The organism is Pantoea rodasii (genome assembly GCF_002095465.1).
Lineage (GTDB): Bacteria > Pseudomonadota > Gammaproteobacteria > Enterobacterales > Enterobacteriaceae > Pantoea > Pantoea rodasii.
Genome location: NZ_MLFP01000001.1, coordinates 1 through 115,343, shown reverse-complemented (window position 1 = coordinate 115,343; position 115,343 = coordinate 1). Strand labels below are relative to the sequence as shown.

Here is a 115,343-nt window from a genome sequence, read left to right as displayed (position 1 = left end):
GCCGACAATGCGCAGCTCGCCGCCATACTGCAGGCAACGTTTGGCATCGCGCAGCATTTGCCAGGCCAGATGATCGGTCACCGCGTGCTGCTGATGGAACGGCGGGTTGCACAGCACCGCGTGCAGACGATCCGACGGGAAGCCACTCAGCACGTTATTAACGCGGAACTGGCAGCGCGCCAGATCTTGCGGGCGGTTCACTTCAATATTTAGCTGGCTGGATGCCACGGCCATGTAAGATTCGTCATAGAACAGCACGTCCGCCTGCGGGTTCTGCTCCAGCGCCATCAAACCAACCACACCGTTGCCGCAACCGAGATCGAGGATTTCACCTTCGATATCAAACGGCAGATGATCCAAAAAGAAGCGCGCGCCCACATCCAGCGATCCGCGTGAGAACACGTTGGCATGGTTGTGGATCTGATAATCAGTGGTGTCCAACGGCCACACGGTGGTTTCAGGCGCGTCGGGCAGTGCGGGTGCCGTGAAGTTGCAATAAATCAGGCGAGCTTTTTTCCACGCCAGCGAGGTTTTGCTCTCACCGAGAATGCGATCAAACAGCTGCTGCGTGGAGTTGTGAATGTCTTTGGCTTTGGCCGCGCCGAGGATCAGCGTATCTGCCGTCACCACTTTACGCAGCGCGCGCAGCTGGTGTTCCAGCAGGGCCAGCGCTTTCGGGATCTTAATCAGCACAACCGCCGGCGCAGCAGGCAGTGGCGCAAGGCTATCAATAAAGTGCACCTGATCTTCATCCATCTCATTGAGACGCAGGTTCTGTTTTGCCGCCTGCTCGCTCAGCAGCGAATCACTGACGTGCCACACTTCACGGCCGTTCAGTCCGCAGGTCAACGCACCAAAGCTGTCGTTGAACACCAGCACCGGTCCTTCTGGCAGTTCTTGCTGCAACAGATATTCATCGGCGGAATCCCACGCCTGTAACGGGCTTTCTTCACGCATAGGCGGGAAGCGCTGCAATGTCAGCGTGCGATTGGTCAGTTCAAGTTGGCTCATGGAATCTCCGGCGTGGTACACTTTGCGCGATTTTCGCCCTAAAAGGGGGCGCAGTATACTGTCTTTCGTCGGGAATCCCAATGTCATTAATCTATTTGCAGGGTTACCCTGAAAACATCCTCGAACAGGTGCAGTTGCTGATTGATAATCAGCGATTAGGCAGCTTCTTGCAGGAGCGCTATCCCGACACGCACGATGTTGTCAGTGACCGCGCGCTTTACGACTACACGCAGGCGATGAAAAGCCGCTATATGCGCAGCGCGCCGCCCGTGAGCAAAGTGATTTGGGATAATAAAATCAAGGTGATGAAACATGCGCTTGGCCTGCACACCGCCATTTCGCGCGTGCAGGGTGGCAATCTCAAAGCCAAAGCCGAGATTCGCATCTCCACCTTTTTCCGTCTGGCACCGGAACCGTTCCTGCGCATGATCGTGGTGCACGAACTGGCGCATTTGAAAGAGAAGGATCACGACAAAGCGTTTTACCAGCTTTGCTGCCATATGGAGCCGGATTACCACCAGCTGGAGTTCGATGCGCGTCTGTGGATGACGGATCAGGCGATGCGCGGTAACGCGGCTTAAAGAAACTCCTGCGCCTTCTGAATCAAACTGGTTTTGGTCAAGGCGCCCATAAAGCGGCGTTCTTGTGGATTGTTCAGCACTGGCAAGCGCTCCAGCGTCACGCGGGCAAAGGCTTCCCAGCCTTCTCGCATACTCTGGTTCTGATAAATGCACGGGAAGTTGTCATCCATCACGCTGCTGACCGGCGAATCCAGGGTGATTTCCTGTGACAGCACCTTGCGCGATATGTCGTGAATCGACACCACGCCGAGAAACTGCCCTGCCTCGTTGATCACATACACATAGCGCTCGCGCTTAAGCGAACTCACTGCCAGCGCCTGGCCGACCGACTCTTCAGGCTGCAATGCGGCACCGGGAATGATCAGCTGATCTACTCGCATGTTATCGAAATCGAATTTGGCTTCCGAGCGGCTAAAGTGATTGCTCACCACCGGATAGGTACTGGTGGATTGCAGACGATATACCACCATCGAGGCCAGCACTGAGGCGATCATGATCGGGAATAGCAGGCTACTGTTGAGCGTCATTTCCAGCACCATCAGCATCGCCATCAACGGTGCCTGACTCACCGCTGCCAGCACCGCCGCCATGCCAACCGCTGCGTATAATAAAGTATTGCCGACCGGCAAATGCAGCACCACGCCAATCTGCGCCAGCGCCACGCCGAGCAACGCGCCAATCAGCAGCGAAGGGGTAAACAGACCGCCCACCGCGTTCGATCCCACCGACAGCGTGGTCGCCAGCGTTTTCAACACCAGCAACCCCACCAAGCCTGCCAACATGTAGTGGCCATCGATGATTTTCACGATCACTTCGTAGCCGTTACCCAAAATATCGGTGGAGATCAACGCGAGAAAGCCCACGGCCAAACCACCGAGGCCAAGGCGCGCAGGCAGTGACTTAACACGGCCAAACAGCGTTTTGCTGCGGGCAATCAACTTGATCAACAACCAACCGGCAAAACCGGCCACCACGCCAATCAATATGGTCATGAGTAAGCTGCTGATATCCATCTGGAACAAGGCTTCGGAGAGCGGATAGAGCGCGCTGCGAAAACCCAGTGACCACATGGTCATTACCGCTACCGCCGAGGCAACAATCAGCGGGATCAGCCGTTGCAGCGCCGAAATACCAAAGGCAATTTCAGCGACAAAAATCGCCGAGGCCAGCGGCGCGTGATACACCGAAGAGAGCCCGGCGGCGGCGGCCATGGCGACAATATCGCTGTTACGCATCTGCGGGAACCAGCGGCCCATCAGGCTGCCGCTCAGCGCGGAGAGTTGCACCATCGGGCCTTCTTTACCGATTGAGGCACCGCTGCCAATACTGGCAATCGAGGAGAGCGCGCGGAACAGCGAGGTTTAGTCGGCACCGCATCCAGTCGCGCGTTGATCACTTCGAGATAGTCGGTTTTCACCGTCTCTTGCTTCTCAATATCTACAGCGAAACGCAGGAACCAGCCCGCCAGCACACCACCCGCGCCCACCAGCAGCGGCCAGAAGATCCACGGCCAGACGTGCATCGCCACGGTAATTTCGCTGTCGCTGTTGAACAGCAGGCGGTTAATCAGATCGATGACGCCGCGGAACGCTAAGGTCACCAGCGACGCGACGCATCCCACGGGAATCGCGATCAGTAGTGTGGTCCAGTTCAAAGCATGTTTACTTCCACTCACCCGCGCGTCCCCGCTAGCTGGTTAAAAAAATGTGCTGCATCATCATATTGGAATGCGGATCGCAGGATCAAATTTCGTCTGCCGAACGACCTGCTGAACATGCTACTCTGCCGTTTTACTGTTGCAGGAGAACAAGCCCGTGATTCGTTTTGCCATTGTGGGAACCAACTGGATAACCCGCCAGTTTATTGATGCCGCGCATGAGACCGGCAAAATGAAACTTAGCGGCGTCTATTCGCGTCAGCAAGCGCAGGCAGATGCGTTTATCGCCGATTATCCCTGCAAACGCACTTTCACCTCCCTCGACGATCTGGCGGCCAGCCCGGAGATTGATGCGGTGTATATCGCCAGTCCGAATGCGCTGCACAGCGAGCAGGCGATACATTTTATGTCGCACGGCAAGCACGTGATTTGCGAAAAGCCGATGGCATCAAACCTGCGTGAGGCCGAGGCGATGATCGCCTGCGCGCGCCAGCATCAGGTGGTGCTGTTTGAAGCGTTTAAAACTGCCAGCCTGCCGACGTTCTTGCAACTGCATAACACCCTGCCGCAACTTGGTAAGCTGCGTAAAGCCTTGATTAACTACTGCCAATATTCGTCACGCTATCAGCGTTATCTCGACGGCGAAAATCCCAACACCTTTAATCCGCGCTGGTCGAACGGCTCGATCATGGATATTGGTTTTTATTGCCTCGCCGCCGCCGTGACCTTATGGGGCGAACCCCAGCAGGTGCAAGCACAAGCTTCATTGCTGGACAGCGGCGTCGATGCACACGGCGTGGTGGTGCTGAGCTACGGCGATTTTGATGTCACGCTACTGCATTCCAAGGTGAGCGATTCACTGATCCCGAGCGAAATTCAGGGTGAGACCGGTTCACTGGTGATCGAGAAAATCTCTGAGTGCCAGCAGCTACGCTTTATCCCGCGCGGCGGTGAAAGCCAGAATCTGACGCAGCCGCAGCACATCAACACTATGCTGTATGAAGCGGAAACCTTTGCAGAGTTAGTGGCGCAGCGTCAGGTTGAACATCCGGCGCTGGAAGCCTCACGCATCACGGCAAAACTGCTGACGGAGATCCGCCGCCAGACCGGCGTGGTGTTCCCTGCGGACCAGCTTGAAGTGTAAATATTGCAAAATATTTCAATCAGCCCATTGTAACCGCCCGCCGTTGGACGTATGTTTGCCGCTGCAAAGGGGAGTAACTTGTAAGCTGATTGATCGTCATTACGATGCTAAACGCATCCGGTCGTCAGGCAACCCGGAATCTATTCTGAGTTGTAAGTGAGACCTTGCCGGAAGGCGAGGTTTGCTTGCAGCTTAATCAAAGCGGCTAACGTCTTCTGACTTAGCCGTTTTTTTATTTTCCGGACAGGATTACAACTATGCACACTGTAGGCACACCGTTACTCTGGGGCAGCTTCGCTGTTGTTGTGCTCATCATGCTGGCGATCGATCTCTTCTTACAGGGGCGTCGTGGCGCGCAAACCATGTCATTTAAGCAGGCTGCCGTTTGGTCGCTGGTGTGGATCTCCGTTTCCCTGCTGTTCAGCGCCGCGTTCTGGTGGTATCTCGAAGGCACCGCGGGCCGTGAAGTCGCCACCGCGCAAACCCTTGCCTTCCTCACCGGCTACGTGCTGGAAAAAGCACTGGCAGTCGATAACGTCTTCGTCTGGCTAATGCTGTTCAGCTACTTTGCTATTCCGGCTAACCTGCAACGTCGCGTGCTGGTGTATGGCGTGTTGGGTGCCATCGTACTGCGTACCATCATGATCTTCGCTGGCAGCTATCTGGTGACGCAGTTCAGCTGGATCCTCTACGTGTTCGGCGCTTTCCTGCTGTTCACCGGCTTGAAAATGGCGTTTGCCAAAGAGGGTGATGACGCGGCGGTCGGCGACAAACCGGTAGTGCGCTGGCTGCGTAAGCACTTGCGCATGACGGATGATCTCGAAGGTGAGAAGTTCTTCACCCGCAAAAATGGCGTGCTGTTTGCCACGCCGTTACTGCTGGTGCTGATCATGGTGGAGCTTAGCGATGTTATCTTCGCGGTTGACAGTATCCCGGCTATCTTCGCGGTCACCACCGATCCCTTTATCGTTCTGACCTCGAACCTGTTTGCGATTCTCGGTTTGCGTGCGATGTACTTCTTGCTGGCGAACGTGGCTGAGCGCTTCTCGATGCTGAAATATGGCCTGGCAATTGTGCTGGTGTTTATCGGTATCAAGATGCTGATCGTCGAGTTCTACCATATTCCGGTATCGGTCTCGTTGACGGTAGTGGGTGTGATTTTGGGCGGTACCCTGCTGATTAACGCCTGGGTTAACCACAGAAACGACCAGAAAGGCATCTCACAATAATCTGCTGCAGGGGCGATAGTCGCCCCTGTATTATTTTGCCAGCTGCAATTTTCACCTTTCATCGCTCTGTCACACTTCCCATCGTTAGCAGATCAAATAACCGATCCAGCCCATACAAACAGAATTATCTCTTTCTTCACTAACACTTTTCCTTATACTCCGCCGGGCAAACCGTTAGGCGCGGAGCAACCGCGCACAACACTCATACCGCTATAAAAAGACCGAACTATGCTAAATAACCTTATTGGACGTCTGGGCGCGCTGTTCGCAGGAAGCCTGGTAAAACAAATCATGATTGGCCTGATTGCCGGTGTCGCGCTGGCGTGGTTTTCACATGATGCCGCTTTGGCCGTTGGCCTGCTGGGTGAACTGTTTGTTCGCGCATTAAAGGCTGTGGCACCGCTGCTGGTGCTGGTATTGGTGATATCTTCGATTGCCAATCATCAGCAGGGACAGAAAACCAACATTCGCCCCATCATCATGCTGTATCTGCTGAGCACCTTCTTTGCGGCCGTGGTGGCGGTCACCTTAAGTCATCTGTTCCCGCAAACTCTGTCGATGAAAGTAGGCGCAACCGAAATCTCGCCACCGTCTGGTATCACTGAAGTGCTGCACGGTTTGTTGATGAGCATGGTGGCTAATCCGATTGAGGCGTTACTCAATGCCAACTACATCGGTATTCTGGTGTGGGCCATCGGACTCGGTCTGGCGTTTCGCCATGCCAGCCCGAGCAGCAAGGCGTTTCTCACTGATGCTTCGCATGCCGCGACGTGGGTGGTGCGCTGCGTGATTCGCTGTGCGCCACTGGGGATTTTTGGATTGGTGGCCTCGATTCTGGCCTCAACCGGCTTTGGCGCGCTTGAGGAATACGCGACGCTGCTGGCGCTGTTGCTGGGCTGCATGGCCATTATGGCGTTGATTGTGAATCCGATTCTGGTGTTCCAAAAGATTCGCCGTAACCCTTATCCGCTGGTGTTTACCTGCATCCGTGAAAGTGGCGTCACCGCCTTCTTCACCCGCAGTTCTGCAGCAAATATTCCAGTGAATATGGCGATCGCCAAACGCCTGAATCTCGACGAAGACACCTACTCCGTTTCCATTCCGCTGGGCGCGACTATCAGTATGGCGGGCGCGTCGACCACCATCACGGTGCTGACGCTGGCAGCGGTGCATACCTTAGGGATTTCCGTGGATGTACCGACAGCGATTCTGCTGAGTTTCGTGGCCTCGATTTGTGCCTGCGGTGCTTCCGGTGTGGCGGGTGGTTCACTGCTGTTGATTCCGGTTGCCTGTAATATGTTTGGCATTCCGAATGATTTGGCGATGCAGGTCGTGGCTATCGGCTTTATTATCAGCGTGTTGCAGGATTCCGCCGAGACGGCGCTGAATTCCTCAACCGATATTCTGTTTACGGCGGCAGTGTGCCAGGCAGAAGCCGAGCGCGAGCTGCGTACGGTGTCTGAAGCAGAATAAATTGGTATTGCCAGGGCGGCATTAATGCCGCCCTTAAGATCAGCAGGTGTGATTGTTGTCAGATGCACATCGATCACACCTGATGTTTACAGCGTGACACCGCTCTTAAATATCGCTAATTCGCGAAAATCATTGGCTTCGTTACGCGCCGGTTTACCGTTGGCAATCGACACAATCATATCGACGAAATCCTCCAGCATTTCCGGCATGCTCATGCCTTCAATCAAACGACCCGCGTTAAAATCAATCCAGTGTGGTTTCTTCTCTGCCAGCTGCGAGTTGGTGGCGATCTTCACCGTGGGCACGAATCCGCCGTACGGCGTGCCGCGTCCGGTGGTGAACAACACCATATGACAGCCCGCGCCTGCCAGTGCGCTGGTGGCAACCGCATCATTGCCTGGCGCGCTCAGCAGATTCAGCCCTGGGGTAATCAAACGTTCGCCATATTTCAGCACATCCACCACCCGACTCTGTCCGGCTTTCTGCGTGCAGCCGAGCGATTTCTCTTCCAGCGTGGTGATACCACCGGCTTTGTTACCCGGCGATGGATTCTCGTAAATCGGCTGCTGGTGATCGATAAAGTAGCGCTTGAAGTCGTTGATCATCGCCACGGTTTTATCGAAGGTGGCTTCATCACGGCAGCGGCTCATCAAAATGCGCTCTGCACCAAACATCTCTGGCACTTCGGTCAGCACCGTGGTGCCGCCGTTGGCAATCATCTGATCGGAGAAGCAGCCCAGCATCGGGTTGGCGGTGATGCCCGAGAAACCGTCAGAACCGCCGCACTCCAGACCAAACTTCAGTTCGCTGAGTTTGCCCGGCTGGCGCTGATCCGTGCGCATCACCTGATACAGCGCATGCAGCCGCTCCAGGCCGGCTTCCACTTCGTCGTCTTGCTTTTGGCACTCCATAAACTGTACGCGGTCGCTGTCGAAGCCGCCGAGCGTCTCGCGGAACACATCGACCTGATTGTTCTCGCAGCCGAGGCCAATCACCAGCACCGCACCGGCATTTGGATGGCGCACCATGTTTTGCAGCATGGTGCGGGTGTTTCATGATCCTGACCGAGCTGAGAACAGCCAAACGGATGGCTGAACAAATGCACCCCATCGATCCCTTCTGCCTCGTTGGTCTCTTTCAGGAAACGCGACAGAATTTGCCGGGCGATGCCGTTCACACAACCTACCGTCGGCAGAATCCACAGCTCATTACGAATACCCACTTCACCGCTGGCGCGACGGTAGATCTGCACTTCACGATCGCCAGCCTGGGCGGGGATATCGAGAAATTCAGGCTGATAGTCGTACTCATCCACATCGCTCAGATTGGTGCGGGCGTTGCTGGAGTGAATGATCTCGCCCATCGCTATCGGGCGCGTGGCATGGGCTATCGGCAAGCCGTATTTGATCACCAGTGCATCGGTAGCCAGCGGCGTCAACGCGAACTTGTGACCGCGCCCAACCTCTTGCTGCAAGGTAATCAACTGGCGATCAATCTCGACTTTGGCATCAGCAGGTAAATCGCGCAGCGCAACTGCCACGTTGTCGCGCGAATGGATTCTTATCGCATCTTGCATAGCGTTATCTCAGTTGTGTCAGCGCCGTCCGCATCCCGTGGACAACGATGTTTTGCAGGTGTTGGCTTATTGCGGTCACTAATCCGGGCCGCTGAGTGAGATCTTCGCCCCAGTGTGAGCTGTTGCTGAGTACTGCCTGCACCAGCTGTTCCGGGGTCAATGTGTCTTGATTGACGGCCGGCCACAGTTCTGCGAACTGCTGCAGCCAGTGGCTGTCATCCTGTAATGGCCACTGCCGATCGCCCTGCTCGCCGCTATAAAACGCCAGCAGTGCAGCAAAAGCGAAGGTCAGGCGCGGTGGCCATTGGCCGATTTGCTGCTGAGACAGCAACAGCTGCGGCAGCAAACGGGTACGGAATTTGGTCATGCCGTTTAGCGCAATCGACAGCAGCGCATGGCGGATAAACGGATTGCGGAAGCGACGCTGTACCGCATCGGCAAAGGCGTGTAGCTCATCGCGTGGCAAATCCAGCGTCGGGATCACTTCCTCACGCAGCAGCGCATCGACATAACCCGCGATGGCAGCGTCATCCATCGCTTCACCGACACTCTCCAGTCCAGCCTGAAACGCCACCGGCACCATCGCGGTGTGCGCTCCATTGAGGATCGCCACCTTCTGGGCTTATAGGGCGTGATGTCATCAACGAACTTCACTTCCGGCGCCAGCGCGGCGAGTTTCAGCTCCTGCGCCAGCGCATCGGGCCCCTGAATCACAAACTGGTAATAGACTTCGCCCGCCACCAGATAGCGATCTTCGTAACCCAGCTGTGCAGCGATGTCGGTGCCATCGGCGGGGTAGCCGGTGACGATGCGATCCACCAGCGTGTTGTAAAAAGCACAGTGATCCAGCACCCAGCGGGCGAATTCTGGCGGCAGTTGCCAGTGCTTGATGTAGCGCAACACCAGCTCACGCAGCGCATCGCCGTTATGATCGATTAATTCACACGGCACGATCAGCCAGCCTTTCTCTGCCGCACCAGCAAAGTGGCGGAAGCGCGTCCACAGCAACTGTGTCAACTTGCCTGGGAAGGAAGAGGCAGGCGCATCCTCCAGCCGATCCTGCTCAGCAAACGTAATGCCCGCTTCGGTGGTGTTGGAAAACACAAAGCGCATCTGCGGCGCACGGGCCAGTGCCAGAAAATCCTCAAACTGCTGATACGGCTGGATCTCGCGGTTGAGGCTGCGAATCAACCGGGTTTCGCTCACCTGCTCGCCTTCGCCGTTCAATCCACGGATCAGCGTGGTGTACAAACCCTCCTGTTGGTTGAGCGAATCTTCCACCACGCGGTTGCGCGGCCGCACCACCACCACGCCCGCATCGGTGCCTTGAAGCTCATTAAGCCAGTCGAGCTGCCAGTCAATAAACGCCCGCAGGAAGTTGCCTTCCCCAAACTGGATCACGCGCTCGCGGTAGCTTGCGCCGGGAAAATCGTGACGGTTTAGCCGCTGCATCATCAGGCTCCCAACTCAATGCCGAAGTAATCACGCGCGTTGTTAAAGCTGATGTTTTGCACCATCTGCCCCAGCAAGGCTTCGTCGGCTGGCGCTTCACCGCGCTCAACCCAGTTGCCAATCATCTGGCACAGCAGGCGACGGAAATACTCATGGCGGGTGTAAGAGAGGAAGCTGCGGCTGTCAGTGAGCATGCCGACGAAACGGCTCAACAAGCCGATCTGCGCCAGCTGCGTCATCTGACGATGCATGCCATCGAGCTGATCGTTGAACCACCACGCGGAACCAAACTGCATCTTGCCGGGTTCACCTTCGCCCTGGAAATTGCCGGCCATGGTCGCCAGCACTTCGTTGTCGCGCGGGTTAACGCAGTAAAGGATGGTTTTCGGCAGTGCGTTGTTGCGGTTCTGCGCATCCAGCAAACGGCCCAGCGGGATCGCCAGTGGTGCATCATTGATGGAATCAAAGCCTACATCCGGACCGAGAATATCGAACTGTCGACGGTTGGCGTTACGCAGCGCACCAATGTGATACTGCTGCGCCCAGCCGCGACGCGCATATTCGCTGCCGAGCCACACCAGCACCGCCGTTTTAAACTGCGCCACCTCTTCTTGCGATGGCGCAGCACCTTGCAGACGGCGCGCCAGAATGCCATCCAGCGTGCTTTCGTCGGCTTCGGCAAACAGCACTACGTCTAGCGCATGGTCGGAGATCTTGCAGCCGTGGGCGGCAAAGTGATCGAGACGCAGGCTCAGGGCGCGGCGCAGATCGTCAAACCGTTGCACGCTGACATCGGCTACCTGTTCCAGACGCTGGATCCACGGCAGGAAGGTATCCAGTTCAATGTTGAAAGCTTTATCCGGGCGCCAGCTTGGCAGCACTTTAACGCTGAAGCTGGCATCGTCCGCCAGCGTGCGGTGATGCTGCAGATCGTCGAGCGGATCGTCGGTGGTGCCGACCATTTTCACTTTCATCTGCTGCATGATGCCGCGCGCGCTAAAGGTATCCTGCGCCAGCAGTTCGTTGCACTGCTGCCAGATGCGGTCAGCGCTTTGCTCATTCAGCAATACATCGGTAATGCCAAACGGACGGCGCAGCTCAAGATGCGTCCAGTGATACAGCGGATTGCCGATGGTGTGCGGCACGGTGCGTGCCCACGCGTTGAATTTCTCACGATCGCTGGCGTCGCCGGTGCACAATGCTTCCGGCACGCCGTTGGCACGCATCGCACGCCATTTGTAATGATCGCCTTTCAGCCAGATGTCATAGAGGTTGGTGAAACGGTAATTTTCGGCAATCTGCTGCGGCGGTAAATGGCAGTGATAGTCGAAAATCGGCTGGTCTTTGGCGTAGTCATGGTACAGACGACGGGCGAACTCGCTATCGAGTAGAAAATCCTCACTCATAAAACGCGACATACCTGCTTCCTCATGTTGGGTGCTGATAGGCTTCTGATGCAAAGTTATCATACCAATTTGACGATCGGCAAAATTGTTTGCGATACACCTCACAATAATGACAGTTTCACTGTGGGTATATGGACGAAACTGTCAGCAATATTGCACTAACTTGCTGTTATATCGACCTTTGCGCAGAACACACATTGCATACAGGGTTTTTGTGATGGCATTCAACTTTTAAAGTTGTATAACAAGTTAACCTCTCGCCTCGTTGATGCCGAACCTCAAAGCTCAACGCATAACAACAAGGCGGCAGGTCTGATTCGTCATTGCCGCCAGCGGGCGCACCGAAGTGCTCCCTTACCCTTTAATGGCAAGTGTTACGACAGACTCGAAGAGGTTAATGATGCGTAAGATCAAAGGGCTACGCTGGTACATGATTGGACTGGTGACGCTGGGCACCGTGCTCGGCTACCTGACGCGCAATACTATTGCCGTGGCCGCGCCGACGCTGGAAACCCAGCTGGGCATCACCACGCAACAGTACTCCTATATCGTTGCCGCCTATTCGGCGTGCTACACCGTGATGCAACCCGTGGCCGGTTATGTACTGGACATGCTGGGCACCAAAATCGGCTATGCGGTATTTGCCGTGTTGTGGGCCATCTTCTGCGCCGCCACCGCCATGGCAGGCAGCTGGGGTGGATTTGCGCTGGCACGTGGTGCAGTGGGTGCCGCCGAAGCGGCGATGATCCCGGCCGGTTTAAAGGCCAGCAGCGAGTGGTTCCCAGCCAAAGAGCGTTCTGTGGCGGTAGGCTATTTCAACGTTGGTTCATCGATTGGTGCCATGCTGGCCCCGCCGCTGGTGGTGTGGGCCATTCTGGCGCACAGCTGGCAGCTGGCCTTCATCATCACTGGCGTGCTGAGTATGGCCTGGGCGATGTGTTGGTTAGTGTTCTACAAACATCCCAAACAGCAAACCAAGCTGAGCGATGAAGAGCGTCACTACATTATTTCTGGTCAGGAAGTGCAGCATCAAACTGGCAATAACAGCAAAATGTCGGCGCGTCAGATCCTGCGTAATCGCCAGTTCTGGGGCATCGCCCTGCCGCGTTTCCTCGCCGAACCCGCCTGGGGCACTTTTAACGCGTGGATCCCGCTGTTTATGTTCAAGGTCTACGGTTTCAACCTGAAAGAAATTGCCATGTTCGCCTGGATGCCGATGCTGTTTGCCGATCTCGGCTGCATCGTCGGCGGTTATCTGCCGCCGCTGTTCCAGCGCTGGTTTGGCGTTAACCTGATTGTGTCGCGCAAACTGGTGGTGACCATGGGCGCGGTGCTGATGATTGCACCGGGCACCATCGGCTTGTTCACCAGCCCTTACGTGGCGATTGGTTTACTGTGTGTCGGTGGCTTTGCCCATCAGGCGCTGTCTGGCGCGCTGATTACGCTCTCTTCGGATGTGTTTGGCCGTAATGAAGTGGCCACTGCCAATGGTCTGACCGGCATGGCCGCGTGGACTGCCAGCACCATGTTTGCGCTGGTGGTGGGTGCATTGGCTGATACGCTGGGCTTCAGCCCGCTGTTTGCCGCGCTGGCGGTGTTTGATCTGCTCGGTGCCTGCGTGATCTGGACCGTGCTGAAAAACCAGCCGGTATCTGAACTGGACGAACCCAACGTGGTTCAAGCGGCTACCGCGCGCAGTTAATCTCCTCTCTGTGGGCTGGCGCATGCCAGCCCATTTCCTCGGCCCGGTCAAAGTGGTATAACAACTCAACCCTGCCCACCACAGCGAACCGCGCAATGGATCTGAACGAATCCCGTCGTCTTTATCAACAACTCGCCAGTGAACTCAAGCGTCGTATCGAAGCCGATGATTATCGCGTGGGTGAAAAGTTGCCGGCCGAACGCCTGATCGCTGAAGAGATGGAGGTGAGCCGCACGGTGGTACGTGAAGCCATTATTATGCTGGAAGTGGAAGGCTACGTGGAGGTGCGCAAAGGCTCGGGCATCCACGTGATCAGCAGTCAGCAGCAAAACCGTGAGACCACACCCAGCCAGCTGGAATTCGCCAGCTTCGGACCGTTTGAGCTGTTGCAGGCCCGCCAGCTGATTGAGAGTAACGTAGCCGAATTTGCCGCCACGCAGGTGACGCGACAGGACATTATGGCGCTGATGGCGATTCAGGAAAAAGCCCGTCAGGAAGACCATTCGCGCGATTCAGAATGGGATATGCACTTTCACGTCCGTATCGCTCAATCCACGCAAAACAGCGCGCTGGCCGCAATAGTCGAGAAGATGTGGCTGCACCGTCTGCACAACCCGTATTGGCTCAAACTGCATGAACATATTGATGCGCGCAATATCACCAGCTGGTGCGACGATCACGACCAGATTCTGAAAGCACTCATGCGCAAAGATCCCGCCGCCAGTAAGCTGGCAATGTGGCAGCACCTGGAAAATACTAAACAGATGCTGTTTAACGCCACCGCCGATGATTTTGAATTTAATGTCGACCGTTACATGTTTGCAGAAAATCCCGTCATCCTGCCGGAAGGCAGCGATAATTCGCATTGATTCTGCTGCATTTCCAGGCGAATAAGTCAGTTAATCTGCAATAGTGTCAGCTCATGTAAAGCTCCTTTTGACCATCTGCGTCAAAAGGTAAAACTCCTGTGCGAGAGCCACTTTACACTGTCTGACCTGCGTGATTTTTGTTACAGTTATCGCCCTTTTCTTACCCTTTGCGACAGGGCTTTAAAAAGTCGCTGATTTAACAATCAATTCTGGATGGATCCGGAAATCCCGCAACGGCTGCATACCAAAAATGTATAACCAAACCAGCCTGCGCCTCAGCCCCTCACGGGCACGTTTAACAATGATGTTCAGGAATGATTGATGGATATTTTGAAAGCATTGCTGCACGCCCTATGGCAGCAAGATTACGAAATGCTCTCCGACCCGACGCTGGTTTGGGCCATTTATGGCGTGCTGTTCTTGATTCTGTTTCTTGAAAATGGCCTGCTGCCTGCCGCGTTTCTTCCCGGCGATAGCTTGTTGATTTTAGTGGGTGTTTTGATTGCCAAAGGCACCATGGGTTTCCCGCTTACCATCCTGATTCTGACCACCGGCGCCAGCCTCGGCTGCTGGGTGAGTTACATCCAGGGACGATGGCTTGGGAATACGCCCACCGTACAAAAATGGCTGTCGCACCTCCCCGCTCAATATCATCAGCGTGCGCATAGCTTGTTCCATCGTCATGGCCTGTCGGCCTTGTTGATTGGCCGCTTTATTGCCTTCGTTCGTACTCTGCTGCCGACCATTGCCGGGCTTTCCGGTCTGAGCAATGCGCGCTTCCAGTTTTTCAACTGGGTGAGTGGTTTGCTGTGGGTGTTGATTCTGACGGTGCTAGGTTTCGCACTGGGCAAAACGCCTATTTTCCGCCGCTATGAAGATGAACTGATGTTCTGCCTGATGCTGCTGCCACTGGTGCTGCTGGTCATCGGGCTGGTGGGTTCACTGGTGGTGTTGTGGCGTAAACGCCAGTCTTCGCGCAACGGGAATTCACAGCCATGATCGCATTCCGTGGATTTCCCAGGCGTTTAATCCCCTGGGCACTTGGCGGTGCGTTGGCGCTGCTGGCGGTGATATCTGTCCCCTCAATGTTGCAGCACGATACCGTGGTGCAGATTCGCGTCGCCCACAATGGCACTAATTTGCCCGACGGTTTCTATCTTTATCAGCAGCTCAGCGCACAAGGCGTGCGTATTAAAAGCATTACACCTGCGGGTGATGCGCTGGTGATTCATTTCGAGAATGAAGAACAGAGTCTGGCCGCGCAAAAGGTGCTGCGACGCCTGCTGCCACAGGGTTTTGTGGTGGCAAGCGGACCGCAAGCTTCACAGCAAGTCCCTGACGCCAATCGTCCAACTTACAGCTGATATTACCGTCTGGTGATAAGCCAGACGGTGAAACAATCCTCGCTATCCCCGCGTCTTCGTTGAATTTTTTCGTCTGCTGTCTATGCTTAAAGGTAGCGCGAGTTAAGACAAGCTGGGACGCCTCTCCTGCCCGGTTTGGGCAGGTCATCTACAATGGAAGGTCTAAACCTGATGAAACATCAATTACTGCTGGGTGCTATTCTCTTTTCTCTCTCGGGTTCTCTGATGGCGGCAGAATCACTGTGCCAGCAGAAAGAACATGATATCCAGCGTGAAATCGACATGGCTAAGCAGCATGATAATCAGCGCAGAGTCACGGGACTGGAGCGTGCGTTGACTGAAGTCCGCGCCAGCTGCACCGATGAGAAACTGAAATCGGCCCACAGCGAACGCATCGTCGAGCAGAAACACAAAATTGCTGAACGTGAGCGTGAGTTGAAGGAAGAGCGTCAGGATGGCGACAAAGATAAGATTGAGAAGCGCGAACGTAAGCTAGAAGAGGCGCAACACGAGCTGAAAAAACTCGAAGCTGAGCCCTACTAATCGGACTTAAATAGATGATGTAATGGAGAACTTCATGTCTAAAGACACCACATCTGAACATCTGCGTGCGGAACTGAAAAACCTTGCTGACACCCTGGAAGAAGTGCTGAGCAGCTCGGCGGATAAATCTAAAACCGAGCTTGATAAACTGCGCAGTAAAGCGCGTGGCGCCATCGACAGTTCGCGCGAGCGTCTGGGCGATTCAGGTGAGCGCATCGCGCAATCCACGCGTGAAGCCGCGGAAAAGGCCGACGAATATGTGCGCGATAATCCGTGGCACGGCGTGGGCATCGGTGCAGCTGTCGGTGTACTGATCGGCATTCTGATCTCACGTCGTTGATATGAGCGACAGTCAGAGCCACGGCCCAGGCAAAGGGGTCTTCAACATCGGTCAGCGCATTGTCACTACCCTGGTTGGTATGGTGGAAACGCGCGTCCGTCTGGCGATTGTTGAGCTGGAGGAGGAGAAAGCCAATCTGATTCAGATGCTGATGATGGTTGGACTGACGATGCTGTTTACCGCTTTTGGTTTAATGAGCTTGATGGTGCTGATCATTTGGGCGGTGGATGCGCAGTATCGGCTGATGGCAATTGCTATCACCACCGCCGTGCTGTTTGCGCTGGCGCTGATATTTGGTTTGTGGACGCTGTATAAGTCACGCCAGTCAACATTGTTGCGCCATACACGCAAAGAGCTGGAAACCGATCGCAACTTGCTGGAGGAGCATCGCTCATGAGCCGTCGTGAACGTGAAGCACGCATTCACGAACTGTTGAACCAGGTTCAGCAGCAGCGATTGGATCTCAGCGCCGGTCGTCGTGACTGGCTGGATGGCACGGCATACTACGATCGCGGTTGGTTGACCTTTCTTAGCATGCGCCGCTATCTGGCGATTGGCAGCAGTGCGCTAGCCATTTGGTCAATCCGCAGCCCTAACCGAATTTTGCGCTGGGCAAAACGCGGTTTTGGCCTATGGAGCACCTGGCGCATGATTAAATCCACGCTTGAACCACGCTAATTCCTTCATTTAAAACCGGATCTACTGGATTCGGTTTTTCTCCATCAGAAATCCTGAACAACATTGACAGTTTATCTCGCTTACAACTGTTCCCACCTGCGATTATCATCTTCCTCCATCAGCCCAGCGAATTAAAATCACCGATTCGATGGGAATAAAACCTTGCAGGCCAACAACCTGCTACATAATTCTTGTTGGAGTAAATGATGAAAAAATTCGAAGACTCAGGCCTGCTGCTGGCACGCGTATTAATGACCATTCTGTTCATCACTGCAGGCTGGGGCAAAATCACCGGTTATGCTGGTACCGCACAATACATGCAGGCGATGGGCGTTCCGGGCTTCTTGCTGCCACTGGTTATTCTGCTGGAGTTCGGCGGCGGTCTGGCAATTCTGTTCGGTTTCCTGACCCGTTTCACCGCGCTGTTCACCGCGGGCTTTACGCTGCTGACCGCATTCCTGTTCCACAGCAACTTTGCTGAAGGCGTTAACCAGCTGATGTTCATGAAAAACCTGTCCATCGCCGGTGGCTTCCTGGTGTTGGGTCTGGTAGGTCCAGGTGCTTACAGTATTGACCGTCTGATTCGTGCTCGTTTCGCACCAGCGGCCGCACGCTAAGCACACAAGCGTTGCCAGAACACATATACTGATTTGCAGGGGCGAGGATATTCCTCGCCCTTTTTCTTTATGGAGGGCTTATGGGACAGCTGATTGACGGTGTCTGGCATGACACCTGGTACGATACGAAGTCAACCGGTGGCCGCTTCAAACGCACAGAAGCAGTCTGGCGTAATTGGGTCACTGCTGATGGCAGTGCAGGCCCAACCGGCAATGCCGGCTTTGCCGCCGAGCGCGATCGCTATCATCTTTATGTTTCTCTTGCCTGTCCTTGGGCACACCGCACGCTCCTGATGCGCCAGCTCAAAGGGCTGGAAGATATGATTTCCGTTTCGGTGGTGCATCCATTGATGCTGGAAAATGGCTGGACCTTTGACGACGATTTTCCGGACGCGACCGGTGATTCGCTGTATCAAAACGAATTCCTCTATCAGCTCTATCTGCATGCCGACCCGCAATACACCGGCCGCGTGACTGTTCCGGTGTTGTGGGACAAGACGCAGCACACCATCGTCAGTAATGAATCCGCCGACATTATGCGCATGCTCAATAGCGCCTTTGATGCACAGCGCGCGCGCCGGGGATTACTATCCGGTTGAATTGCGAGACAAGATCGATGAGGTGAATGGATGGATTTACGACACGGTCAATAATGGCGTGTACAAAAGCGGGTTTGCGACCTCGCAGGCAGCTTATGATGAATCGGTGACGGCGCTGTTCCATTCGCTGGCGCGGCTGGAGCAAATACTCGGCCAGCATCGCTATCTGACGGGCGACCACCTGACCGAAGCAGATTTACGTTTGTGGACCACGCTGGTGCGTTTTGATCCGGTGTATGTCACCCACTTTAAATGCGATCGTCACCGCATTAGTGATTACCGCAACTTGAGCGGCTTCCTGCGTGACATTTACCAGATACCGGGCATCGCCGATACGGTGAATCTGCCGCATATCCGCCATCACTACTACTGCAGCCATAAGACCATCAACCCGAGCGGCGTGATTTCGCTGGGCCCGGCGTTTGACTGGGATGAGCCACACGGCCGCGGATAAGACGAGTGCAATCTAAGCCCTCAGCCCAATAAGGATGAGGGCCTTTTCTTCGCCATCAGGCAAATTTGATCAGCACCATCCCCGCAATCAGCAGTCCCACGCCCAGCCAGCCAACACGGCTTAGCCGTTGACCAAACAGTATCCAGCCTGCCGCCACGGTGGCCACCAGACCAAATCCGCCCCATAAGGCGTAAGCCACTGAGAGATCGATGCCTTTCACCGCCTGTGCCAGGGCACTAAAAGCCGCCAGCACCGCCATCAACGACAACACGCCATACACCGGGCGACGGAAACCATTGGCGTATTTCAGGCAGATATTGGCGACGATTTCTAACCCAATGGCCAAAGCCAGCCAGGCAATGTGCGCAGCATTAAGCGTGACCATGACGCGGCTCCTTGCGGGTTAGCGTGCCGGATTTAATCAGTGCAATCCCCGCCACCAGGGTCATCAGCCCGGCAACTTTCATCACTGACAGCGTTTCATCGAACAGCATCACGCTAAATAAGGTAATAAAGAGAATCCCAATGCCTTCCCACATTGCATAGCTACGCCCAGAGCGATACGTTTTATGGCGAAAGACAAGAAAATATAAGACAGTGCAATCATCAGCAGCATAAATATATATCCTGCCTGACCGCCGTTGACGCTGGCCCATTTCATTGAAAGGGTGCCGATAATTTCAGCGACGATCGCTAAGAGTAATAGAATCCAGTAACGCATGTTTCTCTCCTGAAACAGAAATAAACGCCAGCCACGCGAAAACAGCGGCGTTTCAGCCGATAAGCATAATAAAATCAATAAGGAGAGAAGGAATCTAAAGCGCGAAGCGCCAGTGCTGATCGCAGATTGAGCAGTTTGAGAGGGAGTGAGGATTAATAGGGCATACCATCATTGGGGCGAGCATTTTGTCCATAATTTTACAACTTATCCACGTTGTTGCTTTTCGTCGATGTGGATGAATAATTGTCTTCGGTAGTTAAACACGCGCCTATTCTGGCATAAGGATTATTTTGTTCCTCGGTATTTTCATTTCTTTACGCTAGGATTTTTATTATTTGTGGGCAGCTGTATGACGGTCGAAACTGGCCGAAAAGCTGCGTTCTTTTAGTAGAAAGTGGAATTGAGAGGAGTGGAGTGGACAGTCATTCTTCTCGCCGCTGTACGCCAGATAGCAAAAACCCCGCCGAAGCGGGGTTTTCACCTGAAAAGTCGAAACTGACCGATAAGCCGGGTTCTGTCGTGGACAGTCATTCCTCTAGGCCAGCAATCGCTCACTGGCTCAAGCAGCCTACCCGGGTTCAGTACGGGCCGTACCTAGTGAACCCCTATTTGGCCTTGCTCCGGGTGGAGTTTACCGTGCCACGGACTGTTGCCAGCCGCGCGGTGCGCTCTTACCGCACCCTTTCACCCTTACCTGATCCCATTACTGGGCCATCGGCGGTTTGCTCTCTGTTGCACTGGTCGTAGGCTTGCGCCCCCCAGGCGTTACCTGGCACCCTGCCCTATGGAGCCCGGACTTTCCTCCCCTTTGCCCGTCTCCCCCGAAAGGGACGACGACAAAGCGGCGACTGTCTAGTCAGCTTCGGCGCGGGATAATAGGCGATTCGCCCGCGTTTGTCACGCCTCTTGCTGCTCCAGCGCGTACTTATAGAGTGCGTTTTTCTTAACGCCATGAATTTCGGCCGTTAACGCCGCAGCTTTTTTAAGCGGTAACTCCGCTTGCAGCAAGGCTAAGGTGCGCAGTGCTTCAGCCGGCAGCGCTTCTTCATCGGCTTTGTGCCCTTCAACAATCAGCACCATCTCACCTTTACGGCGGTTTTCATCTTCCAGCACCCAGGCCAGCAGCTCGCCCACCGGCGCACCTTTTATGGTTTCCCAGGTTTTGGTGATTTCGCGAGCCAGCACCACATAGCGTTCAACACCCCAGACATTCACCATATCTTGTAGGCTATCAATCAAACGATGGGTCGATTCATAAAAAATCAGCGTACGCGGTTCATTCTCAAGGGAGCGCAGCACATCACAGCGCCCTTTGCTTTTCGCCGGCAGAAATCCTTCGTAACAGAAACGATCGGACGGTAATCCCGCCGCGCTTAATGCTGTAATCGCCGCACAGGCCCCCGGCAATGGGACCACGCGCACCCCGGCTTCACGACAGCGACGCACCAGATGGTAGCCCGGATCGTTGATTAACGGCGTGCCCGCATCCGAGACCAGTGCAATGCTCTGGCCTTCTTGCAGCTTGGCTAACAACACCTCTGCTTTCTGTTGTTCGTTGTGGTCGTGAAGTGCGAACAGTCGCGCATTGATGGCGAAATGTTGTAGCAACAGCCCGGTATGACGTGTATCTTCCGCTGCGACCAGATCGACGCTCGCAAGCACCGTCAGCGCACGCTGCGTGATATCACCCAGGTTACCGATCGGGGTAGGAACGATATAGAGCGTGCTGGCAGAAATCTCTGCCCGATCGAGTTGTTTCATTGTTTCATCCGAATTGCCGATTTAATATTGAGCATCTTGAAAAAAACATCACTGGATACAGTATGCTTCCTTCAAAAGTCGTACGTCATAAAGCAGGACGCCTGGTACCTGTTCTTCTCGCTGGACTGATTTTAGCCGCTTGTAGTGGTCAGGGACCGCAGCAAACCTCTAACGTCAATATCCAGGCACCTGCTACTGCCCGTTCAGACTATTATCTGCAACAGGTGCAGCAAAGCAGCGATGATAGCAAGACCGACTGGCAATTACTTGCCATCCGTGCCCTGTTGAAGGAAGGAAAATATCCGCAGGCCAACGATCAGATCTCACAACTGCCGCAGCAGCTTTCCGCTGTACAGCAGCAGGAGCTGCAATTGTTGCGTGCACAGATGCAGATTGCTCAGCAGGATTTCGGCGGTGCTCAACAACAACTCGGCCAGGTGAAAACCGACGGATTATCTGAAGACCAGCAGGTGCGCTACTACGCGCTGCAAATCGCTGCGGCGCAGAATCGTCCTTCACTCGCGCTGCTGCGCGCCTATATTGCTCAGGAACCGCTGCTGCAAGGCGCCAACCACCAGAGCAATATTGACGCCACCTGGCAAGCTCTGACGCAAATGAACCAGGATCAGATCAACAGCCTGGTGATCAACGCCGATGAAAACACGCTGCAGGGCTGGCTCGATCTGCTCAACACCTGGCATACCAACAGCCAGGACCCGCAGATGCTGAAAGCGGCAATCAAAGACTGGCAGACGCGTTACCCGCAGAATCCAGGCGCGAAAACGCTGCCGACGCAGCTTAGCCAGGTGCAAAACTTCACGAAAGCCTCGACCAGCACCATTGCGTTGCTGCTGCCGTTGAATGGCCAGGCGCAAGTTTTCGCCAATGCGATTCAGAAAGGCTTTAACGATGCCAAAAATGGCGTGTTAAATGCGCCGGCACCGCAGCCAGCAGCTGCTGCGCCAGCGGCAACCGACGCCAATGCCCAGCCGTCAACACAACAGACTGGCGACGCCAATGCTCAGCAGCCTGCAGAGGCTAACACCGCTGCTAACACGGTTGTCAGCCCGGCTATGGCGGGCAATACGCCTCCGCAGACCGAACAGCCGCAGTCTGCTGCACAGCCGGCCACGGCCACCGCACAGCCAGACAGCAACGCGCAGGTGAAGGTGTATGACACCAGCAACCAGCCGATTGCTCAGGTGATGCAGCAGGCCCAGCAGGATGGCGCAACCCTCGTGGTCGGTCCGCTGCTGAAAAGCGACGTGGAGTCAGTGGTGAACAGCCAGACGCCACTCAACGTGCTGGCGCTGAATGAGCCGGAACAGATCCAGAACCATCCGAATATTTGTTATTTTGCGCTTTCTCCTGAAGACGAAGCGCGCGATGCCGCGCACCATATCTACGAGCAGGGCAAGCGCCAGCCATTACTGTTGGTGCCGCGTAGCAGCTATGGCGATCGCGTGAGCAAGGCATTCGCACAAGAGTGGCAGCAACTGGGCGGTTCCACCGTGCTGCAACAGCGTTTTGGTGGCGTTTCTGAGCTGAAACAAGGTATTAATAGCGGAGCCGGTATCGCACTGAGCGGCACGCCGCTGACGGTTGAACAGCCACAATCGGCCGGTGTGGCCGTTGCGGGCCTGACCATTCCGGCACCGCAAACTACTACGCCAGCGCCAACGGCTGATGCCAGCGGTGGCAGTGTCGATGCGGTGTACATCGTGGCCAGCCAGGATGAGCTGCAGTTGATTAAGCCGATGATTGCGATGCGTACCAGCAGCCGCAACAACATCTCGCTCTATGCCAGCTCACGCAGTGCGCAGGCAGGTGCCGGCCCAGACTTCCGTCTGGAAATGGATGGCTTGCAGTTCAGTGATATTCCGCTGCTCTCCGGAACCAATCCGGGCCTGATGCAGCAGGCGGCGAAATCGTTCAACAACGATTATTCGCTGGTTCGCCTCTACGCGATGGGCATTGATGCCTGGACGCTGGCGAATCACTTTAACCAGATGCGCCAGGTGCCAGGCTTTGCCATTGATGGCAACACCGGCAAGCTGAGTGCCGACACGGATTGCGTGATCAACAGGAAGTTGGCATGGAACCAGTATCGTCAGGGACAAATCGTTCCGGTGCAGTAGACCGCCAGCGCATTGGCGCTGAGCAGGAGCAGCAGGCGCGTTGTTATCTGGAGCGCGCCGGGCTGCGGTGGATTGCCAGTAATGTGCGTTGCCGCAGTGGGGAAATTGACCTCATTATGCAAGACGCCGATTGCTGGGTGTTTGTCGAAGTGCGCTATCGACGCGATGCACGTTACGGCGGTGCTGCCGCCAGCGTGACGCGTCAGAAACAACAAAAGCTGCTGCGCACCGCTGCATGGTGGTTGCTGGCACGCGGCGGCAGTTTTGATACGGTGAATTGCCGTTTTGACATCATTGCCATTACCGGGCGTGAGCTGGAGTGGCTACCCGATGCCTTTAATGCCGATGGATAGAACCAGGTGGTCTTGTGCAGGACAGAATTAAAGCGTGTTTTACCGAAAGTATTCAGACTCAAATCGCTGCTGCGGAGGCGCTGCCGGATGCGATTTCTCGTGCCGCGATGACGCTGGTGCAGTCGCTGCTGAACGGTAACAAAATCCTGAGTTGTGGTAACGGTGCTTCATCGGCCAACGCCCAGCATTTTGCCGCCAGCATGATCAACCGTTTTGAAACCGAGCGTCCTAGCTTGCCTGCGCTGGCACTGAGCGCCGATAACGTCATGCTAACGGCAATCGGCAACGATCGTCTACACGATGAAGTTTATGCCAAGCAGGTTCGTGCGCTTGGTCAGGCCGGTGATGTACTGCTGGCTATTTCAACCCGTGGCAACACCCGCGATATCGTCAAAGCGGTTGAAGCTGCGGTTACTCGCGATATGACTATCGTCGCGCTGACCGGCCATGATGGCGGTGAGCTGGCGGGCCTGTTGGGTCCGCACGATGTGGAAATTCGCATTCCGTCACATCGCAGTGCACGCATTCAGGAAATGCATATGCTGACGCTGAACTGCCTGTGCGATTTGATTGATAACACTTTGTTCCCACACCAGGAATGACTGAAGGAGCTCAAATGAAAGCATTGAACGCTGTCGCCATTCTTTTAACCGCCATGATGCTGCAGGGCTGTGTTGCCGTTGTCGCCGGCGGCGCCGCTGTGGCAACCAAAACAGCAACCGATCCGCGCACCGTGGGTACGCAGGTTGATGATGGTACGCTGGAATTGCGTGTCAGCAATGCGCTGGCGAAAGATGAACAAATCAAAAACCAGGCACGCGTCGTCGTTACCGCTTACCAGGGCAAAGTGCTGCTGACCGGTCAATCCCCTTCTGCTGATTTGGCCAGCCGCGCCAAGCAGATTGCCATGGGTGTAGACGGTGCCACCGAAGTGTATAACGAAATCCGCACTGGCCAGAAAGTCAGCCTCGGGACGTCATCATCGGATACCTGGATCACCACTAAAATCCGCTCACAGCTGTTGGGCAGCGATCAGGTGAAATCATCGAACGTGAAAGTGACCACGGAAAACGGTGAGGTATTCTTGCTGGGTCTGGTGACACAACAGGAAGCGTCTGCGGCGGCCGATGTAGCCAGCCGTGTGAGCGGTGTGAAGCACGTGACTACCGCGTTCACCATCCTGAAATAATCTGCATCGGACGGGCGCAGTCAATTGCGCCCCGGCCACAGACAAAGGCAGCCTCAACGGGCTGCCTTTTTTTACGCTGGTAAATCGATCACCAGTGCACGCAACGGGGTTTTCGCCTGCAGGGTAATCTGCTGTTCTTCACTTAAAAACGCGCCGTCGCCGCAGCTCAGAAGTTCCTGATTGGCGCTGCTTGCCTGTAGATCCAATGAACCGTGGATCGATTGCAGGTAGGCGCGAGGACCGTTCAATTTCACCGTATGCTGCTCACCTGGCGCCAGCATGACCTGATGCACCCACACCTGCTGACGCAGTTGCAGACTGCCATCCACGCCGTCTGGCGAGGCAATTAAAAAGCGGCTTTGCTGTGGCGCCGCGATTTTCTGCAGCAGCGGATTCTCTCGCTCCGGGCAGGCCGCCAGCCACAGCTGCATGCGCGTTAACGGACGATCTTTACTGATGTTGATTTCGCTATAATTCACGCCCTGACGAGCTGACAGCAGCATCGCTTCGCCTTCGCGCGCGATGAGATGGTTGCCTTCGCTGTCGCGGTACTCCGCTTCGCCCTGCAACACCAAATTCAACACATCCACCTGCGGATAGCTGCGCGGCTGGAAGGCCGCACCGGGTGCCAGCACTTCCTGATTGAGCACGCGTAACGAAGCGTAGCCCATCATTTTAGGATCAAAATAGTGGCCAAAAGAGAAGCTGTATCGCGCCTGCAACCAACCGAAATCGGCCTGGCCACATGCGGACGCGCAGCGGGTTGTCATCATGATTTGCCTCCAACGCACTGCGGTGAGATTCGACCGCAGGCTTTATACCTTAATGGTAAAAGGCTGGACGCCGGATTGTTAGCCAGTTAATCTGCCCGGCATATTCAAATTTACTGACAGAGAACCGGCATGGCTAAAGACCGCGCGTTAACCCTCGAAGCTTTACGTGTGATGGATGCTATCGATCGTCGTGGTAGCTTCGCCGCTGCGGCCGATGAACTGGGCCGTGTTCCTTCTGCGTTGAGCTATACCATGCAGAAACTGGAAGAAGAATTGGATGTGGTGCTGTTTGACCGCTCCGGCCATCGCACCAAGTTCACTAATGTCGGACGCATGCTGCTGGAGCGTGGGCGCGTGCTGCTGGAAGCCGCCGATAAGCTCACCACCGATGCCGAAGCGCTGGCTCGCGGTTGGGAAACCCATCTCACCATCGTGGCTGAAGCGCTGATCCCAACCAATCTGCTGTTTCCTGTTGTTGAAAAGCTGGCGGAGAAAGCCAACACGCAGATTTCACTGGTCACCGAAGTATTGGCCGGTGCGTGGGAGCGTCTGGAGCAGGGCCGCGCGGATATCGTGATTGCGCCTGATATGCATTTCCGTGCCTCGACCGAGATCAACACGCGTAAACTCTATAGCATCATGAGCGTGTACGTCGCCAGCCCGGATCACCCGATTCATCAGGAAGCCGAGCCGCTGTCTGAAGTAACGCGCGTGAAGTATCGCGGCATTGCGGTGGCGGATACCGCACGTGAGCGCCCGGTGTTAACGGTGCAGCTGCTGGACAAACAGCAGCGCCTGACGGTGAGCAGCATGGACGATAAACGTCGTGCGCTACTGGCCGGTTTAGGCGTGGCGACCATGCCCTATCCGATGGTGGAGCAGGATATCGCCGAAGGCCGCCTGCGCGTGGTCAGTGCCGAATACACCCGTGAAGTGGATATTATTATGGCGTGGCGCCGTGACAGCATGGGTGAAGCCAAGGCGTGGTGTTTGCGCGAGATCCCGCGGTTGCTGGCGAAGCAGCGCGGTTGATTAAAACCAGGCCGGTATAATTGCCGACGCAACGCCGAACGAAGCATTTTCAGCGGCACTAAAACGTAGCCGCGCAATTTATTGCGCTTACCTGATACAGCTGAGTAGCTAACAGATGCGCAATAAATCGTACCGCTACGTGAAATTTCAAACGCTACATCCGGCTCAAACAATCGATCGCTACCGCTTTAAAGCTGACGAAATCCCCGCAGTCGCGCAGTCTGGCCATCGCCCTCTCCCGCAGGAAAGTAACGAACAGATCGTAAATCGCCATCGCCTCTTCGTATTCGCTTTTGCTGATCGCCAGCAGGAAAATCACCGAGGCAGTTTCGTCACCCCAGCTCACGCCATGGGGTGCCAGCACGGTATACACCACGGTTTTTTTCGCCAGCAGTCCGAGTGAGTGCGGCAGTGCAATGCCTTCGCCAAGCATGGTGCTGACAATCTCTTCACGCTCTTCCACCGATGGATAGAACTCCGCATCCACATACCCCTCTGACTCCAGCTGATCGCACAACACGCGGAACAGCGCTGATTGCGTCATCGGCTTATCCAGCACCATAAAGTGCTGCGCGTCGAAGTACTTTTCCAGCATGTAAGGACGCGTGCGATCCACCAGCACCAGCTTACCCAACTGCTCCAGCTGGAACTCCGTCGGGAACGGCGACATCATCACAATCGGCTTATTCTTCTCGCTCAATCGCGCGGTGGAAATCACGAAGTCTTCATCGATGTGGTTACGCATCTCGTAATCACGCTGCGATAAGCGCGCGGTGACCACCAACTGCGGGTATTTGCGCAGCAGCAGCGCTTCAATCATGCGCAGCGTCGAGTTACCGCTGTCGCACACCAGCAACACCTGCGGATGGCGCTGATAGCCGACATCGTAATGCCGTTCGAGGCCCACACCGATATGCAGCACCAGAAAACCGATTTCGTTTTCGCTGATGCTGTATGGCGTGTACTTGCCCCAGCTGGTGACGGCTGCCAGCGTCACATCGTACGCCATCGGATAGTGCTGCTTGATGTTGCTGAGCAACGGATTGGGGATATGGATCTGATAACGCACCCGAGTGATCATGGTTTTGATATGGGTGAGCAGATCGGCCCGCAGCTGCTCATCCTGCTGTAGCCGATAGTTGTAATGGGTGTTGATGTAACTCAGCAGATAATCGACCAGCGCATCGGCGTCATCGGCATTGATGGTGCTGGGCACCAGCGCCTGGATCTGGCGGGCGGCAATATTCACACGCAGCCAGTTCTCTTCCGCCTGCGAGATCGCTTTACCCACCAGCGGCTGCATCAGATTCACCAAATCATGGGCGGCTTCGCGCACTTCCTCACCGACATCTTCTGCGCCAGGATCGTTGAGCGGGAAACCTTCGCTGATGCGCCGAACTGCCACTGCGCAGTAAATTTGCAGATAGCGCTCGCCCTCGTCACTAAGACGAATCGCGTGCTGGGTAAAGCACTGCTGCAGTAGCGGGGCTAATTGCGCCAGCATCCCGCTGTGCAGCGCTTCCACCGTCAGCAGCGGGCTGTCTGGCATCTCCTGATCGATCTGCCACAGCAGATCCGTCAGGCAGGTGCGGATCGCCGCCTCGCTGCCAAACAATTTCATGCCGTAATGCGGTTTGGTTTCGATATTTAGATGATAGCGGCCGAGCCATTCGCGCACTTCCGCCATGTCACTTTGTAACGTAGCGCGACTGACAAACCACTCTTCCGACAGGTCTTCGAGCTTGAGCGAGAAGGCGGCGGTGAGGAAACGCGTCAGCAGATAGCGCACGCGATCCTGCGAGGTGCGCGGCACACGCAGCGGCGCGGCGCTCTCTTGCTGTAGCCGGTCGAAACGCGCCACGTCGTCAATTTTGAGTTGATATCCCGCGCCGCGCGCCAGCACAAACTGTGCGCCGTGCTGTTCCAGCAGCGCATTCAGCGCGGTGATATCGGTGCGCACCGTGCGCGTTGAAACTGAAAAGCGGCGCGCCAGTTCATCCTGCGGCAGCGTTTCGTTTTGCAGCGCAGCGAAAAGTTGGGCCAGACGCTGATTGGGAAATCTCACGGAGCTTCACCTGTGAATCGTTTGTTACAGCAGTTTCTTGCACGTTGCCAGAAGCTGACGCACATCGTCAATGCGCGTGTCGCCCGTTGCGCTATCAATAATCGAACTGTAAACGTGCGGGATTACTTTGCTCACGCCCGCATCGAGCGCAATCTGCACAATCGCTTCGAAGTTATTGAGATCGATACCGCCGGTCGGTTCCAGCCAGAAGTCATGGCGCGCACAGGCTTCAGCCACAGCGCGATATTCGTTCACCGATTTTAAGCCACCCATCGGGAAGTATTTCACTGAGCTGCCGCCCATGTCCTGCAGCATGGCGATGGCGCTGTCGATCGGCACAATCGCATCTTCTGCCTGCGAGCTGCGCGGTCCGGTGGAGATTTTCACCAGGCCCGGTGTGCCGGTTGGTGAAATCAGGCCGTTGACCACGGTGTGGTTCTGGCCGAGCAGCGCGCGGCTGGTTGCGACACCGGTGAAGACCTGGTTGACGTGCTGCGGTTGCAGTACCGCTGAGATCTCACTCACCATCGCTGACTGATTCGGATCGCCCGCGCCCAAGCCCACTGAGAGCGCGTTGTCGATCAGCGCTGCGTACTCGCGCATATCGGCAATTGCTTCTTCATTGGTCGCGTAATTTTTTGATAATACGCCCACCAGCACGTGACCTTCTGCCGCCTGCCAGATCGCTTTAGCATTCTGCTTCGAACCGGCTAACACGTTGAGGCACAAACGGCCCTGATAAAAATTCGGGTTCAGACTCATGCGCGTTTTCCTCCGCTGATTAACGCCTGGATACGGCTAAAGATGATATGCAGCTGTTCGGCGCTGACGCTGCGCACGTCGGCTTCGATAATGCCTTCGTTGGCTTTATAGCCACGGAAGTAGATGGCGATGTCGCCGGTTTTCAGCGCCTGCACCAGTTCGCCGGTGGGCCATTGGGTGATCGCTTCATCGAACTTGATCTCAGCACGGGCGATATCGCGGCCTGCTGCATCCCACACCACGCGCGCGGAGACGCCATTCATCGTGTTGAGGTTGTCGATAAACGGCGTCATGTTGGCCACCATCTCGGCACCGGTGGTTTTCGGCTGCACCAGATAGTTTTCAATTGCCTGCGTCAGACCGAGAATGCCCTCTTTGCCGACTTTCATCGCACGACCAATGCCGTTGCTTTGACGTTTGACCCACTCAACGTATTGCGTGCGACCAATCACCAGACCGCTGGTCGGCCCTTCAATCGCCTTGGCACCGCTGTAGATCACCAGGTCTGCGCCCATCTGGTAGTAGCACTGCAGATCTTCTTCTGCTGCCGCATCCACGATTAACGGGATACCGTGTTTGCGTGCGACCACTGCCGCCTGCTCCACACTCAGGTGGCTCTTCTGCACGCAGTGGTGTGACTTGATGTACAGCAATGCTGCCGTGGTTGGCGTGATGGCGGCGGCCAGCTGCTCAGGCGAGCACTCGTTGCTGTAACCGGCTTCCACTAAACGTCCACCGCCCAGTGCCACCATCGCGCCCACCGGGGCACCGAAATTCACGTTGTGGCCTTTCGGCACCACGATATCGTGTGGCACGGTCAGCGGCGCGGCATGCAGGTTATCCAGCAGCCAGTCGTTATCTTTGACGATCACCGCCGCCACGCTCTGCGCGATGCCGGCAGAGGCGCAGGAGACCACTACCGCGTTTTCCACATCCAGCAGTTTTGCGATATACGCGCCGGTTTTATTGACCAGATCTTTGATCTCGAAATAGTGGTTCAAACCGTAGCTCACGGTATCCACCACATCGGCGGACGGCGTTGAAACACCGAGAATGGTCATACGACCGGAGGCATTGATGACCTGTTTCAGGTCATATTTTTCATAAATCGAAGACATGATTGGTTTTCCCTTCATCAGTCAGATGCCACTCACCCGCGACAACCACGGCCAGCGGCAGCACATGTTGCTCACCCACAACCCGTTCGCCTTCAGCATCGACGAACGGGCGGGCTTCCTCTTTGACGGTAAAAATGGTCAGGTCGGCGTCATAACCTTCAGTTAAGCGCCCTTTGCCCGCTAAGCGCAGGCCAACCGCGGCATTGCCGGTCACGCAGTCGATAACCTGCGGCAGCGTCATGCCAATGCTGAAGAATTTCGACATCACGTGCGCCAGGCTGTGTACCGGGCCGTTGATGCGGTTGCGACAGTAAATGTCAGAACTGATGGTGTCCGGCAGAATGCCTTGGGCAATGGCCTGACGAGCCACTTCAAAACTGAAGCTGGCGCTGCCGTGACCAATATCCAGCTTCACGCCACGCGCTATGGCGTTTTTCACCGCCGCTTTCAGCTCGCCCTGTGGCGACAGAATGCGGTTGGGCTTGCCGTTGAAGCAGTGTGTGATGATGTCACCGGAAGTGAGCAGATCGGCAATCTCTTCCAGCACCGGCGGGTTGTTGCCGATGTGCACCATCAGCGGCAGATTACCGGCCGCCTGCTGGATGGCTTTGGCGCGAATCAGCGGCTGAATACCGTTTTCGCCCACTACGCTGCTGCTCATGCGCGCTTTCAATCCCACGATAAAGTCCGGGCGACGTTTTACCGCCTGCACCACCGCTTCACCGTCGATTTGCGCCATATCCGCCAGTTCGTTTTGCGTGATGATACCGGTGCGCGAAATGTTGATGAGCGCGCGGACTTCGGTAATGGCGGAGCGGGTGAGCTGATAGAAATCGTCGATGTGATCCGCGCCGGTGCTGCCTGCATCGACCACCGTGGTGACGCCCTGCGCCACGCCAATCGCATCGGCTTCATCGTGATAAATGGGGGATTTGGGATAGCAGTGCACATGGCTGTCGATCCAGCCCGCGCTGACGTAGTAACGCCCTGCCAGATCGCGCTCCTGCTGAGCCGGGCCGGTCACCTCACCTACCGCAGCAATTTTGCCGTGCTGGATGGCGATATCCACCAGCTGTTCGTCGCACAGACGCGCGCGGCGCAGAATCAGATCAAACATGTTTACTCCTTACTTACCACTCGCCTAAATCGTAGCGGCGCGATTCATTGCGCATTTAACAACGATGACGCTGTCAGGAAGCGCGATAAATCGCGCCGCTACGGATTTGTGCAAACCTACCAATCAAAGAGAAACCGGGAACATCGCACCTAACGCCATGGCACCCAAAATCGCGCCACCGGTGATGGGTTTGTTCCACAGATAGAACAACAGCGCACCCACCAGCGAACCGAGGCCGATAGGAATCGACGCGGCCATCGCAGACAGGATAATCAACGGACCCAGGAAGCGACCCGATGCATTACCGGCGCCCATCATCACGTCCGCACCGTAGGTGGAATCGCTCTGATTGATGGTGAACTTACGCGCCAGGATGATCAGATAGCCAATGGCGACGCCCACGACCAGGCCAGTTGCCAGCGATGCGGCAAAGTTCGCCACCGGGAACACGATGCCCGAACCGAGCAGCAGTGCGGGAACGCCAAGGCCGACACCGGTTTGAATCGCGCCGCCGATATCCAGAATCCCCACCAGCGAGCCTTCAATGATGCGGGCAAACAGGAAGCTGGCACCAAACGCCGCGACTGCGCCATATACGCCGGTTTCCATGCCGGAACGCAGCATCGAGACAAACGCCACTTCGTTAAACGCGCCGATGCCGTACAGGTAATACATGTGCGTACCGGCAAACACGCCGGAAGAGAGCAGGCCAACAAAAATCGGGAAAGACCAGTCGGCGTACCAGAACCCTTTGTTTTCGGTCTCGTTCATACTTAGGCTCCTTATTTGCCGCTCAGGCTGTTGTGAATCATATCCAGCCAGCCAGGCACACCGAGCTGGAAGGATTGCAGCAGTTTCATGTCGAAGCCACGGAAGAAGCCGCTCAGGGCAAACAGCAGCACGATGGCGAACATCATCACTTTGGTGACTTTGTTCCAGCCGCTCTCTTCCACGCCTTTACCGATCAGGATACCCAGCACCAAACCCGGTACAGCGTTACCCATGATCAACTGCGCCAATCCACCAAAAATAGTCGCCCAGAAACCCGATTTCTTACCGGCATCAATCGCTGCCAGCCAGAAGATCACCGGCATGACGGTGTTCACCAGCAGGTTTGCCGCTGGCACCAGCACTTTAACCGCCGTGACCTGCAACGCCGCAGGCACCGCAGACGCGGTACTGTTGAGGAAGGCCACCACGATCATGCCGATGATGCCGCAGGCAATCGCCATGCGTTTCGGGTTATGCAGCGTTTCCGCCACGTTACGGTTTTCACCATCAATGCGGCCGCGCCCCAGTTAGGCAGAATGCGGTGATCAACGTCCTGAGTGAAGGAACCTGCGGCCACAGACGATGCCCAGGCGTTAAAGAAGAAGCCAAGACCAAAGGAGAAGTGCGATGCTGGATCGCCCTCGCAGGAATTGAGCTCACCCAAGGTACGGAACGCGCCCATACCTTGCGTGGTCGGTGCGTGGAACATGCGCGCTGCGCCCGCTCCTACCCCAACGCCAACCAATCCACCTATGATCAACGACTTAAACAAAATGATTAAAAACATGTTGTACCCTTTGTTGTCGTCTTTATTCAGGGTGCCGCCGTAAACTCCACCTTGTCGGTGTCGATCACGGTGACGCTGACGGTAATGTCCAGCTCGACGCTGTAGTTCCGTCGTTCGCGCGCCAGGAAGAAGAACAAGAACTTCTCTTTGCGCACGCTCTCCTGCGCGCGCAGCACCCGCACATCTATGGGTTCAATGCGCAACAGAATTTTTTGGCTGGTGCGCAGCACTTGCTGCTGCACCTTGCTGAGCGCATCGGCAAAGGCTTTCGCTTTGCTGTCGCCTTTGCCCTGCACCGTCACCTGCGTCTCGTATTGCTGTTTCATACTTAGCTGCCGTGTTTTTTATTCCAGGCCTGCACCAGACGTTCACCCAGCTCTTCTTTATCCATAAAGCCGAAGCCCAGCACGGTGGCACCTTCGTTAATGGCGGTCACGCCTTCATCGATCGAACGCATGCCGTGTTTGGCTTTGTAGCCGTATTTGTTCTGCGCGGTGATGGCTCCAGCGCCGCCGCTACCGCAGAATGAGATGCCGAAATCGGCGTTTTCCGCTTTCATCACATCGCCCAGCTTCATGTCTGCTGCCACGCCCGGCACGACGACGGCACGGCCGCCTGCTTTCTCAATCCCTGCTGCTACTTTCTGGCCTTTGCCCAGACGATCGCCAATCACTACAGTTACCATGTTCAATTCCTCTCAATTCATGCTTCGTTCGATTTCGCCACTTCGATGTGCACCGATAACAGCCAGGCTTCTTCTTTCGGCAAATTGCCAAACAGATCCACCACCTGCTGTGCCAGTGCCATGGTTTCTGGCGAGATATCTTCAAACAGCTCAGCTTCGACTTCCGGCAGGGCTTCACCCGTGAGTGAACGCGCCGCCATTGCCCGCACATGCGAGGACAGCATTTGCTGCTGCACGGCGTTGGCTTCGATGTGGTGCTCGGCGTAGATCGCCGCAATCTGTGTCATCACGTTATCCGCCAGCGCCTGTATTGCTTCCGGCGTGCTCTGTTTCAGCGGGACAGCTTCACTCCTCACCTTGTTACTCCTGTTTACAGCGGACAAATGCAGATATTTCGCGTTAAAAATAAATTACGCTTTCCGCTGGCGGGTGTGGAGACGCATCTTTTCCACCTCGAAGTGGAAATCCCACGGGCGCGTGTGCGCCAGATCGCAGTACGCACAGAGTGTGCGAAACAGGTCACAAAAATGCGGGTTATAACGGATTTTCAGCGGGGAAAGCGGAGAAACAGAGCGGGAGATAAGGCCAGCCAAGGGGCTGGCCGGGTTATCAGCGGAATTTCTTATGGTTGGCGTTACGAATATCTTCCAACTTCTTCGCTTCCGTTTTGGCATCGTCGAGTTTGTTGGCTTTCGCCAGTTGGTCGATAACATCAATCTGAGCGATCAGGGAATCAAGACCGGCGTGATAATCCTTAATTTGGGCACTGTCGGCAGGCTGACCTTCCAGTTTTTCCGGCGTGGATTTTTTAGCATCCTCCGCCGCCTGGCGCATCTTGCCGAGCGCAGTTTGCATTTCCTGAGCATCGGAGGTTTTTTTCACCACGCTCAGGCCATCTTTCAAGGTATCCATATCATTCTTCAGGTCAGCGGCAAAAACGCTAGCCGAGGAGAACAACAGCGAGAGAGACAACATTGCAATCAAATGCTTCCGCATAAATATTCCTTTTATTATTGTCGGGCAAAAAAAAAGCAGCCACGTGGGCTGCTTTCTGTGAAGCGATGTCTTTATTGTCCGGCGATTTTCATCTCCGGCAGCAGCACCGATCCGCATTGTATATTGCTGCGGGTTTCAATGTCGTTACCGAGCGTTACCATATTGAGCCACATATCCTTGAGGTTGCCCGCAATTGTGATCTCGCTCACAGGATATTGGATTTCACCGTTCTCAACCCAGAAACCTGAGGCACCGCGTGAGTAGTCACCGGTCATGGCGCTGACGCTGGAGCCCATCATTTCAGTAACCACCAAGCCGCGGCCCATCTGCTTCAGCATATCGTCAAAGCTGTGGCCCTGGCCGGCAATGCGCCAGTTGTGGATGCCGCCAGCGTGGCCGGTGCTTTGCAGGCCGAGCTTACGCGCTGAGTAGCTGGTCAGCAGCCAGTTTTGCAGCACGCCATCTTTGATGATGTCACGCGCTTCGGTGCGCACGCCTTCGCTGTCGAACGGCGTGGAGGCCAGCCCTTTCAACAGGTGCGGCTTCTCTTCAATGGTCAGCCACTCTGGCAGAATCTGTTTGCCGAGTGAATCCAACAGGAAGGTCGCTTTGCGGTAGACGCTGCCGCCGCTGATCATGCCAACCAAATGGCCAAATAGACCGGTCGCTACTTCTGGCGCGAAGATCACCGGCGCTTTCATGGTCGGCAGCTTGCGCGGCGCTAAACGTGACAACACACGACGGGCGCACTCTTGTCCGACCCAATCCGGTGTTTGCAGATCGTCAATGGAACGGCCGATGGTGTAAGCGTAATCGCGCTCCATGTTGCCATCCTGCTCGGCAATCACACAGCTGGAGAGCGAATGGCGACTGGAGCAGTAGCTCTGCAGCATGCCGTGGCTGTTACCGAATACTTTGATGCCAACGTGGCTGTTGAAGCTGCCGCCTTCAGTGTTGGTAATACGCTTGTCAGCCTGCAGCGACGCCTGCTCAGCTTGTGCGGCCAGTTCGATAGCGCGATCGGCATCGATCTCCCACGGATGGTAAAGATCGAGATCCGGCGCTTCAAAGGCCAGCAGATCGGGATCGGCCGGCGCACCAAAAGGATCGACCGAGGTGTAGCGCGCGATGTCGATCGCCGCCTGCACGGTGCGTTTGATGGCATCCGGGCTGAGATCGGTTGAAGAGGCACTGCCTTTGCGGTTTTGATGATAGACGGTGATGCCAAGTGCACCATCGCTGTTGAATTCGACGTTTTCCACTTCGCCATAGCGGGTGCTGACGCCAATGCCGGTGGTTTTGGTCACCGCCACTTCTGCACCATCGGTGCTGGCTTTCGCCAGTTCCAGCGCCTGCGCGACAGCCTGTTCTAACACTTTACGTTGTTCTGCAACCTGAGTAGATACGTTCATCGACCTGCCGTCTAATCTTAAGTATGAATTTATTGAGTCTATCAGACTCAGAGAACAATTTCGCAGTCGCCCGATAAACTGGTAGGATTAGCCTCTTTTTTTAGGGAGCCAAGAGATGACCAAGCAGCCCGATGACTGGCTCGACGATGTGCCGGATAATCAAAACCAAGAAGATGAAGACGACGAGATTATCTGGGTCAGCAAAAGCGAAATTAAACGCGACGCCGAAGAGCTGAAACGCCTCGGCGCCGAGTTAGTTGATCTGGGGAAAAATTCCCTCGACAAGATCCCTCTCGACGAAGATCTGCGTGCCGCCATTGAGCTGGCGCAGCGTATTAAGAAGGAAGGCCGTCGCCGCCAGTTGCAGCTCATCGGTAAGATGTTGCGCGCGCGCGATGAAGATCCGATTCGTCAGGCACTGGATAAGCTGAAGAACCGCCATAACCAGCAGGTTGCGCTGTTCCATAAACTCGAGCAACTGCGCGATCGTATGATCGAGAAAGGCGACGATGCTATCGCGGAAGTGATTAACCTCTATCCGCAAGCCGATCGTCAGCAACTGCGCACCATGATCCGTAATGCGCAGAAAGAGAAAGCCGCGAACAAGCCGGCAAAAGCCACGCGTCAGATTTTCCAGTATTTACGCGAGCTGGCTGAAGCGTAATACCCCGCAACATACCGTAGCGGCGTGATTTATCGCGCATCTTCGTTCAGCTGAGTCGCTGTCAGAAGTGCAATAAATTGCGCCGCTACGATGAAATTGCGCGGTTGATAGGGTGGCCATTGCTGGCCACCGCATCATTAACGTCCCAATCTCTCCAGCAGTTTCTGATGTATGCCACCAAACCCGCCGTTACTCATCACCAGGATCGAATCGCCTGGCTGGGCTTCTTTTGCCACCATCTCCACCAGCGTATCGATATCCGCACTCCACTTCGCCGGCTGAATACAGGCTTCAGCGACATCAGAGACCTGCCATGGAATATGGTGCGGCTGGAACAGGAACACTTTATCAGCACGGCCCAATGACGGTGCCAGCTCGTTTTTACTCACGCCCATTTTCATGGTGTTGGAGCGTGGCTCCAGTACCGCCAGAATACGCGCGGTGCCGCCGACTTTGCTGCGCAGCGCGGCCAGCGTCGCGTGGATAGCCGTCGGGTGATGGGCAAAATCGTCATACACCTTGATGGTATTGACTTCACCACGCAGCTCAAGGCGACGACGCGCATTGATAAAGCTGCTCAGCGCTTCACCGGCATCCACCGGTTTCACCCCGATGTGGCGCGCAGCAGCAATCGCCATCAGGCCATTATGCATGTTGTGCTCGCCCACCAGCGCCCAGTTCACCTCACCGACTTTCTCGCCATCCAGCCAGATCTCCCAGTGCGATGAATCCGGCGTCAGCTTTTTCGCCTGCCAGTGGCCGTTATCGCCCACGGTTTCCTGCTCACTCCAGCAGCCCATTGCCATCACTTGCTTGAGATTGTTATCGTGCTCCGGCAGCAGAATTTTGCCCTGCCCTGGCACGATGCGAATCAGGTGATGGAACTGCTTTTGGATCGCGCGCAGATCGTCAAAGATATCGGCGTGATCGAATTCAAGGTTGTTGAGGATCAGCGTGCGCGGGCAGTAATGGACAAATTTGGAACGCTTGTCGAAGAACGCGCTGTCATATTCATCCGCCTCAATCACGAAGAATGGACTTTTTCCTAATTTTGCCGAAACCTCGAAGTTTCCTGGCACACCACCAATGATGAAGCCCGGTTCCAGGCCACAGGCCTCCAGAATCCACGCTGCCATGCCTGCGGTGGTGGTTTTGCCATGGGTTCCGGCCACGGCAAGTACCCAGCGGTCGCGCAGCACAAAATCGTGCAGCCACTGCGGGCCCGAGAGGTACGGAATGTTCCGTTCCAGTACCGCTTCTACACACGGATTGCCGCGCGTCATGGCGTTGCCTATGATCACCAGATCCGGCTGCGGATCGAGCTGACTGGCATCGTAACCTTCAGTCAATTCAATACCTTGCTGCTCCAGCAAGGTGCTCATCGGCGGGTAGACATTGGCGTCTGAGCCGGTCACTTCGTGCCCCAATGAACGGGCCAGCATCGCCAGTCCGCCCATGAAGGTGCCACAAATCCCAAGGATGTGAATGCGCATATAGAGATCCATTACTCAAAAGTTCGGCGCACAGTGTAACCCCGAGCAGAGTGGGAAGAAACGGATTAGGACTATGGTTTTTAAAGTTCAATCGGCTAAACTGCGCTCATACGTTGGTAGCGTGTTACAGCTGCTGCCACTCCACCGTAGATTCAGGGAATGTGTTATGAAAACGTTAGGCGAATTCATCGTCGAGAAGCAACACGACTTTCCACACGCCACAGGTGAACTGACGGCGCTGATTTCCTCCATTAAGCTCGGAGCTAAGATTATCCACCGCGACATTAACAAAGCGGGTTTAGTGGATATTCTCGGTGCTAGCGGTGTGGAAAACGTGCAGGGCGAACAGCAGATGAAGCTGGATCTCTTCGCGAATGAAAAACTGAAAGCTGCCCTGAAAGCGCGTGGTGTGGTTGCGGGTATCGCATCCGAAGAAGAAGATGAGTTCGTTATCTTTGAAGGCTCAGAAGACGGTAAATACGTGGTATTGATGGATCCGCTGGACGGCTCTTCCAACATCGACGTGAACGTTTCTGTGGGCACCATTTTCTCTATCTATCACCGCATCAGTGAGCCGGGTACGCCGATCACCGAAGCTGACTTTATGCAGCCGGGCAACAAGCAGGTCGCGGCCGGTTACGTGGTTTACGGTTCTTCTACCATGATGGTGTACACCACCGGCGTGGGCGTGCATGCGTTTACCTACGATCCTTCTCTGGGCGTGTTCTGCCTGAGCCACGAACGCATGACCTTCCCGGAGAAAGGCTACACTTACTCCATCAACGAAGGTAACTACATCCGCTTCCCACAGGGCGTGAAGAAATACCTGAAATTCTGTCAGGAAGAAGATATCGCCACCAAGCGCCCGTATACCTCGCGCTACATCGGTTCACTGGTGGCTGATTTCCACCGTAACCTGCTGAAAGGCGGTATTTACCTCTACCCAAGCACCGCCAGCCACCCGAAAGGCAAGCTGCGTCTGCTGTATGAGTGCAACCCAATGGCGTTCCTGGCGGAACAGGCCGGTGGTAAAGCCAGCGATGGCGCAGACCGCATTCTCGATATCCAGCCGGAAACTTTGCACCAGCGCTGCCCGTTCTTCTGCGGCAACGATGCGATGGTCAATGACGTCGAGCGCTTTATCCGTGAATACCCAGACAGCCACTCGTAATCTGATGTAATTGGATGTGAAAAGCCTGCTCATTGTGAGCGGGCTTTTTTGTGGCGTAGATGCACTGGCGGCTAGTGTAGTCCCTCTATTGCGCAAGGCAGCTGAGCTTCCAAACACTACGCGAGGGCACTGACTTCTTCGGCCAGTACGGCGTTTTGCTGCCTGTAGCATTGAATCTTATAATAATCCTGGCTATAGTATTTTTTTACTACATCCGGGACGATATCAAATGGAAATTGAGTTAAGAATTTTCGTCGAGTGGAGCTATAACAAGAAGCGAAAGAAATCGAAAATCAGTGATGATGATTTAAGCGCCGTTGCAGCCGAGCTTATCGAAGAAATCAAACATGGATCGACTAAAGCCGCATTGGGCGGTGGAGTTTTCAAAAAACGTTTAGGTGACGAGGACAGCGCGAGAACAATTGTTGCTTTTCATCATGGAGATAAACTCTATTTTATCGACGGTTGGGAAAAAAAGAGATCCCCAAAAACAAGCGTGAGATAGATGACTCTGATTTGAAAGTGTTCAGGCAAATATCTAAAGCGGCTAAAGCTTACACCGCTGAACAAGTCGAAAAGCTAGAGAAAAATCGGATTTATGTAGAGCTACCCTCTATTAATCAGGAGAGAAAAAAATGAGGATTAATAGGCGCGTACTGAAAATGCACGCAATGATGAAACGCCAGTTCAGAGCAGGTCTCATCTCAGCAGATATGATGCAAGAGGCTGACGCCATCTTTGCCGAAGCCAAGTTAGAGGCGATGAAAGACTCAATCACTGGCGAGCGCATCAAGGCAATGCGTGCACGCGAAAAATTGAGCCAAAGCCAGTTTGCGGAACGTATTGAAGTTTCAACGACTTGCCTCCAAAAATGGGAGCGAGGCGCAACAATACCTAAAGGGATTGTTGCGCTTGCACTGAGACATATTGAAGCCAAAGGCCTTGATGATTTCTTGACGGTCTAGACCGCACGGATAAACCCGCTCCGACGCAGAGGAATCACCCGTAAAGGGCGGGAATATTAAGTGTGGTGGTCAATGAAAATAACCGCCTTCAAAATAATTTAGAAAGCTTTCTGTCGTAAAGTAAGGCTTGCACCATCAAGCCTCACATAACCAAACAATCATAAACCAATGATTTAAATAGCACTTGTCGCCACACGGAACTGCGCCATCGACTCCTGCAGCTGCTGCGATTGCGCTTCCAGTGACTGGGTGGCGGCACTGGCTTCTTCCACCAGCGCGGCGTTTTGCTGTGCGGCTTCATCCATCTGCGTCACCGCCTGATTCACCTGCTCAATCCCGCGGCTCTGCTCTTCTGAAGCAATCGAAATCTCTTTCATCAATGAAGTAACACGCATCACTTCGCTGGAGATCTCATCCATGGTTTCACCGGCACGCGTGGCCATGTCGCTACCCTCTTTGACGCGCGTTTGTGATTCGCCAATCAACTCGCGGATCTCTTTCGCGGCGGTGGCACTGCGCCCGGCCAGCGTACGGACTTCGTTGGCAACCACGGCGAAGCCACGACCCTGTTCGCCGGCACGCGCGGCTTCCACCGAGGCGTTCAGGGCGAGGATGTTGGTCTGGAAGGCGATACCGTCGATCACGCTCAGGATGTCGCCGATGCGGTTAGAGCTTTGCGTAATCTCCTGCATCTTCTCCATTACGTACCCCACCACTTCTGCACCGCGATCGGCACTGGTCGACACATTGCTGGCCAACTGATTCGCCTGCTGCGCATTGCTGGCATTAAGACGAACGGTGGCGGTGAGCTGCTCCATGCTGGCGGCAGTTTGCTCCAGCGAGGCGGCAGACTCTTCAGTGCGCTGCGATAAATGCACCGTGCCTGCGGCCAGTTCACGGCTGCCAACATCAATCTGCAGGCTGGCTTCACGCACCTGGCTCACCGAATCACGTAGCGCCAGCTGCATGTCGGACAGCGCCTGATTCAGGCGACCAATTTCATTTTTGCCTGCTTCGGGCAACGGCTGGGAGAGATCGCCCGCCGCAATCTGTTCCAGATGCGCAATCGCGTGGTCCAAAGGACGCAGCAGCGAGCGGCGCAACAGCTGCCAGGCCAGTACAATCAGCAGTAACGTCAATGCCATCACCACGCCAATCATGACTTTCATCTGGCGTTCGTTATCGGCTGCCTGTTGCAGACGCGAAGCAGAGACCTGATCGGCATACTGACTGAAGTCACTCACGGCTTTCGAATAGCTCGCCGCCAGCTGCGACTGTTTGCCTTCCAGCACCTGATAGTATTCATCGGTGTACTGTTTCTTCAGGGCATCCATCATTGGCGTGATGCCCTCTTTGTCATACACGTTATAGGTGGCGACCACCGCATCGGCCAGCTTTTTACCCTGCTCGGTGACCGTGCCAGCATCCACGAACGCCTTCAACAAAATGTGAGAGCTATCTACGGCAGCCTGCGCCTGCTGTGTGACTTTAGTACCGTCATCCAACAGACCAATCTCGATTTTACGCACCGCCAGCGCCGCGTTGGCGCGAGCACGCATCAGTTCCGAGCGGCTTTGATACAACTTGTTCAGCTCAATCCCCTGAATGCGGTTCAGCGCGTCCAGAGATTGGTTTCCAGCATTAATGGCATAAATACCCATGGCGCTGACGGCTAACAGCATCACCGTCATGATGGCCAACAACCCAAGTAAAGCAGTACGTATTGATAGTTGTCTGATCATGATCATTCCCGTGTGTGTGATAAAAGGCAGAACTCCACTGGCCCTAAAACGGAAGGATTATCGGCAGCTGATCGCAGAAACTTTATCCAATGTTGATGGTCAATCTGCCGACGTTCGCTTACCCTTCAGCTTTTCTGAAGTCCGCTGCGCAAAAATGAAGGAATGAAATGATGAAAAAGTGGCTCCCGGTTGCCTGTCTGTTCGCCAGTAGTCTCGCCATGGCGCAGACGCATCCAATCGACCAGCAGTTGCAGCAGTGCCTGGATAAGGAATCCAGCACCGCGGGCATGTCACAATGCTACGGCAGCGCCAATAAGGCCTGGGATAAAGAGATGAATGCGCAGTACAACCAGGTGATGAAAAGATTAACCGGTGAATCTAAAGACAAATTGCGTGCCGCCCAGCGCGCGTGGCTGGCGTACCGCGATAGTTGGATGGAGGCCAGCCGCAGCTATTTCCTCAGCAGCCAGGGCAGTATGGCGGCGCTCTCAGTAGGTGCCCAAGGGGTGAATCTGGTGCGAAATCAGGCCCTGATGTTGCAATCAATTAACAAAGGCAGTTGCGCCAATCCCGATGATTGTTGATAAATGGTGGCGTTAAAAAACGTCAGCGCAGGCACTGACCTGCGCATCCATCCATCTTCAGGGAGAAATCATGGCTGCTTATGCCTCTACCATCATTCTGGTCTGCCTCGCCGTCCTGAGCTATTTCGTTCATAACAGTGCCGTTACTATTTCCATTCTGATACTGCTCGCCATCAAGCTGACACCGCTGTCGCAGTTCTTCCCGTATGTGGAAAACAGGGCATTCAGATCGGGATCATTATTTTGACTGTGGCGGTGATGGCGCCGTTGGCCAGCGGGACTTTACCCGCCTCGTCGCTGCTCAAGTCATTTGCTAACTGGCAATCGATAGTGGCGATTATTGTTGGCGTGTTTGTTGCCTGGCTTGGCGGGCGTGGTGTGAGTTTGATGAGCGTGCAGCCATCGATAATCGGTGGATTGCTGATCGGCACCGTGATCGGCGTGGCGTTTTTCCGTGGCGTGCCGGTCGGACCACTGATTGCTGCGGGGATTGTCTCGCTGTTTGTCACCGCGAAGTAGGCCTTTGGAGCATTCCGAAACGCCAAAAAGGGGGCATACTTTCAGAGTCAGTTGGCTATAATAGCCGTCACTCAACATACGACCAATGAAGGAAAGCCAGATGAGTTTGAACCAGGTGCCTGCAGGTAAAGATCTGCCAGAAGATATCTATGTCGTCATCGAGATCCCAGCTAACGCCGATCCGATCAAATATGAAGTGGACAAAGAGTCTGGCGCCCTGTTTGTAGACCGTTTCATGTCTACCGCCATGTTCTATCCGTGCAACTACGGTTACATCAACCACACCCTGTCTCTGGATGGTGATCCGGTTGACGTTCTGGTGCCAACCCCGTATCCGCTGGTGCCGGGCTCAGTGATTCGCTGCCGTCCAGTTGGCGTGCTGAAAATGACCGACGAGTCTGGCGAAGATGCCAAACTGGTTGCGGTTCCGCACACCAAACTGAGCAAAGAATACGATCACATCAAAGATGTGAACGACCTGCCAGAACTGCTGAAAGCGCAGATCACCCACTTCTTCGAGCACTACAAAGATCTGGAAAAAGGCAAATGGGTGAAAGTTGACGGCTGGGATAACGCAGAAGCGGCCAAAGCTGAAATCATCGCCTCTTACGAGCGCGCACAGAAGAAATAATCTTCTCTGCCTCGCAAGCATAAAAAAACACCGTCCAATGGACGGTGTTTTTATTTATGCCTCTGGTAGGTCATCGCGCTTGAGCCAGTCACCGCTCGCGATGCGGGTGCGACCCGCAATCGAACGCTGATAGACATACAGCCAGGCACTGCCGTAAGGCGTCTGGATGAGCTGGCGTTTGTATTCGCCGTTCTTGGTGCGTAAGGCATCAAGCTCGCCCAGCGTACTGGCATCGATGCGATACACTTCGCAGAAGACGATTCCATCATCTTCCACGACGCCCGGATAGTGACCCAGATTGTAGAGCGCAAACCCTTCAATCTGATGGTCGCCGAGCCATTGCGCATTCGTCATCCAATGACTGTTTCCCTGTTTGCGCCGTAAACTGCCGTAGACAATTATTCGCATTGCTAAAACTCAAACTGATAGAGCAAATCCAGTGCCTGATCGAGACCGGACACGGCTTCCAAATAGAGTTTGGGCATCAGGCGGTAACGCAAGGTTAACGTCGCCAGTGAATCAAATATGCCAACACCGTATTTTACTTGTAGACCCGGCAATACGTAACCACTCACCTGCACCTGCTGGCTATCGCCTACACCGGTGGTATCAAGCGCGAGGTTACTGACGCCGAATGTCTCGCCGATTTTACCCATAACCTGACCACTTTGTGCAACCCCTAACCCCACAAGTGCTGAAGTTAATGCATTACTGTCGCCATCGCTGCTGAGTCCCTGACCACGTAACAAGTAAGAAAGCGCTTCCTGCTGCGACATGGCGGGGTCGGAGAACACCTCGACTTTCGGCTCATCGGCCAGTCCGGTGACGCGAATACCGGCGGTGACGTCATCTTCAGTGGCTTCCGGATTACGGATCGCTTCCAGATTCACATACGGCTGATCCGGCGGACCGGCAAACTGCAGCTCGCCTTTGCGCACCAGCAAATCCTGACCGTAAGCGTGGAAACGGCCATCTGGAATGTTGATCTGCCCGTTTAAGCCCAGACCGTTTTTATCCTGCACCAGTTTGAGATCGCCATTCAGCTTGGCTTTCAGACCAAAGGCCGACAACCGGACATCATTGCCGACGTGGATCACCAGGTTGCTGTTGATCGGGACCGCCGCAGTTTTCGGCTCAATCGGTTTGAGATCTTTATCCAGCATCACCTCATCCGACGAAACGCCGGTGGCGCTTTCCGGTACTTCCTGCACCGTGATGCGCGCCCACGGAATATCGACCTTACCATCCAGATTAAATGCGGCTGGCGTGGCTTCAAACACCAGGTCTGGCGAGACATCCATACGCACCATCGGTGGCACGGTGACGCGAATTCTGTTGCCCTGCGCGGTGATGCGCGCTCGCCAGTTATCCAGCTGGCTCCAGTCGGCACTGCCGCCCAGATTGAGGTTGCCCTGCGTGGTCTGCAGCAAACCGTTAAGCGTCGAACTCATGCCATTGAACACCATGTTCAGGTTGGCTGAGGTGAGCGTAACCGGCATAAAGCTCGCCTGCACGTTCACATCGCTTAGCCCCAACTGGCCAAACACCTGTGGCTGTTGCAGCGTGCCGCCCAGACGCAGATTGCTGTTGAGGTTGCCTTTGATTTTCTCACCCTGCATCAACGCCGGGTTGAACATCGCCAGCGACAGATTGCTGATGCCAATGTTGCCGGACAGTTGGCGACGGGTTTGCGGATCGGCAATCTGCACGTTGCCGCTCAGCTGACCGTTGTTGACGATGTGGATCAGCCAGTCGAGCTGAGCACGACCGTTGCGCATCGCCGCATTCAGGTTGAGCGTATCAAAGGCGATCGGCAGCGTGTTGCCCTGCACGTCTTGTTCGACTTTAACGCCGTTACCTTTCAGCGAAACTGTACCGGTGGGTAACGCGCCATCTGCGGTCCAGTTCACGCGCGCATCACCGCTGAACACGCCGTTTAGCTTGGTGGCATCGGTGAGGAACGGTTTGACCATCGCCAAATCAAAGCGATTGAGCACCACATGCGCATGACCGCTGGCCCCGGCTTCAATCGGCTCCGGTACGCACAGCTGCGCGTTCGGGTTCTGCCAGCAGTGCGGCCCGATAGTGGCGGTCTGCTTAGTGTTGAGGTAATCAATTGCCATCGCACGCGTCAGACGCCATTCGCCGACGGGGGTATCAAAGTGCGTGTTGTTGAGATTGCCCTGCCAGCGCTCCGTTTTACGATCAAAACTGCCGTTCAGTGCCAGCTGACCGGAGACCGGTTCGCCTTCCACGTTCAGCTTGAGCTGATGCTGCTTCTCATTGCCGTCGGCATTCAGCGTCAACAGATTGATCTTCAGCGCGTCCTGTTGCAGCTGCTCGACACGCAGCTGCAGCTTACCGGCAATTTGATCGCTGGATTTCACATCGCCTTCCAGCGCCACACGACGAATCTGCAACTGCTGCCAGCGCAAACCGGTTGCCGTGAGATCGGCCAGCAGCTGCGGTGCCTGCAAGGTGCCGCGCGCTTTCACCGTGCCTTTCGCCACACCGCCGAGTCCCGGCAATGCGTTATCCAGATGCGGTGCATCGATATTGGCATCCAGATTGAGCGTATCGCCCAGTTCGCCTTTCACGTCCAGATGGTTACGGCCTAACGCGATGTTAATACCGGGGATTTTCCACTGGTTATAGCTGTTGCCAGTCAGTGAGCCGTTGGCGCTGACGGCGTTCTGCTTCACGTTCCCTTTCAGCTCCAGCTGCGGCACGCTGAGCTGCCAGCTGCCGCCGTACAGGCTGCCACGCGTGGCAATTTGCCGTCGAGTTTGGCTGGCCAGTCGGGATACTGTTTGGCAGTGTTAATGCCGGAGAGCGTTAATTCGCTGCGCCAGCTAATGGCTTTGCTCCAGTCCACCAGCGCGGTTAAATCAACGTTGCCCTGCAATGCCGCCACGCGCAGCTTGTCCAGATTGAACTGCTGCACGTTGCCTTTACCGTCGAGCGAAAGGGTCGCCGGCGGCATCCCTTCCCCTTTCACGGCGGTACGCAGCGACATCACGTAATCGGTGGCTTTGCCTTTGAACTGATAATCGAGGTTATCCGCCTGATACTGTACCGCGCCGGTAAGCGGCCAGCGCAGTTGCGGGCTGGTGAGCGTCAATGACAGTGGCAAACCTGCCACCGCCGGTTGCGCGGCAGCATCCAACTGCGCGCGCACCGGGCCAGACAGATTCAGCCCCAGTTTCAACTCTTCACGCATCGCCCCGCTGAGATTCATTTTGATCTTCTCACCCTTGATCGGATCAAGATTCAGCGATCCGTTCAGCGCGAAATTCACCGGCCAGTTATCCGCCAGCTGAGCTTCACCGCTGGCGTTTAGCTGCCCTTGCGGCGAATCAACATCAAAGGTCTCTAACTGCAGATGGCGGTCGGCAGTTTTGGCTTTCAACAACAGACGCGTAATCGCGATATCGGTGTCACCGGTAATACGCAGCTGCTCACCCAGCAGCTCCTGCACGGTGATGTCCAGCGGCAGCTGGAAGTCTGGCAAATCGGGCAACAGCGGTTTGGCGAACATCTCCTGCAGCGTTTCACCCAACGGCTTCTCGCCAGGCTGCGGCTGCTGCACTTTCGGCTGAACTACCTGCTCATCTGCCACTTTGGCCGCCTTCGGCAGCGCAATCAGCAGACTTTGAATGTGGGTTGGCGTCAGCGTCAGCGCACGTCCCTGCCAGTTGAGGCCCGTGGTGAAGTCCAGCAGTGATATGGACGTGTCATCCACTTTCACATTGATGTTATGCAGGCCGACTTTGCTCAAGGTAATCGGGTACGGCGTGCTCAGGTTGGTACTGCCGCTCTCCTCTTCTGGCGGCGGCGCAGCAGCCGGTGCCATTTTCTTGCTGTCGACCACTACGCTGACATCCTGCAAGCCGATGTCATTCACGCACACCGACGAGTGCAGCAGGCAGTTAAGATTGAGCGCCAAATGGAAGCGCCCGGCATCCACACTGACGCCCGGCATCTCGTACTTCACGCCGCTCAACGTCAGATCGCGCCAGCCGCCTTCGACTTTGTTGATTGATAAACCTGGCACCCAGCGATCGGCGCCTTTTAATAACAGATGGATTCCGGGCGTAGTACCAATCAAAAACGCTACGCTGCCAAACAGCACCACCAGAAAAATACCGAATCCAATCAGGACCTTTTTCCACAGCTTCATAGTTCAGGCCCCAGTCCTACATAGAATTGCAAACCATGTTCCTTGTCATCGCCAATCGGCCGCGCGATATCAAATTTAATCGGCCCCACCGGAGAAGACCAGCGCACGCCAACACCGGCGCCAGTTTTGAAATCACTCTGTTTGATGTCGTTCACCGCTTCACCGGAATCAATAAACACCGCGCCCCACCACTTACCGGTCACGTTGTATTGATACTCCAGCGAGCCAGTGGCCATTTTGGAGGCACCGGTCAGTTTGCCGTCGCTGTCGCGCGGCGAGACATCTTTGTATTTGTAACCGCGAATACTGCGATCGCCCCCGGCGAAGAAGCGCAGATCCGGCGGGACTTTGTCGAAGTCGTTGGTTTCGATCCAACCGAGATTGCCACGGGCCACAAAGCGGTTCTTGTCGCCCAGCATACGGATCCAGACGTTTTGCGCCTGCAGGATCAGGAAGTCGACATCCGATCCCCAGGTGGTATCGGAAACATCGACGGAATAACGCTGCGAGTCGCCCCAGGTCGGCATCAAACCGCCGCGCGAACGGGTACGGCTCAGACTCACGCCCGGATAAAGCAGCATGGTGGTGTTAGTGACGCTACCCTGGGTAAAGTGATCGAGACTCCATTTCAGGTTAACCGCACGCTGCCAGCCGGAACTGCTGTCCCAGTTGCGCGAAACGCCCAGCGTACTGGTATCGGCTTTGGTGTCGTTGAGATCGGTACGCTTCAGGCCACCCGAGAAGGTGTAATACTGCTCCAGCGGGCTCTTCAGCAGCGGCACCTTATAGCTGAGATCGACCTGCTGCTCGGGGGCGGAAATGTAGGAACTGGCCGTCAGGCTATGGCCGCTGCTGTTGATCCACGGCTTTTTCCACGTGCCTTTCAGACGCGGGCCAACATCCGTGGAATAGCCGACACCGGCTTCGATGGTGTTCTCAACGCGTGGCGATACCGCCGCATTGAGCGGCAGCACTTTGGTTTGACGACCTTTGTCGAATTCAGGGGCGACGACCACCGAGTTGAACCAGCCGGTGGCCGACAAGCGGCGGTTCAGTTCCGCCAGATCGCGCGAGCTGTAGGGATCGCCCTTTTTGAACGGCACAAGATTACGCAGATAGGCTTCGTTGATTTGCGAGCCCTGGAAGCTGACATCACCAAAACGGTAGCGCGGGCCACTGTCGTAATCGATATCCCAGAATGCTTCGCGTCTTTCGACCGAAACGCCAAGCTGGCTTTGCTTAAAGTCACCGTCGAAGTAACCATTACGCAGTGCCAGGCTGGAGAAGCCATTTTTGAACTTGTCGTATTCGCCGTGATTGAGCTGGGTACCGACTTTCGGCGTGCCCTGCTTCACCCAGGCTTTGTAATCATCATCGTTTTTCGCCGCACCTTCGACCACGATGTGGCTGCCACCGATCTTCACCGGTTCGCCGGGCTTAACATGGGCGATAAGCACCGGTCGGCCACCCTGCGCTGGAGCAGGACGGGATTCAAAATCGATTTCAGGTTCGTAATAACCGAGTGCTCGTAAACCTTCTTTAATCGCCTGCGAGACACGCGCCTGGAAGCGCCCATCACTCGACACTTCGTCAGTGCCAATGGTGGACAAGCGCGCCCTGACGTTCTTCTGTAAATCCCCGGTAAGCCCTTCCAACTGCAAGCGCACTTTTGCTGCCTCAACGGCAGGTGCAGCAAGCAACAGGCTGGCCAAACAATAAATATGCAATCGCGGCACGCGTACTCCTGTTAATAATGCCTGCCCCTTATTCCGCAGGGGCGTTATTTCTCATCGGAGGCTATCACCACCACTCGCTTACCCATCAGCATAGCCGCTCTTTTTGGCGGATGGCTGAGGAAAAATGGTCACTAAGCCAAATCATTTCCTATTGTCGGTAAATGGGAGGAGCGATACAACTCCGAACCCACACTTCTGCGACTGAGGGGCGCGCACTCGGATGATTCCGATCTCATGTTGCGCGCCTCTGGCGGCAGCATAAGCGCTGCTGCTATAATCAGCACCCAGCAGGCATGACCTGCTTTCCTTTCTGCCCCGACGTTATCGTTCCTTGTCGAAATGGCGCAGACATTTTTGGCACGGATAGCACTGTATGACAGGTGAATACTGGATGTTCTCCTGCGCTGCCCAGGCCAAAAATGACAAGTGATTAACCAACGGATCTTCTATGCTCGATAGCTTACTTGTCATTCTTTTACTGATTGTCATCAGTTCATTCTTTTCTCTTTCAGAGATCTCGCTGGCCGCTGCCCGCAAGATCAAACTTAAACTGCTCGCCGACGAAGGCAACATTAATGCGCAGCGCGTGCTGAAAATGCAGGAACAACCTGGCATGTTCTTCACCGTGGTGCAGATTGGCCTGAACGCCGTGGCTATCCTCGGTGGTATTGTCGGTGATGCGGCTTTCTCTCCTGCCTTTAACAGCTTGTTCAGCCGTTTTGTCGCGCCAGAACTGGCGGAACAGCTCAGCTTTATCTGTTCCTTCACCGTGGTAACCAGCCTGTTTATCCTGTTCGCCGATTTAACGCCAAAACGTGTTGGCATGGTCGCGCCGGAAGCCGTTGCGCTGCGTATCATCAACCCGATGCGCTTTTGTCTGTTCGTGATGCGACCGCTGGTGTGGCTGTTTAACGGTCTGGCCAACGTGTTTTTCCGCATCTTCAAACTGCCGATGGTGCGAAAAGATGACATTACCTCAGACGATATTTATGCGGTAGTGGAAGCCGGTGCGCTGGCTGGCGTGCTGCGTAAACAGGAACACGAGCTGATCGAAAACGTGTTTGAGCTGGAATCGCGTACCGTACCGTCTTCGATGACATCACGCGAGAACGTGGTCTGGTTCGATTTGCACGAAGATGAGAACACCCTTAAAACCAAAATTGCTCAGCATCCGCACTCTAAATTCATTGTGTGCGTGGGCGACATCGACCATATCGTCGGTTATGTCGATTCTAAAGAGTTGCTGCTGCGCGTGCTGGGCAATCAGAGTCTGACCCTGAGCAGCGGCGTACAGATTCGTTCTGCGCTGATTGTGCCCGATACGCTGACGCTGTCTGAAGCGCTGGAAAGCTTCAAAACCGCAGGTGAAGACTTTGCGGTGATCATGAACGAATACGCGTTGGTGGTGGGGATCATTACCCTTAATGACGTGATGACCACGCTGATGGGTGATTTGGTCGGTCAGGGTCAGGAAGAGCAGATCGTGGCGCGTGATGAGAACTCATGGCTGGTTGAGGGCGGCACACCGATTGATGACGTGATGCGCGTGCTGGATATCGATGATTTCCCGCAGTCCGGCAACTATGAAACCATTGGCGGTTTTATGATGTATATGCTGCGCAAAATCCCGAAACGCACCGACTTCGTGAAGTTCTCTGGCTATAAATTTGAAGTGGTGGATATCGATAGTTACCGCATTGACCAGCTGCTGGTGACGCGTATCGATGAGCGTCCGCCGGTGATAAATCTGACCAAGAGTGCGACCGATGAGATGGAGTCGCCGTAGTTCAGTGTGTCACAAAAAACAAGGCGCGATTAATCGCGCCGCTACAGGGCGCCGGATTGCATGGCGCCCTTTTTTTACTCGCTTAGTGATACTCGGCTTGCAGTCGTAATACCTGGCGGTTGATTTCTGACATCACGCTAAGGTGCTGTATATCTTTAATGCGTGGCAACATCACCTTGCCTTTATCAAACTCAAACGCGCCAACATCCTTGATATACAACCTTCCTTTAAAAAGCGTTTTTACGTATTTCGCAATTTGCAGCGGATTATAGCGCTGGAAGATTTTCATGCTGTCTAACTCCTGAACAGATGTAATACGCTTCGTCGTTGCCAAATTCGGTACGAACTGATACGCAAAATAATTCGTGTTGCAGGAAGGCGGCCAACGAGATAATCCCGATGAGCTTACTAAAGTAAGTGATTCGGGTGAACGAGAGCAGCCAACGCACCAGCAACTTGAAGTATGACGCGTACATGAAGCGCAAATGAGGCATAACTATAGAACACCAAACGTTACGTATGTTCCGAAAAAGTGGATTTTTTACTGAATTGACACATTATTACAGAACACTCTGTTATGACGTTCACAAAACCCAGTATAAACCTTCACTCATTAAGGAATTGTGGCGTGAGTTGCAAACCTGTTAACTCATCGCGACAGGCGCATCATCCACGCCTAATATTGCAAAAACATGAATAACTGGTCGGATCACTAAGGAGCCTTCACATGCGTTTGGTACAATCCGTGTTTGCACTGGCATTACTGTTACCGGGCCTTGTCTCAGCCCATGCCTTCAAAATTGGCGAACGTGTTCCGCCTGTGGGCGTGAGCGATAGAGGCGAGTTGGCTTATCAACAAGATAAGTTTAGCTATCAACCGTGGAATAGCGCGCAGCTCAGTGGAAAAGTGCGAGTGATCTTACATATTGCCGGACGCTCTTCGGCCAAAGAACAAAATGCCGCGTTGATTGAAGCGATTAAGGCAGCGAAGTTTCCACACGACCGTTATCAAACCACCACGATTGTGAACACTGACGATGCGATTCCCGGTACCGGGATGTTCGTGCGCAGCAGTATTGAAAGCAATAAGCAGCAATATCCGTGGTCGCAGTTTATCGTTGATAGCAACGGCAATGTGCGCAAGGTTTGGCAGCTGGAGAAAGGCGGTTCGGCGATTGTGGTGCTGGATAAGACCGGACATGTGCGTTATGCCAAAGAAGGCGCATTGACGCAGGATGAAGCACAGCAGGCGATGACGTTGATTCGCGAGTTGTTGCAGTAAAAACAGAGGTCGCCATAAATGGCGACCCACCACTGCCCGCGAGCTTAAGAGCGAAAACACAGGTTGTGAATTTCGTAGGGTGCGCATTGATGCGCACCAACAATCAAAACAGCGAGACGCGGAACCCCGGATTCAGGAAAGATTCACGTGGCGTGTAGTCGAGGGTTTTACCCTGCCAGTCATGCACCTGAGCACCGGCCGCAATCGCGACGGCATGCCCAGCACCGGTATCCCAAATATTGGTTGGCCCGAAGCGCGGATAGAGTTGCGCTTTACCTTCCGCTACCAGACAGAATTTTAATGAAGAGCCGATTGCGGTGGTTTGGTGGTCGCCTAACTGAGTCAGATACTCTTTCAGCTCTTCATCTTTATCCGCATGCGAGCGGCTAACAACGACCAGCAGTGGACGTGCCTCGCGCACCTGAATCTGCGTTTTATGACCGCCCTCTTCTTTCCAGGCTTTACCTTCAGCTGCCGAATACATCACACCCAGCGCGGGGGCGTAAACGACTCCCAGGACCGGCTTGCCATTTTCAATCAAGGCAATGTTAACGGTGAATTCCCCGTTACGCTTGATGAACTCTTTGGTTCCATCCAGTGGATCCACCAGCCAATATTTTTTCCAGTTCTGACGTACGGTCCAGCTCGGCGGATCTTCTTCTGATAACACCGGGACTTCGGGTGACATCGCGGCCAGCCCTTCAACGATGACTTTGTGTGCCGCAAGATCGGCAGCCGTTACTGGCGAATCATCCGACTTCCGTGTCACATCCATCGGTTGTTCGCCAGCATAGACGTGCATAATGGCATCGCCCGCTTCACGCGCCAGTTGGATTATTTTGTCTAACATTTTTCACCTCTTTTCCGCTGATTCTGCCTGTCAGACATCAACAGCTCACCTCTACACATTTTAGCAGTTGTGGTCAGATGCTTTGCGGCTGAACTGTCTGAAACGGCAATCTATATGATTATCAATACCATAGTTCATAGGTGGCGGCTATGGCGCGATGCCGAATCCTTTTTCATCGGCTGGCTGCGCCTGCGGTTGCACGAAAATCAGAGTCACATCACAAATTGAAATGATAATTCGTCATTGTTTTACATTATTTTGAGAGGCCCATTAGAACAAACAAGGAGCAAGCGATGTTTAAAGCGAGCATGTCGTTACTGGCGCTATGCGTGTCTGCGGTGAATGTACACGCCGCCACTGTGGATCTGCGCATTCTGGAAACCACCGATCTGCACAGTAATATGATGGATTTCGATTACTACAAAGATACGCCAACCGAGAAATTTGGTCTGGTGCGCACCGCTACGCTGATTCAACACGCGCGTGCTGAAGCGAAAAATAGCGTGCTGGTCGATAACGGCGACATTATTCAGGGCAGCCCGCTAGGCGATTACATGGCCGCTAAAGGCCTGAAAAAAGGCGATGTGCATCCGGTTTATAAAGCGATGAACACGCTGGATTACACCGTGGGCAACCTGGGTAATCATGAGTTCAATTACGGTTTACCCTATTTGCAGAAAGCGATCGCCGGGGCGCGTTTTCCCTATGTGAATGCCAACATTATCGATGAAAAGAGCGGAAAACCGCTGTTTACCCCCTACATAATCAAAGAAACCACCGTCACCGACCGCAGCGGCAACCCGCATCGCTTAAAAATTGGCTACATTGGCTTCGTTCCGCCGCAGATTATGGTGTGGGATCGCAACAATCTTCAGGGCAAAGTGCGCGTTGATGACATCACGGAAACAGCGAAGCGCTATGTGCCGGAAATGCGCGCAAAAGGTGCTGAAATTATCATCGCTATTCCGCACTCAGGTTTAAGCAGTGAGCCCTATCACGCCATGGCAGAGAATTCGGTCTACTACCTCAGCCAGGTGCCGGGCATTAACGCCATTATGTTTGGTCACGCGCATGCAGTATTCCCCAGTAAAGAGTTTGCTGCGATTAAAGGCGCTGACATTGCTCAAGGCACGCTGAACGGTGTTCCGGCAGTGATGCCCGGCATGTGGGGCGATCATCTCGGCGTGGTCGATTTGGTGCTGAATAATGAGGGCGGAAAATGGCAGGTCACGCAGGGCAAGGCTGAAGCCCGGCCCATCTATGATCCCATCGCCAAAAAGTCCCTGGCGGCTGAAGATGCTGATTTGGTGAAAGTGCTGCAGCAGGATCATCGTGCCACGCGTGAATTCGTTGCTAAGCCGATCGGCAAGTCAGCGGATGTGATGTACAGCTATCTGTCACTGGTGCAGGACGATCCCACCGTGCAGATCGTCAATAATGCGCAGCGCGCCTATGTTGAACACTTTATTCAGGGCGATCCCGATCTCGGCCGCCTGCCGGTACTTTCCGCTGCCGCACCGTTTAAAGCCGGAGGTCGTAAGAACGATCCCGCCAGTTATACCGAAGTGGAGAAAGGTGCACTCACCTTCCGTAATGCCGCCGATCTCTATCTCTATCCCAACACCCTGGTAGTGATGAAAGTCACTGGCGCGCAGGTGAGAGAGTGGCTGGAGTGCTCTGCGGCGCAGTTTAATCAGATCGATCCGCACAGCAGCAAACCACAAGCGCTGATTAACTGGGATTTCCGCACCTATAACTTCGACGTGATTGATGGCGTGGATTATCAAATTGATGTGACGCAGCCCGCGCGTTACGACGGCGAATGCACGTTGATCAACAAAGACGCTGCACGCATTAAGGATCTGACGTGGCAAGGTAAGCCCATCGATCCTAACGCGGTATTCCTCGTCGCCACCAATAACTATCGTGCTTACGGCGGGAAGTTTGCCGGCACCGGCGATAAATACGTGGCGTTTGCCTCACCGGATGAGAACCGTTCAGTGGTCGCGGCTTATATCAGTAGCGAAACCAAAGCGCACGGCGAAGTGAAACCGCAGGCCGATCACAACTGGCGTTTAGCGCCGATTCACAGCGATACGCTGCTGGATATTCGCTTTGAAACCGCACCGGGCGAGAAAGCCACGCAGTTTATTGAGAAGTACGCGGATTATCCGATGAAAGCGGTGGGCAGTGACGAGGTAGGTTTTGCGATTTGGCAGGTAGATTTGCAGAAGCAGTAAGGCTATAGCCGGGCTGCCAAATGAATGGATGGCACCCGGCTTTGATGCATCACCGCGAGCACAATAATTCCCTGTTGGATTGTCTGGTAATAAATCATATGGCTAACAAAGGGAAAACTGAGTACACCTTCGGCGAGATCGGACGCTCTGCTGATCCCCATCGTCGGTAGTTCAGAAAGCGTGTGCAATGTGCGCTGCAAACGTCTCAGGTATTGATGAGACTGCGCTTCGCCCCAGTGCTGCAAGGTGAACTGACGAATATCGACAAGATCCTGCCGCGCTTCATCCGTGAGCTGAAATTTGGCCATTTAATCCAGTAGTTGATTGAAAAATGTTTCACCATCGGTCAGTCGTCCGTTGGCAACGTCTTCTCTGGCTCGGGCAATTTTTTCCTGCAAAAACTGCTGCTTCATCAGTTCAATTGCCTGAAACTCTTCAGCAGATATGACAACAGCGACAGGTTTTCCGTTCCGACTAATTTGTACCGGTTCACGCTGAGCTTTGAGAAGCATATCCCCAAATTGCGTTTTAGCTTCGTTGGCAGAGAGTAAATACATTTCGCACCTTCCGCTTAAATCGTTCGATTCGCTCATTGTATTAGCCAATCGGGTAAAGATCAGCCAGATTTACAAACAAAAAACCGGCATTTATGCCGGTTTTAATCAAGTGCTGAATGCTTACAGAATTTCCAGCAGCTCGACTTCGAACACCAGGGTGCTGAATGGCGGGATAGATGCGCCAGCACCGCGCTCGCCGTAGGCGAGGTTTTGTGGAATCACTAATTCCCACTTAGAACCCACTGGCATCAGGGTCAGCGCTTCAATCCAGCCAGCGATTACGCCGCTTACCGGGAATTCAGCTGGCTCGCCACGTGCCACTGAGCTGTCGAATACAGAACCGTCGATCAGTTTACCAGTGTAGTGCACGCGTACACGGTCCTGACGCGATGGGATTGGGCCATCACCCTGGGTGATGACGCTGAACTGCAGACCTGATTCGGTGCTGCTCACGCCTTCACGCTGGGCATTCTGCTCCAGGAATTTATGGCCATCCGCAGCCATCGCTTCCACACGCTCACGACGCACGCCTTCTGCACGTTCGTGCACTTCACGCAGCGCGCGATGTACCACGTCAACAGGCACAGCCGGTGAGTTCCCTTCCAGCGCGTCGCGCAGACCCGCGAGCAGTGCTTCCGGCTGCAGACCCTGCAGTCCAGATTCCTGCAGCTGCTGGCCGACCTGTAAACCGATACCGTAACTTGCTTGTGATTCGACGCTGTCGAATGAAGGGGTGGTCATTTTGATTCCTTAATCCCGGAGAAAATAGAAACGGCAGCATAACAGCGCAGGCGGCTGGCGTAAAATCTGCAGCGCTACAGATGACATTTCACAGGGAAAGAGAAACAATACGCAGGTCAAATTTTTCAATGCTGGCAGGCACTTCGCGCCCGCATTGCCCATACTATAGCTGTGGCAACGTTTTCGTCGTACAGCGCTAAGAAAGAGAGAATACATGGGCCAGATTGCCCCACGACGCCGCAGGACGCGCGTACCGCGTGCTTTCACATTACCGAGGTTGCAACGTTGGCTGCCGCAGATAAAGCGCAAGGCCGCCAGCGAGGAGGATTCACGAATGGCTTCTGATACCCCTTCCCGCGTGCCCGCCGTGCTGTTGCGCGTCTGGCACCTGCTGGATGATGTGCGCTGGATGAACCCACTGCCGGCTTTCCATCGTCGTGGCATTGTCATTGCGCTGCTGGTCCTGCTGCTGGCGTTCCTCTGGCCCAGCAGTACGCCGCAATACCCGATTGAGCGCCCAGCTGACAGCAGCAATAAAGACGTGCCGCTGCAGGCGGAGATTTATAACAACCCTTCCGCGCAGAACACGCAGCCCAAAACGGATTCTCAGGGGGAATGGCATAACTACACCGTGGCATCGGGTCAGACGCTGGCGCAGCTGTTCCGCGACAATAACTTGCCGGTAAATGATGTGTTCGCGATGGCACGCGTCGAAGGTGACGATCAGCCGCTTAGCGCATTGAAAAATGGCCAGCAGGTGAAGATTCGTCAGAACGCGCAAGGTGTGGTGACAGGACTAACGGTCGATGGCAGCAACGGCCCGGTGCTGTTTACCCGTCAACCGGATGGCAGCTTTATCCGCGCCCAGTAAATCGCAGAGACAAAAACGCCGGCACATGGCCGGCGTTTTCGCGTTACCGAGTATACTCGTCATACTTCAAGTTGCAGATGCGTTGGCTTCGCTCATTCACCCCAGTCACTTACCAAAGTAAGCTCCTGGATTCATTCACTTGCCGCCTTCCCGCACCTTGAATTATTTAGAGTAAAATTACTCAGCCACTACATTCACAACCAGTTTAGCGAAGACTTCGCTATGAACCTGGAAGTCAACTTCGTGCTCACCGGTAGAACGCAGAACGCCGTTTGGCAGACGCACTTCGCTCTTAGCCACTTCAACGCCAGCTGCAGTCACTGCATCAGCGATGTCGCGAGTACCGATTGAACCGAACAGTTTACCTTCGTCGCCTGATTTAGACGCGATGGTAACGGTGCCCAGTGAGTTGATTTTCTCTGCACGTGCGTTAGCAGCAGCCAGAACGTCAGCCAGTTTGGCTTCCAGTTCAGCGCGACGTGTTTCGAAGAACTCAACGTTTTTCTTGGTAGCAGGAACAGCTTTACCCTGTGGAACCAAGAAGTTACGAGCGTAGCCCGCTTTAACGTTAACCTGATCACCCAGGCTGCCCAGGTTTGCTACTTTATCAAGCAGAATAACTTGCATTACCTTATCCTCTTAAAGTCGTTAATGGACAACTACCAATTACTGATGACGATCAGTGTATGGCAGCAGGGACAGGTAGCGAGCGCGCTTGATGCAACGAGCGAGCTGGCGCTGGTATTTTGCACGAGTACCGGTAATACGGCTCGGGACAATTTTACCGCTTTCGGTAACGTAGTTTTTCAGTGTAGCGATATCTTTGTAATCAATCTCTACAACACCTTCCGCTGTGAAACGGCAGAATTTGCGACGACGGAAATAACGTGCCATTTGGCTAGTCTCCAGAATCTATCAATTCAATCTGCTCGGCATGTAACACCATTCTGCTCTGACCATTGCGTGCCTGATGGCAGCTAATGAAACCTTCGAGAACGAGTTGCGTACCGACCGTTATATGTTGAGTAATCACCTGATGGGTGCTGCCGCTGATAATCACCGGCATCTGGCACCAGGCTTGCCGGTGAAAACCGGCTTCCTCCTGCACAGAACGATGCTCAAGCACGAACTGGCAGTGTGGAATCCCTGACGGACTGATTTTCGAACTGGCGTCTTGCACACAGTGCCTGACAGGCGCAGTCGATTTGCCGTCATGTCGGATTACTCTTCAGAATCCCCAGCATCTGAGTCATCTGATGATTCGCTAGCGAAGTCTTCGCGACGATCACGACGCTCATCTTTCGCTTTAACCATCGGAGATGCTTCAGTTACCGCGTGCTTAACGCGCATAACCATGCTGCGGATAACGGCGTCGTTGAAGCGGAAGTTAGTTTCCAGCTCGTCAATCACTTCCTGCGGCGCTTCTACGTTCAGCAGAACATAGTGAGCTTTGTGCAGTTTGTTGATTGGGTAAGCCAGCTGACGGCGGCCCCAGTCTTCCAGACGGTGAATCGTGCCCTGTGCACCGGTGATAGCACCAGTGTAACGCTCGATCATACCTGGAACCTGTTCGCTCTGGTCAGGGTGGACCATAAATACGATTTCGTAATGACGCATCGATAGCTCCTTACGGATTATTCAGCCTCCTGTCGGGGTCAGCTGCGGCCCATGGAAGCAAGGAACGTTATAGGTAGTGAATCATTTAAATGAAACACACCTCTGAATGCAGCTGAAAAATTGACGCGTAATCATACTGGCGTACCCCAGGAAACTCAAGCGCACAATTCATCAAATCGCGGGGGTCGTGCCAATTAAGCGCACCTTTTGTGCTAAGGATTAAGATTCAGCAGGTTAGTGAAGGATTGTTCAAAATTGCTGATGGAGGCGTTCAACAGGGCGATCTGGCATCAATGTGGCGAAGAACTAAACTGTTTACAGGCGCAACGGTTTGGCTTATTCGCGGCGTCTGAGAGTGCAATCCCTGGAGTGAGGAGTCGAATATGAAAACCATCATTTTCGCCACTTTACTGGGTCTCTTCCTGTCTCCACCCGCTTTCGCCAGCTCCGCTGACTACGCGCAGCAGATGAGAAGTAACAGCAGCAATGCGGCTTCAGGCTATGTCTATGTCAACCGGCTGGATGCGCCTGGCAGTAACCCGGTCAGTGCGAATACCAGTGCAGCCGATCGTTTATCTTCACAGCTGTAAAACGGACGACGTAACGGGCTGGCTCAGTTTGCCAGCCCGAGTTGTTTCTACAGATTATGTTTGAAAAAACTCACCAGCGCCGTGAGCGCTGACGGGGTAATTTTGTGGCCAATCTGCTTTTCTGACAGATAGGTCATCTTCCCATCCAGCTGTGCCTCGCGCAGGGCTTTCTCCAGCCGGACGGTTTCGGCAAACGGCACCACTTCATCCGCTTCACCGTGCCACAATAGCAGCGGGCGATTGGCTAGTTTATCCAGCTGCTGGCTGGGATCGTAAGGCGCCAGCGGCGCAAGACGTGTGGCAAAGGTCTCTTTTTGCTCCGGCGTGCGTGCCACCAGCGGCGGGAACAGGGTATGGCTGAGCTGCATGAAGTAGCCAGAGCCCATCATGCAGGCGACGCTGTGCAGTTGTGGATAACGCACCATCGCACCGAGCGCAGTCATGCCACCCATTGATGCCCCGGCAACCGCAAAGCGATCGTCGGCAATCAAATCCCGCTCACGCAGGGCGGCTTCCAACAACGGCACTTCATCAATGTTCTGCTTGAGGATGTCCCAGAAGTGCGTCATGCGCGCTTCAGTATCCCCGCTGTAGCGTGCGCCGTGCATATCCGCATCCGGCATCACCACACGAAAACCGGCTTGCGCCAGCGCTACCGCAAAGTAGCTGTACACTTCTTTGGATGAGGTAAAGCCGTGATAAAACAGGATGGTGGGTAAACGTGCCTGCCGCTGTCCGGCGGGTGCCGCATGAATACACTCTATGCCTGCCAGGTTCTCCGTCGCCAACTCAATCATACCGCCTCCGTTGAGAATGATTATCACCCGTCACAGTGTAAGCGCTGAGCGGCAAAACGCGAGCGACTTCACATTTAATCAGAATAATTTCTGTACTAAACCTTTTGCCGTATTTGCCGTTGATCTTGTACCCCTCCAATAATCACTAAATAGGTACTTTATGAAGCGTCTTTCTCTCAGCGCCATGGGTCTCGGCATTAAACTGTCTGTATTGACGTCTTTGAGCGTGGCGATTGTGCTGTTTACCCTGACCTTAACCCTGAGCCATAACGCGGCACGTCAACTGGAGCAGTTGGCCACTGACGATATGCAGAATCAGGTGTTGGGCATCAATGAAATGGCCACCATGTTTAACGCCACCTTGTCTGAAGAAGTGGCGAATTACACCAAACTGTTCCAGAGTTTTCTGCCTAAACGCTTTAGCCGTGATGAAAATGAGCGCATTCAGGTCGGCGAGTTCAGCACACCCACGCTGCGCGCCGGGCTGAAGACCCTCAATATGGATCAAATTGCGGTGGATGATTTCCTCGATCGCACTGGCGCAGTCTCAACCATCTTTGTGCGCGATGGAGAGGATTATATCCGTATCGCCACCTCGCTGAAAAAGCAGGACGGCAACCGCGCCATTGGCACCAAACTTGATCGCAGCAGCGCAGCCTGGCGCAGCGTTAATCAGGGCGAAATCTATCGCGGGCTGGCCACCTTGTTTGGCCATCGCTACATCACCCAGTATCAGCCGGTGCAGGATGAGAGTGGCGCGGTGATTGCCATTCTGTTCGTCGGCGTGCAGATCGATGCGCAATATGCCCTGATGCGCGACAAAGTGCTGGCGCGTCATCTTGGCGACAGCGGCAGCTTCTTTGTACTCAACGGCGCACCTGGCAGCACGCAAGGACAGTATCTGTTTGATCGCCAGTCCGAAGGCAAACTGCCACGCTGGGATCAGTCCGTGCAACAGCAGCTATTAACTCAGTCCAAGGGGCTGCTGAATATTGAACTCGACGGCGAGACTAAGCTGCTGGCGTGGCAGCAACTGCCGGGCTGGAACTGGATTATCGCTGGAGAAGTCAGTCGCGCCAGCCTGCTGGCACCTATTACTCAAAGTCGTAACCTGTTTATGGCGATTGGATTGGCGCTGGTGTTGGCTTTCGCCGTGGGCTTTATGTGGTACAGCCGCCGCGCCATTACGCGTCCGTTGCAGCAGGTGATTCATCTGGCAGAGCAGTATGCGGCCGGCAATTTGCAGGCGCATTTAGACTCTTCGCGCCGCGATGAGATTGGTCAGTTGGTCTTTGCCATTAATGGCATCGGCGATGGGCTGGAAAAAGTGGTGAGTCAGGTACGCAGCGCCGCACGTGATATCAGCCGCGGCACCGATACCATTGCCGCCAGCAGTTCCAGCATCAGCGAGCAAATTAGTCGCCAGGCCAGCAGCGTGGAGGAGACCTCTGCCAGCATGGAGCAGTTTGGTGCGACCGTCTCGCAGACTGCGGCCAACGTGCGTCAGGCGATGGCGCTGGTGAGTGAAGCCGCCAGCACCGTCGATCATGGCGGCAGTACGGTGGCACGCTCAGTCGAAACCATGGCAGAGATCCGTGTGGCTTCACAAAGCATCGCCGATATCACTCATGTGATTGAATCTATTGCTTTCCAGACCAACATTCTGGCGCTTAACGCAGCGGTCGAAGCGGCGCGAGCCGGTGAGCATGGCAAAGGCTTTGCGTGGTGGCAGCGGAAGTACGTGCACTGGCGCAGCGCAGTGCCAACGCGGCTAAGGAGATCGATAACCTAATCGCCACTTCCATCGATAAAGTGGCAGCCGGGCATACGCTGTCCGAACAAACGCGCGATGCGATGCAGCACATCGTCAGCCATATTGAGCAGGTGAAATCGCTGATGGGTGAGATCAATATCGCGGCGCAGGAGCAGGCGGCGGGCATTGGTCAGGTCAATCTGGCGATGAATCATATTGGTCAGGCAACGCATCAAAGCAGCGACATGATTACCCAATCGGAAACCACCGCGCAGACGCTAAGCCAGCAAGGTCATCATTTAACCCATCTGGTGAGTGTTTTTCATCTGAAAGACTAATGTGAACGAGGAAGATGGCCTAAACTGGAGCCATCTTCCTTTTCAGGAGCGTGTTATGCGTCGCTTTTTACTGGTGTTGAGCCTGTTATTAACCGGTTGTGCCGCGTTTAAAACCACACCGGAAGCCCCGCCGCCGCCCACCAGCCACGCGCAGGAGATTAGCCGTGCGCAGAGTTATGGTTTGCGTAAATTGGGCAATATCACGGTGTCCACCCGTGGCTCACCGGACGATGCCGAGCGCGCACTGGCTGCACGTGCGAATCAGGTGGGCGCAGTTTACTATCAAATCCTGATGCTGGACGAAACCACGCTGCCTGGTTTTTGGTACGGCACCGCGATTCTCTATGGCGCGCCGTCAACCGGCACTGGCGCGCAGCAGTAAGCGCGCGCAGAGATCGTCACTCAGCGAACGTCGCCCCCGCATATCCAGATGCTGATCGCACCAGCCATCAGCTAATGGCGGTTCTGCTACTTTCAACAGAATCGCCGCACTCGCCAGTTGTAACAGTTCCTGCGTGACCTCGCGCGCCATGCCTTCTCGCACATGAGTTAGCTGCAGCCGTAACTGGCGCCAGCGACGATCAAAATGGCGATTGCTGCCTTTTACCGCTTCAAATTCATCGTTGAGCAGGGTTATCACGTCGGCATGGCGACCCAGCACGCGCATTACGTCGAGGCACATCACGTTGCCGGAGCCTTCCCAAATACTGTTGACCGGCATTTCGCGGTACAGACGCGGCAGCTCACTCTCTTCGCAATAGCCGATGCCGCCCAGCACTTCCATTGATTCCGCCACAAACGGCATACCGGCTTTGCAGATGCTAAACTTGGCGGCAGGCGTGAACAGCCGCGCGTATAAACGTTCGTGCTCGCTGGCGGGGGTTGACCATGCGCGCGCTAATCGCATGAGCAGCGCGGTTTGCCCTTCCAACTGCAGGGCCTGCTGCGCCAGCACGGTGCGCATTAACGGCTGATCGCTGAGGTTTTTGCCCATCACCTGACGCTGCTGCGCATGATGAAGCGCAATCGATAAGGCGCGGCGCATCAAGCCATGGCTGCCCAGTGCGCAATCAAAGCGCGTCATGCCGCCCATCTTCAGGATCAGCCTTACCCCATCGCCCTCTTCGCCCATTAGCCAGCCAACCGCATCCTGGAATTCAACCTCCGCGCTGGCGTTGGAGCGGTTACCGAGCTTGTCTTTCAGGCGCTCAATGCGAATAGCGTTGCGCGTGCCATCAGGCAGCAGGCGTGGCAGAAAGAAACAGCTTAGCCCCTGCGAGGTTTGCGCCAGAATCAGATGCGCATCGCTTTGCGGCACCGAGAAAAACCATTTGTGACCGGTGATGCGATAAGGCTCGCCCGCGCCGCGTACCCCAATGGGTTCCGCACGCGTGCTGTTGCTGAGCACATCGGTTCCGCCCTGCTTTTCGGTCATGCCCATACCAATCAGCAAACCGCGCTTTTTATTGCCCGGCTGGTGATGCGCATCGTAGCGATCGCTGAGCAGCGCCTCCCGCCAATCCGCGTAGGCTTCCGGCAGATGATTTTGCAGTAGGGGAATGGCAGCGTGGGTCATGGTCGCCGGGCAGAGTGAGCCGGCCTCAACTTGTGCGTGCAGCATAAAACGCGCGGCTCGTGCCACCATGGCATTCGGCTGCACATCGGGCTGCCAGCTGAGATTGTGCAAGCGGCTGGCGCATAAACCCTGCATTAGCAGATGCCAGGCGGGATGAAAGCGCACTTCGTCCAGCCGCTCACCACGTGCGTCGTAGCGCAGCAGCTCGGGTGATTGCGCATTGGCCAGTCGGCCCAATTCCAGCGATTCGGCGCTGCCGAGTTGCAGTCCGACGGAGGCCAGCCATTCGCGATCCCAGCCAGCACCTTCGCGCGTCACGGCCTCGCACAGGGCGATATCGCGGGTGAACAGATTACTGTTACTGAGAGGATGGGGTTGATTGAAAACGCTGTGGGTTGTCCAGGTCATAATGTGGCATCTCCCTCATAAAACGCATGGTTCAAGTATGAGGGGGATGTGCAGTTATGCCTGGCTCAGAAACACTTTTGCGGCGGGGATCACGCCAAACGCTGACGCACCGCTTCGAACAGACAGACGCCCGTGGCGACAGACACGTTCAGTGACGAAACGCTGCCAGCCATTGGGATGCTGATCAGCTCATCACAGTGTTCACGGGTCAGACGACGCATGCCTTCACCTTCCGCGCCCATCACCAGCGCCATCGGGCCGGTCATTTTGCTCTGATACACGGTGTGATCGGCTTCACCTGCGGTGCCAACCACCCAGATGTTGTACTCCTGCAATAAACGCAGGGTACGTGCCAGGTTGGTGACGCGAATCAGTGGCACGTTCTCTGCTGCGCCGCTGGCGACTTTCTTCGCCGTGGCATTCAGCGGAGCGGCACGATCTTTCGGCACGATGACGGCATGTACGCCCGCAGCATCGGCGCTACGCAGGCAAGCACCAAGGTTGTGGGGATCGGTGACGCCATCCAGTACCAACAGGAACGGTTTATCCAGGCTCTGCAGCAGATCCGGAAGATCGCCTTCCTGATAGTTTTTGCCTTGTTTTATGCGGGCCACGATGCCCTGGTGCACGCCGCCTTCCACCTGGCTATCAAGCCATTGACGGTTAGCGACCTGAACCACGATTCCCTGAGCTTCCAGTGCGGTAATCAGCGGCTGCAGGCGACGATCATCACGGCCTTTGAGGATAAAGACTTCCTGAAAACGCTGAGGATCACGTTCCAGCAGCGCCTGCACGGCATGAATACCAAAAATTATTTCACTCATTTGTTTGCTCAAGGTTGGATGTATCTATCTGAAAATTTGGATATTAATTCCGGTGCGCATAAATGCGCACCCTACAAAACTCGCGGTTCTACCGCAGGGTCGCCATTTAAACACACAGCTCTAACATACGCTTGCCATCACAGCACGCTGATCTAACGTAGGGTCGCCATTGATGGCGACCCTGGCTTCAAGGTGCGCTCAGGTCTACAAGCTTGGTGACCCAGCCTTCAAGCTTCGTTAGGTTTCTTCTTCGGCCCACGCTTGGCCTTGGTGGCGGCGGCGATTTTACGGGTTTTCTCGGAGACTTTTTTGCCTTTTTTCTCGCTATTTGCTGGCTGTTCAGCAATCGCAGGCTTTTTCTTCTCGCCTCTGAACGCAGAGTCCGGCTCGAACGTGCCTTTTTTACCGGCATCACGACGACGCTTAGCCGGTGGCTTACCGCCGCGTTTTTCACGCTCACGTTCGGTTTTACCTTCGCCGCGTGGCACGCGCTTACTGGAAACCAGTGCGAAATCGATTTTGCGCTCATCCATGTGAACCGCTTCCACCCGCACTTCCACCGTGTCGCCAAGGCGATAGGTGCGACCACCGGATTCGCCAATCAAACGCTGACCGACGGCGTCGAAACGGTAGTAATCGTTGTCCAGTGAGGAAACGTGTACCAATCCATCGATAAACAGATCGTTGAGGCGCACGAAGAAACCAAATCCGGTCACGCTGGAAATCACACCGTTAAACACGTTGCCGACCTGATCCTGCATAAAGTCGCATTTCAGCCAGTCCGCCACATCACGCGTGGCTTCATCGGCGCGGCGCTCTGTCAGTGAACAATGCTGACCGAGTTGCAACATCTGCTGCATATCGTAGTGATAACCGCCGTTTGGCGTAGTGTTACCTTTCAGCGTGCCCTGCTCTTTCGCCAGCAGGTATTTGATCGCGCGGTGTAACAGCAGATCAGGGTAGCGGCGAATCGGCGAAGTGAAGTGTGCATACGACTGCAGCGCCAGGCCAAAGTGGCCACGGTTCTCTGGATCGTATACCGCTTGCTTCATCGAACGCAGCAGCATGGTTTGCAGCATTTCCGCATCAGGACGCTCGGCCACTTGCTTCAGCAGCGCAGCATAGTCAACAGGTTGCGGTTTCATGCCACCCGGCAGGCTTAAGCCCAGCTCGTTCAGCACGGTACGGAAGCTCTTGATGCTGTCTTCGCTTGGACGATCATGATCGCGGAACAGTGCAGGTTCTTCGTGCTTCTCGACATAACGTGCTGAAGCGATGTTAGCGAGAATCATGCACTCTTCAATCAGCTTGTGTGCTTCGTTACGCGCGGTGCGTTCAACACGCTCGATACGGCGTTCCGCATTGAAAATAAATTTGGCTTCTTCGGTTTCGAATGAGATACCGCCACGCTGCTCGCGCGCTGTTTCCAGCGCCTGATACATGCTGTGCAGTTCTTCAAGGTGTGAGACCTGCGCAGCGTACTGCTCACGCAGTTCAGTATTGCCCTGCAGAATGTTCCACACTTTGTTGTAGGTCAGGCGCGCATGGGAATTCATCACCGCTTCATAGTGCTTGAAGCCGGTGAGCTTGCCGCTCGACGAGATGGTCATCTCACACACCATGCACAGGCGATCCACCTGCGGGTTCAGCGAGCACAGGCCGTTGGAGAGGATCTCCGGCAACATTGGCACCACTTGTGACGGGAAGTACACCGACGTACCGCGCTGATGGGCTTCGTCATCCAATGCCGTGCCTGGACGCACGTAATAGCTTACATCAGCAATGGCTACCCACAGACGCCAGCCACCACCGCGTTTTTTCTCACAGTAAACCGCATCATCGAAGTCACGCGCATCTTCACCATCGATGGTAACCAGCGGCAACTCACGCAGATCGACACGGCCTTTTTTCGCCGCTTCGGGGACCTGTTCCTGCAGTTTTGAAATCTCTTTCTCAACTTCTTCCGGCCAGGTATGTGGGATCTCGTGAGTGCGCAGCGCCATGTCTACCGCAAGACTGGTGCCCATATCATCACCGAGAATTTCGGTGATCTTACCAATGGCTTTGGTACGACGGGTCGAGCGCTGGACAATTTCCACCACCACCACTGAACCCATGCGCGCATCCAGCGTTTCTTCCTGCGGAATGAGGATATCGAAACTCAGGCGGCTGTCATCTGGCACCACAAAACCGGTGCCGGCATCGGTGAAGTAACGGCCTACAATCTGGCTGTTGCGTGGCTCAAGTACACGTACCACGCGGGCTTCGCGGCGACCTTTGCGATCGGCGCTGCCCGGCTGTGCCAGAATCACGTCGCCGTGCAGGCAAAACTTCATCTGCTCGGCAGACAAATAGAAATCGTCTTTCTGGCCATCAACGCGCAGGAAACCATAGCCATCACGATGACCGATGACTTTGCCACGCAGCAGGTCGAGGCGTTCTGGCAGGGCGTAACATTGACGACGTGTAAACACCAGTTGACCATCACGCTCCATGGCGCGCAGACGACGACGCAGTGCTTCCAACTGGTCTTCGCTGGTGATGTTCAATTCCTGGGCGATTTCATCACGATTGATCGGTTTCTCGCGCTTTTCTAGCAACGCCAGAATAAATTCGCGGCTGGGAATGGGGTTGTCGTACTTTTCTGCTTCTCTATCCTGAAAAGGATCTTTTGACATTACGGTTCCTCCGATGTCATTTAATTTGGATTGCCACCGGCGGTTCGGACAATAAAATTTGGTACAGTGAGTCGTTATCTTTGACCAGATCGGCCAGAGTGTAATTGTCCAGTTCCTTAAGGAACAGCTGGACTGCATCATGCAGTGCCTTACGCAAACGACAGGCCGGCGTGATGGCGCACTCTTCGCAGTTCACTAACTGCAAAGGCTCCATTCTTCTCACCACCTGACCAATCACGATCTTTTCCGGGTCCATGCCTAAACGAATTCCGCCGTTTTTACCGCGTGTCGCGGCGACAAAGCCTGCCCGGCTGAGTTGATTAATGATTTTAACCATGTGATTACGCGATACCCCGTAGGTATCGGTAACTTCGCTAATGTTGGTCTGCTTACCTTCCGGCAACGTCGCCATGTAAATCAGCGCACGCAGACCATAATCGGTGAAACTCGTTAGCTGCACATATACCTCAGTGAATCATCGGACGTTATGGTTATGCGCCGGTCGGCGTGATGTTTAAGTATGATGATAAACCAGAGCGTGGAGGCCGGTGCGTTTTTTTCTTAGGCAAGTATCGATAATTGCAAGAAAAAAGAGAGTGAGCGGAGTCAAAGAGCGGATAAACAAAGGCCGGACAATGTCCGGCCTGAGGAGATCCTGAAGGATTATGCGTCGAACGGATCACGCAGAATCATGGTCTCACTACGGTCTGGTCCGGTTGAAATAATATCAATCGGCACACCGGTCACTTCTTCTACACGCTTGATGTAATCACGTGCTGCCTGCGGCAGACCTTCCAGCGTTTTCACGCCAAAGGTGGTTTCGCTCCAGCCTGGCATGGATTCGTAGATTGGCTCAATGCCTTCCCAACCTTCAGCAGCCAGCGGCGTGGTGGTCATTTCGCGGCCATCCGGCATGCGATAACCCACACAGATTTTCACTTCTTTCAGGCCATCCAGCACGTCCAGTTTGGTCATGCAGAAACCTGACAGGGAGTTGATCTGCACGGCACGACGTACTGCAACCGCATCCAGCCAGCCAGTACGGCGACGACGACCGGTGGTCGCGCCAAACTCGTTGCCCTGTGCACACAGGAATTCGCCTGTCTCATCAAACAGTTCGGTAGGGAATGGACCCGCACCTACACGTGTTGAATAAGCTTTGACGATGCCCAGTACGTAATCAACGTAACGTGGACCAATACCTGAACCGGTCGCCACGCCACCCGCGGTGGTGTTCGACGAGGTCACGTACGGATAAGTACCGTGGTCGATATCCAGCAGTGTACCCTGCGCGCCTTCGAACATGATCAGATCGCCACGCTTACGCGCGCTGTCCAACAGATCGGAAACGTCAACCACCATGCCGGTCAGGATGTCGGCCACAGCCAGCACATCACTCAGCACTTTTTCGTAGTCAACGGCGTCAGTTTTGTAGTAGTTCACTAACTGGAAGTTGTAGAAATCGACGATTTCTTTCAGCTTAACGGCGAAGGTTTCTTTGTTGAAGAGATCGCTAACGCGCAGACCGCGACGAGCAACCTTATCTTCGTACGCTGGGCCGATACCACGACCTGTAGTACCGATTGCTTTGGCGCCACGCGCTTTTTCGCGCGCCAGGTCCATTGCAACGTGGTATTGCAGGATCAACGGACAAGCTTCAGAGATCAGCAGACGTTCACGTACCGGCACACCGCGATCTTCCAGACCTTTCATCTCTTTCATCAGCGCTTCAGGCGACAGCACAACACCATTACCAATGATGCTGGTGACGTTTTCACGCAGGATGCCAGATGGAATTAAGTGGAGGACGGTTTTTTCACCGTTGATGACAAGTGTATGGCCAGCATTGTGGCCACCCTGGTAACGCACAACGTAATTCGCGCGTTCAGTCAGAAGGTCTACGATCTTACCTTTACCTTCGTCACCCCATTGGGTGCCCAGTACGACGACGTTCTTACCCATTTTTTCAAAATCACCGATTGCTTAAAAATGGATTCTACCATCGGTTTTGCTCACTTTCAGCACTTTTAGCATACGGTTGCGCGGTTTTTTGCCCGCGTTTTGATCAATACAACATGTTGGGGGAAACATAGACTGCAAGACACAATTTAGCCGTGCGGATATCACACAAATTTAGCATCAAACATTCGCATGGGTACTCATCATGTAGAAAATCACCACGCCCGCCACCACTAAACCACCACCAAAACGATGCAGGATGCGATCGGGCAACTGCGTCATCGACAGAATCATGCGACGCCAGATGCGCGGCAGAAACATCGGTCCCAGCCCTTCCAGCACCAAAACTAACGCCAGCGCCATCCAGATGGTTGTGTTCATGCTATTTTTCCCAAAAAAAGGCCGACAACATTGTCGGCCTCAAGGTTATATCAGTTCTTAACGCGCGGTGTTAGTTGGCGCCTTCATAAAGCGGAAGAAATCGCTATCCGGGCTCAACACCATCACATCCTGATTGTCAGAGAAGCTGGTCTCATAAGCACTCAGGCTGCGAATAAAGGCATAGAAATCGGGATCCTGACCGAAGGAGTCAGCAAACAGTTTCGCTGCCTGCGCATCGCCTTCACCACGTGAAATCAGCGCCTGACGCTGGGCTTCAGCCAGGGTACGAGTCACCTGGTAATCCGCCTGAGCGCGCAGTTTTTCTGCCTCTTCCTGACCTTGTGAACGCTGGCTACGTGCAACCGCTTCACGCTCTGCGCGCATACGATTGTAAATAGCGTCAGACACTTCAGCTGGCAGGTTGATCTGCTTGATACGCACGTCAACGACCTGAATACCCAGTGCAGCCATACTGTTCGGGTTCGGAGCTGGCTCGCTGCTGTTAGTTTCACGCTCAACACGGGCTGCCGCACTGGCGATAGCGTCATCCGCCGCCGGCGTCTGCACTTCGTCGTCGTTACCAGCAGTACCGGTGTTCAACGCATCGCGTACGTCAGTGGTCAGACGGCCACGCGAATCCGTAACGATATCCTTCACATCCAGACGACCCATTTCAGAACGCAAACGGTCACTGAACTTACGTTTCAGCAGCACTTCAGCCTGTGACACATCGCCACCACCGGTTGCCAGGTAGTAACGGCTGAAATCGCTGATACGCCATTTGATGTAGGAATCAACAATCAGGTCTTTCTTCTCTTTGGTAACAAAGCGATCGGCCTGGTTGTCCATGGTCTGGATACGCGCGTCGAGTGATTTCACGGTTTCGATAAACGGAATCTTGAAATGCAGACCCGGTGCATAAACCTGCGGCTTGTTCTCATTGTCACGCAGAACTTTACCAAAGCGCAGCACAATGCCACGCTCCCCCTCTTGCACGACGAACAGCGAGGCGTACAGCGCCACCAGTACGACAATAATTACGGCAATAATTGGCTTACGCATCGATTACTCCCTCCCTGCGCGCTGGGTATCGTTGCGTGACGCATTGGCGCGACGCTGGTCCATGATGCTGCTCGGACTGTAGGACGATGAGTCATCGTTGCTGGCACTGCTGCCGGACGAAGGTAACTTCATCAGATTGGTATTTTTCTGGCTATTCTGACCACCTGAAGCCTGACCACCACGCATCAGTTGATCCAGTGGCAACACCATCAGGCTGTTTCCACGATCGTTAACCAATACTTTGCGCGTATGGCTCAGCACACGTTCCATACTTTCGATATAGAGACGCTCTTTGGTGATTTGCGGTGCCGCTTTGTATTCCGGCAGTAACAACGCAAAGCGTGCTACTTCACCCTGTGCTTCTAGCACAGTACGTTCTTTGTAAGCACGGGCTTCTTCCAGAATACGCTGCGCCTGACCGTTGGCACGCGGCTGCACTTCATTCGAATACGCTTCTGCTTCACGCACATACTGCTCGCGGTTTTCACGGGCAGCGATGGCATCATCAAACGAGGCTTTCACTTCTTCCGGTGGACGCGCCGCCTGGAAGTTGACGTCGAGCAGCGTAATACCCATGTTGTAAGGACGGATGGTTTCGTCAAGTTCACGTTGGGTTTCACTACGCACCACGGTACGGCCTTCGGTCAGGATACGGTCCATGGTAGAACGACCAATGACACCGCGCAGTGCGCTGTCGGTGGCCTGACGCAGACTGTCGTCAGCGCTGGTGACCGCATACAAATATTGCTCAGGATTCGTCACGCGATACTGCACATTCATTTCTACGCGCACCACGTTTTCGTCCGAAGTCAGCATCACGCCAGAAGCAGCCAGTTCACGCACCGCTTCAACGTTAACAGCACGAACCTGGTCAATGAAGGTTGGCTTCCAGTTAAGGCCCGGCTCAACCAGATGGCTGAACTTGCCAAAACGGGTCACAACGCCACGTTCTGCTTCTTTGATGGTGTAGAAACCGCTGGCAGCCCAGATGACGACTGCGGCTACGGCAACGATGCCAACCAGTTTGCCACCGCTACCGCCGCCGCGCTGGCCATTGTTGTCACTCTGTTTGCCACCGCCCAGTCCGCTGAGTTTTTTGCTCAGCTTACGGAAGATATCATCCAGATCAGGAGGCCCCTGATCGCGCCCTCCCTTATTTCCCCCAGAGTTGCCGCCTTGATTATTGCTGCTTCCCCACGGGTCGCGGTCCTGTCCGTTATTTCCGGGCTGATTCCACGCCATGTTTCTACTCCATTTATTGTATTTACGTTTTTTACCCTTCCTCTTTCGAATTGCAGCTGCGTTGGCTGTCTTCGCTCACTCCGGTCACTTACTAACGTAAGCTCCCAGAGATTCACTCAGTTGCCGCCTTGCTGAAATCCGAAATAGTCGGGTAAAAACCTGCCTATTCGCGGCTTACAGCAATTATCACAACACTTTTCAATAAGTTGGGTAAAGGCGTTAGGGCAATATCAAACAATATAACTGGTTAATGATGGCTCCTGTTTGCACAGACGACGCCAGTCAACGATCGGCATTCGCACGTGCAAACCTACAAAACCATCATCTTCATTCCATTCTTTCTCAATCGCCGACAACTGATAAAAGCGGCTGCGTAAACGGCCCGCTTCCGGTGGCAATCGTAAATCGTACTGCGCAATCTCACCGGCTAAGCGCTCAGATAACGCCTGCCACAGTAAGGGGAGACCTTCACCGCTTTGTGCAGAAAGCCACACGCGCGTCGGCTTATTCTCTTCATCACGATCAATACGCGGCACAAAGCCATCCAGCATATCGATCTTATTCATCACCAACAGCGTGGGGATTTCGTCCGATTCAATTTCGGCCAACACTTCGTTAACGGCGGCGATGTTGTCATTGACGCGTAAATCGGCCGCGTCGATCACATGCAGTAATAACGTCGCCTGACGCGTTTCCTGCAGGGTGGCTTTAAAGGCCGCGACTAAGTCATGCGGCAAATGGCGAATAAACCCCACGGTATCCGCTAAAACCACATCACCCACGTCTGCCACACTCAGGCGACGCAAGGTAGGATCAAGGGTCGCAAACAGTTGGTCAGCCGCATACACATTGGCTGAGGTCACCGCATTGAACAGGGTTGATTTACCGGCGTTGGTGTATCCCACCAGCGATACGGTAGGGACATCGGCTTTGGCGCGCGCTTGACGGCCCTGTTCGCGCTGCTTCTCCACACGCTCAAGGCGGGAAAGGATGAGGCTAATGCGGTTACGCAGTAAACGGCGGTCCGTTTCCAGCTGCGTTTCACCTGGGCCACGCAAACCGATACCGCCTTTTTGGCGTTCAAGGTGCGTCCATCCACGCACCAGACGGGTTGCCATATGGCGTAGTTGTGCCAGCTCGACCTGTAATTTACCCTCATGGGTACGGGCGCGCTGAGCAAAAATATCGAGAATTAAGCCAGTGCGGTCGACAACGCGACATTCGCACACTCGCTCGAGATTACGTTCTTGGGCAGGCGATAAGGCATGATCGAATAACACGACCGATGCTCCACTCGCTTTCACCGCATCGGCAATTTCAACTGCCTTTCCTTCACCGACAAAATATTTGGGATGTGGCGCTTTACGGCTGCCAGTAATCACTTGCAGCGCTTCGACGCCCGCAGAAGAGACAAGAGTTTCAAACTCCTGCAAATCTTCCAGCTCTTTGTCTTGGGAGAACCAGATGTGTACCAGTACGGCCTGCTCACCGGCATCATAACGGTCAAACAAGCTATAACCTCGCTAAAATAAAATAACCAGGACGGGAAAACGCTATCGCTCCCCAGCCCTGGCTTTACGGCAGCGCAAAATTATTCTGCGTTATCGCCGTCTTGTTGTGGCTGCGACTGAGCGCCCTGGTTGCTTCCGCTATGGTGATAATTGCTGCTACCACCGCTGCCGCCCGGGTTGTTGCTATGGTGCGAAACCGGACGAGAAGGAACCACTGTAGAGATGGCGTGTTTGTACACCATCTGGCTAACCGTGTTTTTCAACAGAATGACGAACTGATCAAAGGATTCAATTTGCCCTTGCAGCTTAATACCATTCACCAAATAGATCGAAACCGGTACACGTTCACGACGCAATGCGTTCAAAAACGGGTCTTGTAATGATTGCCCCTTAGCCATTCTATCTTTTCCTTATATGCTTGTTGTTTGTAACTTTAAGAACCGTGGTTCAGAAAAACTGCGTAAAAATTTGCGCACGATAACGGACCAATTGTACACAATCATCCCTGCTTCGCACTAACTACCTTAAGCACCGCATTACGCGCTAACTCTGGCTCATCACTGTCTATCCAGTGTACTTCGGGCCAGCCACGTAACCAGGTCATCTGGCGTTTAGCGAGCTGCCGGGTGGCGCAAATTCCCCGATAAACCATTTCGTCGTAATCGATTTCACCAGAAAGATATGACCACATCTGGCGATAACCTACACAACGAATGGAAGGCATGTCCGTATGCAAATCACCTCGTGCAAACAGTTCACGAGCCTCCGCTTCAAATCCTGACGCTAGCATCTGGTCGTAACGCAACGCAATGCGTTGATGTATCAGTTCACGACTCGCCGGAGCGATAGCAAATTGGTACACGTCGTAGGGTAACGCTTCGCCGGACGTTTTGTCAGTTCCGTTAAAGTTTTACCCGAAATAAAAAAACTTCCAGTGCTCGCGAAAGTCTCTGCGGATCATTCGGATGAATACGACTACCGGCGACCGGATCGATTTCACACAGCTGGCGGTGTAGGGCTTCCCACCCTTTCTCCGCCGCCATTTGCTCTATCCGCTGACGCACGTCGGGATCGGCCGAGGGCAACGGCGACAATCCTTCAAGCAACGCCTTGAAGTAGAGCATGGTTCCACCAACAAGCAACGGAATCTTACCCTTTTGGGTAATCTCCGCCATTTCTGCCAGCGCATCGCGACGAAACTCAGCGGCGGAATAAGCTTCCGCCGGATCGCGAATGTCTAGCAAACGATGGGGCGCCAGTGCTAACTCTTCTGCCGACGGTTTCGCCGTGCCAATATCCATCCCGCGATAGATTAAGGCAGAGTCAACGCTGATAAGTTCCACCGGAAGTTGCTGACGCAGCGAAATCGCTAATGCCGTCTTACCGGAGGCGGTAGGCCCCATCAAAAAATTGCCTTTGGCCGGCTAGCTTGGTTTAGTTCACTCATGCTTCAACGCGTTAATCGCGCTCTCAATCTCTAGGGTCTGTAACAGACCTGAAGGCGGCGACTTAAGCAGTTGCGGACAGAGCCGTTCGAGCTCTGCCAGCAGTGCTATCGCCTGCGAGTGATTCCAGTGAGCGTCTCCTGCATCATCACGACGTGCCAGCCATTGGGCCAGTGCGGATGCAGAAACCTCTTGCTGCCGGGCCAGATAGCCTAACAGGTCTGGAATCAAGATTTGTAAATTTTGTGTGCGTAACGGTAAAGGGACGGCGCGCAAGGTTGCATGCTGACCTTCTCGTTGTAAATCAATGCCCATCAGCGCTAACAGCGCGGCCTGGGCATCAATGACATTCAGCTCTTCTTTGGCGATTTTTAGTCTTACCGGGATCAATAACGGCTGCGGTTTTAAGCCCTCTTCTCCCGGTTGTAACTGGGCCTGTTTCAGCCAGCGCGATGCGACACTGAGCGACAACATCAGTAACTGATTGCCGCGTTCCAACAGCGCATACTGCTCGTGCATCACACTCAGCACGCGGCCAAAGCTTTGCGCGTGTGCGGCCAATGGCGCCTCTCGCGGGTCAGGCTGGCGCGCAGGTTGCGGCGCCGCGGCGCGAAGCGTTTCGGCCGCAGGCGTTTTTATTAATTGCTGATACGCGGAACCTTCACGGGCGCGATAAACCGGCTCTTTATTCTGCCAACCCGCGTGTGTTCCCGCCGCCGCAGCACCGCTACTGGAGCTGGTACTATTACGTGAGGGGCTCGCGGGTTGCGCAAAGTGATTCGCGCCCGCCGCCTGTCGATTCTCTGGCTGCCACTTAGGCGCGGGCTCTTCCGCATGCGCGATGGGCAACTCTGCGGCACGGCTCGCCTGTAGCGCGCTCATTACGCCCTGCCAGATAAAATCATGCACCAGTCGGGACTGGTGAAAGCGAACTTCGTGCTTGGCAGGATGAACGTTAACGTCAACCTGGTGCGGATCAATCTCCAGATACAGCACATATGCGGGTTGTTGATCTTCACCGAGCTGCGTCTGATACGCCTGGCGAATTGCATGATTGATCAGCTTGTCACGCATCATGCGACCATTGACGTAGCAATATTGCAGATCCGTCACCTGGCGCGAACCCGCAGGATCGGCCACCCATCCGCGTAACGCCAAATCGTCATGTTGCCAGTCAATGCGCAGTGCATGCTGCATGAACGTGGTCCCGCAGATCGCGCCCAGTCGGCGTTCGCGCTGGGCTTCCTGATCCACGGCGCGATACTGGCGGATCATCTTGCCGTTGTGGGTCAGGGAGATCGCCACATCGAAACGCGCCAGCGCAATGCGGCGAATCACTTCATCGATATGGGTAAATTCGGTTTTCTCGGTGCGCATAAACTTGCGCCGCGCCGGTGTGTTGTAGAACAGATCGAGCACTTCCAGCGACGTACCAACAGGATGCGCCGCAGGTTTCACCGTGACATTCATCTCGCGCCCTTCCGCATACGCTTGCCAGGCTTCGTTTTGCTCAGCAGTGCGGGATGTTAACGTTAAACGCGAGACGGAACTGATGCTGGCAAGGGCTTCACCACGGAAACCCAGGCTGACGATCGCCTCAAGGTCATCGAGCGAGGCGATTTTACTGGTGGCATGGCGAGCGAGGGCCATCGCCAGTTCGGCTTTGACAATGCCACAGCCGTTGTCTCGAATGCGGATCAGCTTTGCGCCGCCCTTTTCGATATCGACGTCAATGCGTGTCGCGCCGGCATCAAGACTGTTTTCCACCAGCTCTTTTACGACCGATGCCGGACGCTCAACCACTTCGCCTGCGGCAATCTGGTTCGCCAGCTGCGGCGGTAAAATCTGTATTGGCATGGTGGTGATCCTTTAAACGGACTGGCGCCGCAGCGCCAGCAATCAGGATTGTGGAATCTTTAAGTTTTGCCCCAGCATCACATTGCTCGACTTCATGTTATTCGCCTGCATGATGGCTTTAGGGCTGACGCCATAATGGGCGGCAATCCCGGTGAGCGAATCCCCGCGCACCACTTTGTGCCGCGATGGGCGACTCGCAGCGGTGACGTTGACACCCGATTTGGCCGGCACTTTTAAACGTTGCCCGACCCACACCACATCGCGCTTCAGGCTGTTGAGGTCGCGCAATGTTGCCATGCTGACGCCATATTTCTCGGCAATACCAGACAGTGTTTCACCGCGTGTCACCGTATGACGCTGTGTAGCGCCAGTGTATTGCACGGTGCCGGTCGCCGGGTTGCTGGCAACGCTAACCGCTGGTGTGCTGTCCAGCGGCCGGTTCTCCTCCTTTGGGAGCGATTGCAGCGGATGCGTAAGGAAATAATTACGCAGTCCTTTATAAATCGACTGTGCAATCTTCTCCTGATACGCGCTGCTACCCAGCAGCCGCTCCTCCGCCGCATTACTGATAAAGCCAGTCTCAACCAGTAAAGAAGGGATATCCGGGGAACGCAACACGCCTAAGCTGGCATGTTCCGGTAAACGTTTATGCAATTGCGTAATACCACGCAGTTGCTGTAACACTTTCACCGCGACGTCATAGCCAACGCGCTGTGAATGACCGAACTGCAGATCCAGCACCGCCTGGCTCAGGTAGGGATCGGCCTGGCTGTTAGCCAGCAAATCGCCTGCCCCGCCCAGCAGTTCGGATTGTTTCTCTTTCTGTTCCAGCCAGTTAGCCATTTCGTTATTGGCGCGGCGGTTTGACAGCACCCAAACGGATGCGCCGGTCGCCGAATGGTTTGGCGCGGCGTCGGCGTGAATCGATACCAGCAGGTTGGCATTCTCTTTACGCGCCACCTCGGAACGGCCCATCACCGAAATAAAATAGTCGCCGTTACGTGTCAGCACCGGCTTAAACATGGGGTCCCGATCCATCAGCGCTTTCAGCTTACGCGCAATGGCAATCGTGACGTTCTTTTCGTGCAAACCATGCTGGCCCGATGCGCCCGGATCCTGACCACCGTGTCCGGCATCAATCGCCACAATCACCGTATCGTTGCGGGAAACCGATTCGCCCGGACGTACCGTGGTGTTACTGCTGGTGACGGCAGTGACCTGGTTGGCGTTAAATGGGTTGGCCGTACTTTCGCTTTGACGCGCGGTGGTGACCGGCGCAACAGCGGTGCTGCGCTTTGCCGGTTGCGTCCCTTTCAGGGTAAACACCACGCGATACTGATTGCCGTCACGTTGCGTCGTGGCCCGCGTGTGCGTAGCCTGCGTCAATTCAAAGACCAAACGAATGCTCTGTTTGTCTTTCGGTTGGCTATTGCGGATGCGTTGTACGATGTTCTCGCCGCTAAAGTTGAGCGGTAAGCCCTTGATCGCGCCGCTCTGACGAATATCCAACACCACGCGATTGGGGTTATGTAGCGGGAAGAAGCCATACACCGGCTGGCCGTTAAAGCTCAGCGTCACCGTCGCCTGGCTGTCACCGTTTTCAACTTTGATATCCGACAAGGTGGCAGACAGCGCTGAAGCAGAAAACACGCAGAGCGCGGCCAGCAGAATCCCTTTCATCCTTGAAATCATGCCTGCTCCCTGCCTTGCTGGAACTGTTCAAACAGCGTTTCGCCCAGCGCTGAAACAGCCGTGATCTCTGCTTCGCGCGCGTTATCCACATAGCGCAACGTCAGCGCCAGGTCGGGCTCAGGAAGCACACCCGTGCCCTGCTGCGGCCACTCCACCAGACACAGCGCGTCCCCACTGAAGTAATCGCGGATGCCCATAAATTCCAGTTCTTCGGGATCGGCAAGACGATAAAGATCGAAGTGATAAAGGGTACGCGAGCCGAGTTCGTACGGCTCCACCAGCGTATAGGTTGGGCTTTTGACATTGCCCTGATGGCCGAGCGCCTGCAGGAACCCCCGGCTAAAGGTGGTTTTTCCGGCGCCGAGATCGCCATAAAGATAGATAACCAACGCGCTGCTGCATACGCGGGCCAGTTGGGCACCCAGATTCAGGGTTGCCGCCTCATCGGGCAAAGGGATAACACAGGTCTTCATGCTTTATTGTTGGATCATCTCTGGATTAACAAACTGCCACAGCAGTTCGAACAAATCAGTGGCTAACATGCCACGCGTGCCGCGCTGCCGGGCAACCGCATCTGCTGCTGCACCGTGTGCGACACAGCCCGCGCAGGCTGCCTCAAGTAACGTTAATTTTTGGCCCAGCATGGCGGCGATGATACCGCTGAGCACATCGCCCATGCCGCCGGATGCCATGCCCGCATTGCCGACATCGGCAATCGCGATTTCACCTGCCGCGCTGGCAATAATGGTGCCCGCACCTTTCAGCACCACCACGCCGCCGTAGCGTTTCACCAGCTCTTGCGCCGCATGTAAGCGGTCACTTTCAATGTCACTGGTTTTAACGCCCAACAGGCGTGCGGCTTCGCCAGGATGCGGCGTAATAATGCGATTCTGACGGTAATCCTGCTTGATTGCCAGCAGGTTAAGCGCATCAGCATCCCAAAGCATCGGCTTTTCACTGGCCGCTACCTTTTTCAGCGCCTTCTGAGCCCAATCACGTTGTCCCAGTCCTGGCCCGATGGCGATCACGTCTGCCCATTGCAGCGCCTGTTCCAGCGTTTCCTCACGTAGCGTATCGACCATCAACTCCGGTCGCGCGGTCAGAATCGGGCCGATATTATCTTCATGCGTCAGCACGCGCACAAGCCCAGCACCACTGCGTAACGCCGCTTCCGCCGTCATCCGAATGGCCCCGGCGGTGCCCTTATCTCCCCCCACAATCAACAGACGACCGTGATCGCCTTTATGTGAGGTCGCACGACGCGGCGTTAACCAACGCGCGAGGTCCTGCGCGTCATAGCGCGCCACAGGCGCGGCTTCACCAGCCAGATAAGCGTCCAAACCCAAGGCATCACAGTGCAATTGGCCCACGTAATCACGCGCTTTGCCCGTCAGCTGCCCCGTTTTCAGCACGATCATGCTGAGAGTGTGATGGGCTACGATGGCCACGCCTGATGCGGTGCCGGTTGCCGCATCCAGCCCGGAAGGGATATCCAGCGCCAGTATCGGGGCAGGATGGGCATTCGCCTTTTTAATCAGATCATCGTAGGGCGCAGCCGGTGCACGATTGATGCCGGTGCCGAGCAATCCATCGACAATCACATCAACGCTTTCTGGCCATGCCGCATCGGGCGCGTGAATCACTCCGCCCGCATCCAGCCACGCTTGTTGTGCCGCCTGCGCTTCCTGTGGCAACGGTTTACGCCCTGCGCATGCCAGCAGCGTCACTTCCAGCCCCGCGGCCTGCGCCAGCCGCGCCACCACATAGCCATCGCCGCCGTTATTACCGTGGCCACACAAAATCAGCCAGTGCTGCGCCAGTGGCCACTGTTCCCGCGCCAGCTCATAGCTCGCCTGCCCGGCTCGCTGCATCAATTCATACAAGGTTAACCCCAGGCTGTCTGCCGCATCGCGCTCCAGTTGCCCTATCGCCTGCGCAGGCCAGACAGAGTGTGGTAAACTGCGCGGGTTTGCTTCAATTGCCTGGTTTCTCATGTCATACCCTCTCGATCTTCAACAGCTTGCCCAACTGATAAAACAGTGGGGGCGTGAACTCGGTTTTCAGCAGGTTGGTATTTGTGATACCGATCTCAGCGCCGAAGAGCCCAAATTACAGGATTGGCTAGAGAAGCAATATCACGGCGAGATGGATTGGATGGCGCGCCATGGCATGATGCGCGCGCGTCCGCATGAATTGCTGCCTGGCACTTTACGCGTCATCAGCGTTCGCATGAACTACCTTCCGGCCAAAGCGGCGTTTGCCAGCACCTTAAGAAATCCACAGTTAGGCTATGTCAGCCGTTATGCGCTGGGCCGCGATTATCACAAAGTATTGCGCAATCGACTGAAAAGCTCGGAGAAATGATCCAGGCTCACTGCGGTGAACTCAATTTTCGCCCCTTTGTCGATTCCGCCCCATCCTCGAACGGCCAATTGCGGCTAAAGCGGGATTGGGCTGGACCGGCAAACACTCATTGATTCTCAACCGTGAAGCCGGTTCCTGGTTCTTCCTCGGCGAGTTACTGATTGATTTGCCGCTGCCGGTCGATCAGCCACAGGAAGAGCAGTGTGGTCGCTGTGTCGCCTGCATCACCATTTGCCCCACTTCTGCCATCGTTGAGCCTTATGTGGTGGATGCCCGGCGCTGTATTTCCTATCTCACCATCGAATTGGAAGGCGCAATTCCTGAAGAGTTCCGTCCGCTGATTGGCAATCGCATCTACGGCTGTGACGATTGCCAGCTCATCTGCCCGTGGAATCGTTATGGCCAGTTGACCGATGAAGATGATTTCTCGCCGCGCGCGGTGTTGCACGCCCCGCCGTTAGTGGATCTTTTTAAATGGGACGAGGCGAAGTTTTTGCGCGTGACAGAAGGTTCAGCGATTCGACGCATTGGTCACTTACGCTGGCTGCGGAATATTGCGGTGGCATTGGGCAACGCGCCCTGGGCAGAAGAAAATCTGGCCGCACTGCAAACGCGCAGTGGTGAACACACGCTGCTTGATGAGCATATTGAGTGGGCCATCGCGCAACAGATAGAGAAACGCGCGGCGCAGGCTGTTAATGTTCAGCCGGCAAAGAAACTGCGGCTGGTTCGAGCAGTAGAAAAAGGCTTACCCCGTGATGCGTGATTGACCAGATGCGCAGGATAAAATGCTTTTCCACATGCTGTGAATAAAATTATAAAGCCGAATAGTGACGAGGATCGTTATATCGTCTAGCAAGACAATTCACAGACAGAAATACCATTAAACCAATATAAAACAATTGGTTAGGTTATTACTGTAAACTTTTATGTAGAGTTTGGCGCGCAGGGGTCTGTCCAGAGCCTGTGGATAACTCTGTTTAAAACAGTTTTGCAGATAGGGTAAAACGCCGTCAGCACGTTGCAGGCGCATTGTGGATAACCTGTAAGATAACTGCAACAGACTACAGGCATCGTTGGTGCTAATGCGGTACGCAAAATTTCCAGAAAAAAACCAGGCCGCATAAGATCAATGAAGACTGCAGCAGTTTTAAGACTGAATACGCCCGAGAGCAAATAACATTAGTGAATATGAAAATCTGGAGCGGGAAACGAGACTCGAACTCGCGACCCCGACCTTGGCAAGGTCGTGCTCTACCAACTGAGCTATTCCCGCAAAGAGGTTACTACTAACTAAAACAGATTTTGGAGCGGGAAACGAGACTCGAACTCGCGACCCCGACCTTGGCAAGGTCGTGCTCTACCAACTGAGCTATTCCCGCATAATCGTCGTCTTTCACTTTGCCACTGCGTTGGCTTCCTTCACTCAACCAGATCACTTACTGATGTAAGCTCCATGGTATTCGCTCAGTTGCCGCCTTGTTGCAAACCGAAATACTTGATTTTGGTGTCTTGCTAAACCACTAAGATTTGGAGCGGGAAACGAGACTCGAACTCGCGACCCCGACCTTGGCAAGGTCGTGCTCTACCAACTGAGCTATTCCCGCATAATCTTCGTATTACTGCTGCGCACCGTTGTAAATTCTTCACCGGTACGGGGTGCGCATTATACGAGAAATCCTTTCAGTCGCAAGAGTCTAAAAGCAAAATTTTGCGCTTTCAGTGCGTTTGCTGCTTTAATCAGCAACCTGATGATTTCCTGCGCACCCTTAGCCGATTAAAGCTGCAAGAAGTGTTCGCGGTAATACGCCAACTCGGCAACAGACTCGCGAATATCATCCAGCGCCTGATGGCTGCCCGCTTTTTTAAAGCCCGGCAGGATATCGGGTTTCCAGCGACGCGCCAGTTCTTTCAGCGTGCTGACATCCAGATAGCGGTAGTGGAAATAGGCTTCCAGCTCCGGCATGTATTTGAACAGGAAGCGACGATCCTGGCCAATGCTGTTGCCGCAAATCGGCGACGTATTTGCGGGCACCCACTGCTTGAGGAATTCAATCGTCGCCAGCTCTGCGGCGCGATCGTCATACTCGCTCGCCTTAACGCGCTCCACCAGACCGCTGTTGGTGTGGGTGCGCACGTTCCACTCGTCCATTAACGCCAGCTGCGCGTCAGACTGATGTACAGCAAACACCGGACCTTCCGCCAGGATGTTAAGATTGGCATCGGTGACGATCGTGGCGATCTCAATAATGCGATCCTGCTCCGGATCCAGTCCGGTCATTTCCAGGTCGATCCAAATCAGATTATTTTCATTTCCAGATGTCATGCGTTTCCCGCCTGTTGCCAAAGTCGTCATTACACTCGTTTCAGGTGTATCATAGACGTTTTGCCCAGCGGGGCGAAGCCTGGCGAAAGCCGTGAGAGGATGCGTGAGCAAAAATAAATTGTCGAAGGGTCAACAACGTCGCGTAAGCGCCAACCATCAGCGTCGTCTGCAGCAACGGAGCGATAAGCCGGAGCCGGATGATAATCTGTTTGGTGAAGCGTCCGAAGGCGTGGTGATCAGCCGTTTCGGCATGCACGCAGACGTGGAAGACAGTGCAGGCGAAGTGCATCGCTGCAACATTCGTCGCACCATTCGTTCGCTGGTTACCGGCGACCGCGTGGTGTGGCGTGCTGCTATTGGTGGCGGCAAAGGGATCGTCGAAGCGGTTCACGAACGTAAAACCGTTTTAACCCGCCCGGATTTCTATGATGGCGTCAAACCGATCGCCGCCAACATTGATCAGATCATAATCGTATCAGCGATCCTGCCTGAGCTGTCACCGAACATCATCGATCGTTACCTGGTGGCCAGTGAGACGTTGGGCGTTGAGCCGCTGCTGGTGCTGAATAAAATCGACCTGCTGGACGGTGAAACCCGCAAGTTGGTTGATCAGCAGATGGATGTCTATCGCCACATCGGCTATCGCGTTCTGATGGTGTCGAGCCATGCGAAAGATGGACTGGTGGAACTGGAACAGGCGTTAACCGGCCGCGTCAGCATTTTTGCCGGTCAATCCGGCGTCGGGAAATCCAGCCTGTTAAACAATCTACTGGGGCTGGATGTCGCAGGAGATGAGATCCTGACCAATGATGTTTCTAACGTCTCAGGTCTTGGTCAGCACACCACCACGGCTTCGCGTCTTTACCATTTCCCACACGGCGGCGATGTGATTGACTCACCCGGCGTGCGCGAATTCGGTTTATGGCATCTCGAGCCGGAACAAATTACCCGCGGATTTGTCGAATTCCGTGAGTTTCTTGGCAGTTGCCGATTCCGTGACTGTAAGCACGATAACGATCCGGGTTGCGCCATCCGTGCCGCAGTCGCTGATGGCACCATTGCGCTCGCGCGTTTCGAAAACTACCACCGTATTCTGGAGAGCATGGCGCAGGTAAAAACGCGTAAAAACTTTTCCGACAATCAGGATTAACGGGTACAACGGCACATTCGCCAACTGAACGGGGCGCTGCTACAATCCGCCCCCTTTTCTGTCAACCAAGCGTAATTAAGCCAGGAGGCAACGGTGCTTGATCGTTTTAAACTCGGCCTGAATCATATTCTGCCCAAAAAAGGGCTCACTGAACTTGCCGGCTGGGGCGCCAGCCGTCGTGGTGGCTGGCTGACCAAAGCGGTCATCGACATTTTCGTCTGGTACTACAAAGTGAACATGGCGGAAGCCAGTAAACCGCACACCGGCAGCTATCGCACCTTTAACGACTTCTTCGTGCGCCCATTAAAAGAGGGTGCGCGCCCAATCGATCCGGATGCGTCACTGCTGGCATTGCCTGCCGATGGTGCTGTCAGCCAGTTAGGTCGTATTGAAGGCGATCAAATCTTCCAGGCCAAGGGTCACTACTATACGTTGCAGGCATTGCTGGCCGGTAACGACGACCTGGCCGAAAAATTCATTGATGGTGAGTTCATTACCACCTACCTCGCGCCACGTGACTACCATCGTGTGCACATGCCGTGTAACGGTATTCTGCGCGATATGATCTATGTGCCGGGCGATCTTTATTCTGTCAATCCGCTGACCGCACGTAACATCCCGAACCTGTTTGCGCGTAACGAGCGCGTGATCTGTATTTTCGATACCGATCATGGTCCGATGGCGCAGATCCTGGTGGGTGCAACCATTGTGGGTAGCATTGAGACCGTGTGGGCAGGAACCATTACGCCGCCGCGTGAAGGCGTGATCAAACGCTGGCGCTATCCTGCTGCCGATCATGAGGGCGCGGTAGTGTTGCTGAAAGGCCAGGAAATGGGGCGCTTCAAACTGGGCTCAACCGTGGTCAATCTGTTTGCTCCTGGTCGCGTGAAGCTGGCGGAAAGTCTTGAAGCCGAAAGCAAAACGCGTCTTGGTCAACCGCTGGCGATAGCCCTGCCGCTGCCCGGCGACAGCGCCCCGCTCGCTGAATAACCGGAACCTCTCCCGTGCGCGTTCTTCTCTCTCTACTGCTGAGCCTGGTGCTCAGCAGTTCTGTTTTGCAGCCACCGTTCCGCCCGCCAGCCAGCTTAAGCAGGAACTGGATACGGCTAAATCCGCTAAAGCTTCCCCGGCACAAACCGAGCAGGTGCAGGCGCTGGAAGCGGCGATCAATTTTCTTGCCGAGCGCGATGAATCGCTGGAGCGCGCCAGGCAGTATCAGCAGGTGATTGATGATTTTCCACGGCTGGCGCGTGAACTGCGTCAGCAGATCGCCACGCTGACCGACAGCAGTAAAGCGGTGCGCAATAACATGAGCAGCGCCGAGCTGGATCAGGAAATCCTGCAAATCAGCAGCCAACTGCTGGAAGAAGGCCGCCAGGCGCAGCAAGAGCAGGATCGCGCACGTGAGATCAGCGATTCACTTTCACAATTACCGCAGCAGCAAACCGACGCACGCCGGGCGATGACCGAAAGCGATCGCCGCGCTCAGGGCTTTTCTGCGGCCGCCACGCCGCTGGCTCAGGCGCAGATTTATGCCCGACTGGCGGAGAATGCCGCCAACAAAGCGCGTGTCGATGAGTTAGAGCTGGCACAGCTGTCCGCCAATAACCGTCAGGAACTGGCGCGTATGCGGGCGGAAGTGCATCAGCGCAAAGTGACGCAGCTGGATAACTATCTGCAATCGCTGCGCAATCAGCTCAACAATCAACGTCAGCGCGAAGCGGAACTGGCGCTGGAGCGTACCGAGCAACTGGCGGAAAACAGCGGCGATTTGCCGGCTTCGATCAGCGACCAGTTCCGCGTGAACCGTGAACTCTCCGCCGACCTGAATGCGCAAGCCCAGCGCATGGATTTGGTCGCCTCGCAACAGCGACTGGCCACTAATCAAACCCTACAAGTTCGTCAGGCTCTCAGCACGCTACGCGAACAATCGCAGTGGCTGGGCGCTTCCAATCTGTTAGGTGAGGCCCTGCGTGCGCAGGTGGCAAGACTGCCGGATATGCCGAAGTCGCAGCAGATCGACAGTGAGATGGGCCAGCTGCGCGTGCAGCGGCTGCATTATGAAGATTTACTGGAGCGGCAAAAAGATCTGCGTAAAGAGAAGCAGGATGACGGTACACCGTTTACCAGCGAACAAACCCGTATTCTCGATGCGCAGTTGAAAACCCAGCGTGAGCTGCTCAATTCACTGATTTCCGGCTGCGATACGCTGATCCTGGAAATCACCAAGCTGAAAGTGTCGAATACGCAGTTGCAGGACGCCTTAGGTGAAGTGAAAGAAGCCACCCACCGTTATCTGTTCTGGACCGCGGATGTCAGCGCCATCGACCTGAAGTATCCGATTGATGTGGCGCGTGATTTAACCCGCCTGCTGTCGCTGGATACCTTAGGGCAACTCGGCAAAGCGCTGGCGATGATGTTTACCAGCAAAGAAACCGTGATGCCTATTATCTGCGCGGTGCTGCTGGTGGGCTTTAGCATCAGTTCTCGTCGTCATTTCAATGATTTTATGGCCCGTTCAGCCAACAAAGTCGGCAAAGTGACTCAGGATCGCTTTAGCCTGACGCTGCGTACGGTGTTCTGGTCAATTCTGGTGGCGGTGCCGCTGCCGGTGTTGTGGGCCGCGCTGGGCTTTGGTTTGCAGCACGCGTGGCCGTATCCGTTTGCCGTGGCAATCGGCGATGGCATCACCGCCACGTTACCGCTGCTGTGGGCCTTTATGATCAGTGCTGCCTTTGCCCGTCACGATGGCCTGTTTGTGGTGCATTTTCGTTGGCCGCAAGCGCGGGTAGCACGTGCCATGCGCTACTACTCCTTGACGGTCGGCCTGATTGTGCCGCTGATCATGCTGCTGATTGCCTTTGCCAATCTCGACGATCCGCAGTTCTCCGGCACGCTCGGGCGCCTGTGCTTTATTCTGATTTGTGGCGCATTAAGCATTGTTACCGTCAGCCTGAAACGCGCCGGTATTCCGCTGTATCTGGATAAAGAAGGCAACGGTGACAATTTCGTCAACCGTATTTTGTGGAACCTGATGATTGCCATTCCGCTGGTCGCGGCGCTGGCTTCCTGTATCGGCTATCTGGCGACGGCGCAGGCACTGCTGGCGCGTCTGGAAACCTCGGTTGGCATTTGGTTCTTCCTGTTGGTGATTTATCACATCATTCGCCGCTGGATGCTGATCCAGCGACGCCGCATCGCCTTTGATCGCGCCCGTCAACGCCGCGCGGATATGCTGGCCAACCGTGCGCGCAGTGAAGATGAGAAAGAGCAACAAACGCCCGCCAACGCCGATACCATCGAAATTGAAGAACCGAGCCTGGATTTGGATGAGATCAGTGCCCAGTCGCTGCGCCTGGTGCGTTCGATTCTGACCTTGATCGCGCTGGTGTCGGTGATTGTGCTGTGGTCAGAAATCCACTCGGCCTTTAGTTTCCTCGACAACATCCCGCTGTGGGATGCCAGCACCACGGTGCAGGGTGTTGAAAGCGTGCAGCCGATTACACTGGGTGCGGTGCTGATCGCCATTCTGGTGTTCATTATTACCACCCAGTTGGTGCGCAATATGCCTGCCCTGCTGGAACTCGCGCTGTTACAACATCTCAGCCTGACACCCGGCACCGGCTATGCCATCACCACATTGACCAAATACGTGCTGATGTTGATTGGTGGGTTAGTCGGCTTCTCCATCATTGGCGTTGAATGGGCGAAACTGCAGTGGCTGGTCGCCGCGTTAGGTTTGGGGCTGGGCTTTGGTATGCAGGAAATCTTCGCCAACTTTATCTCTGGCCTGATTATTCTGTTCGAAAAGCCGATTCGTATTGGCGATACCGTGACCATTCGCGATTTGACCGGCAGCATTACCCGCATCAATACCCGCGCCACGACGATTACCGATTGGGATCGCAAAGAGATTATCGTGCCGAATAAGGCCTTTATCACCGAACAGTTCGTTAACTGGTCGCTGTCGGATTCGGTTACGCGCGTGGTGTTAACCATTCCGGCGCCGGCGCACGTGAGCAGTGAAGAAGTGACAACGGTGCTAAAACAGGCTGCTGAGCGCTGCAATTACGTGTTAGATATGCCGGCGCCAGAAGTGTTTTTAGTAGATTTGCAGCAAGGCATTCAGCTGTTTGAACTGCGTGTGCACGCTGCCGAGATGGGGCACCGCATGCCGCTGCGCCATGAACTGCATCAGCTGATTCTGCGCGGGTTTGAAGAGCACGGTATTGAGATGCCATTCCCACCGTTCCAGGTGCGTATGGAAACATTGGGACGCAAAACGCCGGCCAGCAATGGATCACCGTCCAGCCAAACCTTCAAATCTGGCGGCTTATAAATGACAACGCCCGGTCATCACCGGGCGTTGTTTTTCGACTGGGCGTTACTTCACAAACTCTTCGCCCTGCGCGATATCTTTCTTCAACGTCTCCAGCATGCCGTTAAGCGCCTGCTGTTCAAACGCGCTCAATGGACCCAATGGATGACGCTCAGCAATGCCGTTCTTGCCGATCAGCAGCGGCTGTGAGAAGAAGCGCGCATACTCGCCATCTCCTTCAACATAAGCACATTCGACCACGTTGGCTTCGCCCTGCAGCGCCCGCACCAGTGAGAGTCCAAAGCGCGCCGCAGCCTGCCCCATCGATAACGTCGCCGATCCGCCACCGGCTTTGGCTTCCACCACTTCGGTGCCCGCGTTCTGGATGCGTTTGGTGAGGTCAGCCACTTCCTGCTCGCTGAAGCTGAGGCCTTTCACCTGCGACAGCAGCGGCAGAATCGTCACGCCGGAATGGCCACCCACCACCGGGACCTCGATCTCGGTTGGCTGCTTTCCTTTCAGCGCTGCAACAAAGGTATTGGCGCGAATAATGTCGAGCGTGGATACACCAAACAGGCGGTTCTTATCGTACACACCGGCTTTTTTCAGCACTTCAGCCGCAATCGCCACCGTGGTGTTAACCGGATTGGTAATGACGCCAATCAGCGCTTTCGGCGCGGTGCTGGCCACCTGTTCAATCAGGTTACGCACAATCCCTGCATTGACGTTAAACAGATCGGCGCGATCCATGCCGGGTTTCCGTGCCACGCCAGCAGAGATCAGCACCACATCGGCACCGTGCAATGCGGGAGTCGCATCTTCGCCACTGAAGCCTTCCACTTTCACTGCGGTAGGAATATGGCTGAGATCAACGGCTACGCCTGGCGTGACTGGAGCGATGTCATAAAGTGAGAGAGAGGAACCTGCGGGTAATTGAGTCTTGAGCAGCAGTGCAAGCGCCTGGCCAATACCACCAGCTGCACCGAGAACGGCAACTTTCATCCTGAACTCCTTATAAAGGTGGGGCAGAGATATGCCGAAAATCCATCAGGTTACGAGTTTAATCAACTTCTCAGGCGATAGCGACAAACCTGTCGCGCAATAACATGACGCCGCAATCGGCTCCCGAGACATCTCCACTTCAGAAGTCGCCTGAATGACACAATCGCAGCCAGAAGACAATGGACGGCAATGATCATCGATATAGTTGTTACCACTTCAATACTATAACAACATTGCAACCTTCGCTTTGCGCTCCACCCCGCGATTTTGGCGCAACACAAAACTCTGCTATGATGCCGGTCCGCAGTTGATTACCGCGATTCTCTCACGACGCTTATTGCATAAAAATTCATCTAAATGCATAATAATTTATCTGCTGCTGGCCTGTTGCCTGCTGCACCCCTCTTTTATTGGTAGCTTATGCGAAACCCATCAAAACAAGACGACTTGATCAAAGCGTTCAAAGCGTTATTAAAAGAAGAAAAATTCAGCTCTCAAGGCGAGATCGTTCAGGCGCTGCAGGAAGATGGCTTCGAGAACATCAATCAGTCAAAAGTTTCTCGTATGCTGACCAAGTTTGGCGCAGTGCGCACCCGCAATGCCAAAATGGAAATGGTGTATTGCCTGCCAGCAGAACTTGGCGTGCCCACGACCACCAGCCCACTGAAAAATTTGGTGTTAGATATCGATTACAATGATGCCCTGGTGGTGATTCACACCAGCCCCGGCGCGGCGCAGCTGATTGCACGCCTGCTGGATTCACTCGGCAAAGCGGAAGGTATTCTCGGCACCATCGCCGGTGATGACACCATCTTTATTACGCCAGCGCGCAACTTCTCCGTCAAACAGCTGCACGACGCCGTGCTGGTTTTATTCGAGCAAGAACTATAAAACCCTGCTGTTCACCGGCAGTTCACCTGCCGGTAACCTTCTCCTGATTTGCCTTTTTCCCGCCGCGCTTATCACAAAATCCTTTGTTAATAATAGGTTATCTATATAACAGCCTGTTCTGCATCCTTCGTAACATTGGTACGACCTTTTCCCCTTTTTAACCTTATGCGCTATTTTACACTGCTTTACATATTGTGCTCAGCCGTTATGGCTTCCTATTGCGTATCAGCCAGCGGGATCAACCATGATCTTTCGCACGAAAAGATAATTTGATGCAGATCATTGTTTTTGCGAATAAATAACAGACTGTGGTTAAGATCCAGGCGGTTTTAATAACTTTCAGTTCTAAAAAAGTGTCATAAGGATAAAGAATAACAACCAAACATTATTAGCCAGATATTAATTTCATGGGTGATTAGATCTATACTTGTTTCGTGATGCAAATCACACGAAAGAAAAAGATAAAAACATAAGACGAGGAAAAATACCATGAACGTTAAAACTACTATTGCAACCCTGAGTGTTCTATCTGCCCTGTCATTTGGTGCTTTCGCAGCAGATTCTATCAATGCCCAACAGGCAGCGAATCTGCAATCAGCCGGCACCATCAGCGTCAGCGGCGTAGGCGGTTCTCCGATGGATATCCATGAGCAGCTGAATGCCAAAGCCGATCAGGAAGGCGCTAAAGCCTACCGTGTGATCGAAGCGAATACCGGCGACAGCTACCACGCCACCGCTGAGCTTTATAAATAAGTTTGCTGAATCAAGACGCAGTGTGAACGGTAACCCGTTTGAGACGCTTTTGCCTCTCAGGTTACTGACCCCAATTCAGGAGAGTGAATCATGAAAACTAAATTAGCTATCGCGATCGTAGGTCTGGCTTCCGTGCTGTCATTTGGTGCCAGTGCCGCCAGTCTGGTTTCTAACGAACAAGCCGCACAACTGCAGCCGCTGAACCAAACCATCAGCGTAAGCGGTGTTGACGGTGATCAGACTAACGTCCGTCAGGAACTGTCACAGAAAGCCGATGCTCAAGGTGCCAGCCATTACCGCATTATTGAGAGCAACCGTGGCGATACCTTCCACGTGACGGCTGAACTGTACAAATAAGTATTAATCGAACGTTTGGCGCCCTGAGGGCGCCAGGCAATTGATCGACGACCCGCCACACCCACTTTTTGCCGCAGGTTGTTGATTACTACGAGGAGAAAAATTATGAAAATCAAAACAACCATCGCAGCCGCCAGCTTCTTATCTCTGTTTGCCTTTGGCGCTTCAGCAGCCCAACTGGTGACCAATGAGCAGGCGCAAAATCTGCAACCTACCGGCAGCACTATCACCATCAGCGGTACCGGCGGCTCGCCAATGGATTACCGTTCTGAGCTTTCTCAGAAAGCGGATGAGCAAGGTGCCAGCGCTTATAAAGTGATTGAAGCGAAAACCGGCGACAGCTATCACGTGACTGCCGAGCTGTACAAATAATTCCTCGTCAATTCTGACGAACCCTTTGGCCCCGCTCGCCGGGGCCCTTTTTCGTCGATCACTTCACATTAAAGCGGAGCTGGCCTTCCAGCTCCTCTTCTGCTTCATCAAACAGCAGGATCAATGCGCCATACCGGCGTTTCTGTCCTTTACCCAGATTCACAAACTCAATTTCCAGCGGCAGCGGCAACTGCTCACCCACCATCACATCCCAAAGATCGTCAAGATCGTTGATGGCAAGATCCGCCAGCGCAAAACGATCGCTGAACTGGCGATAGAAATGGGCTTGATCGACAATTTCGTCGAAGTCGAAACGCTCGGTTCTCATGGTGATATCCTCTGCTAGCCAAGCCCGCCAATATGCAGTGCTTTTACTTCCAGATACTCTTCCATCCCCAACACCGATCCTTCTCGGCCAAGTCCGGATTCCTTCACACCGCCAAACGGTGCCAGTTCGGTGGAGACTGCGCATTCGTTAATGCCTATCATCCCGGCTTCCAGCGCTGCCGAGACGCGGAACACTCGCTGCAAATTTTGCGTATAGAAATAGGCAGCTAAACCATATTCGGTATGGTTGGCACGCTGGATCACATCGGCTTCATCGTCAAAACGGAAACAGGCCGCTACCGGGCCAAAAGTCTCTTCCTGGGCCAGTTTCATCTCTTCATGTGCCTCGGTAATCACCGTCGGCTGCCAGAAGTTGCCGCCCAGCGGATGGCGTTCGCCTCCCACCAGCAATTTGCCGCCTTTGCTTAGCGCATCTTTGACGTGCTCTTCCACTTTTTCCAAGGCCGAGCGTTCAATCAGCGGGCCGACAATCACCCCTTCCTCGACGCCATTCCCCACTTTCAGCTTGCCCACCGCTTCCGCTAATTGAGTGACGAAACGATCGTAGACCGCATTGTGTATATAGAAGCGATTCACGCTGACGCACACCTGACCGGCGTTACGGAATTTGTTGGCAATCGCGCCTTGTACCGCAGCATCAACATCCGCATCCTCAAACACGATGTAAGGTGCATTGCCGCCCAACTCCATCGAGACTTTTTTCATGGTGTCTGCGGCGTTACGCATCAAGGTTTTACCCACGGCAGTTGAGCCGGTAAACGAAATTTTCCGCACCGCCTGACTGGCCATAATGGCGTCGCTGATGGCATGGGTATCGCCTGCCACCGCATTGAGTACCCCATCAGGTAAGCCGGCTTCTTGCGCCAGAGCCAGCAGCGCAAATGCGCACAGCGGGGTGTTGTTGGCCGGTTTGATGATGCCGGTACAGCCTGCTGCCAGCGCCGGGCCCAGCTTGCGTGTCAGCATCGCCATCGGGAAATTCCACGGCGTAATCGCGGCTACCACCCCAATCGGTTCACGCGTGGCCAGAATGCGCGAGCCCGGTTTCGCCGGTGGAATGATTTCGCCGTTGGTACGCTTGGCCTGCTCAGCGAACCATTGAATGAAGCTGGCGGCGTACTCGACTTCACCTTCCGCTTCTTTAAGGGGTTTGCCCTGTTCGGCAGTCATCAACTGGCCCAGCCAGCGCTTGTTCTCAATGATCAGTTGGTACCAGCGATTGAGGATCTCGGCGCGCTGTTTGGCCGTTTTATCACGCCACGCCGGGAAAGCCTGTTCGGCGGCGGCAATCGCCTGTTCGGTTTCCGCTTTGCCAGCCTTAGCGACTTTCGCCAGCACCTCGCCCGTGGCAGGGTTGGTGACATCAAAGGTGGAACTGGCGTTGTGCCATTGGCCTGCAGTGAAATAGCCGGTCTTAAACAGCGGGTGTTGTTGCAGAGAGGTGGACATCATTATTCTCCTGTCAGTTTGCATCCTGTCAGAAAAGTATAGTTGCCAATTACGCCGGGTTTTGTGTCAGCGTGGGATCGAAAAGGCCGCTGCACGGTGCAGCGGCCTTTTTCAGATTTGGATGAGCGTATTCTGGTACTTATCCAGCATCAGCGAGAGTCGCTTCACCGGCTCAGTCACGCTTTCTGGTGCCGAATAGTGGTGGAGTTTTCCTGATAGACATCCAGCTCTTTCAGCAGCCGCTCAAAGTAGTAGCGACGTTTGTCATCGCTGCTGGCCGAGATAATGCGATCGGCGGTGTAACGCAGCTGGCGATGATAAGCCGATAGCTCCGCGTTAACCGGCACCTCGGCATTACGCAGGCGCTGATGACCGATGATCAAGGTCAACGCGATGCGGTATTTATCGATATCGCCGGGGAACAGATTGAGCAGCAGGAACAGTTGCTGATACAGCGCAGGCAGATGGTTTTCGCGACGTCGCGCTTGATTGGTGGTCAAGGCGGCCACGGCGGCATACATAAAGCGGTTCAGCAGTTTACGACCGGTGCGGGCTTTGGATTTGTCGCGAATCAGCAGAATCACCATCATCGCCAGGAAGCTGCCGATCCACTGGCCCAGCGCATTATCGAGGAACACGTTGAACTCAAACTTCATTGGATTATCCAGCACCAGCACGTTGATGGTGCCAATCAACGCCCCCAGCGTACCAATCTGACGCCGCTGCACGAAGATACCGCCGATAAAACCTAATGCACCAATTGCGATACACAGCAGCAACGCGCTTTGCTGCGTCGACGGCAGAATATAGACGAAATAGAGCATGCCGAGCGGTACCGCGAAAGCCATACCGTAGAAGAAGTCTTTCGCCATCATCAATGGATTCGGCATACGCATCGCCAGCGCGGTGATTACCGCCAGCATCACCATACAGCCGCTGCCGGATGTCCAGCCGGTATAGAGCCAAAACAGTGAACCTAGCGCCGTCGCCACAAAAGTACGCACGCCATTGATCATCGCGTGATGCGTTTCCGCTGAGCGCGCCTGAATCACTACCTCGCGCTGCAGGATGCTCTCTTCCAGCGTGGTAATGCGGCTATTACTGCGCACCCCGTTGATCAGCAGCAGATATTCAGTGGCAGCACCGACCCAACTGGCGACCGTCATCGGCACGGTTTTATTGCTGACGCTGATCAGACGGCGCATCACCTTCATACGCTTGTGCACGTCATCAACGTTATGAACGTCTTTCTCGATCAGCAGACGGTATTGCGTCGGAATATAGTCTGGACGGGCGTTCTGAATCAGGAAGGTTTCAGCCGCTTGCGTAATCAATGTCAGCGACAGCGTATTCAACATCTGCAGGCGGCGGCTGGTGTTCTTCCAGCGTGAAGATTCCATCAGCAGTTGGCTGCGCATCCCGTTGAGTGCCGTAGTGCGGCGCACCAGCGCGCTCCAGGTACGATCAACCTCGTCTTTATCCGCATGTGCCACGCACATTTGCAGCAGCTTGTAGTGCGCCACCAGCAGCGCATCGACTTCGGCATCAATCACTTTTTTGATTGAACGCGGCGAAAACAGCATATCCGCCAGAATGGCACACAGAATACCAATCACGATTTCACTGCAGCGCTCGACTGCGTACTGCGGTGCCAGGGTTAAGCCCCCGCTGGCATCGGCAGTGACCACAATGATCAGCGCGGTGTATCCCGCCAAACCCAGCGCGTAAGAGTTCTCGACCTTTATCAGCGAAGAGAGCCAGACGCACATGCCCGCCCACAAGCAGCACAGCAGCAGCATCACCACCGGCGCGCGCACCGTGGCAATCATGATGGTCAATGCAGCGATACAGCCAATAAAGGTACCGATGATGCGCAGAATGCCGCGATAGCGCAGTGCGCCAGAATAGGGGTCGCCCCCTGCGGCAAAGGCGGTACCACCGGCGACAATGCCGGCGGTCATTACCGCCCAACGCGGCGTTTCCAGATTAAAGTGGAAGCCAATCATCAGCGCGGCAATCAGCGCAAATGCGAGCTTCACCGGGAAACGCAAAAACTCAATCATAACGGCCTCGCTTAACCAAACTCGCGCAGGCGGTTAAAGAACTGCGTCAACGGCGAGACTTTGGTCTGACGATCTTTATCACCGGTGATCACCACTGTGGCTGTGGTGCCCGCCGGGAAACGGTTACCAGGCTGATCGTCGAGGTGAATACGCACCGGAACGCGCTGCGCCAGTCGCACCCATTCGAGGTTGGAATCGATGGTCGCCATGCCTTTGCTGTCAACGCTGCTGCTGCTGTTGGTCACACCAGCGGCGATGCTATCCACCGTTCCACGCAATACGGCATTGCTGCCCAGCGGAGTGATTTCAGCACGGAAGCCTGGACGTACGCCATCCAGCTTGGTTTCTTCCATATACGCCAGGACGTAGAACGAGTGTTGCTGCACCAGCGCCACGGCCACTGAGCCGCGGGTGATGAACTCGCCCTGATAGACGTTGAGGTTAGTGACCCAGCCATCGGATGGCGCTTTGATGGTGGTGCGATCCAGATCGATGACCGCCAGATCGCGCGTCGCCACCGATTTCGCCAGCTGATGTTCACTGGTTTGCAAATCGTTGTTGGACTGCTCGATCGCTTCGCGCGACATCGCACTGGTGCCGAGTTGGTTACGGCGCGCGGCTTCACGACGTTTTTCGCTCACCAGCGCCTGGTAATATTCGACATCAGCCTGAGCTTCATCCAACGCTTTTTGGTAGCGCGGACGATCGACCACAAACAGCGTGTCACCTTGTTTCACCAACTGGTTGTCGTGCACCGGCACCTCAGTGATGAGGCCTGTGACATCAGGCGAGATCGCCACCACATCAGCGGAGAATTTGGCGTCACGCGTCCAGGGTGACTCGGTGTAAAACACCCAGGCGCGGAATACGATCACGATTGCGATGATAACCAGCAGGAGCGTAATCGCGTAACGCGCGATTTTTCTTATTAGCGCTTTCACTTAAAAACCTCAGACGAATAGACGGGATACAAGGTAAAACACGCAGCAATACAACGCTGTGTTAAAAAGTGCCGGATGCCACACCAGATCGTAAATTCCGCTGGGCGTCAGCACGCGTTTCACCAGCCAGAACAGCGCCAGCGAAACCAGTAGTTCAATGAAGATGGGCGGAAAGCTCAGCCCGAATACGACAAATACCGGAAGCACACTCATTTCGGTTCCTTAGTTCGACCATGCCGGATTTCACCGATACCTGCCCTCATGCCGCGTGGCACGTTGGGTTGAGAATCAGGGGAAGATTGAGAGACTGATGGCAACATTCAGGCCGCGTTGAGCTAATGATAGCGTATCATCGAGTAAACACAGCCGTGTTAAGGTGCGGTGAACAGACCCAGCGTGCGTATAGTAACGCGCTTGACTATACGTTTTCTACATATTGTGAGCTAAATCACTTTTTAGCCAGAGTAAACAATGGAACGACTTAAAGGCATGTCCATTTTCGCCAAAGTGGTTGAATTAGGTTCATTTACCGCCGCGGCACGCCAACTCCATCTTAGCGTTTCGTCAATCAGCCAGATCGTCGCCAAACTGGAAGATGAATTACAGGTCAAATTGCTCAATCGCAGCACCCGCAGCATCGGCCTGACCGAAGCCGGTAAAATCTATTACCAGGGCTGCCGCCGCATGCTGGCTGAAGCCTCTCAGGTGCATGAACAACTGTATGCCTTTAATAACACACCGATCGGAATTCTGCGCATCGGTTGTTCTTCTACCATGGCGCAGAACGTCCTGTCAGCAATGACTCGCGACATGCTACACGAATATCCGGGCCTGAGCGTCAATCTCATGACCGGCATCCCGGCACCGGATTTGATTGCCAACGGATTAGATCTGGTGGTGCGTGTGGGTGCCTTACAGGATTCCAATCTGTTTTCCCGCCGCCTGGGCGCCATGCCGATGGTGGTGTGCGCCGCGAAAAGCTATCAGGCGCAGCACGGCACGCCAGAAAAGCCGGGCGAGATCGATAATTTTTCATGGCTGGAGTACAGCGTGCGGCCAGATAACACCTTTGAACTGGTGGCGCCGGAAGGATTGGTGACGCGGCTCACGCCGCAGGGGCGCTTCGTGACCAACGATTCGCAGACGCTGATACGCTGGCTGAAAGCCGGTTGCGGGATCGCCTATGTGCCCTTGATGTGGGTGATTGATGAGATTAACGCTGGAGAGATCGACATTTTGTTCCCGCAGTATCACTCGGAACCGCGTCCAGTGTATGCGCTGTATACCGAGAAAGATAAGATGCCGCTAAAGGTGCAGGTGTGTATTGATTATCTGACCGAGTACTTTAAGCAGGTGGCGCAGCAGTATCAGCAGCATCGCAAAGGCTGACGGCGTGGGCGCCATAAATGGCGCACCTACTTAAGTCGGTGCCGCCTTTTATGAAGTACGCCATGGGGAACGCAGGTTCTACGGTAATTTGTAGAGTACACCATGGGAAATTCAGACTGTACGGTGATTAGCAGAGTGCACCATGGGAAATCAGCTTCTACGATAATTTGTAGGGTGCACTATGGAAAGCAGCTTCTACGGTAATTTGTAGGGTGCGCATTTAAGCGCACCAGGAATGATTACGCGGTACCGCCGACGGTGATTTTATCCAGTTTCAAGGTTGGCTGGCCAACACCGACCGGCACGCTCTGCCCCTCTTTACCGCACACGCCAACGCCTTTATCCAGCGCCAGATCGTTACCGACCATGGAAATCTGCTGCATCGCTTCAATACCGGAACCAATCAGCGTGGCGCCTTTCACCGGCGTGGTAACTTTGCCGTTTTCTATCAGATAGGCTTCTGAGGTTGAGAACACAAACTTGCCGGAGGTGATATCCACCTGACCGCCACCAAAGTTCGGCGCATAAATACCGTACTCAACGCTGGAAATAATATCCTGCGGCGATGATTTGCCCGCCAGCATGTAGGTGTTGGTCATACGCGGCATCGGCAGATGGGCGTAAGATTCACGACGACCGTTACCGGTTGGCGGCACGCCCATCAGACGCGCATTCAGCTTGTCCTGCATATAACCTTTCAGCACGCCATTTTCGATCAGCACGTTGTACTGGCCTGGCACACCTTCATCATCCACGGCCAGTGAGCCGCGCAGGCCCTGGATGGTGCCATCGTCTACCACGGTGCAGAGTTCAGAGGCCACCAGCTGCCCCATCTTGCCACTGAAGACCGAGGTTTCACGACGGTTGAAATCGCCTTCCAGACCGTGGCCCACCGCTTCATGCAGCAGCACACCCGGCCAGCCAGCACCGAGCACCACCGGCAATGTGCCCGCAGGCGCGGCCACAGCAGAGAGGTTCACCAGCGCCAGACGCACCGCTTCACGCGCCCAGGCATCGGCACGGACATCACCGTCTTCATCGGCATAGAAGAACTCATAGCCGGTACGTGCGCCGCCGCCGCTGGAGCCACGTTCACGTTTGCCCTGATCTTCCACCTGCACGCTGATCGACAGACGCACCAGCGGGCGGATATCCGCTGCCAGCGTGCCATCGGTCGCCGCCACCAGCACCTGCTCGTAAACACCGGTCAGGCTGGCATTCACTTCCTGCACGCGCGGATCGGCCGCACGTGCCACGGTATCAACACGATGCAGCAGTGCGATTTTGTCTTCACGCGTCAGGCTGTCCAGCGGATTGATCGGCGCATACAGCGAACGGTTGATCACGGCAGAAAGCGTGTGCGCTTTGCCGTTGCCCTGTTCACGTACGATGCTGCGCGCCGCTTCTGATGACTGACGCAGCGCGTTCAGGGTAATCTGGTCTGCGTAGGCGAAACCGGTTTTCTCACCGCTGACCGCACGCACGCCAACACCCTGATCGATATGATAGGAGCCATCTTTAATGATTTTGTCTTCCAGCACCCAGGATTCATGGAAGCTGGACTGGAAATAGAGGTCGGCATAATCCAGACGACGTTCTGAAAGCTGCCCTAACAGGGAAAATAGGTCCTGCTGATTAATGCTGTTCGCAGCTAGTAACTGCTCACTTACCAGATTCAGAGTCATCGTTTCTCACTCATTATGTGCTCGGATAGTCATAGCCTGCGGCAATTCCCCGACGGCGTCAAATTCACTTCTTGTCGTCTTCGCGCGGTTTGCGCAGCACTTCATTGATTTCCGGCTTATCCAACGGTCCGCTGATGTGATATCGCAGCAGCGAAATCTTATTCCACAACGGCCCCAATACTTTACTGGCGGCAAATACCGCGGCACCAATCACCGGATTGACGACGAATGCGGTTGCGACGCCCACCGAAGCAGAGATTTCCGGTGCGACCACTGCTTCCATATCAATCTGCCGTTTGGCCAAATCAATCTTGCCCTGCATGGCGATATCCGCTTCCAGACCGTCCACCAGCAGGTTATCGGTGCGCATTACGCCGTTCTCAATCCACGCCGTACCGTTAATCGAATCGAAATAGAAACCTTCGCTGAAGGTGTCACTGAAGTCGAATCGCAGCTTGCGTAGCAGGGCATCAAAGCTCATCAGGCGCAGCAACTGGCCTGCGCGTCCGGTGTTTACATCCGCAATCTGCCCTTTACCAAAGTGGGTTTTCAGCGTGCCGCTTAGCGTTTCTGCTGAGGGCTGCCACGGAGCGGAACGCCAGTGCAGGTCATAATCCACTTTAAAGGGTGCATCACGCAGCGGCGTGTTGACGCCAAACCAGTTGACGGCGTCATTGATGTTATTGCCGCTCAGGCTGCCCTTCAGAGAGGTACGCTGGTTGCCCGGTTTATTCACCCACTCACCGTTGATGCTGAGCTTAGCGCTGCCGGAATCCACGCTACCGTTAGTAAGTGCTAACGTATCTCCCTGCGGCTGCAATCTGGCCTGCATGTGGCCAAACTTCTGGCCGCGCAGCCAGCACTCATCACAGTTAAGCTGCAGCGCGGGCCAATTGCTGAAGTCCACCGTGCTGCTGTTTCCTCCAAACGGCGAGGCGCTGCTATCGCTGCTGTTCGCCCATTCTGGATTGTAGTAAAGATAGCTGAGGTCAATCTGCCAGGGCGCACTCTGTGCGGTTTTCAGACTGCCACGCGCCTCACGACTTTCCAGCTGGAGCTGCGTATTGCCGGCCGTCCCCTGAGTGACGGTGGCATTGACGTCATGCCACTGTTGGCCGCCCAGCGTCAGCGCGGGAGTACGCAGAATCACATCGCCCGGCAGCAGCGCACCGCCCACTTCCGTTTCGCCCTGTGCATTGCGCGAACCACCGCCTCCTGCCAGCAGCCCCATCCAGGCTTCACCATCAAGCGGCGGTAGATTTAGCTCCATACCGCGCTTTTCTGGTAGCTTCGGCGTGCTTTTCGCATCGTTAAGCCAGATGCCGCGATCAACGCGTAGCTGCGGCTCAAGGATCCAGCGGCTGTTGAAGCGGTTGTGCTCACGCACGCTGCCGCTCAACGTGAATCCTTTCAGGTCACCCGTGGCGTTAATCGCGATCGGCATCGCTTCACCTGACTGTTTATCTAATGGCGCAGGTAAGTGACTGCTTACTGTTTTTGCTTCACCCTGCAAATCCACTTTATAAGTTGCGCCACCCTTGTGAGGCAGCGTGATATCGACATTGCCCTGCCACGGCAAACTGCCGCTCAGTTGGCTGCTCACGCTGGCAGGCAACGCCTTCAGTTTCGCAGGTTGCCAATCCCCCTTAAGCTTGACGTTAACGCCGAAGTCATCTGGGTTTTCAGTGGTGGTGAAACTGACGCCGGTAGGCTGACCGAACCAGTTAGCCTGCATCTCTTCACTTTCGAGATTGCCGTTGTTATAGCGGAAACGCCCGGTAAGGTTGTTCAGGGTGGTGTTTAACGGCTTGATATGCAGACTGTTGTTGTTCAATGCCACATTGCCGCTGGCATGTACCAATTTACCGTCCAGCGGAATATCGAGATTAAGTGAACCGCGCACGTTGCCGCCAATTTGCAACTGTTGCAGTGCCGCACCCAGCGTTGATTTCAAAGGCGTTTGTTCGAAGTAATCCGCGATTTGCTGGCCCTGCCCGCTGAGATCGCCATCAATAATCAGCTTTTCTTTGAGATAGTCAGGGATCACCGCGCTGACGTTGCGCGCATCCACCTCGCCCAGCTTGGTTTTGTCCGCCTTCATCCACAAACCATTGTTAGCAAAGTCGAGATCGATATCGAGGTTTTCTAACGCTGGCCAACCGGGCTGGAACTGGAACGTGGATTGACGCAGCGGCACCCACACTTCAAACATGCCGTCGTTGTGCTTAAACGGGAACAGGCTGGGGTTACCGGCAAACAGCAGCGTGGCATTGTCCACTTTCCCGCCTTTGATCGCCTCGCTGAGGTAATGGGTCAGATCGTGCCCCATCAGCGGTTCCGGGAAATAGCGCCAGGCATCACCGGCATCGGTGACGCGAATACCGGCCAGAATATCCAGCTGTGGTGCTTTACCGAGATTTTGCTGATAGCGGAAGTCACCGCGCGCCCACAGCGAACGCGCCTGGACGTCAAGGTTTTGCCCGTCCAGCGTCAGGCCACTGGCATCGTGCTGCCAGTTAAGCTGGCCGGTTATCTGTTTGATTTGTAGCGGCGCCTGGAACATGTCGCCATACGGTACTTCCGCTTGCCCCATCGCCACATCCAGCCGACCATCACTCACGCTGCCGCTGGCGGTGCCGTTCAAATTAATGATGCCTGGCAGCAGTTCCCAATGTTGCCAGGCCAGATTGCGCCACTTGGCTTGCAAGCGGGTTTGCTCAGGCTGATTGAGCGGAATATCCAGCGCCAGCGCATCGATGTTGCCGCGTGGCTGCAATGCACGCCAGTTATCCAGCAAGGCCGGCGATAAAGGCTTAAACAGTGGCACTAACGGCGCCAGACGATCCAGGTCTAACTGCGTGGCGCGTACACGAACTTCTGCACCACTGTTGGCACCCAGCATCTGCGGGTCTTCCGGCTTCCACAGCAGAGAGAAGTGCCCCGGCGACCAGGCCACGCCATCGGTGCTGAGACGGGTTTGCGGCACTGACAGACTCCAGCCATTTTGGTAACGGGCCAGATGCGCGGTTAAGCCATCCACCTGCAGCTGGTGATCGCCCTGCTCGCCGCGCCAGCGTGCGCCGCCTTTACTGAGCAACAGGTCACCGGCGTACAGATCGCCATCACGCAGATTAACCCACGCTGCAAGGCTGAAACGTGCACTCTCAAGGCTGGTGTTATCACGCAGCCACGGGCCAATCCACGGACGCACATCCACGTCATCCGCTTGCAGCCAAAGGCGGCCATCATTGAGCAGTCCGTTGGTATCGTTGAGATCGAGACGTACCTGCACCACGCCGTGCTGGCCGGTAAAGCTGGAGAGATTGACCTCGCCTTCCGCGCGGTGACGCGTACTTTCATTCAACCAGGTCAACCGTGGGATGCCCAGTTCGGCATGTTGTCCTGACGGCGTGAGAAAACGGATGCTACTGTCGCGTAGATCGAAGTGGTCAAACTGGCGCAAAAACAGATCGTTGATTTGCCCCGGTTTGAAACTGTTTTTCTGCTGATCGCTGGTAAACAGCGGATGATTGGTTTCGAGACGCAGCTGCCAGAAGGTGAGATCGCGGAACTGCCAGCGCCAGTGCAGCAGTGATTGCCAGACGTTAAGCGCCAGATTGACCCGATCGATGGTCAACTTGCCATCGTCCGGCATCGACACATTGAGATGGCGTATCTGCAAGGTTGGGCCAAAGTTTTCCCACTTACCCTGCAGTTCGCTGGCGTCCACCGTCACACCGCTGACGCGTGAAATCGTCTGCAGTATATCGCTGCGATAGCTGTTGAGATGCGGCATCACGAGGCGCAACCCGCTGACCAGCAGCGCCACAATAACGATGATTGCGGCGAGCAGCAGTAACAAAATCCTCGGCAACCGCCTCACGCACCTCTCCTTGCATGCCGTTGGGGTACGGCGTTCAACCTCACGACTTACATCATGACGACGTCAAACTGCTCTTGGGTATAGAGCGGCTCAACATGGACTTTAACCTGCTTACCGACAAAGATTTCCACTTCAGCCAGCGCATGTGACTCTTCGCTCTTCAGCGCTTCGCCCACTGCCGGGGAAACGTACACCAGGAAGCGGTCGGAATCGTAAGCGTGATGCACGCGCACGATTTCACGCATGATCTCATAACAGACGGTTTCCACCGTTTTAAGCGTACCGCGCCCTTTGCACACCGGGCAATCGGCACACAGCACATGTTCAATACTTTCACGCGTGCGCTTGCGCGTCATTTCCACCAGGCCGAGCGCCGAGAAACCGTTGATACCGGTCTTCACCCGATCTTTGCTCAGCGCACTTTCCAGCGAATGCAGTACGCGACGGCGGTGATCGTCATTACTCATGTCGATGAAATCGATAATGATAATGCCGCCGAGGTTGCGCAGCCGCAGCTGGCGCGCGATTGACTGCGTGGCTTCAATATTGGTGTTGAAAATGGTTTCGTCGAGATTACGATGGCCGACAAACGCGCCGGTATTGATATCCACCGTGGTCATGGCTTCGGTTTGATCGATGATCAGGTAGCCGCCCGACTTCAGTTCGACCTTGCGCTCCAGTGAACGCTGAATTTCGTTCTCGACATCAAACAGATCGAAGATCGGTTGTTTGCCGCTATACAGCTCCAGCTTGCTGGCCATTTCCGGGATATATTCACCGGTGAATTCCACCAGCAGATCGCAGGTCAGACGCGAGTCCACGCGAATGCGATCCAGCGCCGCGCCGGCGAAATCGCGCAGCACACGCTGTGCCAGCGCTAACTCGCCGTACAGCAGGCAGCGCGTTTGATTGCGCTTTTTGCGTTCGCTGACTTTGGTCCACAGACGCTTGAGGAAGGCGGCGTCCTGCGCCAAATCTTCCTCACGGATGCCTTCTGCGGCAGTACGAATAATAAAGCCACCGAGGTCGTCACAGTAAGCCGCCACCACCGCTTTCAGGCGGTCACGCTCGGCTTCGCTTTCAATACGCTGTGAAACGCCAACGTGCGACGCGCCGGGCATAAACACCAGGTAACGTGAAGGCAGCGTGATATCGGTGGTGAGGCGCGCACCTTTGGTGCCGAGCGGATCTTTCACCACCTGAACCACCAAATCCTGGCCGGGACGCACCAGCTCGCTAATGTCGCGCACCACAAAATTTTTCTTCTCATCACCCGCCACGCATTCAGTGTGCGGCATGATGTCAGAGGCGTGCAGGAAGGCGGCTTTATCCATGCCGATATCGACAAAGGCCGCCTGCATGCCAGGCAAAACGCGGCTGATGCGTCCTTTATAGATGTTACCTACAATGCCGCGCCGTGCTTCGCGCTCAATGTGGATTTCCTGCAGAATGCCGCCATCAATATAGGCAACACGGGTTTCAGAAGGTGTCACATTTACCAGCAGTTCAGCCGTCATCTTGTCCCCTTAACGCACGCAGTGACTGAAAGTGGCTCAGCAACTCATTGGTCTCAACCAGCGGTAATCCCACTACGGCGTGATAGCTTCCATTAATCCTGCGGACAAAATTGCCGCCCAGACCCTGTATTCCGTACGCGCCGGCTTTGTCCATCGGCTCGCCGCTGGCAATATAGTGCGAGATTTCCTCAGCGGTGATATTGCGGAATGTCACGTCAGTGGTGACCAGACAATCCAGCTCGCACTGGGTATCCGCCAACGCCACGGCCGTCATCACCTGATGTGTATGCCCGGAAAGCTGACTCAGCATCTGCGCAGCGTGTTCCGCATCGCGCGGCTTTTCCAGCACTTCATTGTTGAGCACCACGATGGTATCCGCACCCAGCACCGGCAAATCCTGCGGCGCTACGGCCACGCCTGCACGCGCTTTATCTAAAGCCAGACGGCGAACATAAGCTTCCGCCGCTTCATCCGCTTGACGCTGCTCTTCGACGTCGGTGACCAGACGCTCAAACTGCAGGCCAAGCTGCGTAAGCAGTTCACGGCGACGCGGTGAACCGGAGGCGAGATACAGGGTTATCATAGTCTTCCTTACTGAACAGCGAACTGACGGCGAATCTTTCTCATTAATAAGAATAGCCAAGGCCATAGAATGCCGTCGACCACGCTGCTCCAGAAGATTTCCGGACGGAATGAGACGTTGATCACCAAAAATTCAGCCCAGAAAACAATCACATCCACGGCAAGCGACAGCACCATAACCATTAATGCCTGCTGCCACAACGCCAGATTTCGGAATAGCTGAAATTTGAAGGCCACCAGATACGCGATGATGCTGAACGCCAGTGCGCGTACACCCAGCGTCGAACCGGCCACCAGATCCATAATGGCACCTAAAAAGAAGCCGGTTCCTACATTGACGCGGTGCGGCAACGCCAGTACCCAGTAAATCAGGATCAACAAAAGCCATGAAGGCCGGAACATAAAGATTTGTTCCGGCCAGGGCATGATTTGCAGAATGAGGGCAATCAGGAAGGACAGCCAGATAACCCATCGGCCCTGGCTGCGATATCGACTCAAGGCTGGCCTCCGCGTGTGTTCGCAGGAATCCCTTGCGAACGACTGCTGTTAGCGGGTGCCGGTGGCCCCATTTGCGGTGCTACATCCGGTGCCGGTGGGCCCATTTCGCCCGCTGGCGGCAAGACTTGCGGCATCATCTGCATCAGGCGCTCATTGGCTACGCGGTGAACTTCATCCGGTGCCATCGGCATGTCGCCATTTTTATCCGAGCCCCATAACAGCAGCAGATAACGCAGACGCTGCAGTCCCGCAGTCGGATGTGCCTGAATCACAGTGTAAGCACGCTGGGTGTCGACTTTCACAGAAGAGACCACACCCACCGGATACCCTTCCGGGAAGCGTCCACCGAGGCCAGACGTCACCAGCACATCGCCGACGCGAATGTCGGTGTTGCCCGGCAGATGTTCCAGCTGCAAGTCTTCGCTGCAGCCATTACCCGCCGCAATGACGCGGATATCGTTACGTAACACCTGAATCGGCAACGCGTGCGAGGCATCACAAATCAGCAGCACGCGGCTGGTCACCTGACCCACCGCCACCACCTGACCGACCACACCTTTATCGCTGATCACCGGCTGGCCTTCGTAAACACCGTTTACGCTGCCTTTGTCGATAACCACCTGATCGGTGTAAGGATCGGTGCCAGTGGAGATCACCTGGGTCACCATCTTGTGCTCATCCTGACGCAGCGGCGAGCCGAGCAGCTCACGCAGACGTGCGTTTTCCTGCTTGTATTGCCCCAGCATCAGCAGGTCACTGTTTTTCAGGAAGAGCTCACGGCGCAGCGCTTTGTTTTCCAGCTCGAGCTGCTGGCGTGAAGCCAGTGTCTCTGAGACGCCGTCAAGAAGCTGTCGTGGCCCGTTGGCCAGAAAGTAAAATGGACTTACCGACGTGTCCAGGTAGTTGCGGATCTGGGAGAAGGAGCTCACGCGACTGTCAGCGATAATGATCGCGATAGCCACAATGACTGCCAGAAAGAGGCGCAACTGCAGGGAAGGCCCCCTGCTAAAAATCGGCTTCATAAATTCTGCGTGTTCCTCGACATCAGGGAAGAAGCGCTAGTCTCGTGACTAACGCCTCCAGGGCTGGACGCATCTCGCCGTCGTGCGCAGCGTCGATAGGCGCGACTCCCTGCGCAATTTGACCACGGTCTCAGCCGATGAGGATTTACTCCTCGCTGAACAAATCGCCGCCATGCATGTCGATCATTTCCAACGCTTTACCCCCGCCGCGCGCGACGCAGGTCAGCGGATCTTCTGCGACGACAACCGGAATACCGGTTTCTTCCATCAGCAGGCGATCCAGGTTGCGCAACAGCGCACCACCACCGGTCAGCACCATGCCGCGCTCGGAGATGTCAGAGGCCAGCTCTGGCGGACACTGTTCCAGGGCAACCATCACCGCGCTCACGATACCGGTCAACGGCTCTTGCAGCGCTTCGAGGATCTCATTGGAGTTCAGGGTAAAGCCACGCGGTACACCTTCTGCCAGGTTACGACCACGCACTTCAATTTCATGGACTTCATCACCCGGATAGGCAGAACCAATTCCGTGTTTGATACGTTCCGCAGTGGCTTCACCGATCAGTGAACCGTAGTTGCGGCGCACATAATTAATGATAGCTTCATCGAAGCGGTCACCACCGATACGTACAGAAGAAGAGTAGACCACGCCGTTCAGCGAGATCACGGCGACTTCAGTGGTACCACCACCGATATCGACGACCATCGAACCGGTTGCTTCTGAAACCGGCAGGCCAGCACCAATTGCGGCAGCCATCGGTTCTTCAATCAGAAACACTTCGCGCGCGCCAGCGCCCTGAGCGGATTCACGGATGGCACGACGCTCAACCTGAGTCGCGCCAACCGGTACGCAGACCAGCACACGTGGGCTTGGGCGCATAAAGCTGTTGCTGTGCACTTGTTTGATGAAGTGCTGGAGCATTTTTTCAGTCACGAAGAAATCGGCGATAACGCCATCTTTCATAGGACGGATTGCCGCGATGTTGCCAGGGGTACGACCCAGCATCTGCTTAGCGTCATGGCCCACCGCAGCAACACTCTTAGGCGAGCCGGCACGATCTTGACGAATGGCAACCACGGAAGGCTCGTTCAGCACGATGCCTTGTCCTTTTACGTAAATCAGGGTATTCGCAGTACCCAGGTCAATGGACAAGTCATTGGAAAACATGCCACGAAATTTTTTAAACATACTAAGGGATAATCCTGCAAGCTGGGGGCGGAAAATAAAATCCGCCTACTTTACCAACCACGCGAAGCCGCTACAAGGCGCAAAAACGTTCTGCTTCGGTGAAAAAATACGCTGAATAATTTTTTGGGCCGATTCGCTTATCCCTGGCCACCGTAAAATAGCGCTAACCCGCCCTATTAAACGTAAATTCACCCTCAACTCACGGGTGATTTTCGACATAAAATCTAACATTTCCAGCCATCATAAGCGCGAATGCTGTAAGCCAAAGGCAAGAAAAAAAGCCATCGGCGCCACTTTACAGGCTGAAGACCTAAATTCGGTAACGTTGTGAATGTTTTTTCACGTTACTGTTCACCGGCAATGAAGGGGCAAAAAAATCACCCTGCCCGCCTGAAACCCCCAGGCTCGCCAGCGTTTGCCACTCCGCGAGCGTGCGCACGCCAGCAGCGAAAACTTGCGTCGAGGTAGATTTGCAGACTTCCAGCAAACTTTGCACAAACAGCTGGTTCTCGGTGCGCCGTTCGATATTGCGCACCAGCCTGGATCAAGCTTGATCACTTCGATCGGGAATTGCTTGATATAAGCACTGCTCACCACCGTCAATCCCGCCTGATCTACTGCCACACGGCAGCCAAAGGCGGCCAGCATTTGGAAAACCGGCACTAAACGATTGATGTGTTGACAAACATCCGCCTCAGCAAGTTCAAATAAAAAACGCTTTCTTTGCGATTTCGTGCACTGCAAGAGCAGTTTCTGCAGCCAGCGCTGAAAGGGGCGCTGTAACAAGGTGTCGATATTGACGGGCAGCGCCAGCGTTTCATCGGGCCACACTTCGGAAAGGGCCGCGATGCGCGTCACCAGTTGACGATCCCAGCTGTCGGTCAACCCCAGCTGCAGCACCAGCGGCATAAACTCGGCCGATACCACTTCTTTATCGCCATCAAATACACGCGCCAGCATTTCACGGTGGTGTACTTTGCCATCCAGCAACACGGCCGGTTTCTGGTAAAGGCGTGGGCCACCACGGTTGAGGGTGTTTTCCAGCAGCGTTCGCCAGCGCACACTACCGCGCCCCATTTCTAAGGTATTTCCTTCACCCACTGACCAGCTGTTACCACCCTGCAATGCCGCACGACGCGTTGCCATCTCCACATTTTCCATCACCTGCGGCACGCTTTCTCCGCTGCGCCACGCACTGATGCCAATGTGGATTAAATCGTCGCGATCAACCATACGCATCGGCGGTAATGAATCGACCGCGTTGATCAGCTGATCGGCGATACTGTTGGCCTCTTTCAGCGTGCGGTGCGGTAATAACACGGCAAAATCACTGCGGAAGTAACGCGCCAGCAATGCGCCCGGATAGCGTAAAACAAAGGTCGAAAGCATGTTGATCAGATCAAACAGGTATTCATCCACCAGCGTTTGACCCAAGGTTTCATGTAACGTGTCGAGATCGGGCAGACGCACCATCATCACCACGCCGTGCGTGCCCACATCTTCTTGATCTTCTAACAATGTCGCCAGTTGATTATCGAAGAACAGGCGGTTGTTCAGGCCGGTACGCGAATCCTGGGCGGCGAAGGTTCGAATCAGCGTATCAATACGTAATCGCTGTTCGCCCGCTTCTTGCAAATCGTTAAGCAAGGTATCAATGGCACGGCTGGCTTTTGGCGGCCATTCGGCGTAGTGCCCAACGTACGGCACACGCTCACCGGCCAGAATGCGCTCGGAACGTGCTTCTAATCGTTCCATGTGCTGCCAGCGGCGATTAATCCAGCGATGCGTCATCACCAGCAACGCAGACATAATCGCCACCACGCTAAGCAGCACAATCAGCGTGTAGGCGCCGGTAAAAGAGCGGAACCAGGTTTTCGCGGGATCGAGCACCACTACGCGCAGCTCAAGGCCGGGAGAATGCACCAGCGGCAGATCGAACTGAATAAAGCGATTCGGCTCATCTTCCAGCATCGGATTTTCATGGCGGGCAAGCTGGAAAACCACGGTGTTGCCGTTGTGCATCTCAATTTGCTCGGCGTTGATCACTGGCATGATCCGCGTCAACCACTGCGTCAAATCTTGTGGCGATTGCGTTGCCAGCGCTTTATCGACTTCGGTCGCCAGCGTATTGACCCGCGTTTCCACGCGCTGTTGCGATAGCCAGATAAAACTAAAAGCGCAGCCGACCAGCATCAGTAACATTGCCAGTAAGCTTAATAATGTAATAAACGCAGAAAACTTAGTTGTTAATCGCATCCCTGTGCCTGTATCACTGCGGTTATGAACGGTCGCCATCCGACGGCGCCAACCTGCTCACTGGCGCAAACCTGAGCAAAATATCACAAATCATCGCCTGAATCAGCGCCAGACGCGCATCAAATGTCGCGGTGCGCCATGCTAATTTGCCCTGCGGCGCGAGTATAGCCGTAAAGTGTGATGGCCTGCGTTTCGCGCGGACTTTTTCGTCCTATTCTCAACAGAGCGATCTCGCCAGGAAATTTCATATTTTTCCGGGCAAAGTGGCGCATCGAGCGCTATTTGATCATGCTGAATGCAGACTATTTATTCGCCGGAGAATGTTATGAAGCTGAAGCAATACCTCACCGAATCCGACGTGACGCCAGAAAGCATCTTTAACATGCGCCGACGCCAGGTGTTAAAAGCGCTTGGGTTAGGTGCTGCGGCAGCCAGTTTGCCCGGCACAGCACAGGCTGATGTCCTGAGCTGGTTTAAAGGCAACGATAGACCGCCAGCCCCCGCAGGCCGCGATCTGCAATTTACCAAACCCGCGCAATGGCAAGCCGATCTGCCCATGACCCCGTTTGATAAGGTTGCTGGCTACAACAACTTTTACGAGTTTGGGCTGGATAAAGCCGATCCTGCCGCCAATGCCGGCACACTGAAAACCGATCCCTGGCAGCTACGTATTGAAGGTGAAGTGGCAAAACCGATCACGCTGGATATGGATGACATCTTCAAACGTTTTACCATGGAACAACGTATTTATCGCATGCGCTGCGTCGAGGCGTGGTCGATGGTGATCCCGTGGGTGGGCTTCGAGTTGAATAAACTGCTTAAACTGGCGGAACCCACCAGCAATGCCCGCTTTGTCGCCTTCCAGACGTTATATGCTCCTGACCAAATGCCTGGGCAAAAAGATCGCTTTATCGGCGGTGGGCTGGATTATCCGTACGTTGAAGGATTGCGTCTGGATGAAGCGATGCATCCTCTCACGCTGCTGAGCACCGGTGTATACGGCAAAGCGCTGCCACCGCAAAATGGCGCGCCGATCCGTTTGACGGTGCCGTGGAAATACGGTTTTAAAGGGATCAAGTCCATCGTCAAGATTACGCTGACGCGCGATCAGCCCCCCACCACCTGGAATCAAATCGCCACCAACGAATACGGTTTCTACGCCAATGTGAATCCGCACGTTAATCATCCACGCTGGTCGCAGGCCACCGAACGTTTCATTGGTTCCGGCGGTATTCTCAATGTGGAACGTCAGCCAACGCTGCTGTTTAACGGCTACGCTAAAGAAGTGGCATCACTTTATCGCGGGCTCGATTTGCGGGAGAACTACTGAGTGCGACTCACATTACGCCAGATCACGCTGTTAAAAGTGGTGCTGCATCTCGCGGCGTTCCTGCCGTTTGTGTATCTGTTTATGGCGGCCAGCCAGGGTTGGTTAAGCGCCGATCCGGCGAAAGATATCCAGCATTTTACCGGCAGAATGGCGTTGAAGTTGCTTCTGGCTACGTTGCTGGTGAGTCCGCTCACCCGTTATCTGAAGCAGCCTCTGTTGATTCGCACCCGTCGTATGCTGGGCCTGTGGTGTTTTGCCTGGGCATGTCTGCATTTGACCAGCTATTACCTGCTGGAACTGGGTTACAACCATCTGCAGTTGCTGGGCAGTGAAGTCATTTCACGCCCTTATCTGCTGCTGGGGTTGATCTGTTGGCTGGTGCTGTTTGCGCTGGCTATCACCTCATTCCAACGCGCCCAGCGCAAACTCGGTCGGCGCTGGCAAACACTGCATAACGGTATCTATCTGGTGGCAATCCTCGCGCCTATCCACTATCTGTGGTCAGTAAAAGTATTCTCCCCTCAGCCCTGGATTTACGCGCTGCTGGCCGTGTTGCTGTTAGCCTGGCGTTACAATAAGTTGCGTAAACTTCTGCATCGATAACCTCCGCACGGTTGTTTTCCTGCTGCGAGATCTGATAAAAGGTGTGGCCTTCGGGCCGCATCCGATCAACTTCGCAGATAAGACCAGTATTTTGCTGCGAATTGCGACGAAACGGATATAATGCCCGGCTTTATTGCAAGCGAAGTCGTCTTTTTCACTCTCAGGAGTGACAAACGGCAGATGTCGCGGTATTTTACGCGATGCCTTACTGATTGCAGGAGATAGCAGCAAGATGGCGCACAAATTTCACATACTGCTTTTAAACGGCCCCAACCTGAATCTGTTGGGAACGCGCGAGCCTGATAAGTATGGTCATACCACGTTGGCACAGATTGTCGGCGATCTGACTCAGCAGGCCGATCAGCATCATGTGAAATTAAGTCATCTGCAATCGAACGCGGAGTTTCAGTTGATCGATCGTATTCACGAGGCCCGTGGCAACGTGGATTACATCATCATCAATCCGGCTGCTTTCACGCATACCAGCGTTGCATTGCGTGATGCCCTGTTGGCGGTCAGCATCCCATTTATTGAGGTGCATCTCTCGAACGTGCATGCACGCGAACCGTTCCGACATCACTCCTACCTTTCTGATGTATCTGCCGGCGTCATCTGTGGACTGGGCGCTGATGGATACTCATGGGCTTTACAAACGGCCGTAAAACGCCTGTCACATTCCAATTAAACAGAGTACGGAACCACACTCATGGATATTCGTAAAATTAAGAAACTGATCGAACTGGTTGAAGAGTCTGGCATCTCCGAGCTGGAAATCTCTGAGGGCGAAGAGTCCGTTCGTATCAGCCGTTCACCGACTAACGTTGGCTACCCGATGATGCAACAGGCTTACGCTGCACCGATGATGCAGCAGCCTGGCCTGGCGACGGCGGTTGCGCCTGTTGCTGCGGCACCGGTTGAAGCGGCCAAGCCGGAAATCG

Annotated in this window: 97 protein-coding genes, 3 tRNA genes, 1 other RNA gene and 15 pseudogenes (1 of these 116 running past the window's edge); 46 read left to right on the top strand and 70 right to left on the bottom strand. The window is 54.7% G+C overall.

The genetic code is table 11. The annotated features are described in order from the left end of the window. Positions 1 to 1,011: the 5' portion of a 23S rRNA (guanine(1835)-N(2))-methyltransferase RlmG gene (rlmG, locus tag HA45_RS00575; RefSeq protein WP_100703338.1), read on the bottom strand. Its footprint begins 108 nt before the window's first position; the window shows 1,011 of its 1,119 coding nt (coding positions 1–1,011); the start codon lies at positions 1,009 to 1,011; its stop codon lies off the left edge, out of view. Between the two features lie 80 nt (positions 1,012 to 1,091). Here rlmG and HA45_RS00570 point away from each other — a divergent pair, with 80 nt between their 5' ends. Next, positions 1,092 to 1,592 (top strand): M48 family metallopeptidase, encoded by a 501-nt coding sequence (locus HA45_RS00570; RefSeq protein ID WP_100703337.1) that lies wholly within the window; start codon positions 1,092 to 1,094, stop codon positions 1,590 to 1,592. On the opposite strand, the pseudogene HA45_RS00565 reads toward HA45_RS00570, so the two are convergent. Next, positions 1,589 to 3,267: pseudogene (locus tag HA45_RS00565) on the bottom strand (chloride channel protein). The gene HA45_RS00570 and the pseudogene HA45_RS00565 sit on opposite strands and share 4 nt — an antisense overlap. A 139-nt stretch (positions 3,268 to 3,406) precedes the next feature. On the opposite strand from HA45_RS00565, the gene HA45_RS00560 reads away from it, so the two are divergent. From HA45_RS00560 to sstT, 3 genes are all read left to right on the top strand, one after another. After that, complete coding sequence (locus tag HA45_RS00560) at positions 3,407 to 4,393, top strand: Gfo/Idh/MocA family protein (protein WP_100703335.1); 987 nt, start codon at positions 3,407 to 3,409, stop codon at positions 4,391 to 4,393. 257 nt (positions 4,394 to 4,650) lie between these two features. Further along, positions 4,651 to 5,622 (top strand): TerC family protein, encoded by a 972-nt coding sequence (locus HA45_RS00555; protein ID WP_100703334.1) that lies wholly within the window; start codon positions 4,651 to 4,653, stop codon positions 5,620 to 5,622. Positions 5,623 to 5,850: 228 nt separating this feature from the next. Further along, the gene (sstT, locus tag HA45_RS00550; RefSeq protein WP_100703333.1) at positions 5,851 to 7,095 is read left to right on the top strand and encodes a serine/threonine transporter SstT; all 1,245 of its coding nucleotides are present in this window, start codon (positions 5,851 to 5,853) and stop codon (positions 7,093 to 7,095) included. A gap of 86 nt (positions 7,096 to 7,181) precedes the next feature. Here sstT and HA45_RS00545 read toward each other — a convergent pair. The 3 genes and pseudogenes from HA45_RS00545 to uxaC form a co-directional block, all read right to left on the bottom strand. After that, a pseudogene (locus tag HA45_RS00545) lies at positions 7,182 to 8,671 on the bottom strand (UxaA family hydrolase). 4 nt (positions 8,672 to 8,675) lie between these two features. Continuing rightward, positions 8,676 to 10,123, bottom strand: a pseudogene (locus HA45_RS00540) (tagaturonate reductase). 2 nt (positions 10,124 to 10,125) lie between these two features. Beyond that, complete coding sequence (gene uxaC / locus HA45_RS00535) at positions 10,126 to 11,541, bottom strand: glucuronate isomerase (protein ID WP_100703330.1); 1,416 nt, start codon at positions 11,539 to 11,541, stop codon at positions 10,126 to 10,128. Positions 11,542 to 11,929: 388 nt separating this feature from the next. Between uxaC and HA45_RS00530 the strand changes: the two genes are divergently transcribed. The 10 genes and pseudogenes from HA45_RS00530 (at position 11,930) to HA45_RS00485 (ending at position 18,695) form a co-directional block, all read left to right on the top strand. Next, a complete protein-coding gene (locus HA45_RS00530) occupies positions 11,930 to 13,231 on the top strand; it encodes an MFS transporter (RefSeq protein WP_100703329.1) in 1,302 nt (433 codons plus the stop codon). 95 nt (positions 13,232 to 13,326) lie between these two features. Continuing rightward, a complete protein-coding gene (gene exuR / locus HA45_RS00525; protein ID WP_100703328.1) occupies positions 13,327 to 14,100 on the top strand; it encodes a transcriptional regulator ExuR in 774 nt (257 codons plus the stop codon). 321 nt (positions 14,101 to 14,421) lie between these two features. Beyond that, a complete protein-coding gene (locus HA45_RS00520; RefSeq protein ID WP_100703327.1) occupies positions 14,422 to 15,099 on the top strand; it encodes a DedA family protein in 678 nt (225 codons plus the stop codon). Then, positions 15,096 to 15,464, top strand: a complete 369-nt coding sequence (gene mzrA, locus HA45_RS00515) for an EnvZ/OmpR regulon moderator MzrA (RefSeq protein WP_100703326.1) — start codon at positions 15,096 to 15,098, stop codon at positions 15,462 to 15,464. The genes HA45_RS00520 and mzrA overlap by 4 nt, the downstream gene beginning before the upstream one ends. 171 nt (positions 15,465 to 15,635) lie before the next feature. Beyond that, entirely contained in the window at positions 15,636 to 16,007 is a 372-nt protein-coding gene (locus HA45_RS00510) for a DUF1090 domain-containing protein (protein WP_143808497.1), read from the top strand. Positions 16,008 to 16,041: 34 nt separating this feature from the next. Beyond that, complete coding sequence (locus HA45_RS00505) at positions 16,042 to 16,347, top strand: ElaB/YgaM/YqjD family protein (protein ID WP_100703324.1); 306 nt, start codon at positions 16,042 to 16,044, stop codon at positions 16,345 to 16,347. 1 nt (position 16,348) lies between these two features. Next, positions 16,349 to 16,744, top strand: coding sequence for a phage holin family protein (locus HA45_RS00500; protein WP_100703323.1), 396 nt, complete (start codon positions 16,349 to 16,351; stop codon positions 16,742 to 16,744). Beyond that, a complete protein-coding gene (locus HA45_RS00495; protein ID WP_100703322.1) occupies positions 16,741 to 17,025 on the top strand; it encodes a YqjK-like family protein in 285 nt (94 codons plus the stop codon). Before HA45_RS00500 ends, HA45_RS00495 begins: the two co-directional genes overlap by 4 nt. Before the next feature lie 206 nt (positions 17,026 to 17,231). Beyond that, positions 17,232 to 17,642: a DoxX family protein gene (locus HA45_RS00490; protein ID WP_034829198.1), complete on the top strand. Its 411-nt coding sequence runs from the start codon at positions 17,232 to 17,234 to the stop codon at positions 17,640 to 17,642. A gap of 80 nt (positions 17,643 to 17,722) precedes the next feature. Beyond that, a pseudogene (locus tag HA45_RS00485) lies at positions 17,723 to 18,695 on the top strand (glutathione S-transferase family protein). A 55-nt stretch (positions 18,696 to 18,750) separates the two neighbouring features. Here HA45_RS00485 and mdtI read toward each other — a convergent pair. The 5 genes and pseudogenes from mdtI to rsmI all read right to left on the bottom strand — a co-directional run bounded on the left by mdtI (position 18,751) and on the right by rsmI (position 21,177). Further along, on the bottom strand, positions 18,751 to 19,080 hold the full coding sequence (mdtI, locus tag HA45_RS00480; protein WP_100703320.1) for a multidrug/spermidine efflux SMR transporter subunit MdtI: 330 nt from the start codon (positions 19,078 to 19,080) through the stop codon (positions 18,751 to 18,753). Next, on the bottom strand, positions 19,067 to 19,192 hold the full coding sequence (locus tag HA45_RS28855; protein WP_366557312.1) for a DMT family transporter: 126 nt from the start codon (positions 19,190 to 19,192) through the stop codon (positions 19,067 to 19,069). Before HA45_RS28855 ends, mdtI begins: the two co-directional genes overlap by 14 nt. A 3-nt stretch (positions 19,193 to 19,195) precedes the next feature. Next, a pseudogene (locus HA45_RS28850) lies at positions 19,196 to 19,356 on the bottom strand (SMR family transporter); the annotation flags it as partial. Between the two features lie 547 nt (positions 19,357 to 19,903). Next, positions 19,904 to 20,280: RNase P RNA component class A (rnpB, locus tag HA45_RS00470), an RNA gene on the bottom strand. A 33-nt stretch (positions 20,281 to 20,313) separates the two neighbouring features. Beyond that, entirely contained in the window at positions 20,314 to 21,177 is an 864-nt protein-coding gene (gene rsmI, locus HA45_RS00465) for a 16S rRNA (cytidine(1402)-2'-O)-methyltransferase (RefSeq protein ID WP_100703318.1), read from the bottom strand. A 62-nt stretch (positions 21,178 to 21,239) separates the two neighbouring features. Here rsmI and HA45_RS00460 point away from each other — a divergent pair, with 62 nt between their 5' ends. From HA45_RS00460 to dolP, 4 genes are read left to right on the top strand one after another with little or no spacing between them, the layout of a single operon-like run. Further along, a complete protein-coding gene (locus HA45_RS00460; RefSeq protein WP_100703317.1) occupies positions 21,240 to 23,315 on the top strand; it encodes a penicillin-binding protein activator in 2,076 nt (691 codons plus the stop codon). Further along, positions 23,273 to 23,668, top strand: a complete 396-nt coding sequence (locus HA45_RS00455; protein ID WP_100703316.1) for a YraN family protein — start codon at positions 23,273 to 23,275, stop codon at positions 23,666 to 23,668. Before HA45_RS00460 ends, HA45_RS00455 begins: the two co-directional genes overlap by 43 nt. A gap of 14 nt (positions 23,669 to 23,682) precedes the next feature. Then, positions 23,683 to 24,270, top strand: a complete 588-nt coding sequence (gene diaA, locus HA45_RS00450) for a DnaA initiator-associating protein DiaA (protein WP_034829211.1) — start codon at positions 23,683 to 23,685, stop codon at positions 24,268 to 24,270. 14 nt (positions 24,271 to 24,284) lie between these two features. Continuing rightward, positions 24,285 to 24,857 carry a division/outer membrane stress-associated lipid-binding lipoprotein gene (gene dolP / locus HA45_RS00445; protein ID WP_100703315.1) on the top strand — a complete coding sequence of 191 codons (573 nt, stop codon included), beginning with the start codon at positions 24,285 to 24,287 and terminating at the stop codon, positions 24,855 to 24,857. Between the two features lie 71 nt (positions 24,858 to 24,928). Here dolP and HA45_RS00440 read toward each other — a convergent pair whose 3' ends face one another. Continuing rightward, a complete protein-coding gene (locus HA45_RS00440; protein ID WP_100703314.1) occupies positions 24,929 to 25,630 on the bottom strand; it encodes a pirin family protein in 702 nt (233 codons plus the stop codon). 129 nt (positions 25,631 to 25,759) lie between these two features. Here HA45_RS00440 and HA45_RS00435 point away from each other — a divergent pair, with 129 nt between their 5' ends. After that, positions 25,760 to 26,662, top strand: coding sequence for a LysR family transcriptional regulator (locus HA45_RS00435; protein ID WP_034829216.1), 903 nt, complete (start codon positions 25,760 to 25,762; stop codon positions 26,660 to 26,662). A gap of 154 nt (positions 26,663 to 26,816) precedes the next feature. Here the strand turns inward: HA45_RS00435 and HA45_RS00430 are convergent, their stop codons facing one another. From HA45_RS00430 to pmbA, 11 genes and pseudogenes are all read right to left on the bottom strand, one after another. Beyond that, positions 26,817 to 28,727 carry a BglG family transcription antiterminator gene (locus HA45_RS00430; RefSeq protein WP_100703313.1) on the bottom strand — a complete coding sequence of 637 codons (1,911 nt, stop codon included), beginning with the start codon at positions 28,725 to 28,727 and terminating at the stop codon, positions 26,817 to 26,819. Positions 28,728 to 28,751: 24 nt separating this feature from the next. Beyond that, on the bottom strand, positions 28,752 to 29,489 hold the full coding sequence (dagF, locus tag HA45_RS00425; RefSeq protein WP_100703312.1) for a 2-dehydro-3-deoxy-phosphogluconate aldolase: 738 nt from the start codon (positions 29,487 to 29,489) through the stop codon (positions 28,752 to 28,754). Further along, the gene (locus HA45_RS00420; RefSeq protein ID WP_100703311.1) at positions 29,486 to 30,607 is read right to left on the bottom strand and encodes a DgaE family pyridoxal phosphate-dependent ammonia lyase; all 1,122 of its coding nucleotides are present in this window, start codon (positions 30,605 to 30,607) and stop codon (positions 29,486 to 29,488) included. Before HA45_RS00420 ends, dagF begins: the two co-directional genes overlap by 4 nt. Beyond that, positions 30,591 to 31,724, bottom strand: coding sequence for an amidohydrolase/deacetylase family metallohydrolase (locus tag HA45_RS00415; protein WP_100703310.1), 1,134 nt, complete (start codon positions 31,722 to 31,724; stop codon positions 30,591 to 30,593). Before HA45_RS00415 ends, HA45_RS00420 begins: the two co-directional genes overlap by 17 nt. A gap of 123 nt (positions 31,725 to 31,847) precedes the next feature. After that, positions 31,848 to 32,495: a DUF4310 family protein gene (locus HA45_RS00410; protein ID WP_100703309.1), complete on the bottom strand. Its 648-nt coding sequence runs from the start codon at positions 32,493 to 32,495 to the stop codon at positions 31,848 to 31,850. A gap of 11 nt (positions 32,496 to 32,506) precedes the next feature. Continuing rightward, a pseudogene (locus tag HA45_RS00405) lies at positions 32,507 to 33,282 on the bottom strand (DUF4311 domain-containing protein). A 26-nt stretch (positions 33,283 to 33,308) separates the two neighbouring features. Beyond that, positions 33,309 to 33,608, bottom strand: a complete 300-nt coding sequence (locus HA45_RS00400; protein ID WP_100703308.1) for a DUF4312 family protein — start codon at positions 33,606 to 33,608, stop codon at positions 33,309 to 33,311. 2 nt (positions 33,609 to 33,610) lie between these two features. After that, complete coding sequence (locus HA45_RS00395; protein WP_009087404.1) at positions 33,611 to 33,967, bottom strand: SFCGS family glycine-rich protein; 357 nt, start codon at positions 33,965 to 33,967, stop codon at positions 33,611 to 33,613. A 17-nt stretch (positions 33,968 to 33,984) separates the two neighbouring features. Continuing rightward, positions 33,985 to 34,323: a glycine dehydrogenase gene (locus HA45_RS00390; RefSeq protein WP_100703307.1), complete on the bottom strand. Its 339-nt coding sequence runs from the start codon at positions 34,321 to 34,323 to the stop codon at positions 33,985 to 33,987. Positions 34,324 to 34,576: 253 nt separating this feature from the next. Further along, positions 34,577 to 34,963: a cytochrome b562 gene (cybC, locus tag HA45_RS00385; RefSeq protein ID WP_100703306.1), complete on the bottom strand. Its 387-nt coding sequence runs from the start codon at positions 34,961 to 34,963 to the stop codon at positions 34,577 to 34,579. Positions 34,964 to 35,034: 71 nt separating this feature from the next. Next, positions 35,035 to 36,375, bottom strand: coding sequence for a metalloprotease PmbA (gene pmbA / locus HA45_RS00380; RefSeq protein ID WP_100703305.1), 1,341 nt, complete (start codon positions 36,373 to 36,375; stop codon positions 35,035 to 35,037). Positions 36,376 to 36,490: 115 nt separating this feature from the next. Here pmbA and yjgA point away from each other — a divergent pair, with 115 nt between their 5' ends. Then, entirely contained in the window at positions 36,491 to 37,039 is a 549-nt protein-coding gene (gene yjgA, locus HA45_RS00375; protein ID WP_100703304.1) for a ribosome biogenesis factor YjgA, read from the top strand. A gap of 137 nt (positions 37,040 to 37,176) precedes the next feature. Here yjgA and mpl read toward each other — a convergent pair whose 3' ends face one another. Continuing rightward, positions 37,177 to 38,532, bottom strand: coding sequence for a UDP-N-acetylmuramate:L-alanyl-gamma-D-glutamyl-meso-diaminopimelate ligase (mpl, locus tag HA45_RS00370; RefSeq protein ID WP_100703303.1), 1,356 nt, complete (start codon positions 38,530 to 38,532; stop codon positions 37,177 to 37,179). Positions 38,533 to 38,698: 166 nt separating this feature from the next. Between mpl and fbp the strand changes: the two genes are divergently transcribed. From fbp to HA45_RS00355, 3 genes are all read left to right on the top strand, one after another. Continuing rightward, on the top strand, positions 38,699 to 39,703 hold the full coding sequence (gene fbp / locus HA45_RS00365; RefSeq protein WP_100703302.1) for a class 1 fructose-bisphosphatase: 1,005 nt from the start codon (positions 38,699 to 38,701) through the stop codon (positions 39,701 to 39,703). Positions 39,704 to 39,932: 229 nt separating this feature from the next. Beyond that, positions 39,933 to 40,208, top strand: a complete 276-nt coding sequence (locus HA45_RS00360; RefSeq protein ID WP_128598854.1) for a type II toxin-antitoxin system RelE/ParE family toxin — start codon at positions 39,933 to 39,935, stop codon at positions 40,206 to 40,208. 130 nt (positions 40,209 to 40,338) lie between these two features. Beyond that, entirely contained in the window at positions 40,339 to 40,668 is a 330-nt protein-coding gene (locus HA45_RS00355; protein WP_100703300.1) for a helix-turn-helix domain-containing protein, read from the top strand. A gap of 173 nt (positions 40,669 to 40,841) precedes the next feature. Here HA45_RS00355 and HA45_RS00350 read toward each other — a convergent pair whose 3' ends face one another. Continuing rightward, positions 40,842 to 42,407 carry a methyl-accepting chemotaxis protein gene (locus HA45_RS00350; RefSeq protein ID WP_100703658.1) on the bottom strand — a complete coding sequence of 522 codons (1,566 nt, stop codon included), beginning with the start codon at positions 42,405 to 42,407 and terminating at the stop codon, positions 40,842 to 40,844. A gap of 173 nt (positions 42,408 to 42,580) precedes the next feature. On the opposite strand from HA45_RS00350, the gene HA45_RS00345 reads away from it, so the two are divergent. The 3 genes and pseudogenes from HA45_RS00345 (at position 42,581) to ppa (ending at position 44,144) form a co-directional block, all read left to right on the top strand. Beyond that, positions 42,581 to 42,994: a lysozyme inhibitor LprI family protein gene (locus tag HA45_RS00345; RefSeq protein WP_100703299.1), complete on the top strand. Its 414-nt coding sequence runs from the start codon at positions 42,581 to 42,583 to the stop codon at positions 42,992 to 42,994. A gap of 70 nt (positions 42,995 to 43,064) precedes the next feature. Next, positions 43,065 to 43,513 (top strand): annotated as a pseudogene (locus HA45_RS00340) (DUF441 domain-containing protein). Between the two features lie 100 nt (positions 43,514 to 43,613). Beyond that, entirely contained in the window at positions 43,614 to 44,144 is a 531-nt protein-coding gene (ppa, locus tag HA45_RS00335) for an inorganic diphosphatase (protein WP_084937209.1), read from the top strand. A 54-nt stretch (positions 44,145 to 44,198) separates the two neighbouring features. On the opposite strand, the gene HA45_RS00330 is transcribed toward ppa, so the two are convergent. From HA45_RS00330 to tamA, 3 genes and pseudogenes are all read right to left on the bottom strand, one after another. Further along, positions 44,199 to 44,552: a gamma-glutamylcyclotransferase family protein gene (locus HA45_RS00330; RefSeq protein WP_100703297.1), complete on the bottom strand. Its 354-nt coding sequence runs from the start codon at positions 44,550 to 44,552 to the stop codon at positions 44,199 to 44,201. Between the two features lie 2 nt (positions 44,553 to 44,554). After that, a pseudogene (gene tamB, locus HA45_RS00325) lies at positions 44,555 to 48,324 on the bottom strand (autotransporter assembly complex protein TamB). Next, on the bottom strand, positions 48,321 to 50,060 hold the full coding sequence (gene tamA, locus HA45_RS00320; protein WP_100703295.1) for an autotransporter assembly complex protein TamA: 1,740 nt from the start codon (positions 50,058 to 50,060) through the stop codon (positions 48,321 to 48,323). The pseudogene tamB and the gene tamA overlap by 4 nt, the downstream one beginning before the upstream one ends. A gap of 448 nt (positions 50,061 to 50,508) precedes the next feature. Here tamA and paeA point away from each other — a divergent pair, with 448 nt between their 5' ends. Beyond that, the gene (paeA, locus tag HA45_RS00315) at positions 50,509 to 51,846 is read left to right on the top strand and encodes a polyamine export protein PaeA (protein WP_100703294.1); all 1,338 of its coding nucleotides are present in this window, start codon (positions 50,509 to 50,511) and stop codon (positions 51,844 to 51,846) included. 82 nt (positions 51,847 to 51,928) lie between these two features. On the opposite strand, the gene HA45_RS00310 is transcribed toward paeA, so the two are convergent. Beyond that, a complete protein-coding gene (locus HA45_RS00310) occupies positions 51,929 to 52,135 on the bottom strand; it encodes a DUF1107 domain-containing protein (RefSeq protein ID WP_100703293.1) in 207 nt (68 codons plus the stop codon). 438 nt (positions 52,136 to 52,573) lie between these two features. On the opposite strand from HA45_RS00310, the gene HA45_RS00305 reads away from it, so the two are divergent. Then, entirely contained in the window at positions 52,574 to 53,128 is a 555-nt protein-coding gene (locus tag HA45_RS00305; protein ID WP_100703291.1) for a YtfJ family protein, read from the top strand. A gap of 103 nt (positions 53,129 to 53,231) precedes the next feature. Here the strand turns inward: HA45_RS00305 and cysQ are convergent, their stop codons facing one another. Further along, complete coding sequence (cysQ, locus tag HA45_RS00300; protein WP_100703290.1) at positions 53,232 to 53,978, bottom strand: 3'(2'),5'-bisphosphate nucleotidase CysQ; 747 nt, start codon at positions 53,976 to 53,978, stop codon at positions 53,232 to 53,234. Between the two features lie 293 nt (positions 53,979 to 54,271). Here cysQ and HA45_RS00295 point away from each other — a divergent pair, with 293 nt between their 5' ends. Then, on the top strand, positions 54,272 to 56,218 hold the full coding sequence (locus HA45_RS00295; RefSeq protein WP_100703289.1) for a bifunctional 2',3'-cyclic-nucleotide 2'-phosphodiesterase/3'-nucleotidase: 1,947 nt from the start codon (positions 54,272 to 54,274) through the stop codon (positions 56,216 to 56,218). 2 nt (positions 56,219 to 56,220) lie between these two features. On the opposite strand, the gene HA45_RS00290 is transcribed toward HA45_RS00295, so the two are convergent. From HA45_RS00290 to bamJ, 3 genes are all read right to left on the bottom strand, one after another. After that, complete coding sequence (locus tag HA45_RS00290; protein ID WP_100703288.1) at positions 56,221 to 56,526, bottom strand: type II toxin-antitoxin system RelE/ParE family toxin; 306 nt, start codon at positions 56,524 to 56,526, stop codon at positions 56,221 to 56,223. Continuing rightward, positions 56,527 to 56,775, bottom strand: coding sequence for a type II toxin-antitoxin system Phd/YefM family antitoxin (locus HA45_RS00285; protein WP_038644444.1), 249 nt, complete (start codon positions 56,773 to 56,775; stop codon positions 56,527 to 56,529). 120 nt (positions 56,776 to 56,895) lie between these two features. Then, positions 56,896 to 57,516, bottom strand: a complete 621-nt coding sequence (gene bamJ, locus HA45_RS00280) for a BamJ family beta-barrel-assembly machinery protein (RefSeq protein ID WP_100703287.1) — start codon at positions 57,514 to 57,516, stop codon at positions 56,896 to 56,898. Positions 57,517 to 57,730: 214 nt separating this feature from the next. Here bamJ and HA45_RS00275 point away from each other — a divergent pair, with 214 nt between their 5' ends. After that, positions 57,731 to 58,387 carry a LysM-like peptidoglycan-binding domain-containing protein gene (locus HA45_RS00275; RefSeq protein ID WP_157811649.1) on the top strand — a complete coding sequence of 219 codons (657 nt, stop codon included), beginning with the start codon at positions 57,731 to 57,733 and terminating at the stop codon, positions 58,385 to 58,387. 177 nt (positions 58,388 to 58,564) lie between these two features. On the opposite strand, the gene rplI is transcribed toward HA45_RS00275, so the two are convergent. The 4 genes and pseudogenes from rplI to rpsF form a co-directional block, all read right to left on the bottom strand. After that, positions 58,565 to 59,014, bottom strand: coding sequence for a 50S ribosomal protein L9 (rplI, locus tag HA45_RS00270; RefSeq protein ID WP_084937232.1), 450 nt, complete (start codon positions 59,012 to 59,014; stop codon positions 58,565 to 58,567). Positions 59,015 to 59,053: 39 nt separating this feature from the next. Next, positions 59,054 to 59,281, bottom strand: a complete 228-nt coding sequence (rpsR, locus tag HA45_RS00265; RefSeq protein ID WP_004392491.1) for a 30S ribosomal protein S18 — start codon at positions 59,279 to 59,281, stop codon at positions 59,054 to 59,056. Positions 59,282 to 59,285: 4 nt separating this feature from the next. After that, a pseudogene (gene priB, locus HA45_RS00260) lies at positions 59,286 to 59,602 on the bottom strand (primosomal replication protein N). A 6-nt stretch (positions 59,603 to 59,608) separates the two neighbouring features. Further along, complete coding sequence (rpsF, locus tag HA45_RS00255) at positions 59,609 to 60,004, bottom strand: 30S ribosomal protein S6 (protein WP_084937237.1); 396 nt, start codon at positions 60,002 to 60,004, stop codon at positions 59,609 to 59,611. 383 nt (positions 60,005 to 60,387) lie between these two features. On the opposite strand from rpsF, the gene HA45_RS00250 reads away from it, so the two are divergent. Beyond that, the gene (locus HA45_RS00250; RefSeq protein WP_034829327.1) at positions 60,388 to 60,594 is read left to right on the top strand and encodes a hypothetical protein; all 207 of its coding nucleotides are present in this window, start codon (positions 60,388 to 60,390) and stop codon (positions 60,592 to 60,594) included. 47 nt (positions 60,595 to 60,641) lie between these two features. Here the strand turns inward: HA45_RS00250 and yjfP are convergent, their stop codons facing one another. Next, positions 60,642 to 61,391 (bottom strand): esterase, encoded by a 750-nt coding sequence (gene yjfP, locus HA45_RS00245; protein WP_100703284.1) that lies wholly within the window; start codon positions 61,389 to 61,391, stop codon positions 60,642 to 60,644. A 160-nt stretch (positions 61,392 to 61,551) separates the two neighbouring features. On the opposite strand from yjfP, the pseudogene HA45_RS00240 reads away from it, so the two are divergent. Continuing rightward, positions 61,552 to 63,482, top strand: a pseudogene (locus HA45_RS00240) (methyl-accepting chemotaxis protein). A gap of 55 nt (positions 63,483 to 63,537) precedes the next feature. Continuing rightward, positions 63,538 to 63,864 carry a biofilm peroxide resistance protein BsmA gene (gene bsmA, locus HA45_RS00235; RefSeq protein WP_100703282.1) on the top strand — a complete coding sequence of 109 codons (327 nt, stop codon included), beginning with the start codon at positions 63,538 to 63,540 and terminating at the stop codon, positions 63,862 to 63,864. Here bsmA and HA45_RS00230 read toward each other — a convergent pair. The 15 genes and pseudogenes from HA45_RS00230 to nnr all read right to left on the bottom strand — a co-directional run bounded on the left by HA45_RS00230 (position 63,838) and on the right by nnr (position 82,111). Continuing rightward, positions 63,838 to 65,466 (bottom strand): isovaleryl-CoA dehydrogenase, encoded by a 1,629-nt coding sequence (locus tag HA45_RS00230; RefSeq protein ID WP_100703281.1) that lies wholly within the window; start codon positions 65,464 to 65,466, stop codon positions 63,838 to 63,840. The genes bsmA and HA45_RS00230 overlap by 27 nt on opposite strands. An 89-nt stretch (positions 65,467 to 65,555) precedes the next feature. Continuing rightward, positions 65,556 to 66,290 carry a 23S rRNA (guanosine(2251)-2'-O)-methyltransferase RlmB gene (rlmB, locus tag HA45_RS00225; protein ID WP_100703280.1) on the bottom strand — a complete coding sequence of 245 codons (735 nt, stop codon included), beginning with the start codon at positions 66,288 to 66,290 and terminating at the stop codon, positions 65,556 to 65,558. A gap of 227 nt (positions 66,291 to 66,517) precedes the next feature. Then, on the bottom strand, positions 66,518 to 68,968 hold the full coding sequence (rnr, locus tag HA45_RS00220; protein ID WP_100703279.1) for a ribonuclease R: 2,451 nt from the start codon (positions 68,966 to 68,968) through the stop codon (positions 66,518 to 66,520). A gap of 16 nt (positions 68,969 to 68,984) precedes the next feature. Next, on the bottom strand, positions 68,985 to 69,428 hold the full coding sequence (gene nsrR, locus HA45_RS00215; protein ID WP_100703278.1) for a nitric oxide-sensing transcriptional repressor NsrR: 444 nt from the start codon (positions 69,426 to 69,428) through the stop codon (positions 68,985 to 68,987). A gap of 203 nt (positions 69,429 to 69,631) precedes the next feature. Then, the gene (locus HA45_RS00210) at positions 69,632 to 70,930 is read right to left on the bottom strand and encodes an adenylosuccinate synthase (protein WP_100703277.1); all 1,299 of its coding nucleotides are present in this window, start codon (positions 70,928 to 70,930) and stop codon (positions 69,632 to 69,634) included. 177 nt (positions 70,931 to 71,107) lie between these two features. Further along, the gene (locus HA45_RS00205) at positions 71,108 to 71,308 is read right to left on the bottom strand and encodes a DUF2065 domain-containing protein (protein ID WP_100703276.1); all 201 of its coding nucleotides are present in this window, start codon (positions 71,306 to 71,308) and stop codon (positions 71,108 to 71,110) included. A gap of 57 nt (positions 71,309 to 71,365) precedes the next feature. Next, a complete protein-coding gene (gene hflC / locus HA45_RS00200; protein WP_100703275.1) occupies positions 71,366 to 72,370 on the bottom strand; it encodes a protease modulator HflC in 1,005 nt (334 codons plus the stop codon). A 3-nt stretch (positions 72,371 to 72,373) separates the two neighbouring features. Then, complete coding sequence (gene hflK, locus HA45_RS00195) at positions 72,374 to 73,612, bottom strand: FtsH protease activity modulator HflK (RefSeq protein ID WP_100703274.1); 1,239 nt, start codon at positions 73,610 to 73,612, stop codon at positions 72,374 to 72,376. 230 nt (positions 73,613 to 73,842) lie between these two features. After that, complete coding sequence (gene hflX, locus HA45_RS00190; RefSeq protein ID WP_100703273.1) at positions 73,843 to 75,123, bottom strand: ribosome rescue GTPase HflX; 1,281 nt, start codon at positions 75,121 to 75,123, stop codon at positions 73,843 to 73,845. Between the two features lie 80 nt (positions 75,124 to 75,203). Then, positions 75,204 to 75,521, bottom strand: coding sequence for an RNA chaperone Hfq (hfq, locus tag HA45_RS00185; RefSeq protein ID WP_034829366.1), 318 nt, complete (start codon positions 75,519 to 75,521; stop codon positions 75,204 to 75,206). 101 nt (positions 75,522 to 75,622) lie between these two features. Beyond that, positions 75,623 to 76,570: pseudogene (gene miaA, locus HA45_RS00180) on the bottom strand (tRNA (adenosine(37)-N6)-dimethylallyltransferase MiaA). Further along, positions 76,563 to 78,425, bottom strand: coding sequence for a DNA mismatch repair endonuclease MutL (gene mutL / locus HA45_RS00175; protein WP_100703271.1), 1,863 nt, complete (start codon positions 78,423 to 78,425; stop codon positions 76,563 to 76,565). The pseudogene miaA and the gene mutL overlap by 8 nt, the downstream one beginning before the upstream one ends. Before the next feature lie 42 nt (positions 78,426 to 78,467). Then, the gene (amiB, locus tag HA45_RS00170) at positions 78,468 to 80,117 is read right to left on the bottom strand and encodes an N-acetylmuramoyl-L-alanine amidase AmiB (RefSeq protein ID WP_100703270.1); all 1,650 of its coding nucleotides are present in this window, start codon (positions 80,115 to 80,117) and stop codon (positions 78,468 to 78,470) included. After that, positions 80,114 to 80,590, bottom strand: a complete 477-nt coding sequence (gene tsaE, locus HA45_RS00165) for a tRNA (adenosine(37)-N6)-threonylcarbamoyltransferase complex ATPase subunit type 1 TsaE (protein ID WP_100703269.1) — start codon at positions 80,588 to 80,590, stop codon at positions 80,114 to 80,116. The genes amiB and tsaE overlap by 4 nt, the downstream gene beginning before the upstream one ends. A gap of 3 nt (positions 80,591 to 80,593) precedes the next feature. After that, complete coding sequence (gene nnr, locus HA45_RS00160; protein WP_100703268.1) at positions 80,594 to 82,111, bottom strand: bifunctional ADP-dependent NAD(P)H-hydrate dehydratase/NAD(P)H-hydrate epimerase; 1,518 nt, start codon at positions 82,109 to 82,111, stop codon at positions 80,594 to 80,596. Between nnr and queG the strand changes: the two are divergent. Further along, positions 82,110 to 83,247, top strand: a pseudogene (queG, locus tag HA45_RS00155) (tRNA epoxyqueuosine(34) reductase QueG). The gene nnr and the pseudogene queG sit on opposite strands and share 2 nt — an antisense overlap. A gap of 434 nt (positions 83,248 to 83,681) precedes the next feature. On the opposite strand, the gene HA45_RS00150 reads toward queG, so the two are convergent. The 4 genes from HA45_RS00150 to orn form a co-directional block, all read right to left on the bottom strand. Continuing rightward, positions 83,682 to 83,757, bottom strand: a tRNA-Gly gene (locus tag HA45_RS00150). Positions 83,758 to 83,787: 30 nt separating this feature from the next. After that, positions 83,788 to 83,863: transfer RNA gene (locus HA45_RS00145), tRNA-Gly, on the bottom strand. A 149-nt stretch (positions 83,864 to 84,012) separates the two neighbouring features. Further along, a tRNA-Gly gene (locus HA45_RS00140) sits at positions 84,013 to 84,088 on the bottom strand. A 170-nt stretch (positions 84,089 to 84,258) separates the two neighbouring features. Beyond that, positions 84,259 to 84,807, bottom strand: coding sequence for an oligoribonuclease (gene orn, locus HA45_RS00135; RefSeq protein WP_100703266.1), 549 nt, complete (start codon positions 84,805 to 84,807; stop codon positions 84,259 to 84,261). A gap of 103 nt (positions 84,808 to 84,910) precedes the next feature. Between orn and rsgA the strand changes: the two genes are divergently transcribed. From rsgA to mscM, 3 genes and pseudogenes are all read left to right on the top strand, one after another. Next, positions 84,911 to 85,957, top strand: a complete 1,047-nt coding sequence (gene rsgA, locus HA45_RS00130) for a small ribosomal subunit biogenesis GTPase RsgA (RefSeq protein WP_100703265.1) — start codon at positions 84,911 to 84,913, stop codon at positions 85,955 to 85,957. A 93-nt stretch (positions 85,958 to 86,050) separates the two neighbouring features. After that, the gene (gene asd / locus HA45_RS00125) at positions 86,051 to 86,947 is read left to right on the top strand and encodes an archaetidylserine decarboxylase (protein ID WP_100703264.1); all 897 of its coding nucleotides are present in this window, start codon (positions 86,051 to 86,053) and stop codon (positions 86,945 to 86,947) included. 14 nt (positions 86,948 to 86,961) lie between these two features. Further along, positions 86,962 to 90,296 (top strand): annotated as a pseudogene (mscM, locus tag HA45_RS00120) (miniconductance mechanosensitive channel MscM). A 45-nt stretch (positions 90,297 to 90,341) separates the two neighbouring features. Here the strand turns inward: mscM and mdh are convergent. Continuing rightward, positions 90,342 to 91,277, bottom strand: coding sequence for a malate dehydrogenase (gene mdh / locus HA45_RS00115; RefSeq protein WP_100703262.1), 936 nt, complete (start codon positions 91,275 to 91,277; stop codon positions 90,342 to 90,344). Positions 91,278 to 91,697: 420 nt separating this feature from the next. On the opposite strand from mdh, the gene argR reads away from it, so the two are divergent. The 4 genes from argR (at position 91,698) to yhcN (HA45_RS00095) (ending at position 93,650) form a co-directional block, all read left to right on the top strand. Next, positions 91,698 to 92,168, top strand: coding sequence for a transcriptional regulator ArgR (gene argR / locus HA45_RS00110; RefSeq protein WP_100703261.1), 471 nt, complete (start codon positions 91,698 to 91,700; stop codon positions 92,166 to 92,168). A 489-nt stretch (positions 92,169 to 92,657) separates the two neighbouring features. Further along, a complete protein-coding gene (gene yhcN / locus HA45_RS00105) occupies positions 92,658 to 92,921 on the top strand; it encodes a peroxide/acid stress response protein YhcN (protein ID WP_100703260.1) in 264 nt (87 codons plus the stop codon). A 90-nt stretch (positions 92,922 to 93,011) separates the two neighbouring features. Then, the gene (locus HA45_RS00100; protein ID WP_100703259.1) at positions 93,012 to 93,278 is read left to right on the top strand and encodes a YdgH/BhsA/McbA-like domain containing protein; all 267 of its coding nucleotides are present in this window, start codon (positions 93,012 to 93,014) and stop codon (positions 93,276 to 93,278) included. Between the two features lie 105 nt (positions 93,279 to 93,383). Next, a complete protein-coding gene (gene yhcN / locus HA45_RS00095) occupies positions 93,384 to 93,650 on the top strand; it encodes a peroxide/acid stress response protein YhcN (RefSeq protein WP_100703258.1) in 267 nt (88 codons plus the stop codon). Between the two features lie 58 nt (positions 93,651 to 93,708). On the opposite strand, the gene HA45_RS00090 is transcribed toward yhcN (HA45_RS00095), so the two are convergent. The 5 genes and pseudogenes from HA45_RS00090 to aaeX all read right to left on the bottom strand — a co-directional run bounded on the left by HA45_RS00090 (position 93,709) and on the right by aaeX (position 98,664). After that, positions 93,709 to 93,978, bottom strand: a complete 270-nt coding sequence (locus HA45_RS00090; protein WP_100703257.1) for a barstar family protein — start codon at positions 93,976 to 93,978, stop codon at positions 93,709 to 93,711. Positions 93,979 to 93,992: 14 nt separating this feature from the next. Next, positions 93,993 to 95,447, bottom strand: a complete 1,455-nt coding sequence (locus HA45_RS00085; protein WP_100703256.1) for an NAD-dependent succinate-semialdehyde dehydrogenase — start codon at positions 95,445 to 95,447, stop codon at positions 93,993 to 93,995. A gap of 111 nt (positions 95,448 to 95,558) precedes the next feature. Further along, positions 95,559 to 97,510: pseudogene (gene aaeB, locus HA45_RS00080) on the bottom strand (p-hydroxybenzoic acid efflux pump subunit AaeB). Between the two features lie 11 nt (positions 97,511 to 97,521). After that, entirely contained in the window at positions 97,522 to 98,451 is a 930-nt protein-coding gene (gene aaeA, locus HA45_RS00075) for a p-hydroxybenzoic acid efflux pump subunit AaeA (RefSeq protein WP_100703254.1), read from the bottom strand. A 9-nt stretch (positions 98,452 to 98,460) separates the two neighbouring features. After that, a complete protein-coding gene (gene aaeX, locus HA45_RS00070; protein ID WP_021508145.1) occupies positions 98,461 to 98,664 on the bottom strand; it encodes a p-hydroxybenzoic acid efflux pump operon protein AaeX in 204 nt (67 codons plus the stop codon). A 258-nt stretch (positions 98,665 to 98,922) separates the two neighbouring features. On the opposite strand from aaeX, the gene aaeR reads away from it, so the two are divergent. Further along, complete coding sequence (aaeR, locus tag HA45_RS00065) at positions 98,923 to 99,840, top strand: HTH-type transcriptional activator AaeR (RefSeq protein WP_100703253.1); 918 nt, start codon at positions 98,923 to 98,925, stop codon at positions 99,838 to 99,840. A 239-nt stretch (positions 99,841 to 100,079) separates the two neighbouring features. Here aaeR and tldD read toward each other — a convergent pair whose 3' ends face one another. The 8 genes and pseudogenes from tldD to csrD all read right to left on the bottom strand — a co-directional run bounded on the left by tldD (position 100,080) and on the right by csrD (position 112,472). Then, complete coding sequence (tldD, locus tag HA45_RS00060) at positions 100,080 to 101,525, bottom strand: metalloprotease TldD (RefSeq protein WP_100703252.1); 1,446 nt, start codon at positions 101,523 to 101,525, stop codon at positions 100,080 to 100,082. Positions 101,526 to 101,589: 64 nt separating this feature from the next. Continuing rightward, on the bottom strand, positions 101,590 to 105,408 hold the full coding sequence (gene yhdP / locus HA45_RS00055) for an AsmA2 domain-containing protein YhdP (RefSeq protein WP_100703251.1): 3,819 nt from the start codon (positions 105,406 to 105,408) through the stop codon (positions 101,590 to 101,592). 47 nt (positions 105,409 to 105,455) lie between these two features. After that, positions 105,456 to 106,925 (bottom strand): ribonuclease G, encoded by a 1,470-nt coding sequence (gene rng, locus HA45_RS00050; protein ID WP_100703250.1) that lies wholly within the window; start codon positions 106,923 to 106,925, stop codon positions 105,456 to 105,458. Beyond that, positions 106,915 to 107,508: a Maf family protein gene (locus HA45_RS00045; RefSeq protein WP_100703249.1), complete on the bottom strand. Its 594-nt coding sequence runs from the start codon at positions 107,506 to 107,508 to the stop codon at positions 106,915 to 106,917. Before HA45_RS00045 ends, rng begins: the two co-directional genes overlap by 11 nt. Positions 107,509 to 107,516: 8 nt before the next feature. Further along, complete coding sequence (gene mreD / locus HA45_RS00040; protein WP_007891978.1) at positions 107,517 to 108,005, bottom strand: rod shape-determining protein MreD; 489 nt, start codon at positions 108,003 to 108,005, stop codon at positions 107,517 to 107,519. After that, positions 108,002 to 109,027 (bottom strand): rod shape-determining protein MreC, encoded by a 1,026-nt coding sequence (gene mreC, locus HA45_RS00035; RefSeq protein WP_100703248.1) that lies wholly within the window; start codon positions 109,025 to 109,027, stop codon positions 108,002 to 108,004. The genes mreD and mreC overlap by 4 nt, the downstream gene beginning before the upstream one ends. A gap of 145 nt (positions 109,028 to 109,172) precedes the next feature. Then, on the bottom strand, positions 109,173 to 110,216 hold the full coding sequence (gene mreB, locus HA45_RS00030) for a rod shape-determining protein MreB (RefSeq protein WP_007891976.1): 1,044 nt from the start codon (positions 110,214 to 110,216) through the stop codon (positions 109,173 to 109,175). Between the two features lie 310 nt (positions 110,217 to 110,526). Next, positions 110,527 to 112,472, bottom strand: a pseudogene (gene csrD / locus HA45_RS00025) (RNase E specificity factor CsrD). Between the two features lie 325 nt (positions 112,473 to 112,797). Between csrD and msrP the strand changes: the two are divergent. The 4 genes from msrP to HA45_RS00005 form a co-directional block, all read left to right on the top strand. Continuing rightward, positions 112,798 to 113,802, top strand: coding sequence for a protein-methionine-sulfoxide reductase catalytic subunit MsrP (msrP, locus tag HA45_RS00020; RefSeq protein WP_100703246.1), 1,005 nt, complete (start codon positions 112,798 to 112,800; stop codon positions 113,800 to 113,802). Beyond that, complete coding sequence (gene msrQ / locus HA45_RS00015; protein WP_100703245.1) at positions 113,803 to 114,405, top strand: protein-methionine-sulfoxide reductase heme-binding subunit MsrQ; 603 nt, start codon at positions 113,803 to 113,805, stop codon at positions 114,403 to 114,405. 232 nt (positions 114,406 to 114,637) lie between these two features. Then, positions 114,638 to 115,090, top strand: coding sequence for a type II 3-dehydroquinate dehydratase (gene aroQ / locus HA45_RS00010; RefSeq protein ID WP_007891972.1), 453 nt, complete (start codon positions 114,638 to 114,640; stop codon positions 115,088 to 115,090). A 21-nt stretch (positions 115,091 to 115,111) separates the two neighbouring features. Beyond that, positions 115,112 to 115,343, top strand: a 232-nt coding sequence (locus tag HA45_RS00005) for a DUF8684 domain-containing protein (protein WP_495524936.1), incomplete at its 3' end; no start/stop codon positions are given.

Bases quoted from the DNA above. Each gene is read 5' to 3' on its own strand.
- HA45_RS00210 (WP_100703277.1), bottom strand. From the start codon at position 70,930: ATGGGTAAGAACGTCGTCGTACTGGGCACCCAATGGGGTGACGAAGGT.
- msrP (WP_100703246.1), top strand. From the start codon at position 112,798: ATGAAGCTGAAGCAATACCTCACCGAATCCGACGTGACGCCAGAAAGC.
- HA45_RS00510 (WP_143808497.1), top strand. From the start codon at position 15,636: ATGAAACATCAATTACTGCTGGGTGCTATTCTCTTTTCTCTCTCGGGT.
- amiB (WP_100703270.1), bottom strand. From the start codon at position 80,117: ATGATTTCAAGGATGAAAGGGATTCTGCTGGCCGCGCTCTGCGTGTTT.
- HA45_RS00530 (WP_100703329.1), top strand. From the start codon at position 11,930: ATGCGTAAGATCAAAGGGCTACGCTGGTACATGATTGGACTGGTGACG.
- HA45_RS00400 (WP_100703308.1), bottom strand. From the start codon at position 33,608: ATGAAACAGCAATACGAGACGCAGGTGACGGTGCAGGGCAAAGGCGAC.
- HA45_RS00395 (WP_009087404.1), bottom strand. From the start codon at position 33,967: ATGGTAACTGTAGTGATTGGCGATCGTCTGGGCAAAGGCCAGAAAGTA.
- HA45_RS00360 (WP_128598854.1), top strand. From the start codon at position 39,933: ATGGAAATTGAGTTAAGAATTTTCGTCGAGTGGAGCTATAACAAGAAG.
- HA45_RS00455 (WP_100703316.1), top strand. From the start codon at position 23,273: ATGGAACCAGTATCGTCAGGGACAAATCGTTCCGGTGCAGTAGACCGC.
- HA45_RS00090 (WP_100703257.1), bottom strand. From the start codon at position 93,978: ATGAGAACCGAGCGTTTCGACTTCGACGAAATTGTCGATCAAGCCCAT.
- mreC (WP_100703248.1), bottom strand. From the start codon at position 109,027: ATGAAGCCGATTTTTAGCAGGGGGCCTTCCCTGCAGTTGCGCCTCTTT.
- HA45_RS00490 (WP_034829198.1), top strand. From the start codon at position 17,232: ATGAAAAAATTCGAAGACTCAGGCCTGCTGCTGGCACGCGTATTAATG.
- exuR (WP_100703328.1), top strand. From the start codon at position 13,327: ATGGATCTGAACGAATCCCGTCGTCTTTATCAACAACTCGCCAGTGAA.
- sstT (WP_100703333.1), top strand. From the start codon at position 5,851: ATGCTAAATAACCTTATTGGACGTCTGGGCGCGCTGTTCGCAGGAAGC.
- cybC (WP_100703306.1), bottom strand. From the start codon at position 34,963: ATGCGGAAGCATTTGATTGCAATGTTGTCTCTCTCGCTGTTGTTCTCC.
- HA45_RS00460 (WP_100703317.1), top strand. From the start codon at position 21,240: ATGCTTCCTTCAAAAGTCGTACGTCATAAAGCAGGACGCCTGGTACCT.
- cysQ (WP_100703290.1), bottom strand. From the start codon at position 53,978: ATGTTAGACAAAATAATCCAACTGGCGCGTGAAGCGGGCGATGCCATT.
- ppa (WP_084937209.1), top strand. From the start codon at position 43,614: ATGAGTTTGAACCAGGTGCCTGCAGGTAAAGATCTGCCAGAAGATATC.
- HA45_RS00290 (WP_100703288.1), bottom strand. From the start codon at position 56,526: ATGGCCAAATTTCAGCTCACGGATGAAGCGCGGCAGGATCTTGTCGAT.
- HA45_RS00285 (WP_038644444.1), bottom strand. From the start codon at position 56,775: ATGTATTTACTCTCTGCCAACGAAGCTAAAACGCAATTTGGGGATATG.
- nnr (WP_100703268.1), bottom strand. From the start codon at position 82,111: ATGAGAAACCAGGCAATTGAAGCAAACCCGCGCAGTTTACCACACTCT.
- HA45_RS00205 (WP_100703276.1), bottom strand. From the start codon at position 71,308: ATGAACACAACCATCTGGATGGCGCTGGCGTTAGTTTTGGTGCTGGAA.
- mzrA (WP_100703326.1), top strand. From the start codon at position 15,096: ATGATCGCATTCCGTGGATTTCCCAGGCGTTTAATCCCCTGGGCACTT.
- mdh (WP_100703262.1), bottom strand. From the start codon at position 91,277: ATGAAAGTTGCCGTTCTCGGTGCAGCTGGTGGTATTGGCCAGGCGCTT.
- HA45_RS00275 (WP_157811649.1), top strand. From the start codon at position 57,731: ATGGGCCAGATTGCCCCACGACGCCGCAGGACGCGCGTACCGCGTGCT.
- bsmA (WP_100703282.1), top strand. From the start codon at position 63,538: ATGCGTCGCTTTTTACTGGTGTTGAGCCTGTTATTAACCGGTTGTGCC.
- aaeX (WP_021508145.1), bottom strand. From the start codon at position 98,664: ATGAGTGTGCTTCCGGTATTTGTCGTATTCGGGCTGAGCTTTCCGCCC.
- rnr (WP_100703279.1), bottom strand. From the start codon at position 68,968: ATGTCAAAAGATCCTTTTCAGGATAGAGAAGCAGAAAAGTACGACAAC.
- HA45_RS00520 (WP_100703327.1), top strand. From the start codon at position 14,422: ATGGATATTTTGAAAGCATTGCTGCACGCCCTATGGCAGCAAGATTAC.
- hflC (WP_100703275.1), bottom strand. From the start codon at position 72,370: ATGCGTAAGCCAATTATTGCCGTAATTATTGTCGTACTGGTGGCGCTG.
- mdtI (WP_100703320.1), bottom strand. From the start codon at position 19,080: ATGGTCACGCTTAATGCTGCGCACATTGCCTGGCTGGCTTTGGCCATT.
- rsmI (WP_100703318.1), bottom strand. From the start codon at position 21,177: ATGAAACAACTCGATCGGGCAGAGATTTCTGCCAGCACGCTCTATATC.
- HA45_RS00250 (WP_034829327.1), top strand. From the start codon at position 60,388: ATGAAAACCATCATTTTCGCCACTTTACTGGGTCTCTTCCTGTCTCCA.
- HA45_RS00555 (WP_100703334.1), top strand. From the start codon at position 4,651: ATGCACACTGTAGGCACACCGTTACTCTGGGGCAGCTTCGCTGTTGTT.
- HA45_RS00415 (WP_100703310.1), bottom strand. From the start codon at position 31,724: ATGTTTGATCTGATTCTGCGCCGCGCGCGTCTGTGCGACGAACAGCTG.
- dagF (WP_100703312.1), bottom strand. From the start codon at position 29,489: ATGAGTCTGAACCCGAATTTTTATCAGGGCCGTTTGTGCCTCAACGTG.
- paeA (WP_100703294.1), top strand. From the start codon at position 50,509: ATGCTCGATAGCTTACTTGTCATTCTTTTACTGATTGTCATCAGTTCA.
- hflK (WP_100703274.1), bottom strand. From the start codon at position 73,612: ATGGCGTGGAATCAGCCCGGAAATAACGGACAGGACCGCGACCCGTGG.
- tsaE (WP_100703269.1), bottom strand. From the start codon at position 80,590: ATGAAGACCTGTGTTATCCCTTTGCCCGATGAGGCGGCAACCCTGAAT.
- HA45_RS00230 (WP_100703281.1), bottom strand. From the start codon at position 65,466: ATGACCTGGACAACCCACAGCGTTTTCAATCAACCCCATCCTCTCAGT.
- HA45_RS00505 (WP_100703324.1), top strand. From the start codon at position 16,042: ATGTCTAAAGACACCACATCTGAACATCTGCGTGCGGAACTGAAAAAC.
- yjfP (WP_100703284.1), bottom strand. From the start codon at position 61,391: ATGATTGAGTTGGCGACGGAGAACCTGGCAGGCATAGAGTGTATTCAT.
- HA45_RS00570 (WP_100703337.1), top strand. From the start codon at position 1,092: ATGTCATTAATCTATTTGCAGGGTTACCCTGAAAACATCCTCGAACAG.
- uxaC (WP_100703330.1), bottom strand. From the start codon at position 11,541: ATGTCGCGTTTTATGAGTGAGGATTTTCTACTCGATAGCGAGTTCGCC.
- aaeR (WP_100703253.1), top strand. From the start codon at position 98,923: ATGGAACGACTTAAAGGCATGTCCATTTTCGCCAAAGTGGTTGAATTA.
- yjgA (WP_100703304.1), top strand. From the start codon at position 36,491: ATGACCAAGCAGCCCGATGACTGGCTCGACGATGTGCCGGATAATCAA.
- HA45_RS00305 (WP_100703291.1), top strand. From the start codon at position 52,574: ATGCGTTTGGTACAATCCGTGTTTGCACTGGCATTACTGTTACCGGGC.
- rplI (WP_084937232.1), bottom strand. From the start codon at position 59,014: ATGCAAGTTATTCTGCTTGATAAAGTAGCAAACCTGGGCAGCCTGGGT.
- mutL (WP_100703271.1), bottom strand. From the start codon at position 78,425: ATGCCAATACAGATTTTACCGCCGCAGCTGGCGAACCAGATTGCCGCA.
- argR (WP_100703261.1), top strand. From the start codon at position 91,698: ATGCGAAACCCATCAAAACAAGACGACTTGATCAAAGCGTTCAAAGCG.
- HA45_RS00355 (WP_100703300.1), top strand. From the start codon at position 40,339: ATGAGGATTAATAGGCGCGTACTGAAAATGCACGCAATGATGAAACGC.
- tldD (WP_100703252.1), bottom strand. From the start codon at position 101,525: ATGACTCTGAATCTGGTAAGTGAGCAGTTACTAGCTGCGAACAGCATT.
- HA45_RS00500 (WP_100703323.1), top strand. From the start codon at position 16,349: ATGAGCGACAGTCAGAGCCACGGCCCAGGCAAAGGGGTCTTCAACATC.
- HA45_RS00045 (WP_100703249.1), bottom strand. From the start codon at position 107,508: ATGATAACCCTGTATCTCGCCTCCGGTTCACCGCGTCGCCGTGAACTG.
- aroQ (WP_007891972.1), top strand. From the start codon at position 114,638: ATGGCGCACAAATTTCACATACTGCTTTTAAACGGCCCCAACCTGAAT.
- HA45_RS00435 (WP_034829216.1), top strand. From the start codon at position 25,760: ATGGCTAAAGACCGCGCGTTAACCCTCGAAGCTTTACGTGTGATGGAT.
- HA45_RS00440 (WP_100703314.1), bottom strand. From the start codon at position 25,630: ATGATGACAACCCGCTGCGCGTCCGCATGTGGCCAGGCCGATTTCGGT.
- HA45_RS00310 (WP_100703293.1), bottom strand. From the start codon at position 52,135: ATGAAAATCTTCCAGCGCTATAATCCGCTGCAAATTGCGAAATACGTA.
- hfq (WP_034829366.1), bottom strand. From the start codon at position 75,521: ATGGCTAAGGGGCAATCATTACAAGACCCGTTTTTGAACGCATTGCGT.
- rlmB (WP_100703280.1), bottom strand. From the start codon at position 66,290: ATGAGTGAAATAATTTTTGGTATTCATGCCGTGCAGGCGCTGCTGGAA.
- bamJ (WP_100703287.1), bottom strand. From the start codon at position 57,516: ATGACCACCCCTTCATTCGACAGCGTCGAATCACAAGCAAGTTACGGT.
- dolP (WP_100703315.1), top strand. From the start codon at position 24,285: ATGAAAGCATTGAACGCTGTCGCCATTCTTTTAACCGCCATGATGCTG.
- HA45_RS00410 (WP_100703309.1), bottom strand. From the start codon at position 32,495: ATGAACGAGACCGAAAACAAAGGGTTCTGGTACGCCGACTGGTCTTTC.
- pmbA (WP_100703305.1), bottom strand. From the start codon at position 36,375: ATGAACGTATCTACTCAGGTTGCAGAACAACGTAAAGTGTTAGAACAG.
- HA45_RS00085 (WP_100703256.1), bottom strand. From the start codon at position 95,447: ATGTCCACCTCTCTGCAACAACACCCGCTGTTTAAGACCGGCTATTTC.
- fbp (WP_100703302.1), top strand. From the start codon at position 38,699: ATGAAAACGTTAGGCGAATTCATCGTCGAGAAGCAACACGACTTTCCA.
- mpl (WP_100703303.1), bottom strand. From the start codon at position 38,532: ATGCGCATTCACATCCTTGGGATTTGTGGCACCTTCATGGGCGGACTG.
- HA45_RS00420 (WP_100703311.1), bottom strand. From the start codon at position 30,607: ATGTCTTCGATTTATGAAAAATATGACCTGAAACAGGTCATCAATGCC.
- HA45_RS00330 (WP_100703297.1), bottom strand. From the start codon at position 44,552: ATGCGAATAATTGTCTACGGCAGTTTACGGCGCAAACAGGGAAACAGT.
- yhcN (WP_100703258.1), top strand. From the start codon at position 93,384: ATGAAAATCAAAACAACCATCGCAGCCGCCAGCTTCTTATCTCTGTTT.
- HA45_RS00345 (WP_100703299.1), top strand. From the start codon at position 42,581: ATGAAAAAGTGGCTCCCGGTTGCCTGTCTGTTCGCCAGTAGTCTCGCC.
- HA45_RS00495 (WP_100703322.1), top strand. From the start codon at position 16,741: ATGAGCCGTCGTGAACGTGAAGCACGCATTCACGAACTGTTGAACCAG.
- mreB (WP_007891976.1), bottom strand. From the start codon at position 110,216: ATGTTTAAAAAATTTCGTGGCATGTTTTCCAATGACTTGTCCATTGAC.
- rng (WP_100703250.1), bottom strand. From the start codon at position 106,925: ATGACGGCTGAACTGCTGGTAAATGTGACACCTTCTGAAACCCGTGTT.
- orn (WP_100703266.1), bottom strand. From the start codon at position 84,807: ATGACATCTGGAAATGAAAATAATCTGATTTGGATCGACCTGGAAATG.
- rpsF (WP_084937237.1), bottom strand. From the start codon at position 60,004: ATGCGTCATTACGAAATCGTATTTATGGTCCACCCTGACCAGAGCGAA.
- HA45_RS00100 (WP_100703259.1), top strand. From the start codon at position 93,012: ATGAAAACTAAATTAGCTATCGCGATCGTAGGTCTGGCTTCCGTGCTG.
- yhcN (WP_100703260.1), top strand. From the start codon at position 92,658: ATGAACGTTAAAACTACTATTGCAACCCTGAGTGTTCTATCTGCCCTG.
- rpsR (WP_004392491.1), bottom strand. From the start codon at position 59,281: ATGGCACGTTATTTCCGTCGTCGCAAATTCTGCCGTTTCACAGCGGAA.
- HA45_RS00295 (WP_100703289.1), top strand. From the start codon at position 54,272: ATGTTTAAAGCGAGCATGTCGTTACTGGCGCTATGCGTGTCTGCGGTG.